Annotated in this window: 109 protein-coding genes, 1 riboswitch and 1 other annotated feature; of the genes, 70 read left to right on the top strand and 39 right to left on the bottom strand. The window is 35.7% G+C overall.

The window, feature by feature from the left end:
* Nucleotides 1–44 precede the first annotated feature (44 nt).
* Nucleotides 45–812 (bottom strand): TraR/DksA C4-type zinc finger protein, encoded by a 768-nt coding sequence (locus MJG50_RS08895; protein ID WP_240254890.1) that lies wholly within the window; start codon nt 810–812, stop codon nt 45–47.
* A gap of 173 nt (nt 813–985) precedes the next feature.
* Nucleotides 986–1,921, bottom strand: coding sequence for a 1,4-dihydroxy-2-naphthoate polyprenyltransferase (locus MJG50_RS08890; protein ID WP_240254889.1), 936 nt, complete (start codon nt 1,919–1,921; stop codon nt 986–988).
* A gap of 358 nt (nt 1,922–2,279) precedes the next feature.
* Between MJG50_RS08890 and MJG50_RS08885 the strand changes: the two genes are divergently transcribed.
* From MJG50_RS08885 to MJG50_RS08840, 10 genes are all read left to right on the top strand, one after another.
* A complete protein-coding gene (locus tag MJG50_RS08885; protein WP_345893226.1) occupies nt 2,280–3,686 on the top strand; it encodes an isochorismate synthase in 1,407 nt (468 codons plus the stop codon).
* On the top strand, nt 3,670–5,448 hold the full coding sequence (gene menD / locus MJG50_RS08880) for a 2-succinyl-5-enolpyruvyl-6-hydroxy-3-cyclohexene-1-carboxylic-acid synthase (protein ID WP_240254885.1): 1,779 nt from the start codon (nt 3,670–3,672) through the stop codon (nt 5,446–5,448). The genes MJG50_RS08885 and menD overlap by 17 nt, the downstream gene beginning before the upstream one ends.
* Entirely contained in the window at nt 5,429–6,238 is an 810-nt protein-coding gene (gene menH, locus MJG50_RS08875) for a 2-succinyl-6-hydroxy-2,4-cyclohexadiene-1-carboxylate synthase (RefSeq protein ID WP_240254898.1), read from the top strand. The genes menD and menH overlap by 20 nt, the downstream gene beginning before the upstream one ends.
* 50 nt (nt 6,239–6,288) lie before the next feature.
* Complete coding sequence (gene menB, locus MJG50_RS08870; RefSeq protein ID WP_240254883.1) at nt 6,289–7,107, top strand: 1,4-dihydroxy-2-naphthoyl-CoA synthase; 819 nt, start codon at nt 6,289–6,291, stop codon at nt 7,105–7,107.
* Nucleotides 7,108–7,271: 164 nt separating this feature from the next.
* Entirely contained in the window at nt 7,272–8,738 is a 1,467-nt protein-coding gene (locus tag MJG50_RS08865; RefSeq protein ID WP_240254875.1) for an o-succinylbenzoate--CoA ligase, read from the top strand.
* Between the two features lie 6 nt (nt 8,739–8,744).
* Entirely contained in the window at nt 8,745–9,845 is a 1,101-nt protein-coding gene (gene menC / locus MJG50_RS08860; protein WP_240254873.1) for an o-succinylbenzoate synthase, read from the top strand.
* Between the two features lie 172 nt (nt 9,846–10,017).
* Entirely contained in the window at nt 10,018–10,761 is a 744-nt protein-coding gene (locus MJG50_RS08855) for a metal ABC transporter ATP-binding protein (protein WP_240254871.1), read from the top strand.
* Nucleotides 10,761–11,618: a metal ABC transporter permease gene (locus tag MJG50_RS08850; RefSeq protein WP_240254869.1), complete on the top strand. Its 858-nt coding sequence runs from the start codon at nt 10,761–10,763 to the stop codon at nt 11,616–11,618. Before MJG50_RS08855 ends, MJG50_RS08850 begins: the two co-directional genes overlap by 1 nt.
* A gap of 20 nt (nt 11,619–11,638) precedes the next feature.
* The gene (locus MJG50_RS08845; RefSeq protein WP_240254867.1) at nt 11,639–12,571 is read left to right on the top strand and encodes a metal ABC transporter substrate-binding protein; all 933 of its coding nucleotides are present in this window, start codon (nt 11,639–11,641) and stop codon (nt 12,569–12,571) included.
* Nucleotides 12,572–12,750: 179 nt separating this feature from the next.
* Nucleotides 12,751–13,566 (top strand): ZIP family metal transporter, encoded by an 816-nt coding sequence (locus MJG50_RS08840; RefSeq protein ID WP_240254866.1) that lies wholly within the window; start codon nt 12,751–12,753, stop codon nt 13,564–13,566.
* A 77-nt stretch (nt 13,567–13,643) separates the two neighbouring features.
* Here MJG50_RS08840 and MJG50_RS08835 read toward each other — a convergent pair whose 3' ends face one another.
* The 3 genes from MJG50_RS08835 to MJG50_RS08825 form a co-directional block, all read right to left on the bottom strand.
* Nucleotides 13,644–14,138, bottom strand: a complete 495-nt coding sequence (locus MJG50_RS08835; protein WP_240254864.1) for a PCYCGC domain-containing protein — start codon at nt 14,136–14,138, stop codon at nt 13,644–13,646.
* 261 nt (nt 14,139–14,399) lie between these two features.
* On the bottom strand, nt 14,400–14,555 hold the full coding sequence (locus MJG50_RS08830; protein WP_240254862.1) for a DUF1540 domain-containing protein: 156 nt from the start codon (nt 14,553–14,555) through the stop codon (nt 14,400–14,402).
* Nucleotides 14,556–14,661: 106 nt separating this feature from the next.
* Nucleotides 14,662–15,612, bottom strand: a complete 951-nt coding sequence (locus MJG50_RS08825; protein WP_240254860.1) for a metal ABC transporter substrate-binding protein — start codon at nt 15,610–15,612, stop codon at nt 14,662–14,664.
* 209 nt (nt 15,613–15,821) lie between these two features.
* On the opposite strand from MJG50_RS08825, the gene MJG50_RS08820 reads away from it, so the two are divergent.
* Nucleotides 15,822–16,379 carry a beta-class carbonic anhydrase gene (locus tag MJG50_RS08820; protein ID WP_240254858.1) on the top strand — a complete coding sequence of 186 codons (558 nt, stop codon included), beginning with the start codon at nt 15,822–15,824 and terminating at the stop codon, nt 16,377–16,379.
* Between the two features lie 31 nt (nt 16,380–16,410).
* On the opposite strand, the gene yidD is transcribed toward MJG50_RS08820, so the two are convergent.
* The gene (gene yidD / locus MJG50_RS08815; protein ID WP_240254856.1) at nt 16,411–16,650 is read right to left on the bottom strand and encodes a membrane protein insertion efficiency factor YidD; all 240 of its coding nucleotides are present in this window, start codon (nt 16,648–16,650) and stop codon (nt 16,411–16,413) included.
* A gap of 128 nt (nt 16,651–16,778) precedes the next feature.
* Here yidD and MJG50_RS08810 point away from each other — a divergent pair, with 128 nt between their 5' ends.
* Entirely contained in the window at nt 16,779–17,252 is a 474-nt protein-coding gene (locus tag MJG50_RS08810) for an S-ribosylhomocysteine lyase (protein ID WP_240254854.1), read from the top strand.
* A 71-nt stretch (nt 17,253–17,323) separates the two neighbouring features.
* Here MJG50_RS08810 and ytzI read toward each other — a convergent pair whose 3' ends face one another.
* Nucleotides 17,324–17,485: a YtzI protein gene (ytzI, locus tag MJG50_RS08805; RefSeq protein WP_240254852.1), complete on the bottom strand. Its 162-nt coding sequence runs from the start codon at nt 17,483–17,485 to the stop codon at nt 17,324–17,326.
* 181 nt (nt 17,486–17,666) lie between these two features.
* Between ytzI and MJG50_RS08800 the strand changes: the two genes are divergently transcribed.
* A complete protein-coding gene (locus MJG50_RS08800) occupies nt 17,667–18,107 on the top strand; it encodes a Dps family protein (RefSeq protein ID WP_240254851.1) in 441 nt (146 codons plus the stop codon).
* Nucleotides 18,108–18,203: 96 nt separating this feature from the next.
* Nucleotides 18,204–18,398, top strand: coding sequence for a polyribonucleotide nucleotidyltransferase (locus MJG50_RS08795; RefSeq protein WP_240254850.1), 195 nt, complete (start codon nt 18,204–18,206; stop codon nt 18,396–18,398).
* A 31-nt stretch (nt 18,399–18,429) separates the two neighbouring features.
* On the opposite strand, the gene MJG50_RS08790 is transcribed toward MJG50_RS08795, so the two are convergent.
* Nucleotides 18,430–18,699, bottom strand: a complete 270-nt coding sequence (locus tag MJG50_RS08790; RefSeq protein ID WP_240254848.1) for a DUF6154 family protein — start codon at nt 18,697–18,699, stop codon at nt 18,430–18,432.
* 165 nt (nt 18,700–18,864) lie between these two features.
* On the opposite strand from MJG50_RS08790, the gene MJG50_RS08785 reads away from it, so the two are divergent.
* From MJG50_RS08785 to MJG50_RS08775, 3 genes are all read left to right on the top strand, one after another.
* Nucleotides 18,865–19,182 (top strand): hydrolase, encoded by a 318-nt coding sequence (locus tag MJG50_RS08785; protein WP_240254896.1) that lies wholly within the window; start codon nt 18,865–18,867, stop codon nt 19,180–19,182.
* A 134-nt stretch (nt 19,183–19,316) separates the two neighbouring features.
* Nucleotides 19,317–19,811 carry an RNA deprotection pyrophosphohydrolase gene (gene ytkD / locus MJG50_RS08780; RefSeq protein ID WP_240254846.1) on the top strand — a complete coding sequence of 165 codons (495 nt, stop codon included), beginning with the start codon at nt 19,317–19,319 and terminating at the stop codon, nt 19,809–19,811.
* 145 nt (nt 19,812–19,956) lie between these two features.
* On the top strand, nt 19,957–21,255 hold the full coding sequence (locus tag MJG50_RS08775; protein WP_240254844.1) for a sensor domain-containing protein: 1,299 nt from the start codon (nt 19,957–19,959) through the stop codon (nt 21,253–21,255).
* 15 nt (nt 21,256–21,270) lie between these two features.
* Here the strand turns inward: MJG50_RS08775 and MJG50_RS08770 are convergent, their stop codons facing one another.
* The 3 genes from MJG50_RS08770 to MJG50_RS08760 are packed head-to-tail and all read right to left on the bottom strand — an operon-like array spanning nt 21,271 to nt 23,841.
* Nucleotides 21,271–22,089, bottom strand: a complete 819-nt coding sequence (locus MJG50_RS08770) for an ABC transporter permease (RefSeq protein ID WP_240254833.1) — start codon at nt 22,087–22,089, stop codon at nt 21,271–21,273.
* Entirely contained in the window at nt 22,067–22,846 is a 780-nt protein-coding gene (locus MJG50_RS08765; RefSeq protein WP_240254831.1) for an ABC transporter ATP-binding protein, read from the bottom strand. Before MJG50_RS08765 ends, MJG50_RS08770 begins: the two co-directional genes overlap by 23 nt.
* Before the next feature lie 11 nt (nt 22,847–22,857).
* Nucleotides 22,858–23,841: an ABC transporter substrate-binding protein gene (locus tag MJG50_RS08760; RefSeq protein WP_240254829.1), complete on the bottom strand. Its 984-nt coding sequence runs from the start codon at nt 23,839–23,841 to the stop codon at nt 22,858–22,860.
* 127 nt (nt 23,842–23,968) lie between these two features.
* On the opposite strand from MJG50_RS08760, the gene MJG50_RS08755 reads away from it, so the two are divergent.
* A complete protein-coding gene (locus MJG50_RS08755) occupies nt 23,969–24,760 on the top strand; it encodes an alpha/beta hydrolase family protein (RefSeq protein ID WP_240254827.1) in 792 nt (263 codons plus the stop codon).
* A gap of 36 nt (nt 24,761–24,796) precedes the next feature.
* Here the strand turns inward: MJG50_RS08755 and pckA are convergent, their stop codons facing one another.
* A complete protein-coding gene (pckA, locus tag MJG50_RS08750) occupies nt 24,797–26,386 on the bottom strand; it encodes a phosphoenolpyruvate carboxykinase (ATP) (RefSeq protein ID WP_240254825.1) in 1,590 nt (529 codons plus the stop codon).
* A gap of 279 nt (nt 26,387–26,665) precedes the next feature.
* Nucleotides 26,666–26,839, top strand: a riboswitch (SAM riboswitch).
* Between the two features lie 235 nt (nt 26,840–27,074).
* Here pckA and metK point away from each other — a divergent pair.
* Nucleotides 27,075–28,274, top strand: coding sequence for a methionine adenosyltransferase (gene metK / locus MJG50_RS08745; RefSeq protein WP_240254823.1), 1,200 nt, complete (start codon nt 27,075–27,077; stop codon nt 28,272–28,274).
* Between the two features lie 76 nt (nt 28,275–28,350).
* Here the strand turns inward: metK and MJG50_RS08740 are convergent, their stop codons facing one another.
* Both MJG50_RS08740 and MJG50_RS08735 read right to left on the bottom strand, forming a co-directional pair.
* The gene (locus MJG50_RS08740; RefSeq protein WP_240254821.1) at nt 28,351–28,788 is read right to left on the bottom strand and encodes a hypothetical protein; all 438 of its coding nucleotides are present in this window, start codon (nt 28,786–28,788) and stop codon (nt 28,351–28,353) included.
* Nucleotides 28,789–28,934: 146 nt separating this feature from the next.
* Complete coding sequence (locus MJG50_RS08735; RefSeq protein WP_240254819.1) at nt 28,935–29,447, bottom strand: gamma carbonic anhydrase; 513 nt, start codon at nt 29,445–29,447, stop codon at nt 28,935–28,937.
* A gap of 87 nt (nt 29,448–29,534) precedes the next feature.
* On the opposite strand from MJG50_RS08735, the gene MJG50_RS08730 reads away from it, so the two are divergent.
* Nucleotides 29,535–30,602, top strand: a complete 1,068-nt coding sequence (locus tag MJG50_RS08730; RefSeq protein WP_240254894.1) for a tetraprenyl-beta-curcumene synthase family protein — start codon at nt 29,535–29,537, stop codon at nt 30,600–30,602.
* 28 nt (nt 30,603–30,630) lie between these two features.
* On the opposite strand, the gene mnmM is transcribed toward MJG50_RS08730, so the two are convergent.
* Together mnmM and mnmL are read right to left on the bottom strand one after the other, a co-directional pair.
* Entirely contained in the window at nt 30,631–31,203 is a 573-nt protein-coding gene (gene mnmM, locus MJG50_RS08725) for a tRNA 5-(aminomethyl)-2-thiouridylate-methyltransferase MnmM (RefSeq protein ID WP_240254817.1), read from the bottom strand.
* A complete protein-coding gene (gene mnmL / locus MJG50_RS08720) occupies nt 31,200–32,162 on the bottom strand; it encodes a tRNA modification radical SAM protein MnmL/YtqA (RefSeq protein ID WP_240254815.1) in 963 nt (320 codons plus the stop codon). Before mnmL ends, mnmM begins: the two co-directional genes overlap by 4 nt.
* Before the next feature lie 222 nt (nt 32,163–32,384).
* Between mnmL and MJG50_RS08715 the strand changes: the two genes are divergently transcribed.
* The 3 genes from MJG50_RS08715 to MJG50_RS08705 all read left to right on the top strand — a co-directional run bounded on the left by MJG50_RS08715 (nt 32,385) and on the right by MJG50_RS08705 (nt 34,174).
* Nucleotides 32,385–32,669 (top strand): YtzC family protein, encoded by a 285-nt coding sequence (locus MJG50_RS08715; protein ID WP_240254813.1) that lies wholly within the window; start codon nt 32,385–32,387, stop codon nt 32,667–32,669.
* A gap of 11 nt (nt 32,670–32,680) precedes the next feature.
* Entirely contained in the window at nt 32,681–32,842 is a 162-nt protein-coding gene (locus tag MJG50_RS08710; RefSeq protein WP_240254811.1) for a glycogen biosynthesis protein GlgD, read from the top strand.
* A 144-nt stretch (nt 32,843–32,986) separates the two neighbouring features.
* A complete protein-coding gene (locus tag MJG50_RS08705; RefSeq protein WP_240254809.1) occupies nt 32,987–34,174 on the top strand; it encodes an MDR family MFS transporter in 1,188 nt (395 codons plus the stop codon).
* Nucleotides 34,175–34,214: 40 nt separating this feature from the next.
* Here the strand turns inward: MJG50_RS08705 and MJG50_RS08700 are convergent, their stop codons facing one another.
* From MJG50_RS08700 to MJG50_RS08680, 5 genes are all read right to left on the bottom strand, one after another.
* Complete coding sequence (locus MJG50_RS08700) at nt 34,215–34,916, bottom strand: ABC transporter ATP-binding protein (protein WP_240254807.1); 702 nt, start codon at nt 34,914–34,916, stop codon at nt 34,215–34,217.
* A 5-nt stretch (nt 34,917–34,921) separates the two neighbouring features.
* Nucleotides 34,922–35,863: an ABC transporter permease subunit gene (locus MJG50_RS08695; protein ID WP_240254805.1), complete on the bottom strand. Its 942-nt coding sequence runs from the start codon at nt 35,861–35,863 to the stop codon at nt 34,922–34,924.
* 21 nt (nt 35,864–35,884) lie between these two features.
* A complete protein-coding gene (locus MJG50_RS08690) occupies nt 35,885–36,358 on the bottom strand; it encodes a nitrous oxide reductase accessory protein NosL (protein WP_240254803.1) in 474 nt (157 codons plus the stop codon).
* Entirely contained in the window at nt 36,348–37,667 is a 1,320-nt protein-coding gene (locus MJG50_RS08685) for a right-handed parallel beta-helix repeat-containing protein (RefSeq protein ID WP_240254801.1), read from the bottom strand. The genes MJG50_RS08690 and MJG50_RS08685 overlap by 11 nt, the downstream gene beginning before the upstream one ends.
* 206 nt (nt 37,668–37,873) lie before the next feature.
* Entirely contained in the window at nt 37,874–38,932 is a 1,059-nt protein-coding gene (locus tag MJG50_RS08680) for a multicopper oxidase domain-containing protein (protein ID WP_240254799.1), read from the bottom strand.
* A 646-nt stretch (nt 38,933–39,578) separates the two neighbouring features.
* Nucleotides 39,579–39,816: a binding site (T-box leader), on the top strand.
* 60 nt (nt 39,817–39,876) lie between these two features.
* On the opposite strand from MJG50_RS08680, the gene leuS reads away from it, so the two are divergent.
* Nucleotides 39,877–42,291 carry a leucine--tRNA ligase gene (gene leuS, locus MJG50_RS08675; protein WP_240254797.1) on the top strand — a complete coding sequence of 805 codons (2,415 nt, stop codon included), beginning with the start codon at nt 39,877–39,879 and terminating at the stop codon, nt 42,289–42,291.
* Between the two features lie 552 nt (nt 42,292–42,843).
* Here the strand turns inward: leuS and brnQ are convergent.
* Nucleotides 42,844–44,184: a branched-chain amino acid transport system II carrier protein gene (brnQ, locus tag MJG50_RS08670; protein WP_240254795.1), complete on the bottom strand. Its 1,341-nt coding sequence runs from the start codon at nt 44,182–44,184 to the stop codon at nt 42,844–42,846.
* Nucleotides 44,185–44,496: 312 nt separating this feature from the next.
* Nucleotides 44,497–45,546, bottom strand: coding sequence for a M42 family metallopeptidase (locus tag MJG50_RS08665; protein ID WP_240254793.1), 1,050 nt, complete (start codon nt 45,544–45,546; stop codon nt 44,497–44,499).
* A 135-nt stretch (nt 45,547–45,681) separates the two neighbouring features.
* Here MJG50_RS08665 and MJG50_RS08660 point away from each other — a divergent pair, with 135 nt between their 5' ends.
* The 4 genes from MJG50_RS08660 (at nt 45,682) to MJG50_RS08645 (ending at nt 47,903) form a co-directional block, all read left to right on the top strand.
* Nucleotides 45,682–45,972 carry a DUF2087 domain-containing protein gene (locus MJG50_RS08660; RefSeq protein WP_240254791.1) on the top strand — a complete coding sequence of 97 codons (291 nt, stop codon included), beginning with the start codon at nt 45,682–45,684 and terminating at the stop codon, nt 45,970–45,972.
* 60 nt (nt 45,973–46,032) lie between these two features.
* Nucleotides 46,033–46,332, top strand: a complete 300-nt coding sequence (locus MJG50_RS08655; protein WP_240254789.1) for a rhodanese-like domain-containing protein — start codon at nt 46,033–46,035, stop codon at nt 46,330–46,332.
* 84 nt (nt 46,333–46,416) lie between these two features.
* A complete protein-coding gene (locus tag MJG50_RS08650) occupies nt 46,417–47,115 on the top strand; it encodes a Type 1 glutamine amidotransferase-like domain-containing protein (RefSeq protein WP_240254787.1) in 699 nt (232 codons plus the stop codon).
* Between the two features lie 23 nt (nt 47,116–47,138).
* Nucleotides 47,139–47,903 (top strand): aminoglycoside adenylyltransferase domain-containing protein, encoded by a 765-nt coding sequence (locus tag MJG50_RS08645; RefSeq protein ID WP_240254785.1) that lies wholly within the window; start codon nt 47,139–47,141, stop codon nt 47,901–47,903.
* A 196-nt stretch (nt 47,904–48,099) separates the two neighbouring features.
* Here MJG50_RS08645 and MJG50_RS08640 read toward each other — a convergent pair whose 3' ends face one another.
* Entirely contained in the window at nt 48,100–48,396 is a 297-nt protein-coding gene (locus MJG50_RS08640; protein ID WP_240254783.1) for a hypothetical protein, read from the bottom strand.
* Nucleotides 48,397–48,694: 298 nt separating this feature from the next.
* Here MJG50_RS08640 and MJG50_RS08635 point away from each other — a divergent pair, with 298 nt between their 5' ends.
* Together MJG50_RS08635 and MJG50_RS08630 are read left to right on the top strand one after the other, a co-directional pair.
* Complete coding sequence (locus tag MJG50_RS08635) at nt 48,695–49,441, top strand: hypothetical protein (protein WP_240254782.1); 747 nt, start codon at nt 48,695–48,697, stop codon at nt 49,439–49,441.
* 190 nt (nt 49,442–49,631) lie between these two features.
* Nucleotides 49,632–50,099, top strand: coding sequence for a hypothetical protein (locus tag MJG50_RS08630; protein WP_240254780.1), 468 nt, complete (start codon nt 49,632–49,634; stop codon nt 50,097–50,099).
* A gap of 61 nt (nt 50,100–50,160) precedes the next feature.
* Here MJG50_RS08630 and MJG50_RS08625 read toward each other — a convergent pair whose 3' ends face one another.
* Complete coding sequence (locus MJG50_RS08625; RefSeq protein ID WP_240254778.1) at nt 50,161–51,228, bottom strand: alpha/beta hydrolase family protein; 1,068 nt, start codon at nt 51,226–51,228, stop codon at nt 50,161–50,163.
* Nucleotides 51,229–51,439: 211 nt separating this feature from the next.
* On the opposite strand from MJG50_RS08625, the gene MJG50_RS08620 reads away from it, so the two are divergent.
* Both MJG50_RS08620 and MJG50_RS08615 read left to right on the top strand, forming a co-directional pair.
* Entirely contained in the window at nt 51,440–52,159 is a 720-nt protein-coding gene (locus MJG50_RS08620; RefSeq protein ID WP_240254776.1) for a YebC/PmpR family DNA-binding transcriptional regulator, read from the top strand.
* A gap of 173 nt (nt 52,160–52,332) precedes the next feature.
* Nucleotides 52,333–53,148, top strand: coding sequence for a CPBP family intramembrane glutamic endopeptidase (locus tag MJG50_RS08615; RefSeq protein WP_240254774.1), 816 nt, complete (start codon nt 52,333–52,335; stop codon nt 53,146–53,148).
* A 260-nt stretch (nt 53,149–53,408) separates the two neighbouring features.
* Here MJG50_RS08615 and MJG50_RS08610 read toward each other — a convergent pair whose 3' ends face one another.
* Nucleotides 53,409–53,864 (bottom strand): DIP1984 family protein, encoded by a 456-nt coding sequence (locus MJG50_RS08610; RefSeq protein ID WP_240254772.1) that lies wholly within the window; start codon nt 53,862–53,864, stop codon nt 53,409–53,411.
* A gap of 14 nt (nt 53,865–53,878) precedes the next feature.
* Nucleotides 53,879–54,490, bottom strand: a complete 612-nt coding sequence (locus tag MJG50_RS08605) for a hypothetical protein (RefSeq protein WP_240254770.1) — start codon at nt 54,488–54,490, stop codon at nt 53,879–53,881.
* Nucleotides 54,491–54,855: 365 nt separating this feature from the next.
* Between MJG50_RS08605 and MJG50_RS08600 the strand changes: the two genes are divergently transcribed.
* The 8 genes from MJG50_RS08600 (at nt 54,856) to MJG50_RS08565 (ending at nt 64,987) form a co-directional block, all read left to right on the top strand.
* Nucleotides 54,856–56,094, top strand: a complete 1,239-nt coding sequence (locus MJG50_RS08600; RefSeq protein ID WP_240254768.1) for an ABC transporter substrate-binding protein — start codon at nt 54,856–54,858, stop codon at nt 56,092–56,094.
* Between the two features lie 92 nt (nt 56,095–56,186).
* A complete protein-coding gene (locus MJG50_RS08595; RefSeq protein WP_240254760.1) occupies nt 56,187–57,119 on the top strand; it encodes a carbohydrate ABC transporter permease in 933 nt (310 codons plus the stop codon).
* Complete coding sequence (locus MJG50_RS08590) at nt 57,116–57,937, top strand: carbohydrate ABC transporter permease (protein ID WP_240254758.1); 822 nt, start codon at nt 57,116–57,118, stop codon at nt 57,935–57,937. The genes MJG50_RS08595 and MJG50_RS08590 overlap by 4 nt, the downstream gene beginning before the upstream one ends.
* A gap of 23 nt (nt 57,938–57,960) precedes the next feature.
* Nucleotides 57,961–61,029 (top strand): glycoside hydrolase family 2 TIM barrel-domain containing protein, encoded by a 3,069-nt coding sequence (locus MJG50_RS08585; RefSeq protein WP_240254756.1) that lies wholly within the window; start codon nt 57,961–57,963, stop codon nt 61,027–61,029.
* 45 nt (nt 61,030–61,074) lie between these two features.
* A complete protein-coding gene (locus tag MJG50_RS08580) occupies nt 61,075–62,742 on the top strand; it encodes an amylo-alpha-1,6-glucosidase (protein WP_240254754.1) in 1,668 nt (555 codons plus the stop codon).
* Between the two features lie 16 nt (nt 62,743–62,758).
* Entirely contained in the window at nt 62,759–63,640 is an 882-nt protein-coding gene (locus tag MJG50_RS08575; RefSeq protein ID WP_240254752.1) for a DMT family transporter, read from the top strand.
* An 87-nt stretch (nt 63,641–63,727) separates the two neighbouring features.
* On the top strand, nt 63,728–64,720 hold the full coding sequence (locus MJG50_RS08570) for a LacI family DNA-binding transcriptional regulator (protein ID WP_240254750.1): 993 nt from the start codon (nt 63,728–63,730) through the stop codon (nt 64,718–64,720).
* 81 nt (nt 64,721–64,801) lie between these two features.
* Nucleotides 64,802–64,987, top strand: coding sequence for a sporulation protein Cse60 (locus MJG50_RS08565; RefSeq protein WP_240254743.1), 186 nt, complete (start codon nt 64,802–64,804; stop codon nt 64,985–64,987).
* Nucleotides 64,988–65,248: 261 nt separating this feature from the next.
* Here MJG50_RS08565 and MJG50_RS08560 read toward each other — a convergent pair whose 3' ends face one another.
* Nucleotides 65,249–66,514, bottom strand: a complete 1,266-nt coding sequence (locus MJG50_RS08560) for a BaiN/RdsA family NAD(P)/FAD-dependent oxidoreductase (protein ID WP_240254741.1) — start codon at nt 66,512–66,514, stop codon at nt 65,249–65,251.
* Between the two features lie 427 nt (nt 66,515–66,941).
* Between MJG50_RS08560 and MJG50_RS08555 the strand changes: the two genes are divergently transcribed.
* Nucleotides 66,942–68,645, top strand: coding sequence for a methyl-accepting chemotaxis protein (locus MJG50_RS08555; RefSeq protein WP_240254739.1), 1,704 nt, complete (start codon nt 66,942–66,944; stop codon nt 68,643–68,645).
* A 50-nt stretch (nt 68,646–68,695) separates the two neighbouring features.
* On the opposite strand, the gene MJG50_RS08550 is transcribed toward MJG50_RS08555, so the two are convergent.
* The gene (locus tag MJG50_RS08550) at nt 68,696–69,088 is read right to left on the bottom strand and encodes a thiol-disulfide oxidoreductase DCC family protein (RefSeq protein WP_240254737.1); all 393 of its coding nucleotides are present in this window, start codon (nt 69,086–69,088) and stop codon (nt 68,696–68,698) included.
* A gap of 146 nt (nt 69,089–69,234) precedes the next feature.
* On the opposite strand from MJG50_RS08550, the gene MJG50_RS08545 reads away from it, so the two are divergent.
* Together MJG50_RS08545 and MJG50_RS08540 are read left to right on the top strand one after the other, a co-directional pair.
* Nucleotides 69,235–69,618 carry a hypothetical protein gene (locus MJG50_RS08545; protein ID WP_240254735.1) on the top strand — a complete coding sequence of 128 codons (384 nt, stop codon included), beginning with the start codon at nt 69,235–69,237 and terminating at the stop codon, nt 69,616–69,618.
* Nucleotides 69,619–69,717: 99 nt separating this feature from the next.
* Nucleotides 69,718–71,337 (top strand): putative polysaccharide biosynthesis protein, encoded by a 1,620-nt coding sequence (locus MJG50_RS08540; protein WP_240254733.1) that lies wholly within the window; start codon nt 69,718–69,720, stop codon nt 71,335–71,337.
* A 276-nt stretch (nt 71,338–71,613) separates the two neighbouring features.
* Here the strand turns inward: MJG50_RS08540 and MJG50_RS08535 are convergent, their stop codons facing one another.
* On the bottom strand, nt 71,614–71,814 hold the full coding sequence (locus MJG50_RS08535; protein ID WP_240254725.1) for a hypothetical protein: 201 nt from the start codon (nt 71,812–71,814) through the stop codon (nt 71,614–71,616).
* A 129-nt stretch (nt 71,815–71,943) separates the two neighbouring features.
* Between MJG50_RS08535 and MJG50_RS08530 the strand changes: the two genes are divergently transcribed.
* Nucleotides 71,944–72,660 (top strand): pseudouridine synthase, encoded by a 717-nt coding sequence (locus MJG50_RS08530; RefSeq protein ID WP_240254723.1) that lies wholly within the window; start codon nt 71,944–71,946, stop codon nt 72,658–72,660.
* Between the two features lie 197 nt (nt 72,661–72,857).
* Here MJG50_RS08530 and MJG50_RS08525 read toward each other — a convergent pair whose 3' ends face one another.
* Nucleotides 72,858–73,079 carry a DeoR family transcriptional regulator gene (locus tag MJG50_RS08525; protein ID WP_240254714.1) on the bottom strand — a complete coding sequence of 74 codons (222 nt, stop codon included), beginning with the start codon at nt 73,077–73,079 and terminating at the stop codon, nt 72,858–72,860.
* Nucleotides 73,080–73,451: 372 nt separating this feature from the next.
* Between MJG50_RS08525 and MJG50_RS08520 the strand changes: the two genes are divergently transcribed.
* The 9 genes from MJG50_RS08520 (at nt 73,452) to MJG50_RS08480 (ending at nt 81,767) form a co-directional block, all read left to right on the top strand.
* Nucleotides 73,452–74,177, top strand: coding sequence for an ABC transporter ATP-binding protein (locus MJG50_RS08520; RefSeq protein ID WP_240254712.1), 726 nt, complete (start codon nt 73,452–73,454; stop codon nt 74,175–74,177).
* The gene (locus MJG50_RS08515; protein WP_240254710.1) at nt 74,164–75,312 is read left to right on the top strand and encodes an ABC transporter permease; all 1,149 of its coding nucleotides are present in this window, start codon (nt 74,164–74,166) and stop codon (nt 75,310–75,312) included. The genes MJG50_RS08520 and MJG50_RS08515 overlap by 14 nt, the downstream gene beginning before the upstream one ends.
* 15 nt (nt 75,313–75,327) lie before the next feature.
* Entirely contained in the window at nt 75,328–76,740 is a 1,413-nt protein-coding gene (gene pepV / locus MJG50_RS08510) for a dipeptidase PepV (protein WP_240254708.1), read from the top strand.
* A 108-nt stretch (nt 76,741–76,848) separates the two neighbouring features.
* Nucleotides 76,849–77,427 (top strand): RNA 2',3'-cyclic phosphodiesterase, encoded by a 579-nt coding sequence (gene thpR, locus MJG50_RS08505; RefSeq protein ID WP_240254706.1) that lies wholly within the window; start codon nt 76,849–76,851, stop codon nt 77,425–77,427.
* A 14-nt stretch (nt 77,428–77,441) separates the two neighbouring features.
* The gene (locus MJG50_RS08500; protein WP_240254705.1) at nt 77,442–77,837 is read left to right on the top strand and encodes a CidA/LrgA family protein; all 396 of its coding nucleotides are present in this window, start codon (nt 77,442–77,444) and stop codon (nt 77,835–77,837) included.
* Nucleotides 77,834–78,520 carry an LrgB family protein gene (locus MJG50_RS08495; RefSeq protein WP_345893223.1) on the top strand — a complete coding sequence of 229 codons (687 nt, stop codon included), beginning with the start codon at nt 77,834–77,836 and terminating at the stop codon, nt 78,518–78,520. Before MJG50_RS08500 ends, MJG50_RS08495 begins: the two co-directional genes overlap by 4 nt.
* Before the next feature lie 232 nt (nt 78,521–78,752).
* The gene (locus MJG50_RS08490; RefSeq protein ID WP_240254703.1) at nt 78,753–79,688 is read left to right on the top strand and encodes a nuclease-related domain-containing protein; all 936 of its coding nucleotides are present in this window, start codon (nt 78,753–78,755) and stop codon (nt 79,686–79,688) included.
* Between the two features lie 116 nt (nt 79,689–79,804).
* Nucleotides 79,805–80,743 (top strand): diacylglycerol/lipid kinase family protein, encoded by a 939-nt coding sequence (locus tag MJG50_RS08485; RefSeq protein WP_240254701.1) that lies wholly within the window; start codon nt 79,805–79,807, stop codon nt 80,741–80,743.
* A 241-nt stretch (nt 80,744–80,984) separates the two neighbouring features.
* Nucleotides 80,985–81,767, top strand: coding sequence for a phosphotransferase family protein (locus tag MJG50_RS08480; protein ID WP_240254699.1), 783 nt, complete (start codon nt 80,985–80,987; stop codon nt 81,765–81,767).
* Here MJG50_RS08480 and MJG50_RS08475 read toward each other — a convergent pair.
* Nucleotides 81,759–82,037, bottom strand: coding sequence for a YtzH-like family protein (locus MJG50_RS08475; protein WP_240254697.1), 279 nt, complete (start codon nt 82,035–82,037; stop codon nt 81,759–81,761). The two genes, MJG50_RS08480 and MJG50_RS08475, sit on opposite strands and share 9 nt — an antisense overlap.
* Before the next feature lie 132 nt (nt 82,038–82,169).
* On the opposite strand from MJG50_RS08475, the gene trmB reads away from it, so the two are divergent.
* Both trmB and MJG50_RS08465 read left to right on the top strand, forming a co-directional pair.
* Nucleotides 82,170–82,817, top strand: a complete 648-nt coding sequence (trmB, locus tag MJG50_RS08470; RefSeq protein WP_240254695.1) for a tRNA (guanosine(46)-N7)-methyltransferase TrmB — start codon at nt 82,170–82,172, stop codon at nt 82,815–82,817.
* A gap of 148 nt (nt 82,818–82,965) precedes the next feature.
* Nucleotides 82,966–83,811: a YtnP family quorum-quenching lactonase gene (locus MJG50_RS08465; protein ID WP_240254693.1), complete on the top strand. Its 846-nt coding sequence runs from the start codon at nt 82,966–82,968 to the stop codon at nt 83,809–83,811.
* A gap of 26 nt (nt 83,812–83,837) precedes the next feature.
* On the opposite strand, the gene MJG50_RS08460 is transcribed toward MJG50_RS08465, so the two are convergent.
* The gene (locus tag MJG50_RS08460; protein ID WP_240254691.1) at nt 83,838–84,146 is read right to left on the bottom strand and encodes a PepSY domain-containing protein; all 309 of its coding nucleotides are present in this window, start codon (nt 84,144–84,146) and stop codon (nt 83,838–83,840) included.
* Between the two features lie 163 nt (nt 84,147–84,309).
* Here MJG50_RS08460 and MJG50_RS08455 point away from each other — a divergent pair, with 163 nt between their 5' ends.
* The 8 genes from MJG50_RS08455 (at nt 84,310) to murC (ending at nt 93,020) form a co-directional block, all read left to right on the top strand.
* Entirely contained in the window at nt 84,310–85,383 is a 1,074-nt protein-coding gene (locus MJG50_RS08455) for a M42 family metallopeptidase (protein WP_240254689.1), read from the top strand.
* 203 nt (nt 85,384–85,586) lie between these two features.
* Entirely contained in the window at nt 85,587–86,105 is a 519-nt protein-coding gene (locus MJG50_RS08450; RefSeq protein ID WP_240254687.1) for a DUF84 family protein, read from the top strand.
* 117 nt (nt 86,106–86,222) lie between these two features.
* Nucleotides 86,223–86,726 carry a hypothetical protein gene (locus tag MJG50_RS08445; RefSeq protein WP_240254685.1) on the top strand — a complete coding sequence of 168 codons (504 nt, stop codon included), beginning with the start codon at nt 86,223–86,225 and terminating at the stop codon, nt 86,724–86,726.
* 102 nt (nt 86,727–86,828) lie between these two features.
* Nucleotides 86,829–87,146, top strand: coding sequence for a thioredoxin family protein (locus MJG50_RS08440; RefSeq protein ID WP_240254683.1), 318 nt, complete (start codon nt 86,829–86,831; stop codon nt 87,144–87,146).
* A gap of 34 nt (nt 87,147–87,180) precedes the next feature.
* Nucleotides 87,181–87,978, top strand: a complete 798-nt coding sequence (locus MJG50_RS08435; protein WP_240254681.1) for a DUF1444 domain-containing protein — start codon at nt 87,181–87,183, stop codon at nt 87,976–87,978.
* A gap of 112 nt (nt 87,979–88,090) precedes the next feature.
* Nucleotides 88,091–90,310, top strand: a complete 2,220-nt coding sequence (locus tag MJG50_RS08430; protein ID WP_431307268.1) for a DNA translocase FtsK — start codon at nt 88,091–88,093, stop codon at nt 90,308–90,310.
* A gap of 50 nt (nt 90,311–90,360) precedes the next feature.
* Nucleotides 90,361–91,458: a nicotinate phosphoribosyltransferase gene (locus MJG50_RS08425; RefSeq protein WP_240254668.1), complete on the top strand. Its 1,098-nt coding sequence runs from the start codon at nt 90,361–90,363 to the stop codon at nt 91,456–91,458.
* Between the two features lie 266 nt (nt 91,459–91,724).
* Nucleotides 91,725–93,020, top strand: coding sequence for a UDP-N-acetylmuramate--L-alanine ligase (murC, locus tag MJG50_RS08420; protein ID WP_240254666.1), 1,296 nt, complete (start codon nt 91,725–91,727; stop codon nt 93,018–93,020).
* 59 nt (nt 93,021–93,079) lie between these two features.
* Here murC and MJG50_RS08415 read toward each other — a convergent pair whose 3' ends face one another.
* A complete protein-coding gene (locus MJG50_RS08415; protein ID WP_240254664.1) occupies nt 93,080–94,195 on the bottom strand; it encodes an aminopeptidase in 1,116 nt (371 codons plus the stop codon).
* 181 nt (nt 94,196–94,376) lie between these two features.
* On the opposite strand from MJG50_RS08415, the gene MJG50_RS08410 reads away from it, so the two are divergent.
* The 3 genes from MJG50_RS08410 (at nt 94,377) to ytxJ (ending at nt 95,610) form a co-directional block, all read left to right on the top strand.
* Complete coding sequence (locus MJG50_RS08410; protein ID WP_240254662.1) at nt 94,377–94,826, top strand: DUF948 domain-containing protein; 450 nt, start codon at nt 94,377–94,379, stop codon at nt 94,824–94,826.
* A gap of 27 nt (nt 94,827–94,853) precedes the next feature.
* Nucleotides 94,854–95,219, top strand: a complete 366-nt coding sequence (locus MJG50_RS08405) for a YtxH domain-containing protein (RefSeq protein ID WP_240254660.1) — start codon at nt 94,854–94,856, stop codon at nt 95,217–95,219.
* Between the two features lie 70 nt (nt 95,220–95,289).
* Entirely contained in the window at nt 95,290–95,610 is a 321-nt protein-coding gene (gene ytxJ / locus MJG50_RS08400) for a bacillithiol system redox-active protein YtxJ (protein WP_240254658.1), read from the top strand.
* A gap of 49 nt (nt 95,611–95,659) precedes the next feature.
* Here the strand turns inward: ytxJ and MJG50_RS08395 are convergent, their stop codons facing one another.
* A complete protein-coding gene (locus tag MJG50_RS08395) occupies nt 95,660–97,813 on the bottom strand; it encodes a cell division protein FtsA (protein ID WP_240254653.1) in 2,154 nt (717 codons plus the stop codon).
* A 192-nt stretch (nt 97,814–98,005) separates the two neighbouring features.
* On the opposite strand from MJG50_RS08395, the gene MJG50_RS08390 reads away from it, so the two are divergent.
* Nucleotides 98,006–99,082, top strand: a complete 1,077-nt coding sequence (locus MJG50_RS08390; RefSeq protein WP_240254651.1) for a bifunctional 3-deoxy-7-phosphoheptulonate synthase/chorismate mutase — start codon at nt 98,006–98,008, stop codon at nt 99,080–99,082.
* 203 nt (nt 99,083–99,285) lie between these two features.
* Entirely contained in the window at nt 99,286–100,284 is a 999-nt protein-coding gene (gene ccpA / locus MJG50_RS08385) for a catabolite control protein A (RefSeq protein ID WP_240254630.1), read from the top strand.
* A gap of 16 nt (nt 100,285–100,300) precedes the next feature.
* On the opposite strand, the gene MJG50_RS08380 is transcribed toward ccpA, so the two are convergent.
* From MJG50_RS08380 to MJG50_RS08370, 3 genes are read right to left on the bottom strand one after another with little or no spacing between them, the layout of a single operon-like run.
* Entirely contained in the window at nt 100,301–101,491 is a 1,191-nt protein-coding gene (locus tag MJG50_RS08380) for an acetoin utilization protein AcuC (RefSeq protein ID WP_240254628.1), read from the bottom strand.
* Entirely contained in the window at nt 101,488–102,132 is a 645-nt protein-coding gene (locus MJG50_RS08375) for an acetoin utilization AcuB family protein (RefSeq protein WP_240254626.1), read from the bottom strand. The genes MJG50_RS08380 and MJG50_RS08375 overlap by 4 nt, the downstream gene beginning before the upstream one ends.
* 57 nt (nt 102,133–102,189) lie before the next feature.
* Nucleotides 102,190–102,822: a GNAT family N-acetyltransferase gene (locus MJG50_RS08370; protein WP_240254624.1), complete on the bottom strand. Its 633-nt coding sequence runs from the start codon at nt 102,820–102,822 to the stop codon at nt 102,190–102,192.
* 199 nt (nt 102,823–103,021) lie between these two features.
* Between MJG50_RS08370 and acsA the strand changes: the two genes are divergently transcribed.
* Entirely contained in the window at nt 103,022–104,740 is a 1,719-nt protein-coding gene (gene acsA / locus MJG50_RS08365) for an acetate--CoA ligase (RefSeq protein WP_240254622.1), read from the top strand.
* A gap of 16 nt (nt 104,741–104,756) precedes the next feature.
* Here acsA and MJG50_RS08360 read toward each other — a convergent pair whose 3' ends face one another.
* The gene (locus tag MJG50_RS08360) at nt 104,757–106,190 is read right to left on the bottom strand and encodes a sensor domain-containing diguanylate cyclase (RefSeq protein ID WP_345893222.1); all 1,434 of its coding nucleotides are present in this window, start codon (nt 106,188–106,190) and stop codon (nt 104,757–104,759) included.
* A gap of 389 nt (nt 106,191–106,579) precedes the next feature.
* Here MJG50_RS08360 and rpsD point away from each other — a divergent pair, with 389 nt between their 5' ends.
* Complete coding sequence (gene rpsD / locus MJG50_RS08355; RefSeq protein WP_240254620.1) at nt 106,580–107,182, top strand: 30S ribosomal protein S4; 603 nt, start codon at nt 106,580–106,582, stop codon at nt 107,180–107,182.
* The last annotated feature ends 90 nt before the right edge of the window (nt 107,183–107,272 follow it).

Genomic DNA, 107,272 nt, shown 5'->3' with positions numbered 1-107,272 from the left:
TGGTGTGAGAGGGTCGAACGAATCAAAATTCCGATTCGTTCACTCTACTCGATTTCTTCTTCAGCTTCTTCTTCCGTATAGGGATCGATCTCATATGGAGGTAGATCCCCCCAAATGGTCATTAAACCTTCATCGTCTAATGAATCTTCATAAATTTCATGTTGCGTATTTGGATAAATTGTAATGTTTTTTCCATCTATATCTGTTCCAATAAAATTTTCATAAGCTTCAACATAGCCTATTGGCTCATCTGCTTCGATATATGTTTCATTGTAATCATCAACTGCATCAACGAAGTCAGAGGGCGATTCGGATGTACCATATCTTGCTACATCCTGCCAAGAATCTTCAGCGTCAAACATGACAGCATCCCGATCATCGTATACAAATTTCCCCCATGGAGGTGATAAAATTTCCTCTTCAATTGGTCGAACATGGGAAGTAACTTGGGATGGGCTATGTTCAATACAAAAAGTTGTGGTAGGAATGGCTTTTAGTCGATCGATTGGTATATCTTTGCCACATTCTTCACACTTCCCATATGAACCATTTTCAATTGCTTGTAAGGCGTAATTAATTTCCTTCAGTTCTTCCTCTGAATGTTCATTAAGGGCAATATCCTTCTCTCTTTCGTATAGGGCAGAGCCGTTATCAGCAGGATGATTATCGTAATTAGATAACTCCCCCATTGTTTCATGAACAGATGCATTTTCCAAGTCGTAATGGTCGCTATTCTTTAATAGTTCTTCAACGCCTTGCTTTGCTTTTATCAACTGTGAACGGAAGGTTGATAATTGCTCCTTTGATAGCATATACAAGCACTCCTTCCAAATGTATTGTAGGCATGTGCTTATTATTTGCTTAAAAAACAAAAACATAATTGTAAAATTGTTCTTATCATAAAAAACGTAAGCTGCAGAGTTAACACATAACCATTGTGTAAATAATACGGTAAAAGTAAAAAACACGGTCTAATAGACCGTGTTTAGATATAGTAGCTTAGAAAGATTCCAATTGATAATAAAAATCCGAAGATTGTATTTGTTTGTGCTGTTGCTTTCATAGCGGGCATCATCTGAATCGGTTCCGATTTGCCGATAAATCCTTTTGTTGCTTGAATGGCTTTTGGAATACTTAATAATACAAGCAGGGACCAAAGCGGTGCAACACCTGTAAAAGCCAATACAACGGTCCACACATAAGAAAAAATAAAATTAGCTGCTAAAAACTTAATTGCATTATTTCTTCCAATTAAAATGGCTAATGTCTTCCGACCATTCTCTTTATCTCCATCTAAGTCCCTGATATTATTTGATAAATTAATCGCTCCAACTAAGATCATAATTGGAATGGAGACAAGGATACTTGTTGAAGTAACGGTCCCCGTTTGAATAAAGAAGGATATTAAAATAATAATAAGTCCCATAAAAAATCCTGAAGCAAGCTCCCCAAAAGGTGTATACGCAATTGGGAATGGTCCACCAGTGTATAAATAGCCAACAGCCATACAAATGGTTCCAACAAGGGCTAACCACCAGCTGCTATTCATACAAATATAAACTCCAAGCAATGTTGCGAAACCAAAAAAGGAAAAGGCAAGGTTCAAAATAAACTTTGGCTTGATTCCGTCTCGTACAATTGTCCCACCGATCCCAACAGATTCAGCATGATCCAAACCGCGTTTATAATCGAAATATTCATTGATCATATTTGTTGCAGCTTGAATTAATAAGCATGCTAGAAGCATGATAAGAAATAATGGAATATCAATGCTTGTATCTAAAAAAGCTAGCGCTGTTCCTATTAATACTGGAACGAATGCCGCTGTAAGGGTATGCGGTCGCATTAATCTCCACCAAACTTGAAAATCATTTGCATTTTTATTAGAAAGTTTATGTTTTGGTTGGATTTGAGGTTGCATAATTTAACTCTCTCCTTTCCATATACCAGTAAAATTGTGTACGTATGTCCATAGTAAAGTTTAGTGAATTGATATAGGGGTGTCAATGGTTTTATGTGTCAAAAGACATTAGAGAGAATGATCTCTATATATTATATAGGAAGTAAGTGGTCATAAGGCGTATTGATATGGTAGAATCATGATTGTTGACACTGTAATTTTAGCGGTGTATGTTAAATTAGAAATTATTATTAAAAAATAATTTCTAATTAAAATAATCAAGGCTTATATGAAAGCAAATGATATAATAAAACTAGAAAAAAACATACATTAACATAATATTCATGTTGGAATGGTTTCGGGGGGATTAGATTTGGTTATGATTCAACAAGGAAGTATGAAAGCTTATATACAAAAAGGTATTAATCGTTCGAAGGAAATGTCTACACCAATCATCGTTAGTCGGGTAAGAGAAATAAAGAACATTGACCCCCTTTTGTTCTTTGATGCTGGGAAAAAGGATTATCTAGGTGAACGTACTTTTTGGGCAGACCCAACTAATCAAACAATTATGGTCGGATTAGGAAAAGCATATACGATAAAAAATGATGGTTCAACAAACCGATTTGGACGGATAGAATCAGATTGGAAACGCTTAATTAAAAATCAAATTGTAGTCGATAACTATGCACCGTATGGAACAGGTCCGCTATTATTTGGGGGCTTTTCATTTGATCCATTGAAAGATAAAACGGGCCTATGGGATCGTTTTTCTGATGCTCAGTTTGTATTGCCTTTATTTATGTTATCAATCATAGATGGAAAAACGTGGTTAACAACAAATGTCGTATGTCAACAAGACATGGACAATGAATGTGAAATAGATTTAATAGAAGATACTCTCCTTACCGCTGCTGTAAAAATACAGATTCGCACCGAAGAATTTCCGTTTGAAAAAACAGAAATAGAACCGGTAAAATGGATGGATTCAGTTAAAGAAGCCGCTAAAAATGTCCGTGATGGGGAAGTTGAAAAAATTGTATTAGCTAGAGAAATTAGGGTGTTATTCTCACAATCAATAAAAACTGAGAGTGTGTTGGCTAATCTTAAAGAACAGCAACCGATGAGTTATTTATTTGCATTTGAAAATGGGGAATCGTGTTTCATAGGTGCTTCACCTGAAAGATTGATTAAAAAGGAAAAGGATGAGTTTTTAACAACATGCCTTGCCGGTTCGATTAAGAGGGGAAAAACCCAATCTGAGGATGAAAGTTTAGCAAATGAGCTATTAAGTGATCAAAAAAACCTTGTTGAACATGATGTAGTCGTTCAAATGATAAAGGAAGCAATGCAAGGAGCTTGCACAGAAATTACTTCCCCAAATGAACCGGGAATCTATAAAATGCGAGATATCCAACATCTATTCACGCCTGTAAGTGGTCGTTCCAAGGATGGTGTTTCGCTACTAGAAATGGTGAAAAAGCTGCATCCTACTCCAGCTTTAGGGGGGCAACCACAACAAAAAGCGATTGAAAAGATTAGAGAACTCGAGCTTCTTGACCGTGGCTGGTATGGTAGCCCAATCGGTTGGATTGATGCACATGATAATGGAGAATTTGCGGTTGCTATTCGTTCAGGTCTTCTTCAAGGGAATGAGGCATATTTATTTGCTGGGTGTGGAATTGTCGGTGATTCTGAACCAGAGAGTGAATACAATGAAACAAATATTAAGTTTAAACCTATGCTGTCTGCATTAGGAGGCAAAATTAATGAAGTCGACGAATAATACTTTAACTAGTTATGTTGCATCATTTGTGGATGAATTGGTACGTGTTGGAGTTAATGATGTGATTATTAGCCCAGGATCAAGATCAACACCAATGGCTATCTTAATGGCAGAACATCCTACTATGAATGTGACAATTAATATTGATGAACGTTCAGCAGCTTTCTATGCACTCGGTGTTGCAAAAGCGAAACAAAAACCAGTTGCGATACTTTGCACGTCTGGAACGGCTGCCGCTAATTATTTCCCAGCAATTGTAGAGGCTTTTAATGCAAGAATTCCATTAATTGTATTAACAGCGGACAGGCCCCATGAGCTGCGCGATGTCGGTGCACCTCAAGCCATTGACCAAAATCAATTGTATGGCAATTTTGCAAAGTGGTTTGTTGAAATGGCTATTCCTGAAGATGCAGAGCAAATGCTTAAATATGTTAGAACGGTTGCAGGACGGGCTGCTGGTAAGGCAATGTCAGCCCCGGCAGGTCCTGTTCATTTGAATTTCCCATTTCGTGAACCGTTAGTCCCTAACTTGGAAATGAACAACCTTTGGGGACAAGGTAGACAAGAACGTACAAAGCATGTCAATATTTTAGTGGGAAAACCAAAAATCGATGAAGACGAAATCGGCCATATTGTAAGCATCGTAAAAAATGTTACGAAAGGGCTTATTGTTTGTGGTGCACATGATGATCATGAATTTGTCGATGTAGTCACACAGCTAGCAGAAAAATTACAGTTTCCAATCGTAGCAGACCCATTATCGCAGCTAAGAAGCGGGGAGCATTCAAAGTCTCTTATTATTGATGGATATGATACGATTCTTCGTAATCCAGAATTCTGTGATGTGTATAATCCAGAACTGATTATTCGTTTTGGGGCGATGCCAGTATCTAAAGCACTTATGCAATATATTCAAAAGCAACCAAAGGCTACACAGATTGTAGTGGATGGTGATGGGGGTTGGCGTGAACCAACTCTGACTGCAACAGAAATGGTCTACTGTGATGAAGTGGAGTTTTGTAACACGTTAATAAAGATGACCACTGAAAAGGATCGATCTGACTGGGTCGACACTTGGGTACATATTAATAACATCGTAAAAGAAAGTAGTTCATCAATCGAAGATGAGCAAAGCTTATTTGAGGGAAGAGTATTTACTGAGCTCCAAGAGATTATTCCAAGAGATGCCACATTATTTGTTGGAAATAGTATGCCGATTCGTGATCTCGATACATTTTTTACTAATAATGAAAAACAATTAAAAATAATGGGGAACCGGGGGGCAAATGGAATTGATGGTATCGTTTCAACTGCACTTGGAGTTAGTTCGCAAAATCCCCATACAATTTTAGTAATAGGCGATCTTTCCTTTTATCATGATTTGAATGGGCTTCTTGCTGCTAAGCAACATCATCTAGACATAACGATTGTAATCATCAATAATGATGGTGGTGGAATATTCTCATTTCTACCTCAATCAGCAGAAGAGAAGCATTTTGAAGCATTATTCGGAACACCGATTGGACTTGATTATGAGCATGTAGTCAACATGTATGGTGGAACATTTAATCGTGTTAAAAACTGGGAGGGCTTCAGAACCGCAATTAATAACTCCATTACATCAAAAGGACTATCTGTAGTTGAAGTGAAAACCGATCGGAAGGAAAATGTCGCAATCCACAGAAAAATGTGGAGTAAAGTTTCCCGGGAAATAAATGAATTGATTAAAAAGGAATATGGAAATGCTTATAGAAGCGAATGAAATCGATTACTATGTAGAAATAGTAGGAGAGGGAGAGCCACTACTCTTTTTGCATGGGTTCACTGGCAGCAGTAAGAGTTGGAAGCAAATTGTTTCAATCCTTCAATCGGATTTCCAATGCATCCTTATTGATATTATTGGCCATGGCATGACAGACAGCCCTAGTGATTATAAGCGGTATGAAATCCAAAAAGTAGCATGTGATATATTGTCGATACTTGATTCATTGAAAATAAAGACCATTAATTTAGTTGGTTATTCAATGGGGGGAAGACTGGCAATCGCAATCGCCACCCTCTATCAAAATAGAATTTCGAAGCTTATTCTAGAAAGCAGTTCCCCTGGTTTACAAACTGAGGAAGATAGAAAGACTAGAAGACATGCTGATGAAAAACTTGCTATGAAAATTGAGAAGGAAGATATTGAGCAGTTTGTTCATTATTGGGAGAATATCCCGTTATTTTCTTCGCAAAAAAAGCTGCCACTAGAAACTCAATTTGCTATACGAAATGGTAGATTAAGTAATTCAAATATAGGCTTGGCAAATAGCTTGCGAGGAATGGGAACAGGTGCTCAAGACTCATACTGGGGACATTTAAGTCAACTGGAGATACCTACACTTTTATTATGTGGGCAGCTTGATGAAAAGTTCTGTAAGATTGCTGAAAGTATGAAAAATCAACTTCCAAATGCAAGAAAGATAGAAATTAATGGAGCAGGACATGCAATTCATGTGGAGAATCCAAAGTTTTTTGGTAAAATAGTAAGTGAGTTTGTAAATGGTCATTAATATCTGATCAATACAATACATATTAAAATACATATAAGGAGGACAAGCTTATGACAGTAGAATGGATTGCTGAACGTAAATATGATGAGATTTTGTATGAAACATATAACGGAATCGCAAAGATTACAATTAACCGTCCAGAAGTGCGTAATGCATTTACCCCGAAAACAGTAACTGAAATGTATGATGCTTTTGCATATGCAAGGGATGACTCTAATATTGGTGTTATCGTACTTGCAGGTGCAGGTGATGAAGCATTTTGTTCAGGTGGAGATCAAAAGGTACGTGGACATGGTGGATATGTTGGTGAAGACCAAATTCCTCGTCTAAATGTACTGGATCTGCAAAGATTAATTCGTGTTATTCCAAAACCAGTAATTGCTATGGTTTCTGGTTATGCAATTGGTGGGGGACATGTATTACATGTTGTTTGTGATTTGACGATTGCAGCAGATAATGCAATTTTTGGGCAAACAGGTCCGAAGGTTGGTAGCTTTGATGCAGGTTATGGTTCAGGTTACTTAGCTCGTATTATCGGACATAAAAAAGCACGTGAAATTTGGTTCCTATGCCGTCAATATAATGCACAAGAAGCTCTAGACATGGGATTAGTAAATACTGTTGTTCCTCTTGACCAATTAGAAGCTGAAACGATTAAATGGTGTGAAGAAATGCTTGAGAAGAGTCCAACTGCACTACGTTTTATCAAAGCTGCTATGAATGCTGATACAGATGGGTTAGCAGGTCTACAACAAATGGCTGGAGATGCTACATTATTGTATTACACAACTGATGAAGCGAAGGAAGGCCGTGATGCGTTCAAGGAAAAACGCAAGCCAGACTTCGGTCAATTCCCACGTTTTCCTTAATACAAAGACAGCTTGATGAGATCCTTTCATCAAGCTTTTTTTTCAACGGATAAGAAAGTATAAACTTTCTTATCCGAATAAGTGCAACTACGGCTCTGCTGTCGCCTAAAAGGCTCTGCAATCGCCGAGTTTTCTTTATAAATGGTGGACAAGGGGTTTTATAAATGACAACTACAGAAATTCCAAATTGGTTAGAGCAACGAGCTTTTTTAACACCAGATCGAATCGCAATAAAAACAGAAACTAAGGAAATTACTTTTCTACAATTACATAATCATGCCCTAAAAAAAGCAAATCAATTAACATATGCTGGTGTAAAAAAGAATGATGTTGTGGCCATTTTAATGAAAAACAGCATTGAAATGATTGAAGTCATCCATGCCTTAAAATATATTGGAGTCATTACCGTTCTCCTTAATACAAAGCTTTCAAATCAAGAAATTGAATGGCAGCTAATTGATTCTAAAACAAATATGTTAATTACAGAGGCATCCTTTCATGAAAAAACCATTCATTTTGATAAAAATAGATTATTTATTGAAGATATGCCTTCATTGCCTGAAAAAGCTTTTGAGGTTGAAAAAACATTCTCCATAGAGAAGACCGATACAATCATGTATACTTCTGGAACAACTGGTCAACCAAAGGGTGTTATGCAATCATATGGGAACCATTGGTGGAGTGCGATTGGTTCAAGCTTAAATCTAGGGCTGCATCAGGATGATCGATGGTTAGCCATCGTTCCTTTTTTTCATATAAGTGGACTTTCCATATTATATAAAAGTGTTATTTATGGTATTACAGCTGTTATCCACGAAGGCTTTGATGCGAAGAAAGCCAATGATGCAATTATGAAGTATGGGGTAACAATTGTTTCAGTTGTTAGTGTGACACTGACAAGAATGATTGAGGAGTTAGCAGGTCGAACATATCCGAAAAGCTTTCGATGTGCGCTGCTAGGAGGAGGACCTGCACCGAAACCACTATTGGAAGCGTGTATTGAGCATCAAATACCTGTCTTCCAAACATACGGAATGACTGAAACAGCATCACAGGTAGTCACTCTTTCACCCGAATATAGTATTTCGAAATTAGGTTCGGCAGGGAAACCGTTATTTCCTGTCCAAATCAAGATTGAACGAGACGGTATTATTGCTGAACCAAATGAAAGTGGGGAAATTGTTGTCAAGGGGCCTAATGTATCAATTGGGTATTTTAACAGACCTGATGCAACATCTGAAGCAATAAAGGACGGATGGTTATATACAGGGGATATTGGCTATGTCGATGATGAGGGCTTTCTTTTTGTTCAGGACCGGAGATCAGACTTAATTATATCAGGTGGCGAAAATGTGTATCCTGCTGAAATCGAAGCTATATTACTATCACATCCACATATTACAGAAGCGGGTGTAACTGGTGTTGAAGACAAGCAATGGGGGCAGGTGCCAATTGCTTTTATAAAACTAGCTGAAGAAGGAATTTTGAATACAGATGATGTCATCTATTTTTGTGAAGGAAAACTAGCCCGCTATAAAATACCAAAATCTATTTATATTGTAGACACTCTACCAAGAAACGCATCAAATAAATTATTGAGAAGAAAGTTAATCGAACTTATAGAAGGTTGAGGACATATGAAAATAAAAAAGATAACACTTCACCTTATTGAACAGAGACTACTTTCGCCTTTTGTATCTAGTCTGGGAAAGGTGGACTTTCGTGAGAGCATTTTAGTAGAGGTAGAAGATTATGACGGTTTGGTTGGTTGGGGAGAGGTTGTTGCTTTTTCTTCCCCATGGTATACGGAGGAAACAATTAAGACTAGTTGGCATATAATTGAAGACTTTTTTGTGAAAAGTCTACTGTATGAAGAAATTGAGCATCCAAATGAACTACAAAGTCGCTTCCAATCTGTGAAACGAAATCAGATGGCGAAGGCTGGCCTTGAAATAGCAATTTGGGACTTGTATGCAAAAGTCCAAGGTATATCACTTTCAAATGCTATTGGTGGAACGAAGGATAAAATTGAATCAGGTGTCGTAGTAAGTATTGATACGTTTGAGAGAATGCTTGGAAAAATACAAGTACATATTGATGAAGGGTATAAGAGGGTTAAAATAAAAATAAAACCCGGCCAGGATTATGAGATACTTAAAGAAATTAGAAAAGTTTATCCTGATCTTTCATTAATGGTTGATGCAAACTCAGCTTACACACTAGAAGATATTGAGAGATTAAGAGCACTAGATGAGTTCAAGTTAATGATGATTGAACAGCCACTTGCTGCAGATGATATTATTGACCATGCGAAATTGCAAAAAGAAATAATGACTCCAGTTTGCTTAGACGAGAGTATTGTAACCTATGAAGATGCTCGCAAGGCGATTGAAATGGGAAGCTGTCGGGTAATCAATCTTAAAATTGGCAGGGTAGGAGGGATTTCTGAAGCGATTAAAATCCATAATCTTTGTTTGGAGCACCATATTCCTGTATGGTGTGGCGGGATGCTTGAGACAGGAATTTCAAGAGCTCATAATATTGCACTTGCAAGTCTTCCAGGCTTTACAATCCCAGGTGATATATCCGCCTCATCACGATATTGGTCGCAGGATGTTATTAAGCCAGAAGTTATAGTAGAAAATGGGTACATTCATGTTCCTAAAGAAGCTGGAATTGGGTTTGAAGTAGATCGGATACGAATACAACAACTAACAAAAATGAAAAAGGTATTTTAAGAAGTCGGGAAAATTAAATTCCCGGCTTTTTTTAATTTCGTAAAACATTCTAACTTTGTCGAAACAAAAGAATTGACAAATGTTTTCTTAGGGATTAAATTTTGTACTAAGGAAACTTTTTATCGTTCATGCATAAAAATAGCTTATAAGAAAAATAGGGAGAGGAATAAATATGACTTCAGCAATCTCAATTCATGATTTGCATGTTTCGTATTATGGAAATGAAGCTGTTAAAGGAGTGAGCCTCTCGGTTGAGGCTGGTAAATTGGTTGGGATTATTGGTCCCAATGGGGCAGGTAAGTCAACATTTTTAAAAGCGATGTTAAATTTAATACCAAAAGATAAAGGGGAAATAAAAGTTCTAGGGCGGCCAATTAAAGAAGTAAGAAAAAAAATTGCATATGTCCCACAGCGAAATGATATAGATTGGGATTTTCCGATCACGGTTCTTGATACTGTACTAATTGGCACATATCCACATTTAAAAGTATTCCAGCGACCAAAGAAAAAAGAAAAAGAATGGGCTATTCAATGTCTTGAAAGAGTCGGGATGCAGGAGTTTAGTAAAAGACAAATTGGTGAATTATCTGGTGGGCAACAGCAACGTGTATTTTTGGCAAGAGCACTCGCGCAAAAAGCAGATCTCTTTTTTCTGGATGAACCATTTGTAGGGGTTGACGCTTCTAGTGAAGAAACGATAGTCAACATCCTAAAAGAAATCTGTAATCAGAATAAGACAGTTATTGTAGTCCACCATGACTTAAGTAAAGCAAATGATTATTTCGATGAATTGATTTTATTAAACAAAGAATTAATCAGCTATGGAACGGTTAAGGAAGTATTCCAGCCTGGGGTTATTGAAAAGGCCTATAAAGGTCAGTTTGCATTCATGAAGGAAATCGGGGTGACCATATAATGTCTTTTATTGAAGCGATTATTCAGTACGGATTTTTACAAAAGGCGTTATTAACATCAATTATGGTCGGAATCATTTGTGGGGTAATCGGCTGTTTTATCATCCTTAGAGGAATGGCTCTAATGGGGGATGCGATTTCACATGCAGTATTACCAGGTGTAGCGATCTCATATATGCTAGGCATTAATTTCTTTTTCGGTGCTGTTTTTACAGGATTACTAACAGCGATAGGGATTGGATTTGTTACTCAACATAGCCGAATTAAGCACGATACTTCAATCGGTATCGTATTCACAGCAGCATTTGCATCAGGGATCATCATCATTACGATGCTGAAAAGCAGTACAGATTTGTATCATATTTTATTCGGTAATGTATTGGCTGTCAGATTATCTGATATGTGGATTACATTAGGAACTGGAATTATTGTATTAACGGCTGTCAATTTATTTTTTAAGGAATTGTTGGTTACATCATTTGATTCAACAATGGCGGCTGCCTATGGATTACCAACACGTTTCATTCATTATTTTCTAATGACATTGCTTACAATGGTGACGGTTGCTTCCCTTCAGACTGTAGGAATTGTCTTAGTTGTTGCGATGTTGATTACACCAGCAGCTGCTGCATACCTGTTAACAGAACGTCTATGGGTGATGGTTTTTCTGGCTGCAGGAATAGGTGTGATTTCATCAATAACTGGTTTGTACTTTAGTTTTACTTACAACTTAGCATCCGGTGCAGCCATTGTTCTTGCAGCTACAGCCATATTTATTTTAGTTTTCCTATTTTCCCCAAGGCATGGACTAATCTGGAAGACGGTGAAAGCGAAGCGGAAAAAATCTGCTTTAGTATAGAAAGAGGAGGGTAACAAAGAATGAAAAAAAGTATGCTGTTCATACTACTATCCATTTTTGCAGTATTTTTACTGAGTGCATGTAATGAAAAAAGCACGAGTTCAAATTCAGATGGTAAAGTCCAAGTTGTTACTACGTATTCAATTGTCTATGATATTGTCAAAAATGTAGGTGGAGACTTAGTTGAAATCCATAGCCTAGCACCAATCGGATCGAATCCTCATGAATATGATCCACTGCCACTTGATGTTCAAAAAACAACAGATGCTGATGCCGTTTTTTATAATGGACTTAATCTAGAAGCGGGTAATGCATGGTTTGATAATTTGATGGAGACTGCCGGAAAGAATGGCAAAGATGCACCTATCTTTCAAATGAGTAAAGGGGTTAAAGAAAAATATTTAACGACGAAAGGGAAGGAAGGGGAGGAAGACCCTCATGCCTGGTTAAATATAGAGAATGGAATTATATATGCTGAAAATGCAAGAGATGGTCTCATAAAGGTTGACCCAGATCATGCAGATACTTATAAAAAAAATGCCGATGAATATATTACAAAGCTTAAAGAACTTCATGAATATGCAGTTGAGAAATTTAATAAGCTCCCTGAAGAACAACGGATACTTGTAACAAGTGAAGGTGCTTTCAAATATTTTAGTGAGGCATATGGGTTTAAAGGTGAGTATATTTGGGAAATCAACCAAGAGAATCAAGGTACACCTGATCAAATCACAAGAATTGTAGACATCATTCGCGAAGAGAAAATTAAAGGTTTATTTGTAGAAACGAGTATTGATGCACGCAGTATGGAAGCTGTTTCTGCTGAGACTGATACACCGATAATGGGAAAAGTATTTACTGATTCGTTAGCTCCTCCTGGTGAAGACGGTGATTCGTATATTTCGATGATGGAATGGAATATAAATACGATATTAGAAGGATTATCACAATAAAATTGGAATGCGATATATTTTTGACGTATGGGCCCTCTAAAATAAATGAACCAATAGTGGCTATATTAGATATAATAATAGTTAATTATATTAGTTTTTGATTAATTTAAAGTGCATAATTTATCATTAATCTAAATAAAAGAATAGTAATCGATGTATCAAATGGAGGGAATAATATTATGTTTGATTGGTTTGCCAGTCTTTCCCCTGTAAATCAAGCTCTTATCGGTAGCTTATTTACATATGGGATGACAGCTTTAGGTGCGGCTTTGGTGTTTACAACTAAAAACGTGAACCAAAAATTCTTAGATAGTATGTTAGGTTTTGCGGGTGGAGTCATGATCGCAGCAAGCTATTGGTCACTTCTTGCGCCAGCTATCGAAATGTCTGATGGTGGTGCATTACCAAAATGGGCTCCACCAGCTATTGGATTTCTATTAGGGGGACTCTTCCTACTGCTTGTCGATAAGCTCTTGCCACATGTTCACCCAAATAAGCCAATGGAAAGTGCAGAAGGTATCCACCCAATGAAAAAGAGAAGGAGTACATTGCTGGTTCTTGCAATCACGATGCATAATATTCCTGAAGGTCTTGCGGTTGGGGTTGCCTTCGGCGCTGTAGCTGCGGGGTTTGAATCGGCAACGTTAACTGGTGCCATTGCATTAGCGATTGGAATCGGTATTCAAAATTTGCCTGAGGGTGTTGCAGTGTCCATGCCATTAAGACGAGATGGCATGTCCCGTAAAAAAAGCTTTGTATATGGTCAATTCTCTGGATTAGTTGAGCCAATTGCAGCAGTGATTGGGGCAGCATCTGTTATTTATATTGAACCGTTATTGCCATATGCATTAAGCTTTGCAGCGGGTGCGATGATATTTGTAGTAGCAGAAGAGGTTATCCCAGGCTCGCAGGAAGAGGGAAATACAGATCTTGCATCAATCAGTTTAATGATTGGCTTTGCTGTAATGATGATTTTAGATGTGGCATTAGGATAGTAATGTCGAATTAAAAGGGGAGCAGCATTTTATTAGCTGCTCCCTTTCGTATAAATGTCTAGCTACAGCGTTTTTTATTATACCTCTGGAGTTGGAGTTGGGTTCGCATATCCTTCTTTATATTGTTCATCAATCATTGTTCGAATTTCTTTGATTGATTTTCCATCTTGATATTCCTTGATTGATTTTGCAGCAATTTCTAAGCAGACATTACATTTTGTGCCATGGTCATCCCAGACAAGGGAGCCATCTTTTTTATTATCAAAAACAAAGCAATCATAATTATCTTTATGACCAACAGAATCGCCACACCCACAATAACAAGGCATACTTTCTAATAGCTCTTGATTTTCTGCAGCAGCTGTATAAATAACTGACATTTCTTCTGGGAATTTAGCTAAGAAAGCAGGTAAATCTTCTATAGACTCCGTTTCTTCGCGAATATCACCTAGTTGTGCTGCTTGATCATCGTGCTGCTCATCTTTATGTGAAGAATCAGTATCGCTTGAACACCCGCTAATAATCATACTTGATAGTAAAAATAAACTTAGTAATACACTTTTTATTTTCATAAAGTACATCCCTTCACAAATATTGTATGAATTTAAAATAACAAGAAATAGGTGATATAGCAATTTTTTGCTGACTTTGTCATAGAAAAGTCACATATTAAGTAAGCCTTCCGAATTTAACTGAACAAGCATTTTATTCGAATGAATAACCAGCGCTGTGAAGGTAAATCCGGAAGGCATTTAACAACATGGGGTTGGGAGCAGAATACATAAAAAGGACAACTGATAACACGAGTATCAGTTGTCCTAATCTGTTTAGGTTTACTCTTCTGGGGTAAATGTTTTACAATCTGTTTCACTTTGCTCTGATGCCGTACTGCCTGAATGACTTACCACGTAGATGGCATCTGCTGCACATTTATTTCCTGATTTCCAATAATGACAATTATTAACCTCACAAAGAACATCTTGTGCCAATTTACTACACCTCTCTCAATATGATATGGGTCTAGCACAATTATTTTCCCCTTACATGAGCGGTGCATACAGCCAGTTACTTGTAAGATAAGTAATTAATGGGATATTAGTTTAAAGCCTTCTTTAAGGTTTCACTATTTTTACGCATTAAGCTAAAATAATCTTCATTATTTTTTGTTTCCTTTTCTGTAATTGATTCTAAATTATGGAGTGTAAGACTTTTAACTCCAATTTCATTTTGAATGACCTTGGCAATTTTTGATGTAACATTTTTCTCAAAAATAACATAGTTAATTTCATGCTCTTTGGACCATTCAATAATTTCTTTAAGTTCTTTTTGAGAGGGTTCTTCGGAAGGTGATAAGCCGGTTATGCTATTCTGTTCGATACCATATCGTTCTTCCCAATACCCATATGCAGCATGAGCTACAAGAATTTCCTTTGTTTTGGAACGATCAACTATTTGTTTGAATTCCTGATCTAATTTTTCTAAATCAATTTTTAGGCTTTGAAAATTTTGTTCGAATTCATCCTTAAATTCTGGATGCAAGTCACTTAATGCTTCTTTTATATTTTCAGCAAGTGTTATCGAAAGAACTGGATCTAGCCATACATGGGGATCAATATCACCATGTTTATGATGATCATGATTATCCTCATCCTCATGAGCGTGATCACCTTCATCTGAATGATGATATTCAATGTTTTTCCCAGCTTCGATCAGTTTTACTTTTTCATTTTTTAATGTTTTTTGTGCGGTCGTTACAAAACCTTCAACCCCGACACCGGTATAAATGAATGCATCAGCATCTGCAATTTCTGTCATTTCCTTAGGTGTAGGTTCAAATGAATGAGCATCAGAACCAGGAGGGTATACACTTTCTACAAATACATGGTCACCACCTATTTTTTTCGTAAAATCTGTTAATGGAAATACCGTCGTATATATCATTAGTTTATTGCTTTTATTTTCATCTTCATTTTTACCTGCCTCACATGCAGTTAGAAAAGAACATAGTAGTAGTACTGATAGTACAAAATATAATTTAGCTTTCATATAATCTCCCTTCAGTGTTATAAGAATGTAAGTTCTAAGACATTATATCGTAACAATTACGATTTGAGAACAAAAAGATATTATTATTTTAAATTTGAACGATTTTATTCACAAGTATTCAGTTTTTATCGTAATTACAATGAAATATTTTCCTTTCAATGAAATCTTTTGATAAGATAATAGTAAATCTGATAGAAAAAGGTGATAGGATGGCTTTATTAGATCAAATTTTGGAACATAATGAAACCTTCGTTGAATCAAAAGAATATGAAAAATACCGAACAACCAACCTTCCAAATAAGAGAATGGTAATTGTAACATGTATGGATACCCGATTAACTGAATTACTGCCAAAAGCAATGAATTTTAAAAATGGTGATGTGAAGCTTGTAAAAAACGCTGGGGCTATTGTTACTCACCCTTTTGGAAGTGTGATGCGTAGTATCCTCGTCGCTGTCTATGAGTTGAATGCAGATGAGGTTTGTATTGTAGGGCACCATGATTGTGGAATGAGTAATATTAATTCTAAAGAGATTTTAAAGAAAGTCGTTGATAGAGGGGTATCTCAAGATAAAATTGATACGATAAAAAATTCGGGTCTTGATCTTAATAAATGGTTTTATGGTTTCGAGAGTGTCGAGGAAAGTGTAAAGCATAGCGTGAACATGGTGAACAATCACCCATTATTACCCGCAAATGTTCCAGTTCATGGTCTCGTTATTGATCCTGGGACCGGTAAGCTTGATGTTGTTGTAAACGGGTATTAAAAAATAATAAGGAGACGAGGCTATAAAATCATCACTTTTGATGCTCTTTTGCCTCGTTTTTCTCTGGAACAAAATCGATTCCGCCAGGATGAAGCGGATGACATTTACTAATTCTTTTAATCGTAAGCCATCCTCCTTTAATCGCACCAAAGCGTTTAATCGCTTCAAGTCCGTAATGTGAACAGGTCGGATAAAATCGACAGGTTGGTGGTTTTAACGGTGAAATGAATTTTTGATAAAATCGTATAATCCCGATAAATACTGATTTCATTACGATATTTACTTCCTTCTTATAAGAATACTTATACTATAGCATTTTTTACTTTTAAATTAAATTGATGAAACAAATCTGAATTCACGTTATGATAGAATAGTACATAATTAAAAGGAGTGATTTTAATGCCATCAGTAGAAAGCTTTGAACTAGACCATAACGCGGTAAAAGCCCCTTATGTGAGACATTGTGGTGTCCATAAGGTAGGTAGTGACGGCGTAGTTAATAAATTTGATATTCGCTTTTGCCAGCCCAATAAACAAGCAATGAAACCAGATGTGATTCATACACTCGAGCATTTATTAGCAATTAATATTCGGAAGCACTCTGAAAAATATGATCACTTTGATATAATCGATATCTCACCAATGGGTTGTCAAACAGGCTACTATTTAGTTGTTAGTGGGGAGCCGACAGTGAGTGAAATTATCGATACTTTAGAAGATACGATGAAAGAATCACTTGAAATTACTATAGTACCGGCGGCTAATGAAAAGCAGTGTGGCCAAGCGAAGCTACATGACCTTGAAGGGGCAAAGCGCTTAATGCGTTTCTGGTTAGAGCAGTCTAAAGAAGACCTTCAAAAAGTATTTGGATAAGTAATAAAAACCTCACTTTTGTGAGGTTTTTATGTGAAAATCATACTAACGTCCGTATTCCTTTGCAATCATTATTTTTTATTCGTTTCAACCTTGGTTTGCTCCTCAAGATGTGTGTTATCTCCAAATTGATCAACGGTATGTTTAAATTGATATGCTTTTGAAGTTGTAACCACAGCTAATAAAAGCACGATAATAACAATTATGAACGAGATAATTAATATCGTTAACATGTTTTCCTCCTACTTAATTCTTTTCTCCATTTTAACATGGTACATAACGTAAAAAGTATAAAAATACCCGTAGTTCCTCAATTTTTACAAATGTATGAACCTTTCTACTTAAAACTTATAAAAAATGGATGTTTTGGTATGATGAAATGGGGGTACATTAAAAAATAAGGAGGAGATTTTGATGTCTACACAATTAACAGAAATTGTTAACAAGCAGATTGCTAACTGGAGTGTGTTGTACATTAAGCTACATAATTATCATTGGTTTGTAAAGGGCCAGCAGTTTTTCACGCTTCATGTCAAATTTGAAGAATTCTATAATGAAGCAGCACTTCATATTGATGAATTAGCGGAGCGATTATTAGCGCTAGGTGGAAAACCAGTAGCGAGAATGCAAGAAATTTTGGAAGTATCTTCAATCAGAGAAGCAAATGGTGATGAAAGTGCAGAACAGATGGTTGAAACAATCAGTAATGATTTTTCAATCTTAACAGGTGAATTAAAAGAGGGAATGAAGGTAGCGGGAGAAGTAGATGATGAAACAACTGCTGATATGCTACTTTCGATTCATCAAGGTTTGGAAAAGCATATTTGGATGCTAAAATCATTCTTAGGAAAATAATATCAATTTTTAGGCCTCCTACTTAATCGGTAGGAGGATTCATTTTAAATAGTAACTATTCAGGTATTACGTTATACTGAGTTAGGAGGGATTAAAATGAATATTAGTAGTATTATGTCTAATAATGTACTAGAGCTTCAAAGAACATTAAGTATGAATCTTCTTAAAAGCCAAATGGCAACACAGGCTGCTCAGGCTGTAGTTATGCTTGAGGATTTTAATTCCTCAGCAAAAGCGGGTACATCCGCTCCACATCCTACTCTTGGAAAAAGCGTTGATATTTCAGGGTAGATATGCATAAGCTGACTTAGTTCAGCTTTTTTTAATGGATTGTTTTCATTTGATCAACTGTTAACATTTTAGCGTGGCCAATCCCATCGCGGGCCATTTTTGCTTTTAAATTTTCGATCATATAAAAACCAACAAGATTATATAATTCTTGATCACTTAACTCAGCAATTAAATCAAGCACATCTTCACGATTTAATTGCTCAAGAACTGAAAAGGCAATGATATCTGCATCCTCTTCATCACCCGTTAATTTATCGCGATATGTTTTATATAAATCATCAATAAGCTTCACTTTTTTCATCCCCTTTTCTCAAGTGCTTGCAAATTAGTATATGGGTTGCATTAAAAAATGATACGAACTTTAATAAGATTAATAATAGGTTATCACTATTTTTGAGTTAGTGGAATATTTTTATCTGATGAAGAAAAAGATAAGTTAACTAGCAGAACTTCATAAGGGGTGAAAATAGTGGGTCAACCGAAAAAAACATATTATATTGCAGTAGGAAGTGGAGAGATTTCTCAAGTGAAATCTGCATCCTCCTATGAATATAAAATCGAAGCAACTGATGATGAGATTAACCAGTTGCGGAGTTTGTTTACTAATAATTATGGAAATGAAATAGGAACGTTCGTACGCGCACATATTCCATTTCGTGAATACCATCATGATCCAGATAATGATGCCTATGACGGTACTATGCAAAAGGTATTTCAAATGATATATGATTTAGGGGATGAAGAGGCAAGAGAGCATATTCGTTCAGAGGGAATATTGGAATAATATAGGTCATTTCTTCAATGAAGTGACCTTATTCTTTTTGATGTGATATGATAAGAAAAAATAAATGATAGAGGATGTTCAAAAAGTTTGGTTCATCCTCCTTTTTGAACAAACATATAGGGAGTAAGGCTACAATGATCGTTTTTCAGGATGCATATCAAAATGAAGTAAACTTATCTTTTACAAAAAATCCTTTTTCGAATAAACCTAAGCATGTGTGGGTCTTATGTAAATTACAAAATCAATGGCTTTTAACAAACCATCGAGAAAGGGGATTAGAATTCCCAGGTGGAAAGGTAGAAGATGGGGAAACTCCTGAGGAAGCTGCAATCCGTGAGGTAAGTGAGGAGACAGGCGGCAAGATAAAAAACTTACAGTATATTGGCCAGTATAAGGTTTTTGGTAAAGGAAAAACAATCGTAAAAAATATTTACTATGCAGTGATTGATGAGCTCTTACCACAATCCACTTATTATGAAACAAAAGGTCCGGTCCTGCTTACGACAATTCCCTTGGTAACCATTCCAAAAGATCGCAAATATAGCTTTATTATGAAAGATGATGTGTTAAGATATAGTCTAGCTTACGTACATCAATACATAGAAAATAAAAAAATACTTCTGGATTGAAAAACCATTTACGATGAAAGATGTGAATGGTTTTTTTGCCTCGAAATAAATATGAAATATCTACTACTTGAAATGGTATTCAAAAATGTATAATATATTTTTCTATAATACTATGATGGCGTATACACGGAGGATGTGATGAAATATGGCTGGAACTTTTGATTTAAATTTTCAAAGAGTGCTTATGGAAGGCATAAAAGAAATTGTATATATTATTAGGGTTGGAGAAAACTCTGATTTTTATGTGGACTTCTTGAACCGCACTGCGATGGAAAAGTCGGGCATGTCTCAAAGTGTATTAGGTCAATCAATTCAGGATATTTTTCCAAAAGAAAAAGCAAGCATTTTATATGAAAATTGCAAAGAGGTTGTTACTAGTCAGGATTGTGTAAAATATGAACAATTTATAGAATCACCATTTGGTGAGAAGTTTTATTATGAAATAACATTAAACCCTATTTTTGACCAATTAAAGAAGTGTACTCATATTATCTTATTGGCTAACGATATTACTGAAAAAAAGTGGGGACAGTTTGAAATAAAAGAGTATTGGGAAAGGCTGCTTGAAAGTGAAAAGCGATTTCGAATCATTGCTGAAAATTCCCAGGATTTGATTACATTACTTGATAACAAGGGAGAGATTATATATGCTTCCCCTTCATATAAGGATGTTTTAGGATTTGACAGTCAAGAGTACATTGGGAGATTATTTTTCCATAATGTTCACCCTGATTATATAAATGAATTAGAAAAGGCACTTTCACTGTCAATGAATGATGGTACTCCTTTCAAATTACAGATAAAACAACAAAATAAAAAAGGAAAAATGATTTGGTGTGAGTCACATGGAACACCAGTCTTTGATGATCTGGGTGAATTCATACACATTGTTGTCGTTACAATTGATATTTCACTTCAAAAAGAATATGAATCAAGACTTAATTATTTTGCTTTTCATGATTCATTGACAGAGCTACCAAACCGTCGCTATTTTAAAAACTGCTTGGAAAAAGTATTAGAAAATAGTCATGAAAAATTGACGGAACTTGCGGTTATCATGACCGATATTGATCACTTCAAAAGCATTAATGACACAATGGGGCACGATGTTGGAGATGCAGTTATTGTAGAATTTGGGAATAGAATTAGAAAAAATATTCAGGATCAAGATATTGTGGCACGTCTTGGTGGAGATGAATTTGTAATACTTATGAGGGATGTTGAAGATTGTGATAATGCAGTTGAACGTGCGGAGAAAATTCAAAAAGCAATTCGAGAACCTTGGCATATTAATGATTTGGTCTTAGAAGTCACAACAAGCATGGGTGTAGTAATTGCACCAAAAGAAGGAGCAACTGTATCATCGTTATTAAAGGAAGCAGACTTAGCCCTATATGAAGCAAAAGAATCAGGCAGAAATTTGTTTACAATAAGGAAATGCTAACAATAAAGAAGCTCTCTAGTTTGAACTAGAAGAGCTTTTTATTAGTTTTCTTTCAAGCCATTCTACTCCTTGATACATTAATGTTGCACAAATAGCAATCATAAGGAGGCTTAGTAGGACAAGGGTAAAATTAAATACTTGGAAACCGTAAATAATCAAGTAACCAAGTCCTTGCCGAGAAACGAGAAACTCACCAACAATTACCCCAACCCAGGATAATCCTACATTGACCTTCAATGTTGATATAATTGCTGGAAATGAAGCGGGGAGAACTGCTTCCTTAAATGTCTGAGAACGATTTGCACCAAAAGTTTGGAGCACCTTCAAATAATTTTGGTCTACTTCCTTGAAGGCAGTATAGACAACAATGGTTGTGATAATGACAGAGATAATCGTCCCCATCGCAATGATTGATGTGTATCCAGTTCCCAATGCCACGATTAATATAGGTCCAAGTGCTACCTTTGGCATTGCATTCATAATAACTAGATAAGGGTCAAGTATATTTGAAAGTCGGTCAGACCACCATAGAATAGCTGCGATAATGGTACCTAATAATGTTCCTAGAATAAAGCCAAGAACAGTTTCAAATAATGTGACTCCTAAATTAGAAAATAAAGAGCCATCAGCAGTTTTTGTTAAGAAAAGTGACCAAATTTTCGAGGGAGAACTGAAAATTAATGGATCAATCCATTGGAAATGACTTGCTAGTTCCCATAATCCAAAAAAGGTAATAAAAATTATAATTTGATAGAATCGTACTAGTCTTTTTTCTCTTTTTATTGCCGATAAATACTTTTTATGAAGGAGTTCAATGTTTAAGTTTTGCTTCAAGTTGGTCCAGCTCCTTCCATATTTCTTGGAATAGGTGAGAATAAGCAGGGTGTTGACGGACATTGAAAGGAGTAAGTTCTCTAAGTTCGGTCGGAACCTCAAACGTTTTAGCAATCCTTCCGGGCTTCGATGAAAGTAGAAAGATTCGGTCGCTCATCGCAATTGCCTCGCCAATATCATGTGTGACAAGTAATGCAGTCTTCTGATATTCCCGTAAAGTCTCTTGAACAAGATCTTCTAGTTTTAATTTCGTTTGATAGTCCAATGCTGAAAATGGTTCATCAAGTAGTAGGATTTTCGGATTTGTAGCTAAAGTGCGTACTAATGCAGCTCTTTGCCTCATTCCACCTGAAAGCTGTTTTGGATAAAATGATTCTACACCTTTTAATCCGATTTCTTCTAACAGGGCAAGTGTATCTTTTTTTGTTTGCTCTGTTTCGTTTTTCATTATTTGTAATCCAACGAGAATATTCTCCTCAATCGTCTTCCATGGAAATAAATAATCCTGTTGAAGCATATAGCCAATATATGACCTAGCTTTATCAACTAATTTCCCATCAATCTCGACCTTTCCTTCTGTGGGTTTAAATAACCCTGCGATGATTGACAACAATGTCGTTTTCCCACATCCACTTGGACCAAGAAAGGAGATAAATTCTCCCTCCTCGATTGCAAGTGAAATATTTTCAAGCGCTGTTGTTGTCGAATCTTTTGAAAAGTATACATGATGTACGTCTTCAATCTTCAAAAAACTCATAGAAACAGCTCCTATTTTGAGATTACTTTTTCCGCGATATCTGTATTTACAAGTGTGCCGTAGTCGATTCGTTTTGGAAGTTCACCGGCTTCATCCATAATGTCTTGAAGATTATTCCATGCTTCCTCGCTCAATACAGGGTTTGAAGCATAGGATCCTTGTTTTTTATAACGTTCTATTGATGAAGTGATTAGATCAATCGGTGTATCAGGGAAGTATTCCTTAACCGATTCCGCAATTTCTTCAGCGCTATGAGATTCCACCCATTGTTGTGCTTTGTACACGGCTTTTGTGAATTTTTCAACCATTTCTGGGTCATCCTTAATCGTGCTTTGTTTCGTCATGAAAGTAGTATAAGGAACTTTACCAGATTCTTCTCCAAATGATGCGACAATATAGCCTCTGCCTTCTTTTTCAAATAGACTAGCAGTAGGTTCAAATAATTGAACAAATTCTCCTGTACCGGAGGCAAAAGCACTTGAAATGTTCGCAAAGTCAATATTTTGAATCAGATTCAAATCATTATGTGGATCAATATCATTCTTTTTTAAGACAAATTCACCAACCATTTGTGGCATACCGCCTTTACGTTGACCTAGAAATGTACTATCTTTTAATAAATCCCAGCTGAAGTTATCAATCTTTTCTCTTGCAACTAGGAATGTGCCATCTGTTTGTGTAAGAGCAGCAAAATTAATGACAGGGTCTGTTGAGCCTTGTGCCTCGACGTAAATGGATGTTTCAGAGCCAACCAAGGCTACATCCGCTCCACCTGATATAAGGGCAGTCATCGTTTTATCTCCACCAGGAACGGTTGTTAATTCAACCTTAAGTCCCTCATCCTCAAAAAATCCCTCTGTAAGTGCAACATATTGTGGTGCATAGAATACGGATCGAGTAACCTCAGCAACTTTTATTGTTTGAATCTTGTCATTATTACAAGCTGCAAGTGGGATAATAAGCATCAGAGCTAATAAACTAAGTAAATAACGCATTTGAACATTCCTCCTTGACAGGTGTACTGTCAGCGATATATTTTTTTCACTAAGATAGAGTATGAAACGTGACAAAAATGTGTGATAGCCTATTTTTTCGATATTAATTTTGAAAGGTGTTAAAAAAATGAAAGATGGAACAATCATTAACAAGCAGAGTTTTCCCTCACCTAATCCAACGATAAATTTATTTTTAATTACATACATAAGTAAAGGTTTAAAGGTAAAGGGATTTTTAGCAGAACCAAAGGCATATGGGAGTTATGATGGATTTTTATATTTACGTGGTGGGATTAAAAATGTTGGAAAGGTGCGAGTTGGAAGGATCATTCAATTTGCTTCAGAAGGATTTGTAGTGATGGCACCTTTTTATCGGGGTAATCAAGGTGGGGAAGGAAATGAAGATTTTGGGGGCCATGATCGAGATGATGCGTTTGCAGCAATACGGGTACTAGAGGAGCAAGAAAAAACAAAGCCAAAACGTATTCATGTGTTTGGATTTTCACGTGGTGGAATCATGGCTTTGTTAACAGGTATTCATGAGCCGATGGTTTGTTCAGTTGTTACCTGGGGTGGTGTTAGTGATTTAACACTAACATATGTTGAACGAAAGGATTTGCGAAAAATGATGAAGCGGGTTATTGGAGGGACACCTACAAAATTTCCTGATCGTTATCGTTGGAGAACCCCATTATATGAGCTTGAAAAGCTTGAAGCGCCCGTACTTATTATTCATGGTGAAAGGGATCATAATGTATCAGTCGAGCATGCGTATCGGCTTGAAAAGCGATTAAAGGAAATTAATAAGAAGGTTGAGAGTTGGTATTTTCCAGAGTTTACCCATTACTTCCCACCAGCTGAAAACCGCAATACCGTGAAGCGACTTACAGAATGGATGAAGAATCGGCCTGAAAGGTAAAAAAGAGAGCAGCATGGAGCTGCTCTCAAATCATACTTATATTCTAGGTCCGCCAAGTTTTTCGATTTCTGTTGGTACGTCTTTGAATTTTTTAAAGTTTTCTTTAAATTTCATGGCTAGTTCTTTTGCTTTTACATAGTAAGTGCTTTGGTCTGCCCATGTTTTTGAAGGTTGAAGAACATCGTCTGGTACACCAGCTATATGAATTGGAATTTCTAAACCGAATATGTCATTTTTAACAGTTTCGACATGATTAAGTTCGCCCTCTAATGCAGCTTGAACCATTGCTCGTGTGTATGAAAGCTTCATACGGTTTCCTACACCATATTCTCCTCCAGTCCACCCTGTGTTCACAAGGAATACTTGAACATCATGCTCATCAATTTTTCTACCTAGCATTTCTGCATATACAGTTGCAGGAAGAGGTAAGAATGGTGAACCGAAGCATGTTGAGAAGGTGGCCTGTGGTGAAGTAATCCCACGTTCAGTTCCAGCTAGTTTACTCGTATATCCACTTAAGAAATGATACATCGCCTGTTCTTTTGTTAACTTACTAATTGGAGGCAATACTCCAAATGCATCAGCAGTTAAGAATACAATCGTATTTGGATGTCCTGCAATACTTGGAATGACAATATTATCGATATTATCAATTTGGTATGCAGCTCTTGTATTTTCAGTTAATGTCCCATCATCATAATTAGCAATTCTTGTATGTTCATCAATAACTACATTTTCTAGCACAGATCCGAAGCGAATTGCATCGAAAATTTGTGGCTCCTTTTCACGGGATAGATTAATGCATTTCGCATAACAGCCACCCTCAATATTGAATACTCCAGAGCTTGACCAACCATGCTCGTCATCACCTATCAGACGGCGCTTAGGATCTGCTGAAAGTGTTGTTTTTCCAGTCCCAGATAAACCGAAGAACAGAGCGACATCACCTTCTTGCCCTACATTTGCTGAACAATGCATGGAAAGGATATTATTTTCAGGCAGTACATAGTTCATTACTGAAAAGATTGATTTTTTCATTTCCCCCGCATATTCAGTTCCACCAATAAGGACTGTACGTTTTTCAAATGATATAATAATAAATGTTTCGGAATGAGTTCCATCTATTTCTGGATTTGCTTTAAAGGTTGGTGCAGAAATAACAGTGAATTCAGCTTCATGTGATAAAAGCTCTTCTTCAGTTGGACGAATAAATAGTTGGTGAGCAAAAAGGCTATGCCAGGCGTACTCATTTATTACCTGAATAGGCATGCGTACTTTTTTATCTGCCCCAGCATATCCATTAAATACAAATAGCTCATCTTTATTTTTTAAGTAATCAATTACTTTAGAGTATAAGTTATCAAAAACAGTCTCTGATATAGGCTCATTAACTGAACCCCAATCAATTTTGTCTTTTGTTGAAAAGTCCTCTACAATATATTTATCCTTCGGAGATCTTCCCGTATATTTACCTGTTGTAGCACGTACAGCACCAGTCGAAGTGAGAATTCCTTCTTTTCGATTCAACACTTTTTCAACTAAACCGGGAACAGATAGGTTTTTGAATACGTTTTCACCTTTTAATAAATCTGTTAGTAATTCACTTGAAACTTCAACTGAATTCATGTAAAAAACCATCCTTTATCAAGTTATTGTATAGTTATTAAAAGAAATAATATAATTAGTATAACACATTGATTGAAATAGTCTATACTATTTATCGTATTTTACGTTGCGTACTTATAAATAGTACCAAATATTTTTTAATTAATACATCGGCACACATACTATTGGTAGAATGACTAAATTTGTGAAGAAAGTGTCACAGTCTTATCTATTTAATTTACCCAATTCAGTTGACACTGAAAGCTTTATTACGTTATCATATTTCATTGAACGGATACTCTCTTATCCCGAGCTGGCGGAGGGACAGGCCCAATGAAACCCGGCAACCATTACTATCTAAATTTAAGTAAATTATTAGTACCTTGATTTTTGAGGAAAAGTATTGATTACTTGGATTTAAATGATAGTGATAAGGTGCTAACCTGAGCAAGGCATGACCTTGATCGATAAGAGTGAAAGGCGAGAATGACTATTAACCTTTCCTCAGAATTACGAGGGAGAGGTTTTTTTCTTTTATAAAGAATGTTCAAAAAGGAGGATAAACCGAACTTTTTGGACATCCTCTTATAGAAAATAGTTTAATTAACAATACTAAGGGAATGTAAGGGAATGAGTACCGTATCATAAAAGAATTCAGGGAATCGAAATAATTTTATTTCGAAATCTGAGAAAAAAGGAGGAAGCGTTTTTGACTAATAGACGCCGTTTATTTACGTCAGAATCTGTAACAGAAGGACATCCGGATAAAATTTGTGATCAAATTTCAGACTCAATTTTAGATGCGATCTTAGCTAATGATGCAAATGCTCGTGTCGCATGTGAAACTTCAGTAACAACTGGTTTAGTACTAGTTGCAGGAGAAATTACAACTTCTACATATGTAGATATTCCGAAAATTGTAAGAGAAACAATTAAAGGTATCGGGTATACCCGTGCAAAATTCGGTTTCGACTATGAAACATGTGCAGTTTTAACATCAATTGATGAGCAATCTGCTGATATCGCAATGGGTGTTGACCAAGCATTAGAAGCGCGTGAAGGCCAAATGACAGATGATGAAATTGAGGCAATTGGTGCAGGTGACCAAGGATTAATGTTTGGCTATGCTTGTAATGAAACAACTGAGCTTATGCCATTACCGATTTCATTAGCACATAAATTGGCTCGTCGTCTAACCAGAGTTCGCAAAGATGATGTGCTACCATATCTTCGTCCTGATGGTAAGACTCAAGTTACAGTTGAATATGATGAAAATGATAAGCCGGTTCGAATTGATACAATTGTAATTTCTACTCAACATCACCCTGAAATTTCATTGGAGCAAATTCAACGTAACTTAAAGGAACATGTAATCAATCCTGTTGTTCCTCAAGAGTTAATCGACGAGAATACAAAATATTTTATCAATCCTACTGGCCGATTTGTAATTGGTGGACCACAAGGAGATGCAGGTCTTACAGGTCGTAAAATCATCGTTGATACATATGGCGGATATGCTCGCCATGGCGGTGGCGCATTCTCAGGTAAGGATCCTACTAAAGTTGACCGTTCAGCTGCATATGCTGCACGTTATGTTGCAAAAAATATCGTTGCTGCAGGCCTGGCAGACAAATGTGAGGTTCAGCTTGCATATGCTATCGGTGTTGCACAACCTGTTTCCATTTCAGTTGATACATTTGGAACAGGAACTGTTTCAGAGGAAGTATTAGTAGACCTAGTGCGCGAGAATTTTGACTTGCGTCCAGCTGGAATTATTAACATGTTAGACCTTCGTCGTCCAATTTATAAGCAAACTGCTGCTTACGGACATTTCGGACGTAGTGATGTCGATCTTCCGTGGGAACGTACAGACAAGGCAGAAACTTTAAAGCAACAAGCAACGAAATAATGTTAACGGAAAAGCTCACCAGGGATGGTGAGCTTTTTGCATGGTATAGACTAAATCCCATATGGTGAGGAAGGTTCTATCTTTCTTCGTATTCAATTTGTTCTTTAATATAATCGGCATCATTATTATTGATTTCGAAATAATCTACTTCGTCCCAGCTTTCACCTGAACGCTCGCCAATAATGGCTCCTTCGTTGGTGAACCAAAGTCTGGAATCAATTAAGCCAGTAGACTGCTTAGGACTATTTACCATAATATAAACATCTGGATTATCTAAATTTGGATTAGTATATGAAATTTGCTTTTTATGAAGATATATCATGATAAAATTATCAACAAAGCTTTGATTTTCTGTATCTGTAATAACTTTTTCAATATCAATTTGTCCAGTGTTTTCCTTGTTATCATATCCAATTCTAATTTCCCGCGAAGGCTCATTATAGTTTACTTTTCCAGTCATGTATCCAACAAAAAAAACAATTATAATTAAAGCAATGCTACTTATTATTTTCACTGATTTAATAATAATCCCCCCCATTTTTAATATTTACATGTTCTAAATTCAGCTTGTGTTGTCCAAAAGTGTCCCATTACTGGTGTTCTACTTCATTCATATTAATCGACAGGGGACAATTTGCGGATTAATGGTATTAGATTTTTTTATTTCTGCAAACTTTTATAATACTGTCCTTTTTCAACGTATTCTCGTCGAATACGTGCCATGTCTTCTTTATCTTCCTCAGTCAATTCACGGATGACTTTAGCAGGTCGGCCAAAAGCAAGAGTATGTGGTGGAATCTTTTTACCTTGTGGAACAAGGCTACCAGCTCCAATAAAGGCACCTTCTCCAATCTCAGCACCATCAAGTACAATTGATCCCATACCAATCAATGCATCCTTACGAATAATTGAACTATGTAAAATAACCTGATGCCCAATTGTTACGTCATCCTCTACAATGAGTGGATTATTCGGGCTTTGATGCAAAATCGAATGATCTTGAACATTAACCCTTTTACCTATAATTGTTGGAGCGACATCGCCACGAATGACAGTATTAAACCAAATACTGCTTTCCTCGCCAATTTTTACATCACCTGTAATTGTTGTAAAATCTGCAAGAAAAACAGATGAAGCAATTTCAGGGTACTTACCATTATACGGATAAATCATGAAGGTCATTTCCTTTCATATAAATTGAAAAATACATGGAAATCATATAAGGTAAGTGTAGCAAACTTTACTATCGAAGGGGTGAAAATTTTGGTACCCACACATCCAATAGGATTAATGAAGAAGGTATATAAAGACGTCTTTCCACTCGTTCATAAAGAATTATCTTATTGGAAGGAAAAGGCTGAATCGATTCCAAATGAAGAACTCCGTAAGCAAGCATTGGCTAGTATAAAAACAAAAACTTTCCACTGTGAAGGCGGTTCTATTCTCGCACTTCTATCAGAGAATAAAATAGAGCAGTGTATACGATTTATTGTTGCCTATCAAACGATAAGTGATTATTTAGATAATTTATGCGATCGAAGTACTTCAATGGATCCAGTTGATTTTCGCTTTTTACATGATTCGATGCCAGATGCACTGACACCTGGTAAGGAAACAAAGAATTATTATCAATATCGAGAGGAACAGGATGACGGAGGTTATTTAACTGACCTCATTCATACATGTCAAAATGTATTAAACGATGTAAAACATTACGCTAAAATAGCGAGTTATTTGCAGGAGTTAGCAGGATATTATTGTGATTTGCAGGTACATAAGCATGTTCAGGTAGAAGAACGTGTGCCGCGTCTAGAAAAATGGTATCAAACCCATCAAGATAATCTACCTCAAATGGAGTGGTATGAGTTTTCCGCATGTTCAGGGTCTACATTAGGAATATTTTGCTTAGTTGCATATGCATTCAATGATGATTTTCAAGAGGAGATGGCAGTTAAAATTCGTGAGGGATATTTCCCATATATCCAAGGATTACATATTCTTCTTGATTATTTTATTGATCAGGAGGAGGATCGAGAAGGCGGAGATTTAAACTTCTGCTTTTATTACCAACATGAAAATCAAATGTTGAGTCGTTTAAAGCATTTTGTATTAGAAGCTGATCGTCATACTTCCGGTCTACCAAATGAAAAATTTCATCGCCTTATAAACAGAGGGCTTTTAGGATTGTATCTATCAGATGAAAAGGTTAGAAGCCAACGAAGTGTTCTTAAGGTGGCTAAAAAGATCATCAAATTAGGTGGGAAAACCTCATACTTCTTTTATATCAATGGACGAGCCTATCGGAAACTACAAGGGACATTAAGTTGAAAAAGAGATAGAGCAATTTTATATCGCTCTATCTCTTTTCAATTGCTATGATGAATGGTGGATTATTCATCTGATTTGTAAAACGGTAGGTTAAGACATGTGCAACTTTTTGGTCAATATTTGATGTATATTCAAGTAATTGATCTCGTTCGATTTCCCCTTGCTCGTGACCGTGGTAAATGACTAATACGATAATCCCTTCTGGTGACATAATTTCAAGCAATTGTTCGATTGCATGTATTGTTGACTGAGGCTTCGTAACGATATCTTTATTTCCACCTGGTAAATATCCGAGATTAAAAATAGCAGCTGAAATTTTACCGTGAAAATGAAGAGGTATAGTGTTTTTAATTTGGTCATGACTTTGGTTGACTAAGGTAACACGATGAGCTACTTGATTTTCTTTTAAACGGAAAGTAGTATTTTCAATCGCACTTTCCTGAATGTCAAAACCAAACACATGACCATTTTCCCCGACTAAATTTGCTAGCAATACTGTATCATGACCATTTCCTACAGTAGCATCAACAGCTATATCATTTTCATTAATGGCTAATTCTAATAATTTTCTTGAATAAGGTAAAATTCGGTCTAACTTCATATATTTTCAGCAACCTTTAAGTGGAATTTCCCTTGAAAGCTATTACGACGCTTTAATTCAGCATCAATAGTATTCAAGACCTCCCATTTATTCACACTCCACATTGGGCCAATCATTAAATCGATTGGACCATCACCAGTAATTCGATGAACAATCATTTCAGGGGGTAAAATTTCTAATTGATCACAAACTAAGCCTACATAGTCGTCAAAGGACAGAAATTCAAGGAGACCTTTTTCATATTGCTTAACCATTGCTGTCCCTTTTAATAGATGAAGGAGATGGATTTTAATCCCTTGCACATCAAGTTTTGCAACTTCACGAGCTGTTTCCATCATCATTTCGGGGGTTTCTCCGGGTAGGCCATTAATAATATGCGAACAAATACGAATTCCATGCTTTCTAAGTTTGTTAACTCCATCTATATAGCATTGAAAATCATGGGCACGGTTAATTAAATTTGCCGTTTTTTCATGAACGGTTTGTAATCCAAGCTCTACCCACAAATAAGTTCGTTCGTTTAATTCAGCTAAATATTCAACTACATCATCAGGAAGACAATCAGGGCGGGTCGCGATAGATAAACCGACAACGCCTTCCTGGTTTAAAACAGATTCAAATCTTTCACGTAGCACTTCTACAGGTGCATGTGTATTGGTATATGCCTGAAAATAGGCTAAGTACTTGCCATCCTTCCATTTCTCATGCATTTTATTTTTAATCGTATGAAATTGCGTTACCAGATCATCAGCACGGTCACCGGCAAAATCTCCTGAACCAGAAACACTACAAAATGTACAACCCCCATGTGCAACTGTACCATCCCGATTTGGACAATCAAAACCTCCATCTAGAGCGACTTTAAACACTTTATGACCAAAGGTTTGCCGTAGATGATAATTCCAAGTATGGTATCGTTTATCATCTGTTGCATAAGGGAATGCTTTTTCCTGAGACATATATTTCTCTCCTAACCTATATCAAGTGAGCCATTGAGTAAATAAACTACCGAAGGCACTATCTTAAAATTGTATCACGAGATAATTCCAATACTCAATGATATGTAACACATGTAGTAAAATTGGCAAAAGATTTCTGATAGAAGAATGTCAGGATGAACAAACTATAGAAGAGAAAGTGATGACTTCTCGATTGATGCATTTAAACAGGAGGGGAATAGAATGGCCACTCGACAATCGGTTGAAGAGTTTTTACAGCGATGTGAGGATGTACTTCGTTATGGACAAGAACAAATCACAACTGCAAGACAACAGGAGCATTATAACACGACAGAGTATACTGATGCTCAAATGCAATTAGAGGAAGCAACAATTGATCTTGCCAAGCTTGCACAGAGCTGTAATGGTCAGCAACGTGAACAACTCCATAGAATGAGACTGCAATTACAACAGCTTCAAAATGATATGACCTTAGATGAAAATATAATCCAAGAATATAAATTATAGGGGATGGAGTTATGAAAAAACGTTCAGATCAGAATAATCCTGAGCAAAAAACAAAAAATGGCATCAACAACAATGATATTGAGCTCGGTACTGACGATGATCCTAAAAAAATAGCCAAACAGAAATACTTAGAAAAGGGTCAACCGATCAAATCGAAGCAACGAACCGAATAATGTCATAAAAACGACAAGTGCAGGTCACTTGTCGTTTTTAAATGTCCATTTATCGGAATACTTTTTTAAATTGATATAACGTATGGAAAGGAATAAAATTATATTTTGGAAATCGAAATTTTATCATGTAAAGGGGGTATACATATGCCTCGTGCGCTTTGGTTAATCATAATTGGTATGATTATTAATGTGACAGGGTCATCTTTTTTATGGCCATTAAACACGATATATATTCACGATCATCTTGGAAAATCACTTTCAGTAGCAGGTCTTGTACTAATGCTCAATGCAGGTGCAACTGTTATTGGGAATTTATTTGGTGGAACACTTTTTGATAAAATCGGTGGCTACAAATCGATTATTGCAGGTGTAGCGGTAACACTCGTGGCGATTATTGGACTCGTTTTTTATCACGGTTGGCCTCATTACGTAATCTTACTAACGATAGTTGGTTTTGGATCAGGAATTATTGTACCATCTATGTTTGCTTTAGCTGGATCTGTATGGCCGGAAGGTGGAAGAAAAGCATTCAATGCGGTTTATATTGCTCAAAATATGGGGGTAGCTATCGGTTCAGCTCTAGCTGGATTTGTCGCATCATACTCTTTTGACTACATCTTTATCGCAAATGCAATTATGTATGTTTTATTTTTTTTCCTTGCATTATTGGGATATCGCGGATTGCATGCTGAAAAAGCAGGTCAATCAAGTATTCTTGAGCAATCAAAGGTCGTTAAAAACCGATCGAAGCTGAATGCATTATTAATTTTATCTATCGGTTATTTATTATGCTGGGTAGCTTATGTACAATGGCAAGCTACTATTTCTAGCTATACACAAGATATCGGAATAAGCTTGAAACAATATAGTCTATTATGGACAATTAATGGTGGATTAATTGTACTGGCGCAACCAGTAACTAATTTAGTGGTTAAGATCATAGCGAAGTCATTAAAAAAGCAAATTATAATCGGTATTCTTATCTTTATTTTTTCATTTATTGTTGTTTCGAATGCAAGCTCTTTTCAAGGCTTTTTAGTAGCGATGGTTATCTTAACAATCGGGGAGATGTTTGTATGGCCAGCCGTACCGACGATTGCTAATGATCTGGCACCTAAGGGAAGAGAAGGGTTTTATCAAGGGATCGTTAATAGCACTGCAACAGGTGGAAGAATGATTGGACCACTTTTAGGTGGAATACTTGTCGATCTATATGGTATGAGCGTACTATTCACCGTATTAGCTTTGTTATTAGTAGTATCGATTTTTACAACGATAATATATGATAGGAAAATTAAACATAAACAAGAGGAAATCGTAATAAGTGCATAAATAGAGGCAACCAGAATAATAAACTGGTTGCCTCTTTTGTTTATGAGATGTGTTGTTGATGAAGAGATAGGAAAATCTCTTCTAGACTTGTACACGAGAATTTTTCGTATAATTCTTCTAAATGTCCTTCACCACATACTTTTCCCCTGAATAAAAGAATAATATCATCCGCAATTTCAGCAATATCTCGCATAATATGACTACTTAAAATTACAGTTTTACCTTTTTCCTTTAACTCTTTGATAATTTGTTTAAAGGTTATGACCCAGTAAGGATCAAGCCCATTAGTCGGCTCATCCAAAATATATACATCCACATCTGCAAGTAAGCATTGAGCAAGATTAACCCTTTGGGACATTCCTTTTGAAAATGAACCTACCTTTTGATTCCGTTCATCCCAGAGGCCGACCTTTTTTATCACTTCATTCATCTTTTCTCTCTCACAACCAAGAAAGTTCCCATAATACATTAAAATCTCAATCGGTGTCAGTTCTCTAGGGAAAACCATTTGGTCTGGCATGTATCCGAATAGCTTTTTACCCTTTGTATGAAAAGTGACTGTACCAGATGTTGGTTTTTCAATTCCAGTGAGTAGCTTAATAATGGTACTCTTGCCTGCGCCATTTCCACCACATAATACAACACATCTCCCTTTTGAAATTGAAAAGCTTGAAGGGTGGAGAACGGTTTTCTTCTTATAATTTTTTGATATAGAATCCACCTTAACAATTGGTTCGATCATAATTTTCACCCTTTCCTTTTCATAATCTGATTTGAAAGGAAAATATTTATCCCAAGAATGATGAGGATTGAAATGACTACATACAATGTGAGTAAGCTTGAATTATTTCCCTCTTGTAAGATTAAATATTCAGGTCCGAAAATATATCCAGCATGTAAATGATTAATCGACCAAACTCGAATTGATTCAATTGGATTTAATAAAATCAATGTCAAGAGACCTTTTAGCTTATATGCATATGGGAATAAATCGATGACTGAAAAAATGAGAAATTCATAAACAAATAACACAAAGCTCCAGAAGAAAAATGAGAATGATAAGCCTTGCATTCGTGTTGTACTAATAGACCCAATCATCAGAGCTGCACCGGTAAAGACAATAATTAATAAAAAATGAAGAGCAATAAAAACGATATAAATACTTGCTGAGAATGAATGACCTAAAAGTGCTAGTACAAGCCCTGCAAGTCCATATGATAACCCTAGAGCAATCGATAAGGATAAGGTTAAAGCAGCAAATTTACTGACTACATAATACGTGAATGGAGTATTGTAGGTTTTATATAAGGTCAGCCTGCCACTTTCCTTGTCAGCAACAATGGATGTTACACCAAGGATTAAACAGATGATAGGGAGAATCCATAAAGCTAAATTCATAAGCATTGCAATTGCTCGGTTATAACCAGCCTGTAGATCCTCTTTAGATGTTGTTTTCTCGATTGCTTCCACACCGAAAAGAGAGGGATCTTTCCCAGAAGTATTGATTGACGTCCCTGATTCAAGCCCATAAGCCACTTCCGAAGGATTTGACTGAAGTGATTGTATACCATAAAAATATAATAGTCCCGCAAGCAGCATGAATAAAATAGTAAAACTAAGCAACCATTTACTTCGAAGTAAAAGGACAAGCTCATAATAAATCATTTTAAATAGAACTGTAATCCTCATTTCGTCTCCTCCATTTACATTTTAATGACCATGGGATTTATTCATATCCTTTTTAAAATCCTTCATATTTACTTGTAGAAGATGATCTTTCGTATAAAGATCTCCGCGATTTTCCTGTTGCCAATCTTTTGCATCTTGCTCAGATTCGAATGCAATGATTCCATAACTCATTGGGGTATCAATTTCAATTGAATGTATAAAATAGCTTGACTCCATATCAATCCATTTTTTTGAGTTATGATCATGGACATATGCTTCAGCGATTTTTCCATCTTTCTCTTGTAAATATGTGATTAAACAACCGATATCATCAAATTTCATCGGTGTCCCATCCTCTTTAATAATTTGAGCAGAGGCTTGTTCATTTTGAATACCCATATTACATGTATCACATGTATCAGAATCAAGATTAATTGCGACTGGCTCGTAGTTTTTAGCCCCGCATGCCCCTAGAATAAAAATAACGATTGATAATAGTACAATTTTAGTTTTCACTTTTTTTCCTCCTCGTTTTCCAAAGTAAGAATCCACTAAAGCATACGATTGAACTGAAAAATAAGATTTGAAGAAGACTATGTGAAGTTTTACTTTTTCTGTCATTAGTTGAATTAAGAAAATCAAGCTTTATGGGTGCTGGTGAAACAAGTGTATGCTCATCAATAATGAAATGATCAGCCGGAATAGGGGTGAATTGTTCAATTTTATTCCAAAGATAGACAGCAGGACTTTGGAAAAATACTTGCAACAATGGTTCTTTATTTGTCATGTTAAAAAAGATGTCCCCACTTTTATATGGAAAGTCAATAAATTCATCACCATTTAAATTAATTGAACGCTGATCATCCCAATAGTTTCCATAGCCATCTCGGCTAAATAGATTTTTGTTACCTGAAGCAGAAATGATTTGTTTCGTATTTTTATTAAAATTATTTAAATAAATGAGATTGGATTTTGATGCTTTTCCAAGGTCAAAACCGATATCATTTTGTTGAAAAGTATTAAATTCAACCGTATTTCGTTGTGCATTTTCAAAGAAGATTCCTTTGAAATTCCCTTTCATAACGTTTACTTTAATTACTGAATCAAAGGTGTCATATATGAACATCCCGGCACCATCAATGGTTGTATTCATATGAAGAATGTTTTCCGTGATGAATAAATCAGAGCTTTGCATAATCATTAAACCATTATGACTTTTCCTTACTTCATTTTTCGAAATAACAACGTTTTTTGAATCCATTGTGTGAATCCCATATCTAGCATTTTCAATTAGATTATTTGTAACTTCTCCATAGTCTGAATAAGAAACGTATATTCCATCTTGTAAATCATACAAATAATTATTGGAGATCTTTGTCTGTGGTGCATTTACTAAATAAATTCCAAATCCTTTGTGAACATCCTTACTGAAACTTGTAATTGTATTGTTCGCAATCTCGTTCCCGTAACCATCCTTAATATATATCCCATGAAAGACATTTTTGAACGAATTATTGATAATTTTATTCCGATTAGACTTAATATAAATACCAGCATTTTGGGTTCCACCACCTTCAATATGAAGGTTTTTTATCGTTACATTTTCAGCTTCAATGATGATGGGATATCCGGATGATGGTCCGATGATATGAGTACCATCCTTTCCTTGTAATGTGATTTCTTTATTGATTAAAAGCTGACCATGATATTCTCCTGCTTCAAGGGTAATCGTTTCGCCTGGCTGTGCAGTAACAATTCTTTCTACTAATTCATCAAAAGATGAAACAGATTGTAGTTGTTCTCCATGGACGAGCTGACTGCCCAAACATAAAAAGAGGAGGAGAAAGAGTAAAACTTTTCCCCTCATATCCTCACCCCATTTGTTCTCAGTTTTGTTAACTTTATTCAACGAGGGTTCAAACCCCGCTGAATAAAGTTAAAGCCTCCGGCGGATGCCTCAGATTTTTAAAGGAAGCTTTTCGAGCAAGCTCGAAAAAATCTGGGCGGCAAATACGCCAAGGCGCATTTGATTTAGTGACCCATAACAGCACTTCCGTCATCTTCACCTGTTGCTGTTACTTTTAAAATTGCTACTGCACCTTTAGTTGCGTGATTGAATTGATGAGTTACAATTGAATAGCTGCCTTCTCGAGTAACTGTGAATTCTACAACTGCGCCACCACTTGCAGGTAATAATACAGTTTGCATGCCTTTCATATGGTTATTCGGATTTCCATCGATATACACATCGTCAAATACTGTACCAACTACGTGGAAAGAGCTAACTTCATTTGGTCCAACATTATTTACATAAATTCGAACACGGTCCCCAACTTTAGCTAACAGTGGCTCATCTTTTAATGTAAAAGTATCCCCATTTGTATTTCTGTCGCCATCTTTAAGTGCTTTTGTAGAGAATACAACTTGGCTAGGCACTCCGTTTGTGAAATCTTCTAAGTCATTGTACTTATACCATTCGTTTTGGATAATTAGGAACTCCTTGTCAATTTCCTTATCAGTCGGGTATCCATTCTTTGGTTTTACAATGATTGTGCCGTGCATTCCATTTGCAATATGTGATAAAACAGGTGATGTACCACAGTGATACATGAATACTCCTGGGTTATTCGCTGGGTAAGAGAATGTTCCAGTTTCATCTGGCTCTACGTTTGCAAAATCCTTAGACGGAGAAGCATGCACTGCATGGAAGTCCATGCTATGTGGAATGGCTGGATCCATATTTTTTAATGTGAAGTTGATTGTGTCTCCTTCATTTACAATCACCACTGGTCCAGGTGCTTCTCCGTTAAATGTCCATGCTTTGTACATATACCCTTTATCTATTTCGATGTCAGTAATCTGTGCTGTCATTTCTACGTTTACTTCATTTGCAGAAACTCTCTCAATTTTTAGTGGGATTGGTGCTTGGTTAAGATCTTTGTGTGGAGCAATCACTTCCACCCCTTTTGTGCTTGTTTTTGTCTCGGCTTCTACCTTTTTCTCAATTGATAAATTTGAACTAGAACAACCAGCTAAAACGATTGATGTACCAACGAAAGAAGCTAATAATAATTTCATTTTTTTATTCATTTGAATGACCTCCACTATATTTATTGGTAATCGTTTTTACACCCTTATAGTATGATTTTGCAAACTGCCCAAGTGTGATTTACTTCACGCTTTTAGGTCAAAAGTATGTACAGTTTGTGAAAAAGTGAGCATATTAACAAGGTACTAATAGTGACAAGGGTTGAAACGCTATTCTAAAGCGGATTTTCGCCATATATTGTTCACAGATTTGGGTGAAAATGCTTTTGTCTGGGAGGGGAGCAAAGGCAACGCCAGGGTCTAGCGTGGTAACGCCGAATGAAGGTTGCTAATGCTGAAAAAAGTTGGTAAAGCCGAAAAAAGGTTGCTAACGCTGAATTAAGTTCGGTAACGCCGAAAAAAGGTTGCTAACGCTGAATTAAGTTCGGTAACGCCGAAAAAAGCATGCTAACGCCGAATTAAGTTAACTCCGTAATAATGATTGCATTGACTATAAAATAATCAAGACGAACAATACTCAATAGAGTGTGGAATTTGCCGGATACGATCATTTATATAAAATGTATTAGCTAATAATTACGTTTAAATTCTTATTAATATGGAGATTCTGATCTTAGTAGCCCAATTTTTACAAATTCACTTGCAGTAATTAGCTAAATTCTATACAATACAGAATATAACGAAATATGAATGAACGTTGAAAAGGAGTAGTAGTGTACGTAACACGTCCAAGAGAGTTGACGGCTGGTGAAAGTCAATCGTAGTTGGTACATGAACTCGCCTTTGAGTTATAAGCATGAACTGCTTTTAGCAAACTAGTGCTTATCGTGCCTATCCGCGTTAAGGATCAATGAAGTGAGTGCACAGATTTGTCACTAATGTGGGTGGTACCGCGGGAAGATTATACATATCCTCTCGTCCCTATTACAGGGATGAGGGGTTTTTTGTCTTTTTACATTAACGACATCAATTAAGGAGGAAGTCTAATGAGTTTCAATCATGAACAAATCGAGAAAAAGTGGCAGCAACATTGGGAAAAAAATAAGACATTTAAAACAACAGAAGATAAAGGAAAACGTAAATTCTATGCATTAGACATGTTTCCTTATCCTTCAGGAGCGGGTCTCCATGTAGGTCACCCAGAAGGCTATACAGCAACCGATATTTTAGCACGAATGAAGCGTATGCAAGGGTATAATGTACTTCATCCAATAGGCTGGGATGCATTTGGTTTACCTGCAGAGCAATATGCGCTAGATACAGGTAATGATCCTGCTGAATTTACCGAGAAAAACATTAATACATTCCGCAGACAAATTAAAGAGCTTGGATTTTCATATGATTGGGATCGTGAAGTAAATACAACCGACCCACATTACTATAAATGGACACAGTGGATTTTTACAAAGCTATTTGAAAAAGGCTTGGCATACGTTGATGAGGTAGCTGTTAACTGGTGTCCAGCACTTGGAACAGTACTTGCTAATGAAGAGGTTATTGATGGGAAAAGTGAACGTGGAGGTCATCCAGTAGAAAGACGTCCAATGAGACAATGGGTTTTAAAAATTACAGCATATGCTGATCGTTTACTTGAGGATTTAGAGGAGCTTGATTGGCCAGAAAGCTTAAAGGAAATGCAGCGTAATTGGATTGGTCGATCAGAAGGTGCACATGTAACATTCTCCATTGCAGATTATGATGAAACCTTCACTGTATTCACAACTCGTCCAGATACATTATTTGGTGCAACCTATGCAGTCTTAGCACCAGAGCATCCATTTGTTGCTAAAATAACAACTACTGAACAGAAGGCTGCGGTTGATGCTTATCTAGAAAAAGTTAAAAGCAAAAGTGATCTTGAACGTACGGATTTGGCAAAGGATAAAACAGGTGTATTCACAGGCGCTTACGCAATCAACCCTGTTACACAAGAAAAAATGCCAATCTGGATCGCTGATTATGTCTTAATGAGCTATGGAACAGGTGCGATTATGGCGGTTCCAGCACACGATGAGCGTGATTGGGAGTTTGCTAAGAAGTTTGATTTGCCAATCAAAGAGGTCGTTGCTGGTGGTGATGTTTCCAAGGAGGCATATTCAGGAGACGGCGAGCATGTTAACTCAGACTTCTTAAATGGATTGGATAAAGAAGAAGCGATTACTAAAATGATTGCATGGCTTGAGGAAAATGGGCGAGGTGAGAAACAAATCACTTATCGTCTACGTGATTGGCTATTCAGTCGTCAACGATATTGGGGTGAGCCAATTCCAATTATTCATTGGGAAGATGGCACAATGACCGCATTACCTGAGGAAGAGCTTCCATTAATGCTTCCAAAAACAACTGAAATCAAACCATCGGGTACAGGTGAGTCTCCACTTGCTAATATTACTGAATGGGTAAATGTTGTTGATGAGAAAACAGGTAAAAAAGGTCGTCGTGAAACTAATACCATGCCACAATGGGCGGGTAGCTGCTGGTATTATTTACGCTATATTGATCCAGATAATCACGAAGCATTAGCAGACCCTGAAAAATTAAAAGAATGGTTACCAGTTGATATATATATTGGTGGTGCAGAGCATGCGGTACTTCACTTACTATATGCTCGATTCTGGCACAAGGTATTATACGATATCGGGGTAGTGACTACAAAAGAACCATTCCAAAAGCTATTTAACCAAGGGATGATTCTTGGTGAAAATAATGAAAAAATGAGTAAATCAAAAGGGAATGTCGTAAATCCTGATGAAATTATCCATACACATGGTGCAGATACACTTCGTCTATATGAAATGTTCATGGGTCCATTAGATGCTTCAATCGCTTGGTCAACAAATGGATTGGACGGATCTCGTCGTTTCCTTGATCGAGTATGGCGTCTGTTTGTGGATGAAAAAGAAGGCATACATTCAAAAATCTCAAATGCGGAAAATGCTTCACTTGAGCGTGTCTACCATCAAACAGTGAAAAAGGTAACTGAGGATTATGAAGGTCTTCGTTTTAATACTGCGATTTCGCAATTAATGGTATTCATCAATGAAGCGAATAAAGCTGATGAATTACCTAAGGCTTTTGTTGAAGGCTTTGTGAAGTTACTGGCTCCAGTTGCACCACACTTGGCTGAAGAGCTTTGGGAAAAACTTGGTCATTCCGAATCAATCGCATACGCTGCATGGCCAGCATTTGATGAAGCAAAATTAGTTGAAGATGAAATTGAAATTGTCATTCAAGTGAATGGAAAAGTAAAAACGAAGCTACATGTCCCAGCAGATGCTACAAGAGAAGCATTGGAAGAACTTGCAATGGGAGATGACCTAGTTAAAGGTCAAATCGAAGGTAAAACCGTTCGAAAGGTTATCGCAGTTCCAGGTAAGCTAGTGAATATTGTAGCGAACTAAGGATTGTGTGTTTTATGCCCCTCATATGAGATGTGAGGGGTATTTTTTATGAAGACTTTCGGAACGTGGTATCGTGAATATTGTATACGTAGCAAGTGAATTTCGAGCGCAACGCTCATCTATTTTGAGTGGCGTGAAGTTAACTGGGGGAGAACGTATATATTCTGAGGAACGTGCAAATATTTTGTGTAGCGAGCAAATATTTTGTGTATCGTGCAAATATCTGGGGAGCGCGCATATATCTTGAGGGGCGCACATATATCTCGAGGGGCGAGTAAATATGCCAATGAACGCGCAAATATTTTGCGTATCGTGCAAATATCTGGGGGAGCGCGCATATATCTTTAGGGGCGTGCAAATATCTTGTGGAACGTGCAAATATGCCAATGAGCGCGCATATATCTTATTGAACGCGCAAATATCGAAAACATCGTGCATATTCGCAAAATCATATCTATTACGACTCTCAAAACAAACGGAAAGCCAATATTTTTCAACTAAAAAAAGCGTTTCTTCAAATTTATTTGAAGAAACGCCCTATTACTATTAATTTTACTCAACTGTTGAAAAACTAAAACCCCATTTTTTAATCATCATTAGTAAGAAACCTACCAATCCGCCAACAATAGCGGGTACAATCCATCCTAATCCAACCGAATACCAAGGTAGAATTGTGGAAAAAAGATCATTGATTACATTAATTTGAATGCCTGCAGCTTGTAATCCATCAAATAAGCTAATTATAAAAGTAAATAGGATACTTCCTTGATAAATTTCGCTTCTCCCTTTAAAAAGAGGGTGTAAAAATGTTAAGAACATTAAACAAATCGCTACTGGATAGAGTGTAACTAGTACAGGAACTGATATTTCAATTAATGTTGATAAACCAAAGTTTGCAATTATAGCACTGAATACAGTAAATACGATAGCCCATTTTTTATAAGAAACACTTGGAACAATTTTATTAAAGTATGATGAACATGCTGTAATTAACCCGATACTAGTTGTTAAACATGCGGCCATTACAATAAATGCTAGCAGTACCTTTCCAAAGGCTCCAAAATAATAACTAGATGTTCCTGCTAGAATGGCTCCTCCATTTTCAAGTTGTCCAAGCCCTTCAACACTTGTTGCACCTAAATATGCAAGCGAAGTGTAAATAATTGCGAGAAGAGCGGCAGCAATTAATGCAACTTTCATACTAAATCCCAAAATTTGCTTTCTAGTAGAAGCACCTTTTTCCTTAATTGTATTGATGATAATAATACCGAAGACAAATGCAGCTAGTGCATCCATCGTTAAATACCCCTCTTGGAACCCTTTAAAAAATGAATGATTCTGATAACCTTCTGAAGGTGCCTGAATGTCACCGATTGGATGAATGAACACAGTTATAATTAAAATCCCAATAAATAATAATAATAATGGCGTTAAAATTTTTCCAATGATATCTACTAGTTTTGAAGATTTCAATGAAAAATATAAGGTAACTCCGAAAAAGATAAGCGTGAAAAGTAATAAGGGTAGAAAACTATTTGTTTCACCAATAAATGGTTTGATTCCAATTTCATAAGAAACAGTTCCTGTTCTCGGGATTGCGAATAGCGGGCCAATTGATAAGTAAAGGGCCACTGTAAAGATAAGGCCGAAAAAAGGATGCACGCGACTTGCTAATGATTGTAGATCACTTTTTCCTGAAAAACCTAATGCTAATATACCCAGTAGTGGCAAGCCTACACCTGTTACGATAAAACCAGCATTAGCTGCCCAAACATTTTCACCAGACATTTGTCCGAGCATAACCGGAAAAATTAAGTTTCCAGCACCAAAGAATAATGCAAACAACATAAAGCCAACAGTAACAATGAATGGAAATGATCCTCTAGATGACATAATAAAACCTCCGTTAATCCAATACATATCATTTATTATATAAAGATAATAATTTTATAATTCCGACAACTTAAATCAAAGCTTTATAAAATGGTTTAATTTGTTGGTATTGAAAATATAACATATGTACCAGGTTAAAACAACAGTTTTCTGAAAATAAAGTTATATGTAAATATTAGCAAAAAATAATGTTAAAATTAGTTTAATATAACTTTTTCTGGTTATTACATCCTACAGTTACAAACAGTGATTTCATATTTAAACAAATAAAAAAGCCTGAGGACTACATTGAAGTCCTCAAGCTTTGATAAATTATTCAACCATCTCAGACTGCAAATAATGATAAATAAGCTTCGTTGTATTATCGATTGAATCCTTATGTGTACGTTCAAAGGCATGGGAAGAATCAATGCCAGGTCCAATTAATCCGTGAACGATATCATGACCAGAACGGATGGCAGCAGAAGCATCTGATCCGTAATATGGATAAATATCAAGCTTATAGCCAATTTCATGCTTTTCAGCTAATTGAGTTAGTTTTTTACGGAAGGCATAATGGTAAGGGCCACTCGCATCCTTCACACAAATCGATACCGTGTACTCGTCAGTAGATTGACCATCACCCATTGCACCCATGTCAACAGCTAGGTATTCTACAGTTTCAGGGGTGATATTTGAATTACCACCATATCCGATTTCTTCATTATTAGAAATAAGGAAGTGGGTTGTATATGGAAGCTCGATATTCTCTTCCTTAATTTTTTTGATTAATTGAAGGAGGATTCCAACACTTGCCTTGTCATCAAGGTGACGTGATTTGATAAAGCCGTTAGCTGTAACTTGAACTCGTGGATCAAATGAGACAAAATCTCCTACTTCAATGCCTAGAGCACGTATCTCATCTGCATTTTTCACCTTTTCATCAATCCGTACTTCCATATTATCTTGGTTACGTTCAGCTTTTCCAGCATCTTTGTACACATGGACAGATTGTTGATGCATTAAAATGGTGCCAGTGTACATTTTTCCAGCTGTAGTTTCAATTTGGCAATATTCACCCTCAATTGAATTGTATTTGAACCCACCAATTAGGTCGAGTTTCAATCTTCCATTTGATTTCACTTCTTTTACAATCGCACCCAATGTATCAACATGAGCAGTTAGCATGCGGTGCTTTTGATTGTCTTTTCCAGGGATGGTTGCGATAAGTCCACCCTTACGATTACGATATGTATCCACTTTTGCTTTAGTTAGTATTTTTTCCACAAAAGTTATGACTTCATTTGTATTCCCAGATGGACTAGGAATAGATACTAGTTCTTTAATTAGTTGAATCGTTTCATCAGTATTCGGATATGTCAATGTAGTTTCCCCTTTCATTTTGGCTAGTACTATCATACTCTTTTCATTTTGAAAATTCTAGAATAAGGTTTGACAATATTAAGTAATTTCACTAATATCTAATTAGATAGATATCTAATTAAGAGGTGAAGTAAAATGAATCAAAAAATATCTACTATTAGCGAAATAGAGAAGAATGAGGTTATCACAAACTTTTTCAAAGGTGGAAAAAGGCTCCAGCAAATTCCAAGTAAAGAAAAGCGGAAATTAATTTTATTGGAACATATCGTTGCGACTAGTTTTAAAAAGAATCATCTGTATTCAGAAGAAGAAGTGAAGGACATTTTAAAAGAAATCCATGAAGACCACGCATCATTACGAAGATATTTAATTGTGTATGGATTCATGAATCGTAGCAAAGATTGTAGTCAGTACTGGGTGAACTAATTGAACTGATGGTTTAACCTTTGTTATAATGTTTGGGATAAGAAAGAAAGGATGATAATGATGATTCCCGAAATAACCACTGAGGAGCTCAAACAAAAGCTCGAAAACGGTGAAAAATTAGCACTTGTTGACGTTCGCGAAGATGATGAAGTGGCAACTGGTATGGTTCCAGGTACAAAACATATTAAAATGGGCGAAATCCCAAATAATCTTGATTACTTTGACAAAGATAAAGAATACATTTTCATCTGTCGATCCGGCGGTCGTAGTGGAAATGTCTGTGCATACCTACAAGACCAAGGCTATAAAGTTCGCAACATGGTCGGCGGAATGCTGGAATGGGATGGGAAAGTTGAGTAAAAAAGAGTATTCGCACTCTTTTTTTTTATAATAATTATCAGAGTATTGTTAATATAAAATAATTAGTAAGGAGTTATAGAATCTATGAAACAAATCATCGCGCTTGGAGGAGGCGGCTTTTCGATGGAGCCGGATAATCCGTTGCTGGATACATATATTTTAAATCAATCAAATAAGGCTACACCCAAAATATGTTTTTTGCCGACAGCTAGTGGCGATGCGGAAAACTATATTACGAGATTCTATCATTTCTTTGAGAGACATAATTGTGAGCCTTCTCATCTTTCTCTTTTTAGCCCTCCTACGAGAGACTTAGAATCATTTTTATTAGACAAGGATATCATTTATGTCGGTGGTGGTAATACCAAAAATCTACTAGCGCTATGGAAAGAATGGGGTGTAGATCACATTTTACGGAAAGCTTGGGAGATTGGCATAATTTTGTCGGGAATAAGTGCTGGGTCAATCTGTTGGTTTGAAGATGGTGTAACTGATTCATACGGAGATAAGCTTGAGCCAATCGAATGTTTAGGATTTTTGAAAGGAAGTAATTGTCCGCATTATGATGGTGAAGAGGATAGGAGACCTGCATATCTTGAATTGGTGTCCTCGGGTGCAGTTCAAGGAGGGTATGCAGCTGATGATGGAGTTGCTCTACATTTCATCGATCAAACTTTTGTAAAGGCTGTTAGTTCAAGACCAAATACAAATGCATATTTTGTAAGCAAAAGCGGAAGCGAAGCAATAGAGGAAAGAATAGAAACAGTATTATTAGGAAGCTAGGAATATTTTATAAGGAGAACCATATGAGCATCGAAAATTACATTCAAAAAGCCGTAACTATTTTTAGTAAAACGATAGATTCCAATCTTATCGGAGTATATTTGCATGGATCATTAGCAATGGGATGTTTTAATACAGATTCAAGTGATATTGATTTGTTGGTTGTCGTCAAAGAAAAGCTACCATTATCAATTAAAAAAGTAATCATCAAAGAAATAATACAATTAGAGGAATCGACCCCATCGTATCCTATCGAAATGAGCATTATCACAGAGCGAACTGTAATAGATTTTGAATATCCAACTCCTTTTGAATTACATTATTCTATGGCACATAAAGACAAATACATAAATGATGAAAATTATATTTGCGGTAATGATTTGGATCCTGATTTGGCTGCGCATTTAGTAGTTATATACAACAGAGGTATCTGTTTGATTGGGAAACCCATATCGGACGTATTTAAACCAATTGATCCCCACTATTACATCCGTTCAATCCTATTCGATATAAATGATGCAATCGAAGCTATAGTTGAAAATCCAGTCTATTATTCATTGAATTTATGTAGGGTACTCTATTATTTAAGGGAAAAGGTGGTTTCATCAAAAAAAGAGGGTGGGGAATGGGGAGTAAGGTCATTACCAAGTCGATATAAAACTCTTATTTCCGATGCACTTGAAAAATATAAGTGTTCGTCTATTAATCGTGCATTTGACCAGGCCCATTTAATCAATTTTGCAGAATTTATGACAGCTGAAATCAATAAAGAGTTGAAGGGGTACTAACTCAATAAGAAGTGATTAAGCCCAAAATAATATAGAAGGCAATCCTCTAGAAGTATGGATTGTCGTCTATTTGTTTCAATGACTTAATATGTGGAACAACTTAGTATTTGAAAAACGAGTAAAAGAAACCACACAACGGTAGAGAAGTTGAGAAGTGCATGAAAAAGACCTCATATTCGAGGTCAAAAATTAAAATTCAATCTTCTTCGATAGTAAGGGTAGTATAAAATTCATCAACGATAGGATAAATGGCTGGTTCTGTATGATAATAATGGCCATTCACTCGTGTTAATGCAAAATGAAAAGTCTCTTCTCCATTTTGATGAAGTGAAATCCCATAATCTAATCCACTTCTTGACTCTTGATTTTCATCTGGAATAAATTTAATGTCTTTTATATCATTCAAAAAATCATTTATTACCTTATTATCTTCAATTGTTTTTTGATACCCTGTGCTTCCATCGACAATTGCGATTTTAGTAACTTTACTCAAATCTTTTTCATAAAACTGTGGTAATGTCTTTGTCTCCAAACTGCATCCGGTTAAAACTATGAAAATAAGAATAACAAACAACCCACATACTCGTTTCGTATGAAATACCCCCTTCAAAGTTTCAATAGCACTGACTGACTATTATGATAATTTTAACAGATTTTTTTAAAAATTCTATATCATAAAACAACATCTTTGCGATAACAGCCTTTGTATTTGAAGTTAGGTTCAAGTACAAGAAGGAGTTTCTCCTTAATTAAGAGAATTAGATTATTTAACATGGTTTCCGGAGGACATAATGAATACTTTCATAAAAAATGTAAACAGCTTAATGAAAATGCACTCTGATGGAATTTTAGGCGGAGAAATAATGCCAGAGGATGTATTGATTGATGTGGTTAAAGAAGATGAGCTAATGGATGTTATAACACTAGCAATGGCATTAAACTATCAAAGAAATGCTTATACATTATGGAAGTCAGTTGTACAAGCATATCAAGACCCGGTGACTAATTGGATTTTTAGTCCGACACTTGTTGTAAACAGAAATATAGATGAACTGCGTGAGGCATTGCTTCTACATCGTGTCGGATTACAACCGAATCGACATCCTGTCATTTGGCACCGTGTAGCAAAAGGAATATTTGAGTCTTCGGATAAAGGAAATGTGGAAGGATTGATTAAGTGTGTTCATTCTGACATCGCTCTTTTAAAAGAGATTATGCAAGGTGATAGAAAATCAGATTTCCCCTATCTCTCTGGACCAAAGATATTTAATTATTGGTTGTATGTATTGGAAACTTATACAAATGTTTCATGGAAATCTCGTGAGCTAATCACGATTGCACCAGATACGCATGTTTTAAAAGCTACTGTAAAATTGGGATTATGTTCTGAAGAGGTATTAAACGGTGGGGCAGATGACCGACAGACTGTTGCAACCGCTTGGGAAATAGCTCTTGCTGGGAGCGGCATAGCACCGATTGATGTCCATACTCCCTTATGGTTATGGAGTCGTGCTGGCTTTCCACCACTTATGGATTGATAAGGGGAGTTTAAAAGGTCAAAGCATTTTTTGTGGAATTAATTGTATTAATAGTTTTCCCGATTTTTTGTGTTTGAATAGGTGCCATCGAATCGTTACATGTAAGAAAGGTATTTTTGCAAGAATGTCGAAATAGATATTAGAAGTAGGATTTTTCTCCAAGCATTATTCAATTAAAGGTGTGTGTTTCATGAAAAAGAAAACTGTGGTTTCGGCTTCCATTTTTTCAATCATTATTATTCTGATTTTCGTCAACTTATTTAAGGATGAAGTTTGGGAAGAAAACGCAACTAAGTTAAAAGCTTCATTTCATCCAGTAAGCGGCAGTGCGATTATTGATGATTTCGCAACATGGACACCATTTAAATGGGATACACTATACAGTTTCTCTCCATACACTTCAAAGGACATCATCTATAACACTGTGGGATATAAATGGGATAAGATAGATGAAACTGTAAGTGAAGGTATGACCCAAATTGTATTTGTAAATGATGGCAAGGTAGTATGTTATTTATATGGTCATCCGGAAAATAATAATATTGGATTTGACTTTGGTGAATATACGGGGAATTATATAAAACTTACAAATGAACAAAAATTGCGTTTTAAAGTTACTGAACTAAACAATATCTATTATTTGGATTATATTAAATAATCTAGGGGTATGTACTTAGTAAATAATGAGTTCATACCCTAGTGGTTTCTGCTTACTCATCTCAATCAACTGGAAACCCACTTCCATCAATTTCAACCAAATTTGCTGGTCTATCCTTTCCGTTAATCCATTCAGAATATGCAGCTTTTTCACCTTTCAGGAAATCGTTAAGGAATGCAATGGTAAGTTCATTAATTGTTTTAGTTACATCTGGGGTTTCAGCTCCAGATAACAGTCTACCAATTGTTGAAAATGATAGATGATTGGCACCTATTACTTTCATAAATGAACTACTTGCTGGGAGAAAATCATACATGTTCTTTTGTTTTTCTATAAATACCCTAGCAATTTCCTCACTTGTTTGAGCATCATCTCCTCCCGAAATTGCTTCAAGATACTCTTCATAGGAAGAAGCTTCTTGGCGAAGATTAAGAACAGGGATATTTGGTATCTTGTTATCGACTAAAAACAAACTTGCATCATATAAAACAGCACAGGATAAACGTTCATCAATAGTAGCTAAATTGAAAACAGTAGCCCCACCAAGGGAATGTCCCATCACACCAACTCTATTAGTGTCAAATATTCCATTAAAGAACTCCTCTTGATTCCATTTTTCAAGATGATCTAATACAAGACTTGCATCCTTCATTCTTGATTCTATCTGTGATTGATCATCAGGAAAATGTTCAGCTTGAAATATAAACTCTCCATCAGGAAAAACGGTGGCAAAACTATCATATGGGACACTAATAGCCACAACGATATATCCTTTTTGTACAATGGCACTAATACTCTCTATGTATAAATCGCGATCGATTCCAAAACCTGGAGAAAATAGCAAGACTGGATACGAAGTATTTTGGACTGGCTCTGCATTTTCCTTAATTGATATTATAACTTCCTTCAACTTTTCTTCATTAATCCCAACCATCGAGAAGATTTCAATCGCCTTTTCAATAGCAGGCTCGAATAATGATGTAAGAGGTTTATTTGTTGTATTTTCATTTGTAGGGTAATAAATACTAACTGGGAAAGAATGAAACTCTTTACGATCATCAAAAACTTCTTTTCTATCGAAATCATCAATTACTTTGATTACTCTACCAACCTTTAGATTAGAAACCATACGAATTATACCTCCCCTTCGACTTTTGTATTTATACGGCTAAAATGTAAAAAGGTTTCATCGGAAATACTTTCTAGACTTTTTTTGACATTAGGACTCGAAAAAAATAATATAATTGATGTATAATATAATCTGTGTTTAAGGCTGGGTTGTCCCATTTATATTAATTAGTTGAATCCTTATTAGATAAATTTGAAAGTGAGATGGAATTATGGGTCGTAAGTGGAATAATATTAAAGAAAAAAAGGCGTCAAAGGATGCGAATACGAGTCGTATCTATGCAAAATTTGGACGTGAAATTTTCGTAGCAGCAAAACAAGGCGAGCCAGATCCAGAATCAAATCAAGCTTTGAAGGTTGTACTTGAACGTGCAAAAACATATAGTGTACCGAAAGCAATTATTGACCGTGCAATCGAAAAAGCAAAAGGCGGTTCTGAAGAAAACTATGACGAACTTCGCTATGAAGGCTTTGGACCAAATGGATCAATGGTTATCGTTGATGCACTAACAAACAACGTGAACCGTACCGCTTCAGACGTGCGTGCCGCATTTGGTAAAAATGGTGGTAACATGGGTGTGAGCGGATCTGTAACATACATGTTTGATGCAACAGCTGTATTAGGTATCGAAGGTAAAACTGCTGATGATGTGCTTGAAATTTTAATGGAAGCAGACGTGGATGTCCGTGACATTATGGAAGAAGATGATTCAGTTATTATTTACGCTGAACCAGAACAATTCCATGCTGTTCAAGAGGCGTTAAAAAATGCAGGAATTACCGAATTTACTGTAGCAGAACTAACAATGCTAGCACAAAATGACGTAACACTACCTGAAGATGCACAAGCAAAATTCGAAAAGATGATTGATGCGTTAGAAGATTTAGATGATGTTCAACAAGTTTATCATAATGTGGATCTTGGTGAGTAATAAGAAGATGTTAAAAGCTTGGGTGTTAAATTCCCCAAGCTTTTTATTATATAATTTAGCATGTGTTAAAAAACTGAATTTTCACTTTATATATGATGAAATATACATAATTATCATTTATGATTAAATGGCATACGAATGTAAGTATATAAAACTTTAAAGGGGAGGTTCGCTTGACTGATAAAAATCAATTGTCAATGAAAAGTATATTGTTGAGAATATTAATTATCTTTACGTTTACTTGCTTAATTTGGTTTTTTATTGGCCGCCTTAGCGAAACATTAGGAGAGGAATATAGTCGTATTAACCACTTCTTTATTGCGATGCTTACTTCTATATTAATCGTTATTCTTATTGATTTTGCAAGGAGGGTTGATCAAGTTTCATTTAAACAACTGATATCAACCACGATACGATCGAATATTTTTTCATTCCTCATAGGTTTTATTCTCTGGACAATTCCAGCAATGCTTGGAATTACTATATGTATATTGGTTGGTTGGGTTGATATCACGTTAAAAACAGATAGTACTCAACTTTTGTTAAGTATTATCATTTTATTTATTACTGTATTTTTGATAGAGGCATTACCAGAAGAACTTATTTTCAGAGGATATATTTATCGTTACTTAAATGTAATTTTTCCCCATTGGTCATCCCTCATATTGCAAGTGCTTTTGTTTTCATTATTTAGTTATATCATTGGGGCAATATACTCGATTGGACAGATTCTATTTATTCCCGGCTTTGCTTTAATATTAGGTTATTTAAGGGCAGTATCGGGAAATGTCTGGACATCAATTGGATTTCATGTTGCGATTATGACTGTAACGCAAATTTTAAGCCCACTTCATAATCATTTTGATGTTAGCGGTATGATAATACTCCAATTTTTTGCTTTTATATTATTTCCAAGTATAATCGGTGCCGTTGCGTTAGACTTTATTTATACAAATCATAAATGGGGCAAAAAAGAACCTATTTTGTAAGATTTAAAATTTTGAAATAAGTAATTGTAAGTGAAATGGCCCAAGGCATTTCTGCCTTGAGCCTTTATTCAATTCCCCATACCCACCCTCGTTATTCAAAATCAGTACGTGGTTGTAAGTTGTTATTCGTGATTTATACAGTTGTAAGCTGTACTGGGATAAAGTGTAATGCGGATTTGAACCGTAGCCTTCCCCAAAGCATACCAACTAGTAAAACATTTTTTTGTACTCGCCTTTTAAATAACTACCAGCTATCTAATTTATTTTAAATCTGTTAACCAATTCGTTTGCTGTAAAAGTGTATCAACAAGTCGATACTGTTTTGAAATATCATCAACCTGATCCTGTAATTTCTTCACATTAACCGTTGGAATGGTTTTAATCTCGGAATGGCTGTAGCGCATATCCATTATTGATGCTTTTTCAATAACAGCCTCTAAAATGCTCCTTTTCTTCATAAGTAATTCCCGATGTGTAATTGCATCTGAAATGGTTCCATAGTTAACTAATGTCGTTGTTGAATTTGTGTAATTGATTCGCATAACTAAGATCTTTAACGCTTTAATAATATTGTCCATTTCTAGTAATAAAGTGTTAGGATCTTCTGCTGGTTGTTCGCCTTCTTGAACTACGGTTGAGCGGAGAAGTCTTTCCTTCAATTGCGCCAATCTTTTTTGTAAGTCGGCTCTTTCCAATAGTGCTTCAGCTAATTTCATTTCACATCACTCCTTTATGTACAAGATACATAATACCAATTTGAATTCATTTTTTTCATATAAATTATGTCCGCTTGGACGTCATCACTTGTTGGTGGGTTTCCAGAAGGGTTATATACATATCCAGAAAAATTATCGATTACCCCTCGAGTATGGTAGAAAAATAGGAAGTCTCCTCTTTGGAAAATCTCATTTCCATCTGAAATAAACTTTTTATTATACGGAGTAGGAATTTTATATAAGTAGTCATTGGATGGTTCTAATTTGCCTTCATTAAACTGTTCGACAATATCCATTCTCGAATCCTTTTTTATTGCAAATTCAATTTGAAGTAGAGATGTACTAATAGGTTGATAGAGCAGAATTAAAAAGAAAACAAGATTTATACAAGTTGGTATGAAACTCATGATTGATAGGCTGCTCCGCTTTTTAATGATATGGATAACGGAAATAATCATTAAAATACTAGCTCCAATAATCGCACATACCATAAGTGGGAATAAAATAAAGGTTAATTGAAAGGTCGAAAAGAATGTAGTCCCTATTTTAATTCCGATGAGCATTACTAAAAACAGTACAGATACATATGCAATCCAATTTAGTTTTCTAGATTTCGCATTCTCCATCGTACATCTCCTCATTATTCAATTAACAATACTTTACCAAATAACAGATAATATGGGAAGAAAAATACAATGTGATTATTCCTACTTGTTCTTTAAACTGTAAGTTAATCTGATAGATTTCTAACAGAGGAAGACTTAGTAAAGATCTACCTATTCGCTATTTTTTTACTAAAATAAAACAGGTGGAATAAATCAAATTATAGATGTTATAACATATAATAATAGGTATTTTACTTCTAATTGGACTTAAATCGATATTATATCGAAATTATTACACAAATTTTTAGTAAAACATAAAATGAAAGCCTTTACTTTTAGTAAAAAATAAATATAATAAAGGATATAGAATAAAAGGAGGGAATATTATGAAAATATCGAAAATGAGGATTGCATTATTATTTTTCTTTTCAACATTTTTATTGATTTCTGGATGTAGTTCTTCTTCAAATGGGGATAATGAAGACAAAGATGGGAAGGTCACGATTCGGTTTGCAACTTGGGATTCCGAAGAAAGTCTAAATCTACAGCAAAAATTAGTGGATAAATTTAATGCACAGCAAGATAAGGTAAAGGTGAAACTTGAGGGGTATGGTGACGAGTACGATACAAAAATTGCAGCTGGAATGGGTGCAAAGGATGCACCTGATGTTATGTATATGTGGAATTATCCGTTATATAAGGATGCATTAGAGCCACTTGATTCTTATATAGAAAAGGAAGGAGCGGCATACAAGGATAATTTCTATGAGGCTCTTTGGAACTACAATTCCCAAGGTGGGACAACACTCGGTTTACCTGTTGGTTATACAACGCATGTCGTTTACTATAACAAAGCGCTTTTTGATGAACAGGGAATTGAATATCCACAGTCTGGATGGACTTGGGATGATTTAATAGAAACAGCTAAAAAACTAACAAATAAAGAAAAGAAAATTTCTGGATTTGCCTTTTCGGGGCAGCCGGATCCATATGATTTTGAAATGTTCCTTTGGAGTAATGGTGCATCCTATGTTGATAAGGATGGGAAATTAGATGGTAATGTAAATTCAAAGAAGTCCATTGAGGTATTTGAGATGTTTCAAAATATGTTGAAGGACGGATATGCGATCGCAACTGAGGGCTCTGGTTCTACAGAAATGAAATCAGGTAAAGTTGCTATGTTTGTTAATGGTGCATGGTCACTTGGTACACTAACGGAAGCGGGAATTGACTACGGAATCGTCGAATTACCTATGTTTGAAAATGGCAAAAATATCAGCATTTTAAGTTCATCTGGTATCGCGATGTCAAAGGATTCAAAGCATAAAGATGCTGCATTTGAATTTATGAAATTTTGGACTGGTGAAGAAGCAAATAAAGAAAGAATCGAATATGAACTTCCAGTTATTAAGAGTTTAGTAGAAAAAGAAAAGATTGAGGAAGATCCAGTTAAAAGTGTGTTTTATTCGATGCTTGAAAAGAGTGATGGGTATACCCCTGCTTCCTTTATCGTTGAGGATTGGAGTGGGGTATCAGAGAATTTAAGTTTAGTATTTGAACAAATTTTCAATCCAAGTACTTTAATGGAGCCAAAAAAAGTATTAAACGATGCAGCAAACCAATAATTTAATAGATGGAAAAGTATCATAATCCCAAAGCGAAATGGTGCTTTTCCTTTTATATAGTTTGTATAAATCTAATTCCGTGAGGTTTTTATATGATTATTACAAAAACGAAGAAAAGAAAAGGTTATAAATTAGTCGGTAAAAGAGTGCCATATCTATTTATTTTACCATGGATAATCGGTTTTTTGGTCTTTACTATAGGACCTCTAGTGTTTTCATTAATTATGAGTCTATTTGATTGGCCAGTTACAAGCAGTCCAAAATTTATAGGTATAGATAATTACAAAAAAATGTTTACTGCTGACCCGCAATTTTATAAATCATTAGTCATTACTTTTAAATTTGCATTAATTTTCGTCCCTCTTAATCTTATCGTCGCATTAATATTAGCACTCCTCATTACTCAACCTGTAAGAGGAATAAAAATTTTTAGAACAATATTCTATCTTCCGGCAGTAGTATCAGGGGTTGCGATATCAATTATTTGGGGGTGGATCTTCAACTCGGAATACGGAATTCTAAATTACTTATTATCATTTATTGGGATTGAAGGTCCAAAGTGGCTGATTGATCCGAAATGGGCGATTGTAACAATTGTGATAGCCAGCGCATGGGGTGTCGGAACAATGATGCTCATTTTCTATACGGATATAAAAGGGATTTCACCTGAACTATATGAAGCGGCAGCTCTTGATGGTGCTGGACCAATTAGGCAATTTTTAAGCATAACGATTCCAAGTATAACCCCTACCATTTTATTTAATGTGATCACATCTGTTATAGGGGCATTACAACAACTAACACTTGTATTACTTCTAACTGGTGGTGGTCCGCTTAAATCGACCTATTTCTACGGCTTGTTTGTATATAATAATGCTTTCAAACACCACAAACTTGGGTATGCAAGTGCAAATGCATGGTTCATGTTCATTATCATCCTATTATTGACATTATTAATCTTTAAATCATCCTCTGCATGGGTATTTTATGAAAATGAAGTGAAGAAGGAAGGTAAAAAATCGTGAAGATTACTAAAACTCATAAAATAATTGTCTATAGCCTTCTTGGATTATTTTCCCTTTACTTTTTATTTCCCTTTGCATGGGTGATATTGACTGCATTTAAAACAGAAGTGGAAGCCTTTAGTTTTCCACCTAAAATATTTCCAGATATTCCGCAGTTTCAAAACTTCATTGATGCATGGAAAAGCCAGCCATTTGGACTCTATCTTAAAAATTCAGTAATTGTCACTGTAATGTCTACTCTTGGACAATTAATATCATGTTCATTGGTTGCATATGGGTTTGCTCGGTATAACTTTAAGTACAAAGGCATTTTATTTATTTTGCTATTGTCCACAATGATGATTCCTTGGGACGTGACTATGATTCCACTTTATATGCAATTTAACTTATTTGGGTGGATTAATACATTGAAACCACTCATCGTTCCTGCATTTTTTGGATCTGCCTATTATATTTTCTTATTACGTCAATTTTTGATGAATGTACCAAAGGATTTAGAAGATGCAGCGAGAATTGATGGTGCAAATGAATTTCAAATATTTTATAAAATTTTTGTCCCAATCATGAAAGCACCTCTCATATTAATTGCTGTATTAAATATTTTAGTAGTTTGGAATGATTATTTAGGGCCGTTAATCTACTTGCAGGATCAATCCAAATACACGATGGCACTTGGATTGGCAGCATTCAAAGGGGTTCATGATCTTCAAATTCTACCAATTATGTCAATGACAATAATTATGATCATACCACCAGTATTAGTATTTATGTTTGCACAGAAATACATTGTTGAAGGGATTAGCGGATCAATAAAGTAAATAGATTTTCGGAGGAAGATAAAATGCTACGTGAAATGAAAAGATGGGAAGATATCCATCTGACTGGAATAAATAGGCTTCCTGCCCATACCGATTTTTATAGATATAAGAAATTGAATGATGCACAGACTTTTAATAAGAAAGTGAGCCGTGGTTACACGCTTTTGGATGGTAATTGGAAGTTTCTATATCTTGAAGCGCCAGAGTACTCTCCCGATAACTTTGAAAAAGAAGATTTCGATATTAGTAGTCTTGATGACATTGAAGTACCATCCTGCTGGCAATTAAAAGGGTATGGAAAGATGCATTATACTGACGTATTATATCCAATCCCAATTAATCCACCATATGTTCCGCAGGAAAATCCGACAGGCATCTATTTTAAAGAACTAAGCTTACAACCTCTTAATGAGGATGAAAGAATTGTTCTTAAATTTAATGGTGTAGATTCAGCGTTTGATTTATATGTGAATGGACAACATGCAGGCTACAGTAAAGTTTCAAGAATGCCTTCTGAATTTGATATTACCGAATTTGTAAGGAATGGAAGTAATCGAATCACAGTAAGAGTGTACCAGTTTTCCGATGGTACATATCTTGAAGATCAAGATATGTGGTGGCTTTCTGGAATATTTAGAAGTGTTGAGCTATATCGAATGAATCACCATACACTGCAAGACATTTTCATCGAGACAGTACCAGATGAAAATTATCAAAATTTCACATTGAAGATAGCAGGGAATTTCTTTACGAACATTATTTCAAAATTGTATGGAGCCCTCCTATTCAAAGGGCAGAAAATAGCTGAACTGCCTTTAGAAACTGAGAACGGTAAGTTTCAACTAAGTAAGGTAGTGGAATCACCTCTTTTATGGAGTGCTGAAGAGCCGAATCTATATACATTAATGATCGAATATAAATTACCAAATGGTAATCAAGAATATATCCCGTTAAAATTGGGGTTTAGATCAATTGAAGTTAAGGATAATGAAATTAGATTAAATGGGAAACGAATTTTCTTTAACGGTGTAAATCGTCATGATTTTAATCCAAAAATGGGTAGAACAGTTACCTACGAGGATATGCTTCAGGATGTTGTTTTAATGAAAAGGCACAATATCAATGCGGTTCGAACGGCACATTATCCAAATAATGATGCATTCTATGATTTATGTGATGAATACGGACTCTATGTGATAGATGAAGCAGATTTAGAATGCCATGGCTTTGAAAATACAGGGAATTATAATTGGATCAGTGATAATGAATTATGGGAGAATCAATATGTCGATCGGGCCGTTAGAATGGTCAAGAGGGATCGTAACCATCCGAGCGTCATTATGTGGTCGCTTGGTAATGAATCGGGAGCTGGTCGTAATTTTACAGCAATGTACAATGCAATTAAAGCAATTGACTCTACAAGATTGGTACATTACGAGGGCGATCGACTAGCGGCATATAGTGATGTTTATTCAACCATGTATACAAGGCTTAAAAGACTTGAAGAAGTGGGAATGGATGCAGAAGGAAAAAAACCACATATCCTATGTGAATATGGACATTCAATGGGGAATGGGCCAGGTGGTCTGACTGAATATCAAAACATGATGAGAAAATATCCGAGACTTCAGGGTGGATTCATCTGGGAATGGTATGACCATGGAATTGAACAAATTGATGGAAATGGGAATGAGTATTACTTATACGGTGGTGATTATGGAGATTTCCCAACGAACGGAAATTTCTGTATCGATGGACTCGTCTTTCCTGATCGCACTCCATCACCAGGACTTATCGAATATAAAAAGGTCATTGAGCCAATTGAAACTGAAGTAGTTGATTCTAATCTGTTAAAGATTAAAGTAAAAAACCTCTATGATTTTAAAAATCTAGAAGGAATTACTTTAAACATTAAGGCAGTTTCATTTGATGAATTGCTTGAGGAGCATGATCTAGTTTTACCTAAAGTTGCTCCTCATGAAGAACTAGAAATGACCTTACCGATCAATCTAGAAAAAGCACTACAACATGAAGATGTTCGTGTTTGTGTAAGCTATATGCTTTCAGATGATGAATTGTATGCAGATAAAGGCCATGAAATTACGAATGAAAGCTTTCTTGTTGAAGCAACTAGAATAGAGAAACAAGTAAGAATAAGTGAGAACAATTCGGATTATCATTCAGAATTAAACGTACATGAAGATCAATTGCATCTTCTGCTAGAAAATAATTCATGTAAAATCAAATTCTCAAAGGTCCATGGTACCCTTCTTTCATATAAAATTGATGATGAAGAAATTATTAGCAAAGGTCCTGAGCTCACCTTGTGGAGAGCAATCATTGATAATGATATGTATAAGAAGGACGACTGGATTAATAAGTATTTCTTGAAAAATGCGAAAGAGCAGCTTATTTCAATTAATTATGTAATGAATGATGGCTATGTTGAAGTAGAAATTGAAAAATATTTATCAGCTGTCAATCAGGCTTGGGGCTTTCATTTAATCTATCACTATCGAATTACGAATGAGGGTGTATTAAACCTCCGACTAGATGGTAAAAAAGTGATTAGAGGGACAGACATTCCTGAAATGCTTCCAAGAATTGCGATTCAAATGCATGTAAATAATGAATTTAATGAAGTGACATGGTATGGTCGTGGTGATTCTGAAAGCTATCAAGATAGTAAACGAAGCCAAAGTATTGGATTATACCGTAAAACCATTGATGAAATGCACACTGATTACGTGTATCCTCAAGAAAATGGTTCAAGATGTGATACATCCTTCCTTGCGCTATCAAAAGGAGATCATTCTTATTTGATTAATTTTAAGGAAATAAGGGATTTCACAATTCATGATTATGAAACGAATGCATTAGAAGAAGCAAAGCATAGAGGGAAAATTAGTAAGTCTCCATTTAATGTATTAACGATTGACTATAGACAAAGTGGACTAGGCAGCAATAGCTGTGGAGAAGAGCAGCTACCACAATATCGCGTGGGTGTTGAGGATTTTGAAATTCAATTTGAAATTAGAAAAATCAATAAAGCTGACCTAGTTGAAGAGAGTAAATTCTTTAGGGTTCAATAGATAAATAAGTAGGGGAAACCCTGCTTATTTTTAAGGAGGATTTGTATGTTACTTGATATCAGGGAAATTCCGTTTTCCCGATTTGGGTCTTATTTTTGTATTTCGAAGGAAAAGAAATCAGGGGACGTCTATATAAGGGATGTTCATGGTGGTGATGAGGCACCTTCACGCTTATTTAAGCTTGACGTACTAAAAGACGGTGTTGAACAAGAGTTTGTAGTCGATGCATCTGAAATTTCACTAAAACTCCGTTTGTATGATGATACAGACTGCTATGCAGAATTCATTATCCCTGAAGAAGATGAACTTCATATTGAAGTAAAAGGTGTAGAACTGCGACTAAAAGCAGAAAAAGTGAAATATGATACGTTAATGGAGCTTGCGGATGGGATGTATGAATACCACATCTATCCAAAAGAATTAAAATTGATGATTAAACAATTAAAAGGGAAGCTGATGGTTGATGCCCCTTGGAATATAATCGGAAATGATTTCGTTGATATTCGGATGGCAGATGGACACTTTATAATTGAAAGCTACCGTACCGTTTATAAAGAAAAGGATTATGTTGATTTTCAAACAGGAAAAAACAAAGTGGAAAAGATTTATCAGACGTGGTTTTCCACAATGAGTAAAGGAAATGGTAATTACTTACCTTCGATCGAAAGAGCTTCCTATATTACATGGTCAAGTGTAGTTCACCCCCATGGACTTTTAAAAGATTACGCGATGTATATGTCAAAGCTTTGGATGTATAATATTTGGTCTTGGGATAATTGCTTCAATGCATTGAATCTAGGGGAAAGTTACCCTGAATTAGCTTATGCACAGTTGAAAGCTTTCATCGACACTCAGGATGAATCAGGGGCATATCCGGATTTTGTGAATGATAAATTTGTTTCCTATAACTGCATTAAGCCGCCAATTTTTGCTTATGCATATGAAAAGCTTATGGATCAGCATGATTATTTTAAGGATACTGACAGAGTAAGAACAGTCTATGAATCCACTAAAAAAATAATGAAATACTTTGATGAATACCGAACATATCCAGGGCGGTTACCACATTATAAGCACGGAAATGACTCTGGCTGGGACAATGCTTCATTATTTCACGCCGGAATGCCAATTGAAGCACCAGATCTGACCTGCTTTTTAATAAAGTCATATGATATTCTTGCGAAATTTGCAATTCTTCTTGGTGAAGATACTGAAGCAGAGATGTTCAAAGAAAAGGCGGATCTACTATTTATTCTCTTAATGAACAGACTTTACGATGAAGAGGGCTTTTACGGGCGGGTTGGGAAAAATGCAGAGAAAATTAAGATAAGATCAAGCCTAATCCTTAGATTACCAGTTATAATAGGATATAGATTAGATAAAAGCATGATGGAACAATTAGTTGATGACCTTGAAAAGAACTTCGAGACGGAATTTGGATTGGCAACTGAGAGTCTATCTAGTCCCTACTATAAAGAAAATGGATACTGGCTAGGGCCGATATGGGCACCGGTCACATATCTGTTCATTGATGCCCTACAAAGCTATGGATATGAGGAAATTGGAAATAGAGTAAGAGATAAATATTTAAAGCTTACACTAGTGGGCGGGATGGCAGAGAACTTTGATCCATTAACTGGAGCGGGGTTGGTAGATACCTCCTTTACATGGACATCAAGTGTGTTCCTTTTACTATTAAGAAACCGTAACTAGAAAGATGGAGGAATAAATGAGGAAATATGTAGGAGAAATTTGTTTAAGTATTACAGCGATTATTTGGGGGAGCGGGTTTGTTGCAAGTGCGATTGCTCTTGAATCTTACACAGCCTATCAAACCCTTGCAGGGCGTTTTTTAATAGGGGTCATCTTGTTAAGTCTTGTTTTCTTTAAAAAGCTTAAGTTTATTAAGAGAAGTACGATAATAAAAGGTGTTATCATAGGGATATTTCTCTACCTAGCTTTTGCTTTGCAAACAGTCGGCTTACAATACACTACACCGTCTAAAAATGCCTTTTTAACTGCCGTAAATGTCGTGATTGTCCCTTTTATCGCATTCTTTCTATATAAAAGGAAAATGGATAAATTCGAATTAGCGGGTGCATTTCTCGCGATTACTGGAGTAGGTGCACTCTCTCTGAAACTATCAACAGAAATTAATGTAGGGGACCTGTTAACCTTATGCTGTGCGTTTGGTTTTGCATTTCATATTTTTTATACAGCGAAATTTGTTAAGGATGAGGATCCGATCCTACTTACGATTGTCCAAATGGTGACTGCTGCAGTTTTAGGATTTGTTGTTGTTCTATTAAGGGGAGAAATGAGTTTTCCTATGGCAAGTGAGGGGGTTTCCTCTCTTATATATTTAGGGGTATTCTCAACAACAATCGCCTTTTTACTACAAACTATTGCCCAAAAGTTCACAACAGAAACAAAAGCAGCTATCATTCTATCGACAGAAGCGTTTTGGGGAATGGTCTTCTCAATCATTATTCTACACGAAGTCATCACGTTTCGAATGATACTGGGGGCAACTCTTATCCTTTGTGCAATTATTATTTGTGAAACAAAGTTGTCTTTTATAAAAAGAAAAACACTAAAAGGATTAACATAATGATAACTTGGTTGGGAAATATTTATAATTTCCGTCCAATATATTACAATATAAATATACAAAATATTATGTTAGTAGGTATTAATGATGGCGACGATAAAAGATATTGCTGATTTAGCTAAGGTTTCAATAACGACAGTATCAAGAGTATTGAATTATGATGAATCACTAAATGTCTCACCCGAAACGAGAAAGCGAGTTTTCGAGGCTGCTGAGGAATTAGCATATGTCGTAACTCCTAAGAAAAAAGCCAAGAGTAAATGGAAAATTGGTCTATATTATTCATATTCTCTTGAAGAGGAATTAGTGGATACGTATTATCTTTCGATTCGAGTAGCATTAGAAAAGAAGCTAAAAAGAAAAGGAATTGAAATCTATCGGATTGGTAAGGACGATACGAAGAAAAGCCTTTCGAAAATTGATGGCATTATCTGCCTAGGTACTTTTAAAAGGGCCGATATTGACAAAATAAAAGATTTTGAAACTCCCTGCGTTTTTGTTGATTCAAATCCAGATGAGAATTTCTTTGATTCTGTTGTCATTGATTTTAATTCTGCTACTAAAAATGCACTCACCTATTTAACTGAGTTAGGCCATAAAAAAATAGGCTTTATCGGCGGAGTAGAAACAGATATGTATGGTAATAGGTTTAAAGATTTAAGACAGGATGTATTTGAAAAATTTTTAGAAGACAAAAATATTTTTAATGAGGAATTTGTAAAAATTGGTGGCTATAATCCTAAGGACGGCTACCTCATCTTGAAGGAAATGCTTGGGAAGGATAACAAACCGACAGCGTTGTTTGTTGCAAACGATACGATTGCTGTTGGATGCTATAAGGCAGCATATGAATTAGGGGTAAAAATTCCCGATGAATTAAGTATTGTAGGTTTTAACGATGTATCGTCTGCGCAATATATGGTTCCTCCATTAACTACAGTTAAGCTGTATACGGAAATTATGGGAGAAACTGCGGTAGATCTACTATTAGAAAATATTACATCAAGAAGGGAAGTTTTTAAAAAGGTTACCATTCATACAAAATTAATTATAAGGGGAAGTGCAGCTAATATAAACTGACTCCGCTTAAAATTTGACTGTTCCGAATGTTTTCACGAATCTCTGTCCATACTGATAACAGTATTGCGGAGGTGATGGTCAGTGAATTGTAAGGTTAAGTTATTTGATGAAGAGCATGAGGAGGATCTGGAGCGGGAAGTGAATCGATTTCTTAGTAAAATTGATGAGTCTGATATCATGGATATTAAATATCAGGTTGCCGTTTCTTGTAGTCAAAATAATGATCAAATCTTCTGTTTTTCAGCGATGATTTTATATAGAACCTAGCATGTTTAACTTTATTCAGCAAATGTTCTCATGCGACGAGTAATCGCAGGAGCAGAAGTCTCCACTTCAATAAGTGGTGAGATAAATGCAAATCAGTTTTCAATTCAGTGGGGGTTCAAACTGACTGAATAAAGTTAAAGCCTCCGGCGGATGCCTCAGATTTTTAAAGGAAGCTTTTCGAGCAAGCTCGAAAAAATCTGGGCACAAATACGCCAAGGCGCATTTGATTAATTAAAAATATGCTAGGTTCTATTATTAATTTCAGGCTTTAGCCTGTTTTCCTGCGTTTTCTCCAGCCAATCTCCCTGTTACGAGTGCAGATGTAATATTATATCCACCTGTATAGCCATGTATATCTAATATTTCACCACAGAAAAATAACCCTCTTGTCAGCTTCGATTCCATTTCCTTCGGATGAATTTCCTTAACAGAAACACCACCACCAGTGACAAAAGCTTTTTCAATAGGCAACGTCCCATTCACAGTAAATTGAAACTGTTTACAGTCCTTTGTAAAAGCCCGAATACTTTCATGGGCAAGATTTGCTGAGGTCACTTGTGGGTCAATTTGATTTTTCTCTAACAAAAATAATAAATATCTTTCAGTCAAGAAGCCTTTAAGAATATTTTTTAATGCTTTTTTCGGTTCTTCTTTGGCATTTCTAATAATATATTGGAAGATTTCCTCTTCATTCATATTTGGAATCGAATCAATGCTCACAGTGACCCGGTCTACATTAAACTTTTTCATCGTTTTAACTACAAATTGACTGCAGCGTAACACCGCTGGACCCGAAATCCCGAAGTGGGTAAATATCATATCCATTTTATGAGTGATGACTGTTTTACCTTTTGGGTTTAATACACTTAATGATACATCACGTAATGATAGCCCTTGAAGTGTTTTCTCTTTTATAAAATTTTCATTAGATGTTACAGGTACTTCAGTAGGGAAGAGTTCAGTGATTGTATGCCCTGCAGCTTTTGCCCACGCATATCCATCACCAGTTGATCCAGTATGAGGTACCGATTTTCCGCCAACAGCAATTACAATACATTTCGCCTCGATGTACTCTTTATTTTTAAAATAAACACCACTAACTTGTCCTTCCTTATACACTACTCTATCCACTGGGGTATTTGTTAGGATATCTACACGTAATATTTCTAATCTTTTCATGAGTGCATCAACAACAGATTGAGCTTTATTATTAACAGGAAACATACGACCGTGGTCTTCTTCCTTAAGCTTTACTCCCAAATTTTCAAAAAAACGAATGATATCTTCATTATTAAATACTGAAAAAGCACTATATAAAAATCGGCCATTTCCGGGGATGTGCTGGATGATTTCATCAATGGGCAGTCGATTTGTTACATTACAACGACCGCCACCTGATATCGCAAGCTTTCTCCCTAGTTTGTCTCCTTTATCTACAAGGAGGACCCGTGCACCTTGTTCAGCAGCAGCAATTGATGCCATTAACCCTGAAGGGCCTCCTCCGATTACTATTACGTCGTATTTCAAACGAATCACTCCTATCTTCTTTTAAGAGGAAGTTCAAAGAGTCGGGTAAAAATGACACATCGAATTTCTTCGTTGGCTTGCTTTTCCGCTCCTTGGAAAAGAAAAATACTTTTCCTGCGTGATAGAGCGTCTGCTCACGTATTCACTACATACGTTCCGCTGCTCAAAGCTGCGCCGCCTCGAACTTTCGACGCACAGGACGTGCTAGTGTCGGCGTCGCCACAGGACGTGGCGTCTTAGCCGACTCGGTCCTTTTTATCCTCCTTTTGAACACACACTTTAAGATACCATTTTTCATTAAAAGTGAAAAATAAACCTTTGAAAAAATTTTTTGTTTGAAAGTGACTTTTATCACGGAAAAAATACTATGAAAATTACTACTATTGAGTAGTATTGAAAAAGCGGAAATATTCAGAAGGAGAATACTATGAAAATTGGTTTAACAGGAAAAATTGTTGGAATTGTCGTTATGCTGTTTAGTCTATGTATCGCTATTGTTACAACATTTATCTATTCTACAGTATCAAAGCAGGTAGAGAAATCTGCTGGATACGAGTTAATTGGTTGTGCAAATATTACGACTGGAATAATAGAGCCGCGTCTTTTAGAGAGTGTAATAGCGGGAGATAAGGAAGATTTAACGAAGCTTGAGGAGCAAATAAGCTGGATCATAAAAAAGAAGCCTATTTTTCTTGATTCATATATTTTGAATTTTGATGGAAACATAATAGCTGCAGATGAAACGCTGAAGACTCAAGGATTTCAAGCCGGAGATACTTTTCATATTGATAAGGAAGCCATTCAAATGGTGAAGGAAATGAAGCATTCAGAGTACTCTGAGGTTTATTCATATGGTGGAATTGAAAGAATCACAGGATATGCACCAATTTTTAAGGATAATGATTCTTCAAAAGAGGTGATTGCTGTAAATGCCATTGATTTCGATGCAAAGATACTTAAAGAGCGGACATGGGAAACAATTAAACTACCTATTATTTTAAGTATTGTCCTTCCATTTCTTGTAGCATTAATTACGATAGGTATTGTAAGAAAGATTACATCACCGATTAAAGGATTAACAGAACATGTGAATGAAATGTCAAAAGGAAATCTCGATATAGAACCTCTTGAAGTACGTTCAAAAGATGAATTGGGACAGTTAGCAACGGATTTTAACAAAATGGTCACCCATTTAAGAGAACTCATTCGCAATGTCCATAATAATGCAGAGCAAATTGCTGCAACCTCTGAGGAAGTGGCCGCAAATACAGATGAAACGAGCAGATCAATTGTTGATATCGCAGATTCTATTCATTTAATTGCTGGTGGGACAGAGCATCAGGTAAGTAAGTTAAGAAACGCTAGTGAAAGAACATCATCTATTCGAACTGAACTAATAGAAATGATTGATAGAATTCAATTGGTTGAAAGATCAGCTATTGTTTCGACCACAAGTGCGGAAAACGGGAATAAGGTAGTCTCAAATATTATTCAACAGATGAATGAAATTGAAGCTCAGGCAATCTTGACAGGAGAGATCATTAGGAAATTGGATGAAAAGTCAAAAGAAATAAGTCATATTTTGTCCTTAATTACATCTGTAGCCAAGCAGACAAACTTATTAGCGTTGAATGCAGCAATAGAAGCCGCAAGGGCTGGGGAAAATGGCAAGGGTTTCCAAGTTGTGGCTAATGAGGTTCGAAAGCTTTCCGAACAAACCGGAAGTGCGGTAAGTGATATTTATAGTATTGTCTCAAATATTCAAGATGAGATTTCTGGAGCAGTAATTAATGCTAAAAAAAGTGAAACGACTGCCCAACATGGATATTTAATTGTACAGGAAGCTGGAGTAACATTTAAAAATATATCAGACTCCATTACAGATGTTTCGACGCAGCTAGAAACGATTTCTAATTCTGTACGTATGATGGACTCACATATGAATAAGGTAGTTAAAAGCTTGGAAGAGTCTGTTTCAATCTCAGAAACAACTTCTGAACGGACTTTAAATATAGCCGCAGTAACTGAACAGCAAAATGCATCAATGGAGGAGATTGCAGCCGCAACAAATATTCTTGCAAAGATGTCAGAAGAGCTAGAAAGTGAAACTGAAAAGTTTATTATTGATTAGTGGGTTAAAATACCAGGGAGGAGGCGTATTCGCCCTGGTATGTTACTATTTCAATCTAAAAATCTACCTCTAACTTCAGCAGGAGGAATCATACAGCTCTCCTTCTTTCCAAACCATTTATAGCGATTTTTTGCAATGACATCGTAAAATATATCTCTAATCGGGGACGGGATGATTAGAAAAATTGATAAAAAAGGGTACAGTCCACTTAAATTTCTACAAATCCGTAGGGCTGCATTTGATTTAATGTAAGCACGGTCACCTTCAATTAGAATAACGCTACTCAAATCTCCTTTTAATCCGTGTTTTTTAAGCAAATCCTTTCCAACTTCACCTTGTAAAGAAGCAAATTGATAATTTTCGTTGGAATCTCTTTTAATAATAAACTGGACACTGGAGTTGCAGAAATTACATATTCCATCAAATAAAATAATACGATTCATATTTTCACCAACTCGCATTTATTTACCTTTATAATATCATATGCAGTATTAATGTTGGTTCTGAAATACTAATAGACATTCTCTTTCTTATTGAATTTCCTTTCAATCAAGTCTAAACTATAACATGAAATGAAAGGGGAAATGAAATGAGTAATTATACACCATCAGTTACAGAGGGTATTTACCCTGAAGATGCTGGATGGACAGTTGAAAAAGGGAATAATGTCTTGCTTCTTTCTATCCCAGTCCTGACTGAAATTATGACCTATCACATATATACATTTGATTATACATGGCTTTATCATGAAGAGCTGGATGCTTATATTTTCTGTTTTCGATTACAAAATGATAAGGAATTTGCGATACTATTTCAAAAAGATCATGCTGGCATGTTGTTGATGGAGGGTGAGGCATACGAAGAATTTACACTCGTAATTACTGATCAAGATTTTAAAAAACTCAATGATGACAGCAAGTATATTACGTTATCTAATATTTCACTAGACAGACAAAAAATTGCTGGGTGGTAGTATATTGATTATGCTAAAATAGAAAAGTTAAGCGCATTTTGTAAATTACTTAAGTTTTTAATGAAAGATAGTCCTTTAAAAGAAGAATGGGGATTTCGAATGTCTGAATCAAAATTATTGCGTGGAACATTTATCTTAACACTTGGTACATATATCTCCCGAATACTCGGGATGATTTATATTTTTCCGTTTACCTACTTGGTGGGTGAGACAGGGATAGCCCTTTATCAATATGGTTATGGGCAATATACGATTTTTTTGGCAATTTCAACTGCGGGACTACCAATGGCAGTTTCGAAATTTGTTTCAAAATATAATTCACTTGGTGATTATCATACTGGTCGTAGGATGCTAAAATCTGGCCTTTTCGTTATGACAATTACGGGCTTCCTTAGTTTTCTATTGTTGTACTCACTTGCACCAGTGTTAGCGCCCATACAACTAGGCGGAGATAAAAGCGTCTATACTGCTGATGATGTAGTTTCTGTCATTAGAATGGTGAGCTTTGCGCTTTTAATTGTTCCAATTATGTCAATGATGCGAGGTTTTTTTCAGGGACATCAATCTATGGGTCCTACAGCTCTTTCGCAGGTAATTGAACAAATCGCTAGGGTTATTTTTCTGCTTTCGTCAGCTTATATTGTCATTGAGTTATTAGATGGTGGCATTAAGACAGCAATCGGTTATGCAACCTTTGCAGCATTTATTGGTGCAATTGGTGGCCTGGGAGTCATGATTTGGTATTGGTTAAAACGCAAACCATATCTAGATGACTTATTAGCTACTAGTAAACCACAAACTGAAATATCGACAAAACAAATATATAAAGAATTAATATCGTATTCAGCTCCGTTTGTTTTTGTTGGGCTAGCAATACCACTTTATAGCCTTATTGACCAATATACATTTAACAGGGCATTGAATTCTATTGGTGAAGAAGAGATTCAAAACTTATTTGGAATCGTAACTGGACTAGTTCCGAAGCTTGTCATGATTCCAGTCTCCATCGCAACAGCATTTAGTTTGACACTTGTACCAACAATTACAAAATCGTTCACTGATGGTGACTTTTCGCTGCTTAGAAAACAAATTGATAAAACTTTTCAGATTTGCGTACTATTAGTGTTGCCCGCGGTTGTAGGAATGGCAGTTCTATCATATCCAATGTATAATTCGTTTTTTGGATTAAATGAAGCGGGTGGGAATGTCTTAAGATGGTATGCTCCTGTTGCTATTTTATTTTCTTTCTTTTCGATTACTGCAGCTATCCTTCAAGGGATTAATAAGCAAAAATTCGCTGTAGTAAGTTTAGCAATAGGGCTTATCGTTAAACTAATATGTAATATTCCATTTTTAATTTGGTTTGGAGAAATTGGGTCAGTTCTAGCGACCGCACTTGGATATACGGTCTCTATTGCTTATAATTTTTGGATGATTTCAAGACATGCCCAATATTCCTTCTCCTTCTTTGTCAGAAGGTCATTATTGATGGGGATATTTGCATTCGTGATGGCAATCGGAATTGTATTAATCGAATGGTTGTTGTCATTTGGGCTTTCAGTAGATGAGAGTAGAGGTCAATCAACGGTTGTACTTTTAATAGGGGTCGTCGTTGGTGCTGTGATTTATTTATTTTTAGCCTATCGGAGTCGTTTATTGGAAATACTACTTGGTAGTAAATTTGCGTTTCGAAAAACAAGCAAGAAGGCTGTTGACTAATAACAGCCTTCTTTTTAACTAGAATACGAGTTCAAAAAGGAGGACAAAAAGAGCCGAGAAGGTCGAGGCGGCGAAGCTACGAGCAGCGGAATGTATGTTTTTAATACATGAGCAAACGTTCCTGCACGAAGGAAAAGTTCATTTCTTTTCCAAGGAGCGCAGAAGTTAGCCAACGAAGAGATTCGACAGCTAAAGTAATGCTTCTTGAATTTCCCTCGCACGAAGAAAAAGCGAATGCTTTTTCAAGGAATTTTTCCCGGACTTTTTGAACAACCCTTAATATGTTTCTTCTCGTTGTGAACCAAACCCAAGCCTACGTTCAATCCTGTCAACACGGCGATCTAATCGATCAAGTTCACGTTGCATCCGTTGTACTTCGCGTTCCAATTGATCGATACGGCGGTTTACATTTCCAGCACCGCCTGGCATTCCAGGGAAGAAACCTTGAGGTTGTTGACGGTAATCATAATAATACATAGTATCGCTCCTTTTATATTTAAGTTTAAAGTACGATATCAGTCTATGTATGGAGGGCACTTGTGTATAGACAAATTACCCAATCACCCAAAAGATAGGTATTAGCGGAGGATATGGAGGATTATTGAAATGAGAATTGATAAGCTTTTATCTAATAGAGGATTTGGAAGTCGGAAAGAAGTAAAGAGTTTATTGAAATCTGGAGCTGTTAAAATTGACGGGGTTGCAGTGAAGGATTCTAGTAAACATGTTAAATTGGACACAGAAATAGTCACAGTGAATGGTGAAGAGATTGTCTATAAGGAATTTATTTATTTAATGTTAAATAAGCCGCAGGGTGTTATTTCTGCTACTGATGACAACATGCATGATACGGTAATTGATCTTCTTGAAATGGAGGATATTGTTTATAATCCATTTCCAGTTGGGCGCTTAGACAAGGATACAGAAGGATTATTGCTTTTAACGAATGATGGTAAGTTAGCGCATCAACTTCTTTCCCCAAAGAAACATGTACCGAAGACTTATTTTGCGGTTATTGACGGGCATGTGACTGCGGAGGATATTGGGGAGTTTCAGAAGGGTGTCACCCTTGATGATGGTTATGTTACAATGCCAGCAGTGCTTGAAATTATTAGTGCAGGTTTACGATCTGAAATAGAAGTAACAATTAAAGAGGGTAAATTTCATCAAGTAAAACGAATGTTTGAAGCTGTTGGAAAACGAGTTATTTATTTGAAGCGGATGAAGATGGGACCACTACCACTTGATGAAACATTGGAGCTTGGTGAATATCGAGAGTTAACCGCTGAAGAGGTTTTACGATTGAAAAATGCAAATCAATAAAAATGTTCCTTAAACCAAAAGACGTGCGAAAAAGTTCGCACGTCTTACCTAATTGCCCTATAAATCTAAATAATACAATTAGAAAAGGGCAGTCATCTAAATAGTTGATTATGTATTTCTACGTTTGAAATGTATATAGTAAAAGGCTTTCTAGTTTGGATTTGTTAACGACCTTCTTATACCCCTTCAGTTGATAATTAGGATGATATTTTAACTTTCTTCTTTGTTATCGTCCATTTACCTCGACTAGGGCTACGAACCAAATCATTATATGCCAACACATTCAAATCACGCTGAATGGTTCTAGATGTTATTCCAAACTCGTCTACGAGTTCTTGTGTAGTAACAGTTCCTTTTTCATTAATAAACATGTAGACTGACTTGATACGGGTTAACATACGGTTTGTTGAAGGTTTCAAAAAACCACTCCTTATCAGTTTAGTGCACGTTCTAACACATGCCTCAGTCACTGCTCTAGAATTAAGTGATGTCTTGCCTTAACTTACCTAACCTACATAAATACACAGACAATATCAGTTTCAACAATTACATATTTAAGATATTCATATATGGCTTAATGACCACCCCATCTCAAATAAGAACGTTTAATCTTAAATATATAGCTATATCTGAATAGTATGACTATTTCTACATTAATTGTCAAAATTCTTTATATTTCTCTATTATTATCATAAAGTAATTCTATTATTCTGTATTTTACATTTTTGTTACATTTTTTTAAACGAAACCTTTACATTTTGCAAACGTATAAAACACGTGGAGGGATTATGTTGAATCAGAATTTATTACATATCAATATAGTTGAAGCAGGATATGGGGCTGATACGAAAATCTTACAGGATGTGAATTTTTCTATTAACAGAGGAGAGATTGTTGGGCTTATTGGACCGAATGGGGCCGGAAAAAGTACAACTATTAAATCGATTCTTGGTTTACTAGAACATTGTAATGGGAAAATAGACTTTATAAATAATCATACATATTCATATATTCCTGAAAGACCGGTTTTCTATGATGAACTTACATTGTGGGAGCATTTGGACTTGGCAGCAACTGTTCTGTCTATTAGCGATAATGAATTTAAAGCGCGAGCAGAAGCTTTGATAAATCGATTCCATATGGAGAATGTGATCCATAAGCTTCCAAGTTCATTCTCAAAAGGGATGCAACAAAAGGTTATGCTAATTACAGCTTTTTTGTTAAGTCCTGATATTTATATTATTGACGAACCATTCGTTGGCTTAGATCCGATGGCAATGAAGGATTTTTTAACTCTTGTAAATGATGAGAAAAGTCGGGGAGCAGGAGTACTCATGTCAACGCATGTGCTAGATACCGCCGAAAAAGTTTGTGACCGTTTTTTACTAGTTGCTGATGGGCATTTGAAGGCACAAGGAACGCTTAATGAAATCCAAGATCAAGCCAATCTACAAAATGGTACATTACTAGACTGTTTTCATGCGATTTTAGCAGGTGGAAAAAATGAAAGGATCTAGGCTGTTTATTGATCGATTCAAAAGAGAATGTAAGTTTCAATGGGGTGTTTTTCGCTCAATATTTGATTGGACGATAATTGTATATTTACTTATTCCATCTTTTTTCATTTTTAGCTACAACTATTTTACTTGGTGGAATCAATTACCTGGATGGTTTGAGAGCATACCAATTCATTTTATCTTAGGGGCAATTTACATCGCATGCTGGCAAGGGATAATAAGAACATATATGGAAGAAGCGGATCAATTGTTTTTAATTCAGAAGCATGTACTTATCGTCGAATTGAAGACATGGACAAAAAATGTATACATTCTTGGTTATGCAGTTAGCATCGTCATTATTCATCTCGTCCTTGCTCCCTTCCTCATTTATCAATATAACTTGAATTGGATTTCTATCATCTCCATGATTTTTTATTTTATTGGTGTTAAGGTGTTGATTCTCACCCTTAAACAATATTTTGATCATATGTGGTCTGTTTGGATGAAAGAAATTTTAAGTAATCTTACATTCATTTTATTAGGTATTGGCTCCATTACATTTGTAAATTGGAGTCTTCATACATCTGCATATTTCCTTTTAGCATTAGGAATCTTTATGATATTCGGGTTTTTACGACTCTCTACAATACGAATAAAAAATATAAAAACCTTCTCAAAGGACGTAATAATCGATCGGAGGGAAAAATTAAAGTATATAAAGTATATTTTTATGTTCTCTGAATTTGTCGAAAAGGAACATAAGCCTAGTAGGCGTGAACCTTTTATTTTTAAAAAGTCAAAGCGTATTTTTAAAAAACGTAGTCCGCAACATGCGATACGGGAATTATTTATCAAAGGATTTTTACGTAACAGAACTTATATTTTTCAGTTTTTACAAATGACAGGTATAACAATATCTGCAATTATTATCCTTCCTGCTATATGGTTAAAAGTAATTGTTTTACTTGGATTTTCAATATTATTTGGTGTTTGGGTAAAAGTTATATATAAACGAATCATTTCAAATCACTTTCTTATTATGTTAAAAAAGGATGATGACGTAAGATTAGAAACTGAACGAATTATTGTAAATCATTTTTCAATTCCTGTAATATGTGTAGTAGGAATCATATTATTCCTTGTTATTCTATAAGAAGGAGATAAAAACATGGAAAAAATTAATTGGCTAGATGAAGTATTAAAGCGGAAAAATGAATTGATAGTAGACACACAAGAATTTTTAAGAATAAAGAGCGTTCTAGATGAAGAAAATGGAACATCAGCAGCACCATTTGGTGAAGGAATTGACAAGGCACTTCATTATTTATTGGAAAAAGGAAGTGACGATGGCTTTACCGCTAAAAATCTTGATGGATTAGCTGCACATCTTGAAATGGGAAATGGTGAGGAACTACTTGGTATTCTATGTCATATCGATGTTGTACCTGAGGGTGATGGTTGGACAAGTGATCCATATGGGGCAGAAATCCGTGATGGAAAAATATTTGCTCGGGGCGCATTAGATGATAAAGGACCGACAATGGCAGCTTACTATGCAATGAAAATAGTAAAGGAATTAAATCTTCCTTTAGCAAAACGAGTTCGAATGATTATTGGAACGGATGAGGAAAGTGATTGGAGATGTGTGGACCATTATTTTAAGCATGAAGAAATGCCGACAATGGGTTTTGCACCTGATGCTGACTTTCCAATCATCTATGCGGAAAAAGGAATTGTTGATTTTGATTTCGTTCAGCACTCGATTTCAGAAACGAATGATTCTGGACTGAAGCTTGATTTTTTACAAGCGGGCCGACGCTATAATATGGTCCCAGATTTTGCAGAAGCAAAGATCCAAGGTCATGGAGATCTTCAGAAAATCGTAAATGAGTATAATGAATTTCTTCAGCAGCACTCATTACAAGGCCGAGGGTTGTGTGATGAGGATACACTTCTTCTACAATTGGAAGGAGTATCAGCCCATGGTATGGAGCCTGATCATGGTAAAAATGCAGGATTACTGTTGGCGTCATTTTTATATCGCTATCAGTTTGATAAGGCAGCACAAGATTTCCTTCATTTCACAAACGAATTCTTTGTTGGAGACTCTCGCGGCAAAAGCCTAGGAGTTGCTTACAGTGACGATATTACAGATGATTTAACCATTAATGTTGGAAAACTTACATATACTACTGAAAGCGGAGGCAGTCTAGGGCTTAATCTTCGTTATCCTGTTACGAATGATATAACTGAAACGAAAAAGAAACTTGAGGACGTCTGTGGTAAAGCTACATTTAAGCTTGAAAACTATAGTAATTCAAATCCGCATCATGTTGACAAGGATCACACTCTCATTAAGACTTTACAAAAAGTGTATGAAGAGCAAACAGGTGATGAACCCACTCTTGTTTCTATTGGTGGAGGCACATATGCAAGGTCACTTGAAGCAGGTGTGGCTTTTGGACCATTATTCCCTGGTCGACCAGATATCGCACATCAAAAGGATGAATATATCATCATAGAGGACCTTATTAAGGCGACCGCAATCTATGCCCAAGCCATTTATGAACTAGCAAAATAAAGATAATATAAAATCCACCTTCTTGAAGGTGGATTTTTCACCTTGTTTCGCTTTAGCTATAAGTTTGCTAAAATAAAAACATTATCATAAAGTATGGGGAGTGCACAAATGAATAAAATGGAGCACCAAACACATTACTTTCTTGCACTTGCTTTGCCAAATCAAACAAAGGCTCTTTTGGCAAAATGGTGTGAATTATTAGATCCGAGATTATCCTTCAAATCATGGGTTCACCCAGAAGATTATCATATAACACTTGCATTTTTAGGTGGCTCTTCCTCTTTTGCCCAATTAAATAATGTGAAAAGGGAAATGAACTCAATTTCAAAACAACACGATCGTTTCCAGCTTCAATTGAATCAAATAGGAACTTTCGGAAGAACAGAAAGTCCAAGAGTATTTTGGGCTGGTGTTAATGAAAGTAAGGAATTAAGTGCATTACAAAGGGATGTTCATCATGCATGTACAAACTTAGGATTTTCTTTAGATCAGAGACCTTATAATCCACATATAACGATGGCGAGAAAATGGAATTCTGAGCAATTGTTTCCGGCACACACAATTGAAAGTATTGTACAGCCGAAGGAAGAATTATGTATATTTACTGCAGAGCATATTGTGTTATATCAAACTCATATGACACGAGTGCCGAAATATCAGCCATTAAGTATATTTCCACTACAGTAAAAAGGGGTAAGCGAATGAAATACATCCTGCTTATAATCCAAGTCGGTATATTATATCTTTTTTATTTCGTGGGAAATCTTGTTCAAGAGTTACTTACCATTCCAATTCCAGGTAGCATAATTGGGATGTTATTATTATTCCTATTACTCAGTACTGGATTAATGAAAGAAAAATGGTTAGCTAGTGGTTCTCAATTTCTTATAACATATTTATCATTATTATTTGTACCTGCAACTGTTGGTCTTATTGATTATTTACCAATCTTCAAGGGAAAAGGTATTATTACAGTCGTAATTACTCTCGTAAGCACGTATTTAGTAATGTTTGTTTCCGGCATTATCGGGCAAGTAATTGCCAAAGGGAAGGAGCATAAGCAGCAAAAAGGATTTGAAGGGGGATTTGGTGCTTGAATAGTTTATACATGATTAGTTTTATTATTGGGACGATACTTGTGTATCAGGGTATGTCACTTCTCTATAAACGATTTCATTCCCCTCTATTAGTACCGATTGCAACTACAACATTTATTCTTATTATGTTTTTACTTTTATTCTCGATTCCATATGATACATATATGATTGGCGGGAGATGGATTGATGAATTATTAGGACCTGCGGTTGTTGCATTAGCTTATCCATTATATCAAAATCGAAAAGCGTTAAAAAAGTACTTTACACCGATCTTTGTAGGGGTAATTAGTGGAACAACTACAGGTATACTAACTGGAATCTACATGGCGAAACTTTTTTCAATTGATTTGAAGACGATGTTATCACTGACAACAAAATCTGTCACATCTCCGGTTGCGATAGATATTGCGGAAATGATTGGGGGTATACCTACATTGGCAGTTGTCTATGTAATGGTAGCCGGAATTTCGGGCGCGATGTTTGGGCCAATATTTTTAAAAATGGCGAAAATTAATCATTATATCGGTGTAGGGCTTGGTTTTGGAACTGCGTCTCATGGAATCGGTACAGCGAAAGCATTAGAAATTGGAAAAAGTGAAGGCGCAATAAGCTCTGTCTCGATGATCATCAGTGCGATATACGCCGCTATCATCTGCCCGATCATCATTCGGTTTTTTATTTGATGTAGGTATTAAAGCAAAATATTAATTTAAGCACATTGTTGATTGTAGCAGAAGGTACGAGACTCCTGCGGGAAAAGCGTGTCCAGGGGAGACCCCACAGGAGCATAGCGACGAGGAGGCTCCCGGACCGCCCGCGGAAAGCGAGTGGCTGTAGCGGAAATCAACAACAAAGTATAGTGCTGTTTGTAAAGTATGTTCGTTAGTTTTATTAAGTTAAAGGTGGAGTTATTAGTTGGGACAATTAATTAAGCTACAGGACTATATATCTAGATATGAAATTGACACATATCGGTACCCTGGGCAATTTATCCGTTTAAAAAAACAACAATGGGAAAAAGTGAAAAATGCTTGGGATGAAGGTGAACTCCATACTTTAGGAACAGCTCCCTCTGAAGAAGAGGAAAAGGTTGAGGAGGAGAAACCTTCTATTTTTCGCCCCTTCAAACGATTAAAAAAAAGCAAGGAAAACACTGGATTTGAAGTGAAGAGAGAAGGTTTAACTGTCCAAGATGACACCGACTTTTCATTTGTTTATACACATGAATTATCGACATTAGATGAAGTTAAACAATCCTTTCTAGATCATATTTTTAAGTTTCAAATGAAATGGGCCAGTTCAACGGTTAGAGAAAAATCATTCGTTGATCGAGGATTTTATTATGATGATGATTTGAAGTATTTTCTCCAACGATTTCCAGATACTTATCTAGTCCTATATAAACCCATTTTTCTATTAAAAAAAGCACCAATCGAAGTAGACATCATTTTAATTAGCCCAGTAGCAACATGGTGTATCACGCTTCTTGAAGGAAAAAAGAATAGTGTATTCATCGGGTCTAATGAACGTTTTTGGACTGAACGAAATGGGATAACAGAAAGAAAACAATTATCGCCACTAATTGGATTGAATCGGATGGAAAGAATTGTGAGGAAGCTTTATGCCCTCTATGAAGTTGAAATGCCGGTACATAAGGTTGTGCTTAATCGGACAGGTTATTTTGATTATCCACTGGTACCATATGATATCGAATTAGTTGAAAAAAGAAACTATGAACAGTGGTTTACATCGATGAGAAACCTTTCAACACCATTAAAGCATATGCAGCTAAAAGCAGCGAATTCCTTATTACAATATTGTCAGACAACATATGTACGTCGTATGGACTAAGAGAAGCAATGAAAGTATTGCTTCTTTTTGCGTTTTAAGTATTCGGAAATATATTGTCAAAATCGTATAATTAAAATACTATAAAAGAATATGTCATAGTGTAGAAGGTTGATTCTATGAAAAAACTATTTTTCATTGTAAATATAAAAGCCGGTAATGGTAGATGTATAAAATTGTGGAATAAATTAAAAGATGAGTTGGATAATCAAAATGTCAATTATCGGTCATTTTTCACAAAATATCCGAAGCATGCACAGGAGATTTCGAAACAAATTGCAACGATGTTTGATGAGAAAATAGATGCGATTATTGCGGTTGGAGGGGATGGTACAATACATGAGGTTGTTAATGGATTGGTAGAGTTTCCTTCGATAAAAATAGGTTATATTCCAGCCGGATCAGGCAATGATTTCTCACGAGGCTTCTCCATCCCTAAATCACCACAAGTAGCCTTATCTTTCATTCTTAAAAACAAACATAAAAATGGAGTCCTTCATGATATAGGAAAATTTAAAGTAAGTGGGCTTTCGAAACCACATTATTTTGTAAGTAGTCTCGGGGCTGGCTTTGATGCAGCAGTAGCAAAACTAACAAATGAATCTAAAATGAAAAAATACTTAAATAAAGTCAGATTAGGCTCACTTGCTTATGTTGGAGCAGTCGTCCGTACTTTATTTACTTATGAAAGATCTGAAATCACGGTTTCAATTGATGGAAAAACCAGTACATATCAAAATGTTTGGTTTATAACGATTTCCAATCAAAAATACTATGGTGGTGGAATGAAAATTGCACCAACTGCTAGTACAAAGGATGGCCAATTTGATGTTACGATCGTTCATAATTTGTCTCGTTTTAAGCTTTTACTTGTATTTGGAAGTGTCTTTTTTGGTAAGCATACAAAATTCAAAGAAGTAATCCAGGAAAAAGGCACAAATATTTTAATAGATTCGAAGCAGAAGATGCTAGTACATGCAGATGGGGAATTAATCGGGAAAGTACCACTCAAAGTATCTGCTGAACATAAAAAAATGTCATTTTTAGTAAAGAAATAGTAATTAGTACCTTTTAACTAAAAAATAATAATTTTACTTACCTAAAATGTCACTTTTTCTTGACTTTAAATGTAAAAAATCGCTAAAATATATAAATGATAACTATTGAATTTTTACTATTTCCCAATAGTTGTCTTTTTTATTTTTAATGTAGGAGTTGTTCGCAAGGATTATTGAATCCTTGAATGAAATCAACTATTAAATATAGGGAAATGTTGTGTTTATATTGAAGGTGAACTGGTTGGAATATGTATTAGGAAGTGAGTGGGAAATCTCTCCTGCAGGAGGTGCAACTGGGGATGCATATTTCGCTCATCATAATGGTAGAAAATTATTTTTAAAAAGAAACTCATCACCATTTCTGGCGGTCCTATCTGCCGAGGGAATTGTTCCAAAGTTAATTTGGACAAAACGTCTTGAAAATGGAGATGTGATAACCGCACAACATTGGCTAAGTGGTCGTGAACTAGAACCAGTTGAAATGTACGGGCAAAATGTGGCAGGACTATTAAAGAAGATTCATCATTCTGCGGAATTATTAGATATGTTGAAAAGACTAGGAAAAAAGGCTATTTTACCAAAGGATATTTTAAGTGAAATTCTTAATTCACTTATGATTGATAAGGAATTAAGACAAAGCCATATTATTAAAAAGGCACTTGATTTTCTTGAAAAAGAAGAAATGAATGTTCAATATGATTCACATGTTGTATGTCATTCAGATGTGAATCATAATAATTGGTTATTAACTGATGTAGACAAGCTATATTTAATCGATTGGGACGGTGCGATGATTGCAGACCCAGCAATGGACTTAGGCATGCTTCTGCACTGGTATATAAAGAAAGAAGACTGGCCATCTTGGCTCAGTCTATATGGCATAACGTTATCAGAACAGCTTTTACTTAGAATGAATTGGTATGTGATTGCACAAACTGTTCATTCAATAATTTGGTATAAATCAAAAAATAAGGAAAAAGAAGTAAAGCACTGGACTCATTATTTAAACCAATTATTAAGATAATTGATCAATATCTGAAATCCAATTTGACAATTGATTTTGATGGGACGTAATATGGTTTTCAAGTTGCTGTGTATACTTACCTGTTTGACTATACGTATAAACGTCTGTCAGAACATCTTTTACACTTTGTTCAATATTGGGATTAACTAATAATGATTGTATTAAGCGTTCTAATTGTTCACACTCTGCCACAGTACCACAGCAATCGAGTTGGTGATTGGATAAAATGTCCTTCAAAATGTCAATTTGATGTGTATGATTAATTGGCATGGCTGCACTTCCTTTTTGTAATGGTCATATATACTAAATTTCCATATATCATACAATTTTATTCAAGTGAAAATTGATCGCTGATACAGTCGATCTTTTTTCATGCATTATCATAAGAAATGAGGTTATAACATGCGCATGAGGCATAAGCCTTGGGCTAAAGATAAATTAGCTGCATATCCACAATTTGTTGTTGGAAATCCAATTGAATATAAAGGTAATTGGAAAAAAGCTTTTGGGAATGATAACCCGATTCATATAGAGGTTGGAACTGGTAAAGGTCGCTTTATTACCGAAATGGCAAAAGCAAATCCATCAATTAATTATATTGGGATTGAATTATCTGAAAGAGTGATTGTGGCGGCATTAGACCGATTAATTGAAGCAGAGGTAACTAATTTAAAATTAATCAATTTTAATGCGGAAAATCTTGAAGATTGCTTTGCCAAAGGTGATGTAGATCAAATCTATCTTAATTTTTCTGACCCTTGGCCTAAAACGAGACATGAAAAAAGAAGATTAACCTATAAAACCTTTTTAGCTAGGTATGAAAGAATACTTGTAGATGGTGGAGAAATTCATTTTAAGACCGATAATCGTAGTTTATTTGAATATTCTTTACGAAGTTTTTCAGAATATGGCCTTCTTTTAACAAATGTGAGTCTTGATCTCCATAATAGTGATTTCGAAGGAAATATCATGACTGAGTATGAAGAAAAATTTTCAAAAATGGGCCATCCAATATACCGTTCCGAAGTTAAATATCAAAATATGAAATGAATAATAGACCCATGACTATAATGTTCATGGGTTTTCTTTGTTTTTGGATGAGCGTAATAATCAAAAATTAGATTTAACAGAACCATATTTTTAAAAATTCACAGAAATGTTAGAATGGACATGTATATTTGAAAAAGGTGGGGATGAAATGGAGAAACTAAAGATTGGAGATATTACATTAACATGGCTTAGTGGTGGTATTACATATTTAGATGGTGGTGCTATGTTTGGAGTTGTTCCAAAACCACTTTGGACTAGAAAATATCCAGTCAATGATAAAAATCAAATTGAATTACGTACAGATCCGATACTACTATCAGTAGGTGATAAATATATTCTTATTGAATCAGGTATTGGAAATGATAAAATGTCTGAAAAAATGAAAAGAAATATGGGTGTTCTTGAGGAATCATCTGTAGAGCAATCTTTACAAGAACTGGGCCTTTCATCTAGTGATATTGATATTGTGTTAATGACTCATATGCATTATGATCATGCATGTGGACTAACGAAATGGGAGAATGATAGGCTTATATCGACTTTTGATAACGCTATCATTTATACATCTGATGTTGAATGGGAAGAAATGAAAAATCCTAATATCAGATCACGTAATACGTACTGGAAAGAAAATTGGGAAGCCATTCAGAGTCAGGTCCGTACTTTTCACGGTGAACAGGAGATTATCGATGGAATTAAAATGTTTCATACCGGTGGTCATAGTGATGGTCACTCGATTATCACGATTGAAAATCAAGGTGAACTCTTAATCCATATGGCAGATATTATGCCGACCCACGCTCATCAAAATGTACTATGGGTGATGGCATATGATGATTATCCAATGACTTCGATTGAGCAAAAGCAAAAGTGGATGAAAACTGGTATGGATAACCATGCTTGGTATAGCTTTTACCATGATGCACATTATCGTGCAATTAAGTGGGATAATAATGGGGAAATCATTGAATCTGTCAAAAGGGTCAGAGAGTAGAAAATAAAGTAAAGAAGCGTCATCTCTTAAAGAGGTGACACTTCTAAAATAGTTCCTGTCTTGGCATCTACAATGAATTCATAATGTTGGTCTTGCATATCAACTGTACGTGAAATTCCGCCTTTATATACTTTGTACAAGATTTCTGATTTTATGTAACTTTCTGGTTCCATTTGGATCCATGAGCCATCAATTGGACCATTCTTTTTAAATTCTTCTTTGACTAGTTTTAGGGCTTTTTCACCTGAAATTTCATATTGTTTTAATGCTTCCTTTACAATAAGTGCTCCAGCAAAACCGACACCAACACCGAGAATGAACTTTTTCCAGCTCACCGCAATCCCTCCTCAACTTCATAAGATAAGTATACATAAATTTTTGTTTCTTCGCACAGTAAAGTATGGAAAGCTGACAGAAATTTCGATATACTAAATATTATTATTATTATTATTACATAATAGTTTTACGTATCTTGCATATCCGAAGGGAGAAATAACAATGAAACAAGAAACATTAGAGCTTTTTAAAACGTTAACAGAGCTGCCTGGTGCACCTGGTAATGAACATCAAGTAAGAAAGTTCATGCGTTCGGAGCTTGAGAAATACTCAGATGAAGTTGTTCAGGATGGTTTAGGTAGTATTTTCGGTGTGAAACGTGGGGATGCCAATGGTCCTACTGTAATGGTTGCTGGTCATATGGACGAAGTTGGTTTTATGGTTACCTCTATAACTGATAATGGGATGCTTCGATTCCAAACCCTTGGTGGTTGGTGGAGCCAAGTGTTATTGGCGCAACGTGTACAAATCATAACTGAAAATGGTCCAATTGTAGGTGTAATTGGTTCGATCCCTCCACATTTACTTGAAGAAGATCAACGTAAAAAGCCGATGGATATAAAAAATATGATGATCGATATTGGTGCAGATGATCGTGAGGATGCAATTCGAGTAGGCATAAAGCCTGGTCAACAAATTTTACCGATTTGTCCATTTACTCCAATGGCAAATCCGAAGAAAATATTAGCAAAAGCATGGGATAACCGATACGGTTGTGGACTAGCTGTTGAATTGCTTAAAGAAGTAAAAGATATTAAACTTCCTAACACATTGTACTCAGGGGCTACTGTGCAGGAAGAAGTAGGTTTAAGAGGAGCACAAACTGCATCTACAATGATTAACCCTGATATCTTTTATGCCTTAGATGCAAGTCCTGCTAATGACATGACTGGTGATAAAAATTCATTCGGTAAGCTTGGTCAAGGAGCACTGTTGCGCATTTATGACCGTTCAATGGTAACTCACCGTGGAATGAGAGAGTTTGTATTGGATACTGCTGAATCAAATAAGATTCCATATCAATATTTTGTTTCCCAAGGTGGAACAGATGCGGGCCAAGTCCATATTTCGAACGAAGGAGTACCATCAGCAGTAATAGGTATTTGCTCAAGATATATTCATACACATGCATCAATAATCCATGTTGATGACTATGCGGCAGCGAAAGAATTACTTGTGACACTTGTAAAAGCATCAGATCGTGCAACAGTGGATGCTATTCGAAAAAATAGTTAACTTTATTCAGTAAGGGTTCAAACCCCGACTGAAGTTAAGGAACTCAGACTAAGAACGCCACATCCTGTGGCAACGTCTGAGTGACCCACGTCGTGTGGGCTTAAAGCCTACGACAGCGCAAATACGCCAAGGCATAATTGATTAAATAAGGGGCCTTATCGATATGGCCCCATTTGTTTGTATATTAATAAGAGGTGTATGATATGTTAAACATCGCAATCGGTACAAAAAATCCGACTAAGGTAGCTGCAATTAAACTAGGGTTTCAAGGAATCGATGCTCACTTCATTGAAACATCAGTACCATCTGGCGTCTCTGCACAACCATTAACAGATAAAGAAACAATTCAGGGTGCCATTAATCGAGCAAGAAATTCATTAGAAAAGGAAAATACAGATATTGGAATTGGTTTGGAGGGTGGAGTCTTTTCTTCAGATCATGGATTATTTTTATGTAATTGGGGCGCCATAGTAGATGGGGACAAGCCGCCAATTATTGCTGGAGGGGCGAGAATTTTACTTCCAGAAGAAGTAGCCAATGGAGTAAGAGCGGGAAAAGAACTAAGTGAAGTGATGGAGGAATACACGAAACAAAAAGATGTCCGTTCAAAAGAAGGAGCCATTGGAATTTTCACAAATGGCTATGTCAACCGAACAGATATGTTTACACATGTAGTAAAGCTATTAGTAGGTCAATATACCTATCGAATGAATAATTGGTAGGAATCCCCTTAAATAGGTTTTTGAATGAAAATAGTAGATAAGTATTGATGATAAGGAAAATAAAAGGTTATTATTAATAATAGATATTTTAAATTGTAAAGGGTGAGAGAGAAAAAAATGAAAAATGGGAAGATCCTTATTGTTGGCTTCTTTATATTAATGGCGCTATTGGTAGGCTGTTCTTCAATTGAGGATGAGGCTAAAGAAACGAACAAAGCTGTTGAACAAACTTTTAAAGCTGAACCAAATAAAACAAATAATGAGTATGAAGATATCGCATATTACCTTCCAAAGGATATGAAAATCGATAAAAAAGGAGATAATAACCTTATTTTTAAAAAAGGAGACCAAATATTTATCCTATTTGTCAATCCAAATGAAGGCAAAGCAAGCGATGCTATGTATCAATCAATCCAATCTAAGGATTCGAAGTTTGAAATTGATAAAACATTCAAAGATAAGGATCGTTTTGGCTATGTTAAGGCCTATGAAATAGATGATAAACTCTACCTGTTATCGGTAGGAATCGGTGGAGTCAAAATGACAACAGAAACAAAGGTAAGCGACATTACAGAAAATGCCACAGAAATGATGAAGGTCGTATCCTCAGTAAAATATTAGTCGACAAGCCCTCAGTTCATACTGAGGGCTTTTATTTGTTTTTAAAGATAATATATATCATAATAATAACAAATGTTCACTATTCAAGATGGAGGTTTTCTCATGAAAAAGTTAGAAAGTATTGAACAATATAATGAAATTATAAAATCTGGGAAAAGTATCTTTATGTTTTCAGCGGATTGGTGCCCTGATTGCCGAGTAATTGAACCAGTGCTTCCTGAAATTGAGAAGGCATATTCACAATATACTTTTTATTATGTTGATCGTGATGAATTTATTGATTTATGTGTTTCATTAAATATTTTCGGTATTCCAAGCTTTGTTGCATATGAAAATGAGGTTGAGTTAGGTCGTTTTGTTAGTAAGGATCGTAAAACAAAAGAGGAAATTGAGGAATTCATTAATAGCCTCTCTAATTGAGTAGCTACAATATTTTGAAAAGAGGAAACGAGGTATGGATTCAAAGAAATTAAAAAAAATAATCGAAGATAAATTATCGCGATCTGATTGGCAATTCACATTTGATCGGGAAAAGGATACATTACGAGTTGAAGATAAATCAACAAAAAAAGGCATTACAATATTACTTCCTGGTATTGTCGCAAAGTATGAGGCCGAAGGAAGTAAGAGTGTGGATGAAGTGATTTACTATATTGAGGAATCCTTAACCGTAATGAACAAACCACAGGAGCTATCAGGTAAGGAGAAGAATATTTTTCCTGTCATCCGATCAACATCATTTCCTACAGAAGCCAGTGATGGTAAAAAGCTATTATATGATGAGCATACTGCAGAAACTCGAATTTATTATGCATTAGATTTAGGTACAACCTATCGTTTGATTGATGAAGGACTACTTGATAAAGAAAAATGGCAGCCTGACCAAATTCGGGAAATAGCTAAGTTTAATATTCGTTCTTTAAATATCTCATATAAAGAAGATACTGTAGCGGGTAATATTTTTTATTTTATCAATACAAATGATGGTTATGATGCAAGCAGAATATTAAATGAATCATTTTTACAAAAGATGAATCAAAAAATAACAGGTGCAATGACAGTTGCTGTACCGCATCAGGATGTACTCATCATCGCTGATATTCAAAATGAAACAGGCTATGATATTCTTGCCCAAATGACAATGAGCTTTTTTACATCAGGAAGAGTACCGATAACTGCTCTATCTTTTCTCTATGAAGACAATGAACTTGAACCAATCTTTATTCTTGGAAAAAACCGTTCAAGGGAATAGTTGAAGGCTCTCAAAGGTCGCTAGTAGAACTAGTGGCTTTTTTTGCCTTTGCCACTTATTCATTTATTGATAAAATAAACAAAGAGTATTGCAAAATGGAAGAGTGATAAATGTGAATTGGATGAAAAGATTACTACAATTATTAAATTTGACTGATGAAGAAGAAATTGAACAAAAAGAAAGTGAATACAAGCCACAGCAAAAACACATTGAAGCAAAGGTAACATATGATTATCCGAAGGGAAATTTTCGTTTTCCATTAATTCCGGATACTCATTCGAAAAAAACAAATGCCTCAAATAGGCCAAAAGTTTCAAATCCGTCTAGAAAAAAAGAAAATAGAACCGATACAAATAGTAATAAATCGATAAAACAACCATTCAGGCCGACAGATATCCCTTCGGCAGTCTATGGATATGGAAAGCCAAAATCAAAGGAAGTTATTGAATTTGAGCTCGACCCACCTACTAGTATCGAGAACAAACAGGAACATATGCCTATTGTTAGTCAAGAGGAAGTGGCTGCATCTATTAATCTAGTAGATAATCAACAAATAAAACAAGAGTATTTCCAGCAGCCACTGGAACAAGTGGAAAGGATTGAAGAAGACGAATCATTAGAACCACTAGAGCAAGATCATTCCATTAATATTACAGATATCTTGAAAGAGTTAAAGGAAGAACCTGAAATAGAACAGCAGCAAGAAGAACTGCAAAACGAAGTGGATGAAGATTTAGACATAGAAGAACCAGAACTAGAACCAGACCCAGAACCAGAGGTGCAAGCTCGAAAAACTCCTCATGTTCCTTTCAATGTTATGATGCTTAAACAGGATAGGGACAAGTTAAAAAAGAGTGAGTCAATAAAACGGGAACCTGTTCCTCTAACGATAGAAAAAGAAGAGACTGAAATTCTCAACTATCATTTTCCAAAACTGGATGTTCTTCATTCACCACCTATTGAGCAAATAGGTGATAACCAATGGCTTGAACAGCAAAGAAATATTTTAGATGAAACATTACGTAATTTTAAAGTTCGTGCTAAAGTTGTGAATGTGACTCAAGGTCCGGCAGTTACGAGATTTGAAGTCCATCCAGAACCAGGCGTCAAAGTAAACAAAATTACCAATCTTTCAGATGATATAAAATTAAGCTTAGCAGCAAAGGATATTCGAATTGAGGCACCAATACCAGGAAAGAACACAATTGGAATTGAAGTCCCAAATAAGACGAGCAAACCAGTGCTATTAAAGGAAATTATACAAAGCAATGAATTTGCAATGAATAAATCACCGCTTACTGTTGCTTTAGGACTTGATATTTCAGGGAAACCAATTGTAACGGATTTGCAGAAGATGCCACACGGATTGATTGCAGGAGCAACGGGTTCCGGTAAGAGTGTGTGCATTAATGCAATGTTGGTGAGCTTGTTATATAAATCAGCACCACATCAAGTAAAGCTATTATTAATAGACCCTAAAATGGTAGAGCTCGCACCATATAATCATATCCCACACCTTGTTAGCCCAGTTATTACTGATGTGAAGGCCGCAACTGCTGCACTTAAATGGGCGGTTGAGGAAATGGAAAGGCGATATGAATTATTTGCGCATTCAGGGGTGCGAGATATTGGTAGATATAATGAAATGGTGAAAAAGTATGACGAAAAGAGTGGAGAATTGCCATATTTAGTCATCATTATAGATGAGCTTGCAGATTTGATGATGGTTGCACCAGGAGATGTTGAAGAAGCTATTTGCCGAATCGCACAAAAGGCAAGGGCCTGTGGGATCCATTTAATCTTAGCAACTCAGAGACCTTCTGTTGATGTTATTACTGGATTGATTAAAGCAAATATCCCAACAAGAATCGCATTTTCGGTTTCATCACAAGTTGATTCTCGAACAATAATAGACACAAATGGAGCGGATAAATTACTTGGAAAAGGGGATATGCTTTTCCTAGAAAATGGTTCTTCAAAACCAATCCGTGTTCAAGGTAATTTTGTCTCCGACGATGAAATAGAACAGGTTGTTGAATTTGTGAAGAGTGAAATGAAGCCTTCGTATATGTTTGAACAGGAGGAGCTTATTAAAAAGGCAAGTATTTCAAATGATGAGGATGAACTTTTCCATGAGGCATGTGAATTTGTTTTAGATCATGGTGGAGCATCAACATCTAGTATACAAAGACGGTTTCGCATTGGTTATAACAGAGCTGCAAGATTGATTGATATGATGGAGGATCAAGGAATTATTTCGGAATCACGAGGAAGTAAGCCGCGAGAGGTTCTCATTACTGAAGAAGATTTAGCAAATATTCAAGAAGATTAGATCTAAGGATTTGGGACGCTAGGTTTCCATGTTTAAAAGGAGTTTGTCAGATGAAAGAACTAGAATTAAAAATGCAAGGAAAAATAAAAAGATTAACAAATACTACGTTTAAATTTGATGAAAGAATAAAAGAAGGCTGGTTTTCAGCTGTATATTTTTTAAAAACAAGGGAAATTGTAAAAGAATTTAGACCGAATACAAATGTAACGATGCAATTTTTTCAAAAAGAACATGCAGTATTATGTGGGACTGATGAGGTAATTGCACTTATTAAGGAATTTGCAGAAGAACCTGAAAAGCTTGAAATCCATTCATTAAAAGATGGAGATAAAATTAGCCCATTTGAGACCGTATTGACTGTTTCAGGAGCATATCAAAGCTTTGGATATTTAGAAGGTTTAATCGATGGGATTCTTTCAAGACGAACATCTGTCGCAACAAATGTATATAATGTCGTAAAAGCTGCTGGCTTGTCTGGTATTCAAAAGCCTGTCATCTTCATGGGCGATCGAGATGATCATTTCACTCAACAATCTGGTGACGGATATGCTGCTTTCATTGGCGGCTCTTCTGCTCAAGCTACACATGCAATGAATGAATGGTGGGGGAAAGAGGGAATGGGAACAATGCCCCATGCGCTTATTCAGTTGTTCGATGGGGATATTGTCGCTGCAACGAAAGCATATCATGCTAAATTTCCAAATGATGAATTAATGGTCTTGGTTGATTATAATAATGATTGCATTACAGATGCTTTAAAGGTTGCAAGAGAATTTGGTCCTACTCTTAAAGCTGTTCGAATCGATACATCCCGTACGATGATTGATCAATATTTTCTACGCCATCAAGAACTACTTGGTACATTTGATCCCCGTGGTGTGAATCCAAAATTAGTTTTTGCATTACGAGAAGCGTTAGACAATGAAGGCTATAATCATGTGAAAATAGTTGTAACCGGTGGTTTTAATGAAGAAAGAATATCGGAGTTTGAGAAACAAAATGTTCCCGTTGATTTATATGGTGTAGGTAGTAGTTTATTAAAAATAAATATTGGTTTTACAGGAGACAATGTTCTTTTAAATGGTGAGCCAGAAGCAAAAGCAGGTCGGAAATATCGTCCAAATCCACGATTAGAAAAAGTAGAATAAGTAAGGGAATTGAAACTGGTAGGTAACATACTATCAGTTTTTTTGTGCATCATAAAACTATAGGGCTGATTTCCTAACAATCAATTTTCGTGGTTTTCACATTTATTTAATGGTATAATGAAAAAATGTGAGATGAATGTATATACATAATAATAATATTATTTATTAGCTATCGTAGTCATCCATCCATTAATGAGTTCAATTAGCAAAACTAGATGAACTTCATATACTGTCTTACAGATAGACGATTGTTGGAGGTTCTTTATATGACAGTTTACCACTTTGTTGGCATTAAAGGCACTGGCATGAGTTCTTTGGCACAGGTGCTTCACGATATGAACTATGAAGTTCAAGGGTCAGATTATGAAAAACGATTTTTTACACAAAAGCCCTTAGAAGAGAGAGGAATCTCCCTCTTGCCCTTTAGTAAAGAAAACATTCGTGAAGGTTTAACTGTGATTGCCGGGAATGCCTACCCTGATACTCATGAAGAAATTGCAGAAGCAGCACGATTGGGTTTACCCGTCATTCGTTATCATCGTTTTTTAGGTGATTTTATGGAGAAATATACTAGTGTTGCGATTACAGGATCTCATGGGAAAACATCAACAACAGGATTACTTGCACACGTTATGCAGGGAGCTGAACCTACTTCATATTTGATTGGTGATGGTTCTGGAAAAGGGTCAGAGAATAATAAATACTTTGTATTTGAAGCATGTGAATATCGACGCCATTTTTTAAGCTATCATCCTGACTATGCGATTATGACAAATATTGATTTTGACCACCCGGATTATTTTGCAAATGTTGATGACGTATTTAATGCCTTTCAGGAAATGGCATTACAAGTAAAAAAAGGTATAATTGCTTGTGGTGATGATGAACATCTTCAAAGTATTCAAGCAAAAGTTCCTGTTCTCTATTATGGATTTGCCGAGGAAAATGATTTTCAAGCACGTAATATTAAAAAAAGCACAACAGGAACTGAATTTGATGTATTTGTAAGAAATACTTTCTTTGCATCGTTTTCAATTCATGGATATGGTGATCATAATATTTTAAATGCACTTGCAGTTATCGCATTATGCCATTATGAAAATATTGATGTATCCATTATTCAAGAACGTCTGGAAACATTTCAAGGCGTAAAAAGAAGATTTTCCGAAAAGAAAATCGCAAACCAAATTTTAATTGATGATTATGCACATCACCCAACTGAAATTAATGCAACGATTGAAGCTGCACATCAGAAATATCCTGATCGTGAAATTATTGCAGTCTTTCAGCCGCATACATTCACGAGAACTCAAACATTTTTGGATGAATTTGCTTCAAGTTTAGGAAAAGCAGATCATGTATATCTTTGTGATATATTTGGTTCGGCACGTGAAAACAAAGGTGAGCTTTCTATTCATGACTTAAAGTCAAGAATAGAAAATGCAGAATTAATTAATGAAGAGAATACTTCTGTACTTAAGAAGCATGATAATGGTGTATTAATCTTTATGGGTGCTGGAGATATTCAAAAATTCCAGGAAGCCTATGAAAAATGCTTATAATAGTTAAAACAAGCCTAAATAGAAGGGGCTATGCAAAAACTGCATAGTCCCTTTTAAAATTATTTTAAGTTGTTAGGATTTAGTCCTTCTAGCTCAGGTATGACAAATAATCCATCTTTACGAATTAATACATCATCAAAATAAATTTCCCCACCACCGTATTCAGGTCGTTGAATCATAACCATATCCCAGTGAATATTTGATTGATTGCCGTTATATGCATCATCATAGCATTGTCCAGGTGTAAAATGGAAACTGCCATCGATTTTTTCATCAAACAGGATGTCTTGCATCGGGTGTTGAATATAAGGATTTACTCCAATCGCAAATTCCCCGATATAACGTGCTCCTTCATCTGTATCAAGAATTTTATTAATACGCTCTGTATTATTTGCAGTTGCGTCAATAATTTTACCATCTTTAAAAGTGAGCTTTACATTTTCAAATGTAAATCCTTGATATGGAGAAGGTGTATTATAAGCTAGTGTTCCATTAATGGAGTCACGAACAGGTGCGGTGTATACTTCACCATCAGGTATATTCATTTCCCCTGCACATTTAATTGCTTTAATACCTTTAATGGAGAAGGATAGATCTGTACCTTCGCCTGTTAATCGTACTTTATCCGTCTTGTTCATAAGCTCTACAAGGGCATCCATTGCCTTACTCATTTTACCGTAATCCAGATTACATACATCGAAATAAAAATCTTCAAATGCCTCTGTGCTCATTTTAGCGAGCTGTGCCATTGATGATGTCGGGTACCGTAATACAACCCATTTTGTTTTTGGTACACGGATTTCACGGTGAACCTTTTTGCCAATTGTATTGCCTTCAATCTTCATCTTCTCATCAGGAACATCAGCATGTTCATTAATGTTATTACCAGAACGTAAACCAATATAAGCATCCATTTTACTCATGACATTTGCCTCAAAATCAGCTATCATGTCAAATTGTTCTTCCTGGGCACCCAGAAGCAATGCTCGGTCTACTTGATGATCTTTTAATAATACAAATGGGTAGCCCCCAGCTTTATAGGCTTCATTAACTAGTGCAGTAACAAGTTCACGTTGAAGACCAAAGTTTTCAATTAATACTTTTTCTCCCTTTTGTAGGCGGACAGAATAATTAATTAAATTTCGAGCTAATGTTTCAATTCGTGGATCTTTCATGAAAGTGCCTCCAATATTTTTTATATGTACAAATTTTATTGTAACCGAAATAAAGAAAAAAAGTTTAATTTAATGCTAATATTACAGGAATTGAGTGAATTATGTCGAAAATGATATAATGAAGCGGTAATGATTAAATGTAAACAAAATAGGGCATGAAGGAAACAGGAGGAGCTACAACATGATAATAATTCTTTATTTAAGTGCAGCAGTTATTGCAATAGCCTTTTTGATACTAGTTATTTATTTATCAAAAACATTAAAATCTCTACAAAAAACATTAGATAATGTCGCTGGAACAATGGCAGGATTAGAAAAACAAATGGAAGGCATCACAAGTGAAACGACAATTTTACTACATAAAACAAATGAACTTGCAGAAGATATTCAAAGAAAGTCTGAAAGCTTGAATTCAGTTGTTGATGCTGTGAAAGATGTAGGGACATCTATACAAAGGTTTAATAAATCTGTCCACACAGTTACAGACAAAGTTGCTAGTGATATTGAAAAAAATCAAGAAAAAGTTTCACAGGTGATCCAATGGGGTAATGTAGTAATAGATATCTGGGATAAATGGAAGGATAAGAAAAGAAAAACTTCCCTTGATTCGAAAGAGGATACTTCAATTTAAATCTTTAATCATGAAAGGAGAATAACAATGGCTAAAGGTAATGGAGGTAAAACTTTTATTATTGGTACAATTGTGGGTAGTGTCGTAGGAGCTGCTACTGCATTATTTCTAACTCCTAAAAATGGGCAGGAAATACGTCAAAAGTTAACTAGTCAAGCATCCGTTGTGAAGGAAAAAACAAATTCCCTCTCTAAAACTATTTCTGAGCAATCCAATCAGATCATTAGTAAGGTCAAGGGGGGAGGAGCTAAGAAAAATGATGAGGTAGTACAGCAGCCTAATGAACAAAGTGAAACTGTATCCTCAAATACTTCAAATGAACAGCTCTTTCAAGCGAAATTAGCAGAGGCTCAGAAGGCATTAACAGATGCTGAAAGTGGCTTAAATCAATAATTTGTGAAATACATGGCAGAGTGCTAATCTATACTCGTCATGTATTTTATTTTGGGGAGGTAATTAAAAAATGAAAAAAATTGATTCTGTAGAGGAATTTACTGACATTCTGAAAACAAAACAAAAGTTTTTACTGATCAAACACAGTACAACTTGTCCAATCAGCAAAGCGGCATTTAATGAATATGAAGCATTTGTATCTGAGAATAAAGGTATTCCAACATTTTATTTATTCGTACAGGATGCAAGACCTCTGTCAAACTATATAGCTGAAACATTCAATATTAGGCATGAATCACCACAAGCCCTCTTATTTGATCAAGGTATTGTGACATGGAATGTGTCACATTGGAAAATAACCCGAAAAAGTTTGAATGAAGCAACTTCATAATCATATAGTAAAGTCCATGGAATTTATCCCATGGACTCATTTTTTTATTTTACGAGTTGTCAGGCCAGATAATATTTAGATGATCCCCTGGCGCAATTGGATCATGAAAAGTGCATTCTTCATTGTTTTTTAATAATGCAAATCGTCCGGCTGAGCTTGACGGTGGTTGTATATCAATAAATCTAAAGAGATCTTGGAAGATAAAAGGATCTACCTCTTTTTTTACTAATTGCAAATGATCAGCTTCATTAATAAAATCATCTTCAGATAATATAGACCCATTACGAACAAATTCATGTAATGGCTTACTTAATGTTATTTTTTCTTGATCAAAAAAGACAGGAATGGTTTGTTGTAATGTAATTTTTTGAATCTCCGCAAATCTTTTAACGGAAGGTTCCTCCCCGTTTTTAATTTCAAAATGGTCGTTATGAGCAAAAGGAGTTGAAAGTGGAATTTCCTTCCCGTTTTTATAAAACCTTCTAGAAAACTCTTTTACTTCTATCATTTTGTTATTTAACTGTACCTTAAATGGTAAAAGTTTTTTTAATAGACTCGCCTGTTTCAAGGTTTCGAGTGCTTTTTCAATTGTACTAGGATAATGAAACTGGATGTTGTCATGATCTTGTACAGGGCTTTCGCCATCGACATGAACGTTATTTTGCAAAATGCTTGCATTTACATAATAAGAGTGACCATTTAACCGAATCAACTTAGTAGGAATCTCATCAATCAAGTCTTTAATTTTTAATGCTGCTTGTGTACCATCTTCACCTTTAGAAACGAATAAATCATCTCCACCATATATTTCATCCGTCAATGAACAAGGAATGCCATTTTTTATTAATGTTGGTGGCTGACCATGTTCACCTGGTATTGTAATATTTTGATTGTTAACTGTAACAATCATTGCTATTCCAGGTTTGCCATAAAGTTTATTCATTTTAATGCCAGCAGCAAGTAGGCAATCACCAACGGTTAGTATTTTCATATCAAATAATCGTATGGTTTGATTGTTAACCGTAACACTGACATAATGTACAGGTGTTTGGTCAGATGCTAGCGCAATTCCAATTGGTGTAACTAATTCGGGTCCTTTTAGAACATCCTCTGGAATTAGTACTTGTTGGATTGCATCAATTCCTCTAATTGCGACACGATTATCTGGTAAGCCTAATAATGAGGCAAGCCGCTTTGGAAGCTCTGGTGTCAAACTACCTCCTCCTATAAGCATAACTGCCTTCGGTGGCTTCTGTTGATTTAATTCTAGAATTTCATCCCTGATTGAAATGGCAAGTTTATCGATAGCAGGGGAAATTTGCTCAATTATTTCTATTCTCGGCAATTCTGTCTCGAAGCCAAGTATATCAGTTATGGAAATGAGCTCATTTATTAAAAGCTCCCGTTTGGCCTTCTCTGCCAACGGGAAGTCTAACAATAACTGGTCACTAATTGCTTCTGTAATTTCGTCACCTGCTACTGGAACCATGCCATATGCGATTACTGTTCCTTCATCTGTAATTGCAATGTCTGAAGTACCTGCACCAATATCAACAAGTGCTACATTTAATCGTCGCATTGATTGTGGAATTAGAACGTTAATTGCAGCGATTGGTTCAAGTGTCAATGCCCCCATTTCTAGATCTGCCCGTTGTAATGCTGAAATTAAAGATTCAACGACAACTTTTGGTAGGAAAGTAGATATAATTTCAACTGAGGCAATATTTCCAGTTTGATCAATTAAACTCCCAATTTCCTGATTATCCAAATAATAATGGATCACGGAGTAGCCAACACAATAATAATCATAGCTTTTCTCTATTTGAAACTTTTCGGCAAGATTGAATTGAGCCTGCTGGACGGCGGTTAATTCTAAATGGACGATATCTTCTTTTTGAATTAATGGTTTTCCAGTTATATCAATAGAGCTTTTTGATCTCTCTGTTTTTAACGCTCTGCCTGCAGCAGCTACAGACACTTTTGATAGTTTGCCATGCTTCTCTTCTAATCCCGTTTTTATTTCCTGAATGACATCAGAGACTGCGAGAACATCATGGATTTGCCCATCTACCATTGCTCGCTTCTTATGTTCTCTAATCATTACATCTTTAATTGAATATATGGAATCTGTCTTTTCTAAAATAATTCCTACAACAGAACGGGTTCCAATATCAAGTGCAAAAATTGTACTTTTGTCTTCCATATTTCTTTTCACCCACATTTAAAAAATCAATAATTTCTTTAATACTTAAAAGCGTTTAATTGTTAAAGTTATATAGTGACATTGTAATTTATTTCGTTTATAATAAATTCTAATTACTAGAAATGTACCATAATTTCAAATTTAATGCGATAAGTTTAAGTGCTTAAACAAGAAAGGGAAGGGACGAGAGAGATGAGCAAAGCTGAATTAGACACGTTACGCGAAAGAATTGAAGAAATAAATCTTCAATTATTACAATTAATTAGTGAACGGGGAAAATTAGTACAAGAGATTGGTAAAGTTAAAGAACCTCAAGGGGTTAATCGTTATGATCCTGTGCGTGAGCGAAACATGCTTAATAATATTTTAGATAATAATGAAGGCCCATTTGAAACATCTACGATTCAGCATATATTCAAAGAAATTTTCAAAGCTGGACTTGAATTACAAGAAGATGATCACCGAAAAGCTCTACTTGTTTCAAGAAAGAAAAAGCCAGAAAATACAATTGTTAATATAAAAGGTGAAAAAATTGGTAACGGAAACCAATTCTTTTTCGTTGGCCCATGCGCTGTTGAAAGCTATGAGCAGGTTGCTTCAGTCGCTGAAGTTGCAAAAAGCCATGGCTTAAAACTTCTTCGTGGTGGGGCATATAAGCCAAGAACTTCACCATATGATTTCCAAGGTCTTGGTTTAGAGGGATTGAAAATCTTAAAACGTATTGCGGATGAATTTGATATGGCAGTGATTAGTGAAATCGTAAACCCAGCTGATATTGAAACTGCTGTAGAATATTTAGATGTGATTCAAATTGGTGCCCGTAATATGCAAAACTTTGAGTTATTAAAAGCAGCCGGTTCTGTAAAGAAACCAGTATTACTAAAAAGAGGCTTGGCTGCAACTTTAGATGAGTTCGTAAATGCAGCTGAATATATTATGGCACAAGGAAATGATCAAATTATCTTATGTGAAAGAGGGATACGTACTTACGAAAGAGCAACACGTAATACATTAGATATCTCTGCTGTGCCAATTTTAAAGCAAGAAACCCATTTGCCTGTAGTTGTTGATGTTACTCACTCTACTGGCCGACGTGACTTATTATTGCCGTGTGCAAAAGCAGCTCTTGCGATTGGTGCTGATGGTGTAATGGCTGAAGTTCATCCAGATCCGGCAGTAGCACTTTCAGACTCTGCTCAACAAATGAACTTTGAACAATTTGAACATTGGATTACTGAATTAAAAGCATTGCAAACAGTCAAAGCTTAATAACCTTAAAGTTCCTCCTACAAATATGTGGGGGGACTTTTTGTGAAAAGATACAAAAATTTGAATAAATATAGGCAAAGAGATTGCCCTAAAGACTATAGTATCGTATGATAATTTACATAAGTTAGACGTGACATCAATTATGTTTGTTAAGTCTGTACATACTATAGATAAATGAATTGGTAATGAGGAGTGTTTTGTCAATGAACGTGACAATCTATGATGTAGCCAGAGAAGCAAATGTTTCAATGGCAACTGTTTCACGTGTGGTGAATGGTAATCCTAACGTGAAACCAACTACAAGAAAGAAAGTATTAGAAACAATTGAACGATTAGGATATCGACCTAATGCAGTTGCGCGTGGTTTAGCTAGTAAAAAAACAACAACCGTTGGAGTTATAATACCTGATATTTCAAGTATCTTCTATTCAGAATTAGCAAGAGGAATTGAAGATATTGCAACTATGTATAAATACAATATTATTTTAAGTAATTCTGATCAAAACAAAGACAAGGAATTACATTTATTAAACACAATGCTTGGAAAACAAGTAGATGGAATTGTATTTATGGGTGGTAATATTACTGAGGAACACGTTGCAGAGTTTGAGAAGTCGCCTGTACCTATTGTATTAGCAGCATCAGTTGAACACAGTAATAAGATTCCCTCTGTAATGATTGATTGTGAACAAGCAGCCTTTGATGCGGTTAACGACTTAATTAATAAAGGACATAAACAAATTGCATTTGTTAGTGGTCCTTTGAATGAGCCAATTAATGGTGACAAGAAGTTAGCTGGTTATAAGCGTGCTTTACACTCAGCTGGCTTAGCTTTCCAAGAAGAGTTAGTAATTGAAGGCGATTATACATATGATTCAGGTATAGAAGGCTTTGAAAAAATTAATGAATTAAATGTAAAACCAACTGCGATTTTTGTTGGAACTGATGAAATGGCATTAGGTGTTATTCACGGTGCCCAGGATCAAGGTATTTCGATACCAGACGATATTGAAATTATTGGTTTTGATAATACGAGACTTGCATTAATGGTACGTCCACAGTTAACCTCTGTTGTTCAGCCAATGTATGATATAGGCGCAGTGGCAATGAGATTATTAACTAAATATATGAATAAAGAAAAAGTTGATGACCATATTGTTGTTCTACCACATCGAATTGAATATAGAAAATCAACAAAATAAAAAAGCCATGGCACATTTAGTTCATTGTGCCATGGTTTTTATTTAGGTCTTTTTTATTGTTCCTGATTGGATATAAAGCCTTTGATACAGTAATTTCATTTTTTTCTTCAATTTCTGCTTTTCTTGGGATTGGTTTATACATATTATCTTCATCATCCCACATAGCAGGAAGTGTTACCTGTGCTTTTGGTTGCCATTTCGAAATCCAATCTTGAGATAATGCTCCTGAGATTGAGGATTTACCAGTCATCTCAAGCCATATCATTGCCCATGCCCTTGGTACGACACGCCAAATATCATAACCTCCACCACCGACAGCAATCCACTTTCCATTACAATATTGATTGGCAAGATGGTGGGCAAGTTTTGGAATTTCCCGATATATTTTCATTGTAGCTGAAAGATGTGTTAATGGGTCATAGTAATGTGAATCAACACCGTTTTGTGTGAAGATCACATCGGGCTTAAAAAAATCGGTGATTTCCTTAAAAGATGTTGTATAAGCTTTAATCCATGATTCGTCCTCTGTAAAGGCATCTAATGGAATATTAAATGAATAACCGTAGCCACTGCCTTGCCCACGTTCTGTAATATTTCCTGTTCCGGGAAATAAATAACGGCCAGTTTCATGAATGGATAGTGTACAAACATTTGGATCGTCATAGAACGCCCACTGAACTCCATCACCATGATGGGCATCTGTATCAACATATAATACTTTTACATTGTATTTTTTTTGCATATATTTGATAGCAACTGCACTATCATTGTAAACACAAAATCCTGAGGCTTTACCTCGGAAGCCATGATGGAGGCCGCCGCCAAGATTAAGTGCACGGTTTGCCTTCCCTGTCATTACCTGATCTACCGCAGTAAGAGTGGCTCCGACAAGTAAGGCACTCGCAGTATGCATGTCAGTGAATATTGGAGTATCCTCTGTTCCTAATCCGTAATTTAAGCCAACCTCTTGTGAGAGCTTTCCTTCACCAGCAAGTTTCACTGCTTGAATATAACTAGGGTCATGAAATAGTTCTAATTCCTCATCTGTAGCCAATCGTGGAGGTATAATTTGTGATTCATCTATTGCGTTCATACTTTTTAATAATTCATATGTAAGCCTAACCCGGGTTTGGTTAAAGGGGTGTTCATTACTAAATCTGTATGCTAAAAATTGATCAGAGTATACAAAGACTGCCTCATTACTCATGACTGATATCCTGGAATATTAGGCCACATAACAGTATAGCCTTCTTCTTTTAGATTAGTAATAATCCCTGTTGGATTCATTGTTTGAACGCGGAATACTAAAACTTTAAAATCCAAATCCTTATCCGGATAAACTAAAACACTACTAATATTGACATTATATTTTTTAATAATATTGACGACTTCAGCAAGAACCCCTGTGCGATTTAAAACCTTTACTTCCAATTGAGACCCAGGTTGGTGTGCACCAGTTAATTGTACCAATGTGTGTAGAAGGTCAGTTTCAGTTACAATCCCAACTAATTTTCCTTCTTTTTCAATTGGTAAACAGCTGATACGGTGCTCATAAAAAATTGCTGAGATTTCCTCAACAAAATCAAGAGGATGTCCAGTTATGATTTCAGTCTTCATTATATTTGAAATAGGATTTTCAAGAGCTGCTTTCGGGTCATTTTCATTAAGGATAGAAGGTTTGGCATCACGAATATCTCGATCACTTATAATTCCTACCAATTGATTGCTTTCATTTACAACCGGAATATGTCTTATTTTCTCTTCATCAATTAGCTTAATAGCGGCTGCAATAGAATCAGTAGGTACAAGGGTATGTACTTTCTTTTTCATTATTTCCTCAACTATCATTTGAATCCCCCTCTTAATTAACAGGATATTCTAGTTTGTAAGTCTATAAAAATATTTTTAGTACATAAATCGATTCATAAAACGCAGTCTGTCAAATTGTTGTATTGTTTCATTTTCAATTCTCTTCCCAATTCTAGCCATAAGACAGTTCGCTGGATGAGAACTGATTTCGGGGTCATCAGTTGCAAACCATACAAGTCCCCCCGCATTCATCATCTTTTCCATTACTTTACGGTATTCCCAAACATTAAGACCAGTGCCTTTTAAATCCCAATGCCAATAATATTCAGTTGTAATAATGAGGTAATCTTCCATTGCATTGTCCATCATTGATACAGTAAGTAAGTTCTTTCCAACTCCTGAACCTCGGAATTTTGGAATGACTTCAATTGCCCCAAGTTCAATCAAATTCTCCATCTTTCCTTCAGACCATCTTTCTAATGGATCTGGATAAAGAAATGTTACATAACCTACAATCATGTGTCGATCCCTTGCTACGATGATTCGCCCCTCAGGTAGATCAGCAATCCCCACTAAAGCTTTTTGCTGTTGGATGGGAGGACGAAATGCTACAAGATCTTGGTGAAATTCATAGCTTGCGAGTGCTTCACCAGTAATGGGACCTTCGATAAGTAGATTACCATTCGGTGTTTTTAACTCTTTTGCATTATAGGTTTTTTTATGTATCACAATTTCACCACCGTATTGTTTAATCATCTCTTATTATTATACATGAAATCGAAAAGTATATCGTATTTTCACAAAACTTTCTTACTATTAAGGAATCTTTGAAGGCGAAAAGGTAAAGAAAAACTATTTTAAAAATTGTGAAAAAATCTTTTATATAATATAATAGATTAGAAATTAAGTACATAAGGAGGATGCATATATGAAGATGGAAACGCTGTCAGTGATAAAAGGAGATTATAATTTAAAAGACTATAATCAAGCATATGAAAATTTTGACTGGACGGAAGTAGAAAAGAATTTCTCATGGTCTGAAACAGGCAAAGTCAACATCGCATATGAGGCGATTGACCGCCATGCAGAAGGTGTAAGAAAAAACAAGGTTGCACTTTATTATCGTGATCCTTCCCGTGAAGAAAAATATACATTCAAAGAAATGAAGGAATACTCAAATAGGGCTGCAAATGTATTAAAACAGGCTGCTGATGTTGAAAAAGGTGATCGTGTTTTTGTATTTATGCCAAGATCTCCAGAATTATATTTTACGATTTTAGGTGCAATGAAGCTAGGAGCTGTTGTGGGTCCATTATTTGAAGCATTTATGGAAGGTGCTGTAAGAGACCGATTAGACGATAGTGAAGCGAAAGTAATTGTTACGACTCCAGCATTATTGGAACGTGTCCCAGTTAATGAACTTCCTGCGTTAAAACATATTGTCCTAGTTGGCGAAGAAGTAAAAGAAGATGGGAAAATAATTGACTTCTTGGGCCGATTGGAAACTGCAAGCAAGGAGCTTGAAATCGAATGGGTTGGCCGTGAAGATGGTATGCTTTTGCATTATACATCTGGTTCAACAGGAAAGCCTAAAGGTGTATTGCATGTTCATAATGCGATGATCCAGCAATATCAGACTGCTAATTGGATATTAGATTTAAAAGAAGATGATATTTATTGGTGCACTGCAGACCCAGGCTGGGTAACCGGAACGGTCTATGGAATGTTTGGTCCATGGCTGAATGGCGCATCGAATGTCATTGTCGGTGGACGTTTTAAGCCTGAAACATGGTATCAAACAATTGAGGATTATGGGATTACGGTATGGTATAGTGCCCCGACAGCATTTAGAATGTTAATGGGTGCCGGTGATGAGCTAGTGAAACAATTTGACTTAAGTTCACTTAGACATGTGCTAAGTGTTGGTGAACCATTGAATCCAGAGGTTGTTAGATGGGGAGTAAAAGTTTTTAATTTACGAATTCATGACAATTGGTGGATGACAGAAACTGGTGCACAAATTATTAGTAATTATCCTAGCATGGAAATTAAGCCTGGATCTATGGGCAAACCTTTCCCGGGTATTAAAGCAGCCATCGTAGATGATCAAGGAAATGAATTGCCTCCAAATCGTATGGGGAATTTAGCAATTTATAAGGGCTGGCCTTCGATGATGAATATAATCTGGAATAACCCAGAAAAATATGAATCATATTTTATGCCTAATGGTTGGTATGTATCTGGGGATTCAGCATATATGGATGAAGATGGTTATTTCTGGTTCCAAGGAAGAGTTGATGATGTCATCATGACTTCTGGAGAGCGTGTTGGACCATTTGAAGTAGAAAGCAAACTAGTAGAACACCCGGCAATTGCAGAGGCTGGTGTTATCGGAAAACCTGACCCTGTTCGTGGCGAGATTATTAAAGCATTTGTTGCATTACGTGAAGGCTATGAAGTATCGGATGAATTAAAGGAAGAAATCCGAGACTTTGTAAAAAAAGGCTTAGCAGCTCATGCGGCGCCGCGTGAAATTGAGTTTAAAGATAAACTACCAAAAACTCGTAGTGGAAAAATCATGCGACGTGTCCTTAAGGCATGGGAGCTTGATCTTCCAACAGGTGATTTGTCAACGATGGAAGATTAGAGTCTAAAAAAACCTACTATTTAGTAGGTTTTTTTACTTCATCATAGTTCTTATTCTCATTTGCTATTACTTGATTCTTACCAGATTCTTTTGCTATATATAATGCATAATCTGCTCTATGGAAAAGGCTTTGAAATGTTTCCTTATTCTCTTTCTTCCAAGCTGCAATTCCACATGAGATGGTTACCTTAGGATTCGATTGTTCTGCTACTCTTTGCACAAGTCGCTCTGCAATTGTATAACCAGCTTCCAGATCTACTTTCGGTAAATAGATTGCTAATTCTTCTCCACCCCAACGAGCCCCAATATCATGATCACGAATATTCTCTTTGATCAAATTACTTATTTGAATAATTGTTTCGTCACCAACTTGGTGACCATATGTATCATTTATCTTTTTAAAATTATCAATATCAATTAAAATAAATGTCCCATAAGCATCATCTTCCATTGATTTTTGAACCATATTGTCAAGGTGATTTCTAGAATAGAGTTTTGTTAAATAATCAGTGATTACAAGAGTTTCAAGTTCTTCACGTAATATAGAATTCGTAAAAGCCAATGAAGAGTGGTGGATTAAGGATTGTAAAAGCTTAAATTTATCAAATGAGAAAAAGTATGGTTTTTTCTGTAGGACTATTGCAAACCCAATGATTTCATCACGTTGGACCATTGGAACAGCCATGATGGATTTGTAAATTGTTTGGGTAAATGACATCTCGGTTTGTAAGTCACCTATAAAAATTGGCTCCTTTTGTTTCATTATCTTTGTTATGCAGAATTCCAAGTACTCACCACTCTGTTCATCTTCAAAAAACTCTGTGCTTCCAGGCAGTACTTCTGTATCACCCTGGGAATTAACTACGATAAAACCAACTTCACTTGCTTCAAATGACTTAATAATTTGTTCTGACATAAATGTCATTGTTTCTGTTAGTCGTAAATTTGAATTTAAACGATGTGATGTTTCATTAATAAGTTGTAAATCAGCAACTAATTGCTTAGATTGTTGATATAATTGCGCATTTTCAAATGCATTGCCTGCTGTGTTTGCGAGAAGCTCAATAAATCTAATTTCCGATTTTGGAAACATCATCGAATTGGGTGCAATAATTTCTAATACTCCATATACACCTTGCTTCCCTTTCAGTGGTGCATACATGATTGATTGTTTCTCCTTGATTGAATCTTTAATTTGAATTTTTCCTGTCACGAAAGCCTGCATTGCAGCAGTATTAACCCCGGTTTCGAACTGCAAATCTTTAATTGGTATAGCATCGTATGCTTTATTATCATGTGCGAGTAATAAGTAATATGTAAAAGATGGGTATACATCACGTAAAGTATGGATAACCTCAGCTAAAACATCATCAATTTCCATTGATGAATGAAACTTAGCTGTTACACGAAATAATTGTTCATATCTCAATTCTTCATTCTGTATTGTCATTTATATCACCTATATCTGCATTTGAATACTCACTTATATATCTATTATAAACGTTAATTTAAATATTTTCTCTATAAAAGATTAATTATATTCTTGAAATGTAATTTTATGCTCCTTAGCAGCTTTAAAAAATGATTTTATCTCGTAAACACAAATATTTGATTGACTTGACTTTGTGCTAAAAAGATCATATAATGGTCGTTGTGTAAAATATTGCGGCTTATGTGCTAGGTTTTTGTTTTATTTTGTTCCTCTTTCTTATAAGAAGGTGTATCTTGTAACTCTTGGCTGCTAGGGCGAGGATACATGAAAACAAAATAAGCATGAACGTACTAACACATCTGTTTTTATTTTACAACAAAATAAAAACATTGAAGGAGGAGTCATTCATGGCTCGTTATACAGGTCCAAGCTGGAAATTATCCCGTCGTCTTGGTATTTCATTAAGTGGTACTGGTAAAGAATTAGAAAAGCGTCCTTACGCTCCTGGACAACATGGTCCAAACCAACGTAAAAAACTTTCTGAGTATGGTTTACAATTACAAGAAAAGCAAAAGCTACGTCATATGTACGGATTAAATGAGCGTCAATTCCGTAACTTATTTGAAACAGCTAGCAAAATGCCTGGTATCCTAGGTGAAACTTTCATGATTCTTTTAGAATCACGTTTAGACAACCTTGTTTACCGTCTTGGATTAGCTCGTACTCGTCGTCAAGCACGTCAATTAGTTAACCACGGTCACATTTTAGTAGATGGCAAACGCGTTGATATTCCATCATTCCGTGTAAAACCAGGTCAAACAATTGCAGTTCGTGAAAAATCACGCAACGTATCTGCAATCAAAGAAGCTGTTGAAGCTACAAACTTTGTACCTGATTATGTAACATTTGATGCTGAAAAATTAGAAGGAACATTCACTCGTTTACCTGAACGTTCTGAATTAGCAGCAGAAATTAACGAAGCATTCATCGTTGAGTTCTACTCACGTTAATAGCGATAAAAAAGATAGGGATTATGTCCTTATCTTTTTTTCTGTGAAAATAATCTTTGCACTGTTAGTAGGTATAGATCTTTACCTGAG

It is taken from the genome of Fredinandcohnia quinoae (assembly GCF_022427965.1).
Taxonomy (GTDB): Bacteria; Bacillota; Bacilli; order Bacillales; family Bacillaceae_L; genus Ferdinandcohnia; species Ferdinandcohnia quinoae.
The sequence above is the reverse complement of the archived record's forward strand: the minus strand, read 5'-3'. Positions and strand labels throughout refer to the sequence as shown.

Bases quoted from the DNA above. Each gene is read 5' to 3' on its own strand.
- MJG50_RS08575 (WP_240254752.1), top strand. From the start codon at position 62,759: ATGAGGAAATATGTAGGAGAAATTTGTTTAAGTATTACAGCGATTATT.
- MJG50_RS08700 (WP_240254807.1), bottom strand. From the start codon at position 34,916: ATGATCGAACCAATTGTTAAGGTGGATTCTATATCAAAAAATTATAAG.
- MJG50_RS08550 (WP_240254737.1), bottom strand. From the start codon at position 69,088: ATGAATCGTATTATTTTATTTGATGGAATATGTAATTTCTGCAACTCC.
- MJG50_RS08375 (WP_240254626.1), bottom strand. From the start codon at position 102,132: ATGATAGTTGAGGAAATAATGAAAAAGAAAGTACATACCCTTGTACCT.
- MJG50_RS08440 (WP_240254683.1), top strand. From the start codon at position 86,829: ATGAAAAAGTTAGAAAGTATTGAACAATATAATGAAATTATAAAATCT.
- MJG50_RS08625 (WP_240254778.1), bottom strand. From the start codon at position 51,228: ATGGTTTCTAATCTAAAGGTTGGTAGAGTAATCAAAGTAATTGATGAT.
- MJG50_RS08885 (WP_345893226.1), top strand. From the start codon at position 2,280: ATGATTCAACAAGGAAGTATGAAAGCTTATATACAAAAAGGTATTAAT.
- MJG50_RS08650 (WP_240254787.1), top strand. From the start codon at position 46,417: ATGAAACAAATCATCGCGCTTGGAGGAGGCGGCTTTTCGATGGAGCCG.
- menB (WP_240254883.1), top strand. From the start codon at position 6,289: ATGACAGTAGAATGGATTGCTGAACGTAAATATGATGAGATTTTGTAT.
- mnmL (WP_240254815.1), bottom strand. From the start codon at position 32,162: ATGTCTCAGGAAAAAGCATTCCCTTATGCAACAGATGATAAACGATAC.
- MJG50_RS08660 (WP_240254791.1), top strand. From the start codon at position 45,682: ATGAATCAAAAAATATCTACTATTAGCGAAATAGAGAAGAATGAGGTT.
- MJG50_RS08760 (WP_240254829.1), bottom strand. From the start codon at position 23,841: ATGCGTTATTTACTTAGTTTATTAGCTCTGATGCTTATTATCCCACTT.
- pepV (WP_240254708.1), top strand. From the start codon at position 75,328: ATGGAAAAAATTAATTGGCTAGATGAAGTATTAAAGCGGAAAAATGAA.
- MJG50_RS08425 (WP_240254668.1), top strand. From the start codon at position 90,361: ATGAAAGAACTAGAATTAAAAATGCAAGGAAAAATAAAAAGATTAACA.
- brnQ (WP_240254795.1), bottom strand. From the start codon at position 44,184: ATGTCATCTAGAGGATCATTTCCATTCATTGTTACTGTTGGCTTTATG.
- MJG50_RS08710 (WP_240254811.1), top strand. From the start codon at position 32,681: ATGAAAAAACGTTCAGATCAGAATAATCCTGAGCAAAAAACAAAAAAT.
- MJG50_RS08645 (WP_240254785.1), top strand. From the start codon at position 47,139: ATGAGCATCGAAAATTACATTCAAAAAGCCGTAACTATTTTTAGTAAA.
- MJG50_RS08410 (WP_240254662.1), top strand. From the start codon at position 94,377: ATGATAATAATTCTTTATTTAAGTGCAGCAGTTATTGCAATAGCCTTT.
- leuS (WP_240254797.1), top strand. From the start codon at position 39,877: ATGAGTTTCAATCATGAACAAATCGAGAAAAAGTGGCAGCAACATTGG.
- menD (WP_240254885.1), top strand. From the start codon at position 3,670: ATGAAGTCGACGAATAATACTTTAACTAGTTATGTTGCATCATTTGTG.
- MJG50_RS08705 (WP_240254809.1), top strand. From the start codon at position 32,987: ATGCCTCGTGCGCTTTGGTTAATCATAATTGGTATGATTATTAATGTG.
- ytkD (WP_240254846.1), top strand. From the start codon at position 19,317: ATGATCGTTTTTCAGGATGCATATCAAAATGAAGTAAACTTATCTTTT.
- MJG50_RS08840 (WP_240254866.1), top strand. From the start codon at position 12,751: ATGTTTGATTGGTTTGCCAGTCTTTCCCCTGTAAATCAAGCTCTTATC.
- thpR (WP_240254706.1), top strand. From the start codon at position 76,849: ATGAATAAAATGGAGCACCAAACACATTACTTTCTTGCACTTGCTTTG.
- MJG50_RS08475 (WP_240254697.1), bottom strand. From the start codon at position 82,037: ATGCCAATTAATCATACACATCAAATTGACATTTTGAAGGACATTTTA.
- MJG50_RS08755 (WP_240254827.1), top strand. From the start codon at position 23,969: ATGAAAGATGGAACAATCATTAACAAGCAGAGTTTTCCCTCACCTAAT.
- MJG50_RS08500 (WP_240254705.1), top strand. From the start codon at position 77,442: ATGAAATACATCCTGCTTATAATCCAAGTCGGTATATTATATCTTTTT.
- MJG50_RS08845 (WP_240254867.1), top strand. From the start codon at position 11,639: ATGAAAAAAAGTATGCTGTTCATACTACTATCCATTTTTGCAGTATTT.
- ytxJ (WP_240254658.1), top strand. From the start codon at position 95,290: ATGAAAAAAATTGATTCTGTAGAGGAATTTACTGACATTCTGAAAACA.
- MJG50_RS08445 (WP_240254685.1), top strand. From the start codon at position 86,223: ATGAAAAATGGGAAGATCCTTATTGTTGGCTTCTTTATATTAATGGCG.
- MJG50_RS08810 (WP_240254854.1), top strand. From the start codon at position 16,779: ATGCCATCAGTAGAAAGCTTTGAACTAGACCATAACGCGGTAAAAGCC.
- MJG50_RS08360 (WP_345893222.1), bottom strand. From the start codon at position 106,190: ATGACAATACAGAATGAAGAATTGAGATATGAACAATTATTTCGTGTA.
- MJG50_RS08485 (WP_240254701.1), top strand. From the start codon at position 79,805: ATGAAAAAACTATTTTTCATTGTAAATATAAAAGCCGGTAATGGTAGA.
- menC (WP_240254873.1), top strand. From the start codon at position 8,745: ATGAAAATAAAAAAGATAACACTTCACCTTATTGAACAGAGACTACTT.
- MJG50_RS08515 (WP_240254710.1), top strand. From the start codon at position 74,164: ATGAAAGGATCTAGGCTGTTTATTGATCGATTCAAAAGAGAATGTAAG.
- MJG50_RS08800 (WP_240254851.1), top strand. From the start codon at position 17,667: ATGTCTACACAATTAACAGAAATTGTTAACAAGCAGATTGCTAACTGG.
- MJG50_RS08630 (WP_240254780.1), top strand. From the start codon at position 49,632: ATGAAAAAGAAAACTGTGGTTTCGGCTTCCATTTTTTCAATCATTATT.
- MJG50_RS08825 (WP_240254860.1), bottom strand. From the start codon at position 15,612: ATGAAAGCTAAATTATATTTTGTACTATCAGTACTACTACTATGTTCT.
- yidD (WP_240254856.1), bottom strand. From the start codon at position 16,650: ATGAAATCAGTATTTATCGGGATTATACGATTTTATCAAAAATTCATT.
- MJG50_RS08450 (WP_240254687.1), top strand. From the start codon at position 85,587: ATGTTAAACATCGCAATCGGTACAAAAAATCCGACTAAGGTAGCTGCA.
- ytzI (WP_240254852.1), bottom strand. From the start codon at position 17,485: ATGTTAACGATATTAATTATCTCGTTCATAATTGTTATTATCGTGCTT.
- MJG50_RS08765 (WP_240254831.1), bottom strand. From the start codon at position 22,846: ATGAGTTTTTTGAAGATTGAAGACGTACATCATGTATACTTTTCAAAA.
- MJG50_RS08715 (WP_240254813.1), top strand. From the start codon at position 32,385: ATGGCCACTCGACAATCGGTTGAAGAGTTTTTACAGCGATGTGAGGAT.
- MJG50_RS08850 (WP_240254869.1), top strand. From the start codon at position 10,761: ATGTCTTTTATTGAAGCGATTATTCAGTACGGATTTTTACAAAAGGCG.
- rpsD (WP_240254620.1), top strand. From the start codon at position 106,580: ATGGCTCGTTATACAGGTCCAAGCTGGAAATTATCCCGTCGTCTTGGT.
- murC (WP_240254666.1), top strand. From the start codon at position 91,725: ATGACAGTTTACCACTTTGTTGGCATTAAAGGCACTGGCATGAGTTCT.
- MJG50_RS08405 (WP_240254660.1), top strand. From the start codon at position 94,854: ATGGCTAAAGGTAATGGAGGTAAAACTTTTATTATTGGTACAATTGTG.
- MJG50_RS08455 (WP_240254689.1), top strand. From the start codon at position 84,310: ATGAAACAAGAAACATTAGAGCTTTTTAAAACGTTAACAGAGCTGCCT.
- MJG50_RS08595 (WP_240254760.1), top strand. From the start codon at position 56,187: ATGATTATTACAAAAACGAAGAAAAGAAAAGGTTATAAATTAGTCGGT.
- MJG50_RS08865 (WP_240254875.1), top strand. From the start codon at position 7,272: ATGACAACTACAGAAATTCCAAATTGGTTAGAGCAACGAGCTTTTTTA.
- MJG50_RS08585 (WP_240254756.1), top strand. From the start codon at position 57,961: ATGCTACGTGAAATGAAAAGATGGGAAGATATCCATCTGACTGGAATA.
- MJG50_RS08465 (WP_240254693.1), top strand. From the start codon at position 82,966: ATGGAGAAACTAAAGATTGGAGATATTACATTAACATGGCTTAGTGGT.
- MJG50_RS08820 (WP_240254858.1), top strand. From the start codon at position 15,822: ATGGCTTTATTAGATCAAATTTTGGAACATAATGAAACCTTCGTTGAA.
- MJG50_RS08540 (WP_240254733.1), top strand. From the start codon at position 69,718: ATGTCTGAATCAAAATTATTGCGTGGAACATTTATCTTAACACTTGGT.
- MJG50_RS08835 (WP_240254864.1), bottom strand. From the start codon at position 14,138: ATGAAAATAAAAAGTGTATTACTAAGTTTATTTTTACTATCAAGTATG.
- MJG50_RS08635 (WP_240254782.1), top strand. From the start codon at position 48,695: ATGAATACTTTCATAAAAAATGTAAACAGCTTAATGAAAATGCACTCT.
- MJG50_RS08620 (WP_240254776.1), top strand. From the start codon at position 51,440: ATGGGTCGTAAGTGGAATAATATTAAAGAAAAAAAGGCGTCAAAGGAT.
- MJG50_RS08535 (WP_240254725.1), bottom strand. From the start codon at position 71,814: ATGTATTATTATGATTACCGTCAACAACCTCAAGGTTTCTTCCCTGGA.
- MJG50_RS08435 (WP_240254681.1), top strand. From the start codon at position 87,181: ATGGATTCAAAGAAATTAAAAAAAATAATCGAAGATAAATTATCGCGA.
- MJG50_RS08605 (WP_240254770.1), bottom strand. From the start codon at position 54,490: ATGGAGAATGCGAAATCTAGAAAACTAAATTGGATTGCATATGTATCT.
- mnmM (WP_240254817.1), bottom strand. From the start codon at position 31,203: ATGAAGTTAGACCGAATTTTACCTTATTCAAGAAAATTATTAGAATTA.
- MJG50_RS08680 (WP_240254799.1), bottom strand. From the start codon at position 38,932: ATGAATAAAAAAATGAAATTATTATTAGCTTCTTTCGTTGGTACATCA.
- MJG50_RS08570 (WP_240254750.1), top strand. From the start codon at position 63,728: ATGGCGACGATAAAAGATATTGCTGATTTAGCTAAGGTTTCAATAACG.
- trmB (WP_240254695.1), top strand. From the start codon at position 82,170: ATGCGCATGAGGCATAAGCCTTGGGCTAAAGATAAATTAGCTGCATAT.
- MJG50_RS08890 (WP_240254889.1), bottom strand. From the start codon at position 1,921: ATGCAACCTCAAATCCAACCAAAACATAAACTTTCTAATAAAAATGCA.
- MJG50_RS08555 (WP_240254739.1), top strand. From the start codon at position 66,942: ATGAAAATTGGTTTAACAGGAAAAATTGTTGGAATTGTCGTTATGCTG.
- MJG50_RS08775 (WP_240254844.1), top strand. From the start codon at position 19,957: ATGGCTGGAACTTTTGATTTAAATTTTCAAAGAGTGCTTATGGAAGGC.
- MJG50_RS08545 (WP_240254735.1), top strand. From the start codon at position 69,235: ATGAGTAATTATACACCATCAGTTACAGAGGGTATTTACCCTGAAGAT.
- MJG50_RS08390 (WP_240254651.1), top strand. From the start codon at position 98,006: ATGAGCAAAGCTGAATTAGACACGTTACGCGAAAGAATTGAAGAAATA.
- MJG50_RS08855 (WP_240254871.1), top strand. From the start codon at position 10,018: ATGACTTCAGCAATCTCAATTCATGATTTGCATGTTTCGTATTATGGA.
- MJG50_RS08655 (WP_240254789.1), top strand. From the start codon at position 46,033: ATGATTCCCGAAATAACCACTGAGGAGCTCAAACAAAAGCTCGAAAAC.
- MJG50_RS08395 (WP_240254653.1), bottom strand. From the start codon at position 97,813: ATGGAAGACAAAAGTACAATTTTTGCACTTGATATTGGAACCCGTTCT.
- MJG50_RS08415 (WP_240254664.1), bottom strand. From the start codon at position 94,195: ATGAAAGATCCACGAATTGAAACATTAGCTCGAAATTTAATTAATTAT.
- MJG50_RS08895 (WP_240254890.1), bottom strand. From the start codon at position 812: ATGCTATCAAAGGAGCAATTATCAACCTTCCGTTCACAGTTGATAAAA.
- MJG50_RS08580 (WP_240254754.1), top strand. From the start codon at position 61,075: ATGTTACTTGATATCAGGGAAATTCCGTTTTCCCGATTTGGGTCTTAT.
- MJG50_RS08380 (WP_240254628.1), bottom strand. From the start codon at position 101,491: ATGAGTAATGAGGCAGTCTTTGTATACTCTGATCAATTTTTAGCATAC.
- MJG50_RS08790 (WP_240254848.1), bottom strand. From the start codon at position 18,699: ATGAAAAAAGTGAAGCTTATTGATGATTTATATAAAACATATCGCGAT.
- menH (WP_240254898.1), top strand. From the start codon at position 5,429: ATGCTTATAGAAGCGAATGAAATCGATTACTATGTAGAAATAGTAGGA.
- MJG50_RS08600 (WP_240254768.1), top strand. From the start codon at position 54,856: ATGAAAATATCGAAAATGAGGATTGCATTATTATTTTTCTTTTCAACA.
- acsA (WP_240254622.1), top strand. From the start codon at position 103,022: ATGAAGATGGAAACGCTGTCAGTGATAAAAGGAGATTATAATTTAAAA.
- pckA (WP_240254825.1), bottom strand. From the start codon at position 26,386: ATGAATTCAGTTGAAGTTTCAAGTGAATTACTAACAGATTTATTAAAA.
- ccpA (WP_240254630.1), top strand. From the start codon at position 99,286: ATGAACGTGACAATCTATGATGTAGCCAGAGAAGCAAATGTTTCAATG.
- MJG50_RS08795 (WP_240254850.1), top strand. From the start codon at position 18,204: ATGAATATTAGTAGTATTATGTCTAATAATGTACTAGAGCTTCAAAGA.
- MJG50_RS08695 (WP_240254805.1), bottom strand. From the start codon at position 35,863: ATGAGGATTACAGTTCTATTTAAAATGATTTATTATGAGCTTGTCCTT.
- MJG50_RS08610 (WP_240254772.1), bottom strand. From the start codon at position 53,864: ATGAAATTAGCTGAAGCACTATTGGAAAGAGCCGACTTACAAAAAAGA.
- MJG50_RS08735 (WP_240254819.1), bottom strand. From the start codon at position 29,447: ATGATTTATCCGTATAATGGTAAGTACCCTGAAATTGCTTCATCTGTT.
- MJG50_RS08530 (WP_240254723.1), top strand. From the start codon at position 71,944: ATGAGAATTGATAAGCTTTTATCTAATAGAGGATTTGGAAGTCGGAAA.